Genomic DNA, 98,482 nt, shown 5'->3' with positions numbered 1-98,482 from the left:
ACCTTGTGGTCCTTGTCCCGCATCCACCGCTGTTCCTTCTGATTGCGTCGTTTGATAGCCTTCGGCTTCTTCTTTTTACCGAGTGCCTTCCGTTCCGCACGGAACTTGCGTTTCATATACTTGTTCTTACGACCGTTCCCGAAGAAACGGGTCGTGTCGTCATCGGTGACGGCGACCGCCGGCACTTTCAGTCCGAGGTCAACCCCCATCACCCGCACCCCCGTCCGAGGGACGGTCGGGACATGGACGGAAATCTGAGCGATCCACTTCCTTCCCTTCTTCGTGACCCTGAGCGTCCCGAGTTTGTTGGCAAGGAGTCGGGTATTCCGATTGTCCTTGTCAACCACGGCAGCACGGAATCGCATCTTCACGGACTTCCCGTCCATCCAAACGGGGAAGGAGATGCTCTCGAAGTCGAAGGAATAGTTCTGATTGTTCCAGACGCAGACCGGCTTTTTGAGGACAGGGATGCGTTTGAAATCCTCTTTCCTCGCCTTCTTGTAGATGCCGACGGCATCTCCTGCGAGTTGGTTCTTCACGGCGCTCGGAAGAGGGGTGTCGATGTCCTTGCTCGACCACCTCTTCCCGTCCTCGGAGGCGACCATGTTCTCCACGACTCGGTTGGCGGTCTGGATATAGGTCTTGCCCATCTTTTTTAGCATGGCATCCTGACGACGCGTGGTATAGATTCGAACTTCTACCGTGACGACTTGACTCATCTTTGACACCTCCTTCATCATAATAGTCAACTCCATTATAGATTTACTATCAATGCATTTCATCAGGAAGAACAGTCGGGGACATGCGGTGTCTGAAGACACCCCGTCCCCGAACTCGCTATCATCCCACCCCTAAAGGAGTGGGCTTTCTCGCTCGTACATTCTGTAACTCAACCCTTTAATTCTTGTTGCATCCGCCACTCCATGAATCCGGTGGTTTGCTCTTGCTGAAAACGAATCCAATCCGTTAAGTTTTGATTCAGCTTCTGCCATTCGTTAATACATTCCGATTTCAAAACCGCATCATCGAGTTGCTCGATTAGTAACCAAGCCTCTGTTAAGGTTGCTGCATCTTCCTTTATTTCTCCTAAATACAAGTCTTCATTGAGATGGTGGAAAGAATACCAAAGTCCATACAAGTGATGATCAATCATCGTCTCGATCGCTAACTGCTCCCGTCTTCCCCCTCGCTTAATCGCCTCTTGTAAGTAGATGAAGCGGTCATCTTCATCAAAGAAAAGACCATACCAGCGATACGGTCGAACGTCACCTGGCAACTCTCTCATCCATTGATTCAAGATTGGTTTTAGAAGGCGTTCTTTTAGCGGATGAATCAAGAGGAACGAAGCGTCTGTCTCTCCTTCACAGGTAGACAATAACCAACTCACAAACGTCCGCTGTCGCTCGAAGTTCCACGTATTCGCTTCTTCAATGAATCTATCCATATGTACTAACCACTCTTTGCGTAAGCCACGATTTTTGGCAAGAAGAGCGGTGTGAAGACGTGGTACCTCAGAAACGGCAGGGTCTTGTAGTAACTGATCTAGAAGCGACATGTTTCATCTCCTTGTAAAATGTCATTGCTCCACTTTCATTTGTTGTCTCGTTTTTCGAAGATGAAACCATAATAGTATTCCCGTGCCTATCGAAAGAATCGGGAAAAGATACGGGATATATGATTCCTGCTGATGAATCACGTGCATGAAAAAGTAACTAATGAAGCAGACAATTCGAAGCCATGTAGGAAGATAACCTTTACTGAGAAAAGCTAAAAGCATCAAGGGAATACCCATTCCAAATACTACAATTGGTAAGACAGAGAACGGTATCACTAACTGAAACAGACCGAATCCCACCAGAAAATAAGCGATCCATGACGTCCGGCGGCGAAATTTCTCGCGTTCCTTTCGTCCGGGTTGCATCCCGTAAATATCATCCTGCCTGTATCCTTCCGCTTGTTTCTCGGCAATCAGTTCCTCCATCCGTCGTTTCGCTTGACGCCTCGTCGAGTACTGTTCTTGCTTCTCATCGCTGACATCTTGATCCAACTTCCATTGCTCGGTGACACCGTGATACATCTGGATTGTTCGACCATCACGATACAAGTACCAAAAGTACGTAATGCCATCCACCTGTTTCCTGAGTGTCTGAATCATGTTAACCCTCCAGATCTGCTAGGACGTCTTCTGGATCCAGCTCAAGTCCGACGAGCTCCGGTCCCCAATCCAAGCCACAATACAGTCCATCGTTAATCATGTTCGGTAACCAGCCATTCATGTACAAATCCAGGTCTAAGCGAATCAGATGATAGTTCGCCCATTCCTTCGTCTGCAGTGCTTTTGCCGCCGCTTCCGTCGAAAAGAATAATAGGTCGTCCGTTTCCTCTTGATTCGACGGACAGTACGCCCAGCCCGACTGTTCCAGCTTCGACAGACCATAGACAGCACCCGTCTCAACAACCGTCTGTAAGAAGTCTTCTGCTTGTTCCGCACTCTGTTCCATTTGTTGTTCCTTTTCAACGAACGCATTCAACGTCGGTGCTATCGGGAATAATTCTTGTTCTTCGTGGTCCCACAAGACGATCGTCTCTGTGTCCGGTAACTGATATCCGAGTTCGTCACCTGTTCCGTCACTGGCGATTCGTAAGAAACCGGATGGATAGTCCTCCGCATCCGTCGTGTTGACACGAACAAGGTCGTCCCATGTCCGCTTGATGTACTGCTCGTCCTTGATCGGATGAAACTCCCATTCTCCGACATTAAACTTGTTTTCGTGCTTGTACCGATTTCGTAGTTCTTTCGGAAGCTCGAAGCCGAGTACTGCCTCTACTTCTTGTAGTCTCTCTTCTGTAACGCCAGGTAATCCGATTTGATATGTCATTTTATATAACTCCTTTGATCTTCAATTGAATTATTCGAAGGTATTTAGTTCATGGTCGATCTGATAATCCGTTGGTAAAATCGCTGTTAGCTGATCGACATTTTGAAAGGCATCTCCATTCGAAAACCACATGAAACCGAGCGCATCATGCGATGGAAGGATAAACGGCAATCTATCACGTGCATCAATTACATGCGTATATTTCGCTTCTTGAAAAATCCATCTCCCAGAAGTCTTCAACTCAAACGTAGGTCGTGCGAACGTGACGAGGAACGTTTCACTATAAGCAGCCCGAAAGAAGGACTCTTTTAAGACGAAATGCAGACCATTCGCATCCACCACTTCGATACAACAGTAAAAACTGGTGCGTCGCTGATCACCTTCGTACCGTGGATGTTCATGGTATACGAATGGTCGCAATTTTAAACGCTCTAAAAGGTCCATTTCATCTTCTCGAAGCTCATCAAAATTAGTCGTGATATATAAAGGAAAATGATTGTAGCGAACTAACGTTTCATACAGTACTTCCTCCGTCAATTCACTTGTAAAGCTACCTACTGAATGGTCATAACACATGATCTCGTACATAGTTTGCAATGGACCAAGCACGTTAATTTCGGATGTCTGAAGCATACGTTGGATACTCTTCGACTGAAAAGAATATTCGTCGATTGTCAGCTCGTTCATACTGTATCTCCAATCTGTGTCGTCATCGTTCAATTTTTCCGGTTAAAATTCTTGCCTATGGGATAAAGTCCGGTCAAGCGTCTGCCGTAATGAACTTTTGCCTGCCCCATTCGAATTTTCTTCACATTAAACTGGTCCTTAAAATAATCAATGACGGGTTCAACGATATAAGACGGCTCCAAGATATGAAGGACAAATTCGATCGCTTCTGGACCAAATTCATCTTCAACAAAATACCCATTGCCGATTTCAAAAAGAAAACCGTTGAGGTCTTCTTCAATGCTCGAACGATGCTCAAAGATGACGTCATACTCTGTATCCTGACAAAAGATCTCGACGACAACCTCATAGTAATCTGCTTCTTGAACGACGGTGTATCCATCTTGTTCTTTCTCCGCTACGAGCTCCCCAATGTAGGCATCCAGATGAAAAAAGCGCGAGAACTTTTGCTCGCTCATTGTTTCTTTCAATCTCTCTCCCATGATGCCGTGAAACGTGTAGAGTGTCCGTCCATCCTTTTCGAACAGCCAAAAATGATTCTGACCGTTAATTGGTTTGATGAGTTGCATGACTTCCCTCCCGTTCTTATAGATCCGCAAACCATTCTCCATTCAGCTGGCGAATCACCGTATCGCTTGGTAACTGTTGTCGTAGTCGTTTCGCCCAGTCCGTCCGAAGATCATAGGCGAATTGTTCTTCGTTCGAGAGCAGATAAAGCATTGTTCCATCATGGCCGACAATCACGACGGTCGTATCTTCCGGATAAACGAACCGATTTTCTAAGACACGTGTTTTTCGGTACGTCGTTTCGACCTCTTGTTGAATCGACAGATGATCGGAATAAGAAAACATGAACAGTTCGTTCATCGACGCAACTCTATAAGCGTGTTCAATGATGAGTTCGAGCATCCTAGCATTTTCAATCTTTACCGTGAAAAAATGACTCTCCCTTGTCGATGTTCGTTTTCCACGTAACCAACCGTTCGTTTGTTTCTGTCTAGACAAGACATGTGAAGTGAACGACATATGATGTTGCGAGAAGAACGCTCTGTTGTCTTTGTCTTCCTCTTCAAAAGCAAAAAAGGTCGCGTAGATCGGAAAACGATTTTGATGATTTAGAAAATCAAATAGGAAGGTTCGCGTTTTGACCGTATTACCTTGTGCTTCCGAGTCAAGATCAATGGCATACGCCTTTTTTAAAGGTCCATCTAGTACTAATGGTCGTTGAATTTCATCTTTAAAAAGAGAATCCTTGACTTCACATTCGAGAACGAAAAGTTGTCTCTTAGCGTGCAATGCTTTAATTAATTCATCTTCTCCCACCAGTGGATGTCGCTTTAAATTAAGCAACTGCATCTCAGTTTCATATAATATCTCGTTAAATTCCTCAATACCGTATTGTTCGATGTATGCGACTTCTGAAGCAAAGATCGGCACGAACCAGACTGGTAACACCGTCTCCGGTTCCCCGAATGCCGCGTTCCCTTTATAGACTTGAAATGATTCTTTAAAGTAGAACGGTGTCGTCACGTATAGGGCAGCGAAGCCGTACTTCGATAACAATCCATCCGGTATCGGTAAATACTCGCCTAAATCATAAGCGTGTCCAGTCTTTAATGCTTCTAGCGTCAAGCGATAGATCAATTCAATTAAATCCGACTCGGCATCTTGTTGCATGACGGATAGCATCACTTCTTGATGGACGATGGCACCGTTCTCGAATTGCAACGGGTGGTGCAATAATCCAAGTGATGTCACGGTAATCGCATTCGCAAACAGTACATTTTGAAACTGCAACAATTGAATCGCATGATCTTGTAATTCTTCTATCTCAAGATGACCAGTACTTTCACCACAATGGGCTTCTAAGTGTTCTATGTAATTCATATTTTTATATCCTCATTTCATGACATTTAAAAATATCATTTCCAACAAATATCTACTACCATATATTATATGTTTCACGATACATTTTTGGAATTTTTTATTTTTTCTAGTGAAAAGTTTTGTGACATCTGGAAACGATAAAAAATGACTCCGGTTCAATACCGAAGCCATCTCATAGCAACGTAAAAAGATAAAGCAACTGTTTAAAATGTTCATCCGTTAGGCTGCACTCACATATACCGTTTTCGTTTGTAGAACTTTTTTTCGATCCATGTCCAAATCCGAATTGCTAGGTAAACATCGATTATGCCAATGATTAACGCAACGACAATCATGAGAACACCACTGTTATCAGAAACAAGTAGAGGATGTAAAATTGTAAAAACCACACTCAAAAGAATTGGTATTGTGATACCCATCCAAACAGAATTAAACAATAACGTCTTCCACATTCAAATCATCCTTTTGCGTAGAATATAGTTTGTTGAAACATAACATATGTTTAATATAGAAGTATGTTTAGGAGCAATTTAATGAATGAAGTAAATGAAATGAGATGATAGAAACTTGACTATAGAAGAAAACATCGTTGAATTTTTTGAAAGAGTTGATTTATAAAAATCGGTTAAGATACGATTCAAATATTTTCGTCATGACTTTCGGCGTGTTCTCGATATAGATCCGCATCTGCCCGACGTTTGCTTCGACGGCATTCTCGTCCTTCTCCTCCGTCGGAAAATCGGAGATACCTTTGATGATGATACAATCGATCCCGTTTTTCTGACAGATGTAAGCGACAGCCCCCGCCTCCGTATCGGCAATCGTCAGACCGTTATCACGCAGTTCAATTTAGTCTCGCCACATGACGACGGCGCGGTCTGCCGTTCCGATCGTTCCGAGATGAAAGTCGTCGCCATATTTTAAGACGTCGAGATCGACGACGAACGACGGTTTGATGAGTGGTTCAATCTCTTTGACCGTACAATCATATTGAACTGCACGATCCGGCACGATGATATCGAGTACGTCATACCTCGGGTCGATCCCGGCACACGTTCCGGCAATGATAACTTTCGTCAATGGAAAGCGGAGGATCATATATTGATTCGCACCGATACCATTTACTTTTCGTACTCCTGTGCTGTAAAACAAGAGCGTTTTCCCATTGATCTCACGCGTGAAATATTCTCCATACGGATAGACGATTCTTTCTTCAGGCGAGACATGAAAATATGCGATCGTCGCGTCAAACTCCCATGTGGTGGCGATACTGATTCCAATCATTCAACATACTCCTTTTTGAGAAGTCACTATTTTTTCATTCACCTTCATTAATCCCAAACTCGTACCCGCTCAACATCTGCTGTTCTTAAGTAATCGAGTAACTGTCCTGTATGCACTGCTTCGTGATAAGCAATTCGTAACAGCATATCACCGAGCGACCGTACATATCCTGATTCGGAACGATCAATCTGAACCGACGCTAAATCTGATTCCGGTAGTTGCTCGACATATGTCATGAATTCCTCACGATAGACTGCCGCAAAGTCTAATTCCGCTTGTACGGATACGAAGTCGCGTCCTTCATACGGGGACTCATACGACAATAAACTGCCTCGGTTCTGCAACGCTAAGTAATAATAATACTCGCTATCTAATACATGACGGATCATCTCGAAACACGTCATGGCATTCTCATCCGGTTTCCAGTTCAGTTTATCTTCAGGAATCGACTGCCAGACTTTGACGCTTCTTCTTCTCACTTCGTTTAAATTCCATACTGTCCAATCAATTGCGTTCATGATACATCCTTCCTTTCAATGACGAATAAACGTTCCCTTAATCTCTATTTTGACAAAGCAATTGGAAAATCCTTTAAATTAAAAACAGGAAGCATCCTCAGATGTTTCCTGTCTTGTCGTCCATCGTTCACTTATTCTCTTCTTCAGACAATGCATCGATCTCTTTTTGTCGTAAAATCTCCGCAATCTGATGGTGTTCATTCTCCAGTGCCGCATCACGGGCTGTCCGCCCGTCTTCATTTTGATGAAGCGGGTCAGCACCGTAGGAAAGTAACAATCGAACGACGCGTTCATATCCGTAAGCACTCGCTAATGCAAGGACTGCCGTATCCCCATCCGCGACGTTTTCCGCCTCGATATCGGCTCCCGCCTTTAGAAGTACCTTGACCGCTTTCGGATGATTGTTCCCGACGGCGAGATACAGCGGTGTGAACCCGTCCAGTCCGACGGCATCGACTTTTGCTCCTGCTTCCAGTAACAGCTGGATTTTTTTCGCTTTGCCTTCCTGCGCCGCGTAATGGAGCGGTGTCACACCTTCCCCGTCATCCGTCCGTTGGTGTAACAGTTCGACATGTTGTGCTAGTTTCCGTAAAACTTTTTTATTGCCGGACCGTCCCGCTACTAAATGAAGCGCTGAAAGACCATGTTCATCCAAGTCAAGGTGTGCTCCCCGCTTGATCAACAGCAATCCAATGTCCGTCTGTTTGTCATACAGTGCGATATGCAACGGAGACATCCCGTCCTGATTCGGCAGGTTAACATCCGCCCCATGATCGAGCAACAGTTCGACGATCCGTTGATACCCTTCCTGAATCGCCCAATGAAGCGCCGCAAACCCTTCTTCATCGAGTTCGTTCAGATCATCACCACGTTCGATGCAGCGCATGACTTGTTTTCGTTTGCCCAAAAAAGCCGCATCTTGGATGGATCGTTTCGTCATGTCCGTTCGCTCCTCACCTGTTTCGTCGTTGTCCTTCTTATTTTACAACAAGAGCCTGTTGGAATGCGCGAAAACCACCCTGAATTCTTTCAGGGTGGTCCACCTCATTAAATATCCAACGTCTGAATGAAAGCCTTCAGTTCGTCACGCATCTCTGCATCCTTCAACGCATATTCGATCGTCGTCTTGACGAAGCCGAGCTTCTCCCCGACATCATACCGGTTGCCTTCAAAATCATACGCAAAGACTTGGCTATCTGCGTTCAAGCGTTCAATCGCATCCGTCAATTGAATTTCGCCTCCTGCCCCCTTCTTCTGATTCGCTAGATAATCGAAGATATCGGGTGTCAGCACATATCGTCCCATGATGGCGAGATTCGACGGTGCCGTACCAAGAGGTGGCTTCTCGACGAATTGATTCACTTCATAAAAACGACCGTCTTGCGACACCGGGTCAATGATGCCGTATCGATAGGTCTCTTCAGGAGCAACTTCCTGCACACCAATGATGGACTTTTGTGTTTGATCAAAGACATCCATCAGTTGTTTGATGGCTGGTGTATCTGACTCGACGATATCGTCTCCGAGTAGGACAGCAAACGGTTCATTGCCGATGAATTGTTTTGCCGTCAGGATGGCATGACCGAGACCCTTTTGTTCCTTTTGACGAACATAAAAGATGTTCGCAAGGTTCGTCGAGAAGCGGACCTTCTCTAATAGGTTCGTTTTTCCAGCCGATTCGAGCGCGAGTTCGAGTTCTTTTTGATTATCGAAGTGATCCTCGATGGCTCGTTTATGTTTTCCGGTAACGATGATGATATCTTCGATGCCTGCTTTTGCTGCTTCCTCGACGATATACTGGATTGTCGGTTTATCGAGAATCGGTAACATCTCTTTTGGCATCGCTTTTGTCGCCGGTAAGAAGCGTGTGCCGAGTCCCGCTGCTGGAATGATGGCTTTCGTGATTTTTTTCATTAAAATTCATCCTCTACAAGTTCAAGTAGTTTGAGTGTCATATGTTAATTACTTTCAAAGATTATTAATGATTAGTTCACATAAGTTTACAATATCAGTCACGTCTATCAATTGAGATACAGTATTCTATTCAACAATTACTAAGCTCAATCCTTTATTTAATATAATGTGTATACGTTCTAGCGTCTAAATTCCAAAGAAAGTCCATCCGCAATCGGTGATAATGACTTCATCCGCTCGATACAACGCATGCACAGTTTGAACACTATCTTGGTACTCGACGAATTCGAATGGCGCATAACTTTCTGCATCCATCGTCAGGCGGATCGTTCGATTGCCGATTTTTTCTGACACCAATTCTTGCTCCCGTACCAAGATGGATTGGTGTGCTGTTTTTTCTAACCGAATCGTTTCGTAGGTCTTTCCGATCTGAACTGATTCTCCTTGTTCTATCCAGTAGACCTGTTTTTCGTCTTGTCCCTCGATGAGGGGATACGTCAGCTCTTTCAAGTTCATATTTCGCTCCCCCTTCCTAAGATTCCGGTGACAGACAACTGATGAATCGCTGCTTGTCGGACTTTCTCCGGGGTTTTCGCTGTCGTATCAATCGGATAGACCGGAAACTGTTTATACCAGTTTTCTTCGAGTGCCCAAAGCGGTTGATGTCGTTCAAAGGATTGACGAGTTCTTGTCTGATCAGCGTCCCGACGCGTTTGTAAGAGTTGGTTTGACGCGCGTAAATAAAGAATCTGGTCGGACCGACATTCTCTTAATGCTTCAAGTTCCGTCTTTAAACGAGATTCAATATCCCAGTCATGCCCATGTATCTGTGGATAATGAAGCGTGTAGAATTCAAGATCCTCCGGACCGCGGTCTAATATGATGTGTCCATCGGGAAAATGGCGAAATCGTTCGATTTCCGCTTGAATGAACAGGCTCTGATTCTCAACGAATCCGTCTTCGGTACGGATGTCTAATCCGAGCTCTTTTCGTTTTTGAACGATCGGATATGGATTTTCATAATAGACATGCAACTCCGGGTAAGCGTCTTCGAGCGCTTGCGCTAATGTCGTCTTCCCTGATGCCATGCCGCCTTGAATCGAAACGATATGTCGATGCATGTTATTATATTTCTCCTTTAGCTCATTACGATTTGTTATGGACGGTCCACCGTTTCAGTGAACAACGATTGCGCTGTTTCGATGAATACTTTCGTCGCCTTCGACATCTCTTTCTTATTTCGTACTGCAATCTTAATATCTGGTGTTTCGATCGTTTCCAGTTGACGAATTAGACTTTCGCTCGATAATCCAGCGATATTTTGTCGTGTCGTGATGACTACACCTAGTCCTTCTTCCATCATCTTAAGTCCCGTCTCGAGGTGCTGCATCTCATATCGCACATGTGGTACAAGACCTTGATCCTGAAATAACATCTGCACCTGTTGTTTTGTCTCCATTTGTTCAATCAAGAGCGACTCTTCCGCCAGATCGAACAGACTGATTGATACTTGATGTGCTAAACGATGGTGTTCCGGTAACACGACGACCCATTCATCTGATACAAAAGGAAAACGATCAAATTCCTCGTCTGTAGCCGTGATGATTCCGACATCTACACAGTCGGTTCGCAACCATTGCTTGATTTGGTCAACGGTTCCTTCCCACAGTTTGACTTCCAGTCCCGGATACCGCTCATCCATCGTTCGGATGATTTTCGGTAAAAAACGTGTATACGCCGTTTTATAGACCCCGACATGGACCTTTCCGATCGCTAGTCCTTGTTCCGATGCAATCAATTCATCCACTTTATGAAATTCACTATTGATACGTCTTAAAATGACAAGAACCTGCTCGCCGACCTCGGTAAAGAACAGTCCTTTTTTCTTATCCCGTTTGATTAGTTTCGTTCCAAGTTGTGCCTCGACTGACGCAATTGTCCGACTGACCGCTGGTTGTGTCATGTGTAACTGTTCTCCTGCCGCTGTAAAACTTCCCGTCTCAGCAATTTGAAGAATCAATTCGATTTGTGCTCTGTTCATAACGTTTTTGGTATACCCCCTATGCGAAAGATGCATTTCATTTATCATAATCGCTACTGTACTATGACCAAGTATCGCAAATCAACTTGGACAGATGAATCTTCTTAAACGTCTAAATGAACTGGGATACGAATTGAAATAGAAACAGTGAGGTGTGGATATAATGAAACACATGGGAAAAATTTATTTACTTGCCATCATCAGCTTTTTAAACGGGACATCAGAATATGTCATTGCCGGTATATTGGATCGCATCGCGGATTCCAATCAAATATCTGTCTCGTCTGCCGGACAGTTGATCACAGTCTTCTCGATTGCTTTCGGAGCGGGCACGCCCTTTTTAATTGCTTTGACGGCACGACTCGAACGAAAAAAATTACTGGTCTATGCGCTCAGTTTGTTCTCGATCATCAACGTATTAATTACCTTCTTATCAAGTTATGAGCTGCTGATGAGCGCACGAATCTTATCTGCGCTTTGCGCCGGTGTCATTCAAGTCACGCTATTAACGCTCGCTGCTGTCCTTGCCGCACCAGGAAAACAAGGAAATGCCATCGCAACTGTCGTCATGGGTAATAGTACGGCGCTAGTTATCGGTGTTCCGATCGGTCGCGTCATTGCTTCTCATTATGAATGGCATGTCATTTTCGCTGGTCTTGGAATCATTGGACTCGTCTTGGCACTCCTGACATTCGTTTGGATTCCTCAAACGGTCGCAGAAGAACCGGTCCCGTTACGCGAACAACTTCACTTCTTCGTACAGCCGCGTATCGCTGCTTATTTATTGATTACGTTCCTATGGTTAGGTTCTTATTCCATCGTCTTTACCTATATTTCGCCTTACTTTTTAGATGTCTTTCATAAGAGTGATCAAGCCGTCACGGCAGCGCTGTTCCTGTTTGGAATCGCTAGTGCGTTTGGTTCTAAGCTCGGTGGCATCAGTACGGATAAATGGGGTACGTTTTGGACGCTTGTCGGTGACGGCACTACATGCGATCGTACTGCTGCTGTTCCCATTGATGGGTCACGTCGCATCTGCCTTTTATATCCTCCTCATCCTTTGGGCGTTAGCGGCATGGTCCTCCGGTACACCGATTCAATTACGAATGATCACGTTGGCACCAGCTGCTGCAAGTATCGTTTTAAGTCTGCATAGTGCATTCGGACAAATCGGGATGGCAGCAGGAGCCGGAATCGGCGGCATCGCAGTCACGAATGGTTTGTTACAGTACTTGCCCTGGATTGGTGCACTTGCGCTTACGCTTTCAGTCGCTGTTATCGTAACGGATCACCTCTTCGCGAAATCAACCAGCATTCAGGAATTAGAGGAAATGCGATATGTCGAAAAATAATCGCTACCTCTCACTTCTCAACTGAAATACGCGGCAAGATCCGGATGCTCGATCAGTTCCTTAATTCGTTCTTGCTCAGCATCCGGGATTTGCTCAAGCGTCCTAAGAATGGCCATGAGTCGTAACTAGTCTGCAAGGTTCGATAGCTGGATTGACGAAACAGCTTGATAGCGGTCGAGGTACTCGCGACAGACGTATCGTCGCACCTCGTCCGGCACCGCTGTTCCACCCGCTGTCCGCAGTAAGAGCAACGTCCGCGCGACATCCGCGATCGGTGGACCTGTCGTCGCATCATGCCAATCAATGACGACGAACGTGTCATCCGCTGTCACGAGGATGTTCTGAAAATGAAAGTCTCCGTGGAGCAACCCTTGCTGTTGTGGAATGTGAAGTGTTTGTAGCAATCGTTCCGCCTTCAAGGGTAACTGGGGTGATAGATGAAGTATTTTTTGCTGGGCGACATCGTGCCATTTAGGCGCTACACGCGAGTGATACTGATGAATCTGTTGATGTAATGTCGCGAAGGCGTTAAGAAAGTCCGTTATTCGCTCCGGTTCAAACAGGTCTAAGAATTCGTTGCCGTCGATCCGCTGCATCTCAATGAACGGCGAATCTTCTAATTCAACGGCATATACGTTTGGCGTCGGGATGGTCGTCTCCCCAAGTTCTTCAAGCATACGAAACTCCTGTATGATTCGTTGTATTTCAATCGATTCATGGAAGTATTTACGAACTCTCTCGTCAGAGATCGTCATCACGTTATCGGTCGCACCGGCTTTTTTCTTATTCATCTATATAACCCCCAGTCTCTTATGTCGTTTGTCGAATCATCAAAGAAGGTTCCAGTAAAGAACTAGCTCTTTCACTCTGATTCAGCGCGTCATTCAATAATTGTTCTGCTGCCAGTCTGCCAAGCATTATAACCGGTTGTCGGATCGTTGTTATTTCAAGCGCTCTGGCAATTGGTACATCATCAAATCCCGTAATGGCGATATCCTCTGGCACCCGAATGCCATCCTTGCGAAATTGATGGATGAGACCTGCTGCGACTTCGTCATTGCCGACGATGATGGCGTCTGGTAAGTCTATCGTTAGAAGTTGACCTGCTAGTGCTTGTCCGTCTTCGAAAGAGTAGCACCGATCCGCGTACCATTGAATTCCATGACGGAGCGTAGACGTCTTGAGATATTGGTCGAACGCCTCCCGTCTGACTCTTCCGACTCCGCTATCTGGATTTCCAAGACAGAGACCGACTGTTTGTGCTCCTCGTTCTTCTACATGTTGCAGCAACATCGTGATCGCTTTTCCATGATTAAAAAAGAGCGACGGCACGATATCCTGATGGTCTTCGCAGGCAACGACTGGTCCAAGCGTCCGCATCGTCTTAAGTAACTGCGGCTGACTGATGGCGCCAATGATCAATCCGTCAATCCGCTTATCGCGAAGGTATTGCATACTCGCTTCTTCTTTTGCTGGATCATGTTCCGTCTGGATGACAAGGAGTGTGTGGTTTCGTTCCATGCACACTTGACCAATCCCCTCGAGTAATTGATGAAAAAACGGATGACCGATACGCGGCACGAGGACACCAATCGTATTCGTCTTACCGCGTGAGAGGTTGATCGCATTTCCGTTCGGACTATACTCCAGTCGCTCCATCACGTCTAAGATGGTCCGCCGCTTTTCTTTTGATACATGCTTATGACCGTTTAAGACACGGGATACCGTCGACTTCGAGACGCCCGCTTGTTTAGCGATGTCCGAGATGTTCGCCATGCTGTTCCTCCTTCTTTTGTTCCCATCGTTCTAATCCGTTTAATGCCTCCGCTACACCGTCCTCGTCATGATCACTGGTGAGATATGTCGCTCTTCCTATGACAGAAGTTTCAGCGTTTCCCATGGCAATCGATGTTCCCGCCACTTCGAACATCGGTAGATCGTTTTGATTATCACCGATCGCAATGATGTCCTCGGGTGTCATCCCGTACGCTCTCGCAATGTCTTGAAGGGCAGTCTCTTTTGTCACTCCGTTTGCCATGACTTCTAAGTTATAGGTACCTGAACGTGTCACGGAACAGATCTTCAGCTGAAGGAGTTGTTGCTCGAGGTGTTCGAGCTGCCATCTGTCAGGTGAGATGAACATGAATTTGATGACGTCCAGTTGATCGATTGCGATTTCGTCAACTTCCTCAATACCATATTGCGTTAATTGAGCCTGAATCGCTTCTTGAAACGCACGATCTCCGCCTTGAAGAGCAGCAAGCGAAAAGCGCGGTAACAGGATGTTGTCTTGTAGATAAATATGTATGAATACGTTTGTAGATCGTACGATCTCCCAAATCGTTCGACTGCTAGAACGGTTCAAAAAACACCGTCTATCTTGTCCTACCTCGACCTCTGCCCCATTCGCACCAATGACCGGACAATCCAGTCCGTGTTGCGCTAGAATCCGTCGCGCATCAAAGGCAGCTCGCCCGGTGACGATGATGACGATATCTCATTGGGCTTGCCGTTTCTTGATGGCTGCCTGATTTTCCGCCGAAATTCCGTGTTCCTTATTTAATAACGTTCCATCTAAATCAATCGCAAAGCATCGCATCGCGTTTCCCCCTTTTCGTGTCCTCTTGATGCTACAGGCTGAAACGCGTCCCAGTGCAACAAAAAATCTTGAATGAACAGTTCATTCAAGATTTTTGTTTTTTACCTGTTGCTTCAAATGGAGACATGATGCGCTGTCCGTTGTTTCTGAACATACTCCATCAAGATCGGTCGTTCCGGTGGATTGAGGTTTTCTGGTAGCTGATCCATAGCGAAAAAGCGTAATTCTGCGACTTCTGACGGATCCCGAACCACTTCACCGGTATAAGCTGTACACAGAAATGCCGAGATCACATTATAAACTTCATCCCCATGCGGATACTTATAGTAAAACGCATCACCCGAATAGACGTTCAATAATTTGAAATGCTCCGCTTCAAGACCGGTCTCTTCCCTTAATTCTCGTTTTGCTGTCTCTACGAGCGTCTCCCCAATCTCAAGCGCTCCACCAGCGAGTCCCCAGCAACCGTTATCTTGCCGAAGTTGTAACAAGACTTCTTGTTTATCATTGACGACGATGACACACGCCCCTGCCATGACGAGTGGTCGTGTGCCGACGAGTTTGCGTAATTCTGTGATGTATCCCATGTCATTCAGTCCTTTTCCATTTAAATCACTTTCGTTCGGACGCGCATCCGTTTGAGTCCCGTCAATAGGAGACACAACAAGATGATGCCCGAAACGAACAGTACGTACGTATGAATTGTAAAGAGGGCACGGAAATCGATTACGGCAAGATTCTGCTGCACCTCAATCCAACTACTTAGTATGATTCCACTGATTGCAAGTAAGATGACTACGCCGACCTGTCGACGTGTCAACGTAACATACGTCAAAACACGCATGCCTTCACGGATCACGAACGGTAGGAGAACGAGGAGTGCTGCGACCGGTAAGATGACCGGGTCACCGCCTTGCTGAATCGGCATCGACCGGGCCAAATAGCCAAACAGAAAAAAGAAGCCACACACGAACAACAATAATCCGAACGCGATACTCGCATTTGAGGCTTTGTTCATCCTACTTCCCTCACTTTTCAAAATAGTTGATTACGAAGAAACTGCACTTTGGTGCCATACGCCCGCTGCATCAAGCCGGACCCGATGTCTGCCGTCGAGTTCCATCTCGATCGGACTGACCTTCGCTGTCTTCGGTGAGAACAACCATGTCCGTCCTTCTGGGACGAGCAAGATATGCGTTCCATCTGCGACCGGTCCGAGGAAGTTGAGTGACGCGCCGTTGAGCGGACGTTCCCGTCGCTCGAGAACGCCGATCTCTGCTAACTGCTCACCCACTTCAAGCACATCTTTTACCGTCAGACTCATCTCACCGATTCCGAGGATGTCGGATACATCAAACGTTTGATCTTCTTTGGTCGGATTGATTTGATGCCGCGCAATCAGTTCGAGCACGTTCTCATCCGGATCATAAAAGTAGCAGGAATGCGAGTCCGTGAAATCAAATAAATCTCGTCCTGTCCATCTTCGATCAAGAGTAGTGTCCGTTCTACGAGCCACGCTTTTCCTTGTTGGAAGACGTTTTCCGGAATGTTGAACGCCATATGGTATTGTGTATCAACATCGTCCGTCTGTCGATATGTCAGTTGATCGGTACCGATTTGCATCGTAAACGACTCGTTCGTTTCCGAGACGAGCGGGAATCCGATCTGGTTTATGTAAAAAGCCTTCATTGTCTGTAGATGGCGTGTCACAAGAGTGGTTTTTGAAATGTTCAAGCTGATGACCTTCCTTCATTTGCAGTAAAATTTATCAAAAAGCGATATGCTTTATTTTACCACTAATGGTAAAATCATGACGAATGGAAAGTCTGATTTTTCAGATATATTTATACCTGAGAGGATGTTTTGATGAAATTATTAATCGCTCAACCAAAACGCGAGACCGGACTCGAGCAATTTGAACGTGAAATCGCCGCTTATCCTGAAGTCGACCTGATCGTCTATCCGGAAGGGTATTGTACGGTCGCAGAACTCGAACGCGTGCAACACCTTGCTAAACAGTTCAAAACAGCCATCGTCCTCGGTTACAAAGATGAAGCGAATCTCGATCGCGCTGTCATCATCGATGCGACCGGGACGATTCTGCTGGATCGCGCCAAAACACCAGAAGTTGGACCGCTTTATACACCTTCAACAGCAAACGACGGGTCGTTCCGCTATGGATACGTCCTCTGTCGCGAAATCTTCTTAGGAAACGACGGACTACGCGAGGAATCCGGACTTGATCTCATTTTCAACCCGATTGGCGTCGGCATGTTCAGCGAGGAACAATACGCCGAGTGGTCCGGTGAAGCACGTAGTATAAGTCAGGCGCAACAAGCACTCATGATCGGAACGAGTCATGCCGATGGTTCGTACCGCAACTGTGGTTTTTCGATTCCGATTGCCTTCATCTATGACGAGACCGGTGAACCGTTGCTGTTGTCTCATAACGATACGCGGACACGTCTGTTTGATACGGTCACGCGTCACGTCGAAGTCGTCGGTACACCCTCTTTATCGTAAACGAACACACGCTTCTTCCGGTCAGAAGAAGCGTGCCATTTCTTCAGGAGGTGCTCATATGTCTCAAACAGATCGTGCGTCATTCTTTTGGAAACGATACTTCTATGTCTTCTTTCCTTTGTTCCTCTTCGGCGTCAGTCACGAATCGTACCTGGTCGATAATCCGTTAGCCAACCTCGAGGACATCGGTGAGTTCGTCTTCTTCTTTTGCCTTTATCTGTTTAACTTTGCCGTCCTTGCCGCTCTTTTGACGAATCTGTGGTGGTTTTTCCTTCCGACAAAACCCGCTCATTCCGAAACCGATTTTTGATAGGAAACGAGTGTCGCCCGTTCGTTGAGCGGTTGACTGACACCGGTCAATCGGTAACCCATCTTCTCATAGAAGTAACAGTTACGCGTCTCTTCGCGAATCGTCCGCAGTTCCCATGTCGTTGCAGCCGGATATGCTGCTTCAACGAGCTGTAATGCGCGTTGGGCGATTCCTTCACCTTGACGGGCTGGATCTAAGAACATCGGACTGATGGCGTAGCGACTCGGCGCTTTCGCAACGACACAAATCCCGCCGACGACGACATCGTCGACGATGATTTGATGGAATGTACTGCTTGGATGCGTGATCCGGTGAATGACACGATCAATCGATTCGTTCGCCGGATTCATTGCAAAATCTTGATACCGCTCAAGCGTCTCTGAAAACGCCTCGATTTGAAGCGTATGAAGCTTCGCAGCGTCTGCAAGAGACGCTGTCTTTAATTGAATGTCCAATAATACTCTTCCTCTCTTAACGGAACCATTCCCAAAATGGTGTACCTTGCGCGACGATCAAGTAGTCGAGCCATCGCTCGAAGCCAAACGGCATCACGTCTTCCTCCCATTCTTCGAAATTAAGAAATTCCCCACTCCAAATCCGATTTCCTGCCGGGCGATTCATCTCGTAGACGATCCACTCCCCGTCCGGTCCTGCACCGATCGCTAAGAAGTTTTCGGGACATTCCCACATCTCGCTATACGTCAGGCAATCCTCGATCGAAAAGAGTTCGAATCCATCGTTGTAGGATAACGTTTCGTGCTGAAACAGCTTCGCCCCGTTATGTTGACGCAAGAACGCCTGATAGTCGTTTGCCGTCCACGCAGGTAACAGCGCGAGCTGTTCGTCCGTTGCTCCTGGATGGAAGATAAAGCGTTCTCGTGCAACTTCCCCTTCTTCTTTTTGGACCTCTAACAAACCGTCGACGAGTCGACCTTTTAATGCTTCTAATGCAATCATGTTCTTCTCCTTAACAATATTCTTTTGTCGGTAACTAAGAGAATACAAAAAAGTCCGCCCCCTTTGACAGGGACGGACTTCACCGCGATACCACCCATATTCCGCCGAGAATACGTGTTCTCGACAGCACTTCGTTGCGCACTAGCATGCGCATTCCATGTAACGGTGGACACCCGGTCACGCTTACTGAATGGTTCAGTGTGACTTCTCAGAGAGGATCTTCATGATTGATCTGACTCCCGGTTCTCAGCAATCCCGGTTTTCTGTAAGGCAGAGAGACAATCATTACTTTTTCTCGTCAACGAAATGATATGCTCTTGTTGTGGAGAATCTTACCATATGCCTTAAACACTGTACAATAACTTTTTATATTTTCTTGCAAAGGAGTTTTTTGAATGTTACATACTTTCCCAACGCTTAAAACGAACCGTCTCGTCTTACGCGAAGTGTTACCCAAAGATGCTACGAGTGTCCTCGCCTATTTATCAGACGAACACGTCGTCAAACAGATGGGACTCGACGCCTTTCAATCGGAAACAGACGCGCTCGAAGAGATCAATTGGTACGCTTCGATTCGTAGCGATGGCACGGGCATCCGGTTCGGGATCGCGTTACAAGAAGACGATGTCATCATCGGCAGTTGCGGATTCTTGAATCAGTCGGCACGCCATCAGCGGGCAGAACTCGGGTTTGAGTTGAGCCCAGCCTATCAGGGACAGGGCATCGCGAAGGAAGCAGCGCTTGCGGTCATCGCATATGGGTTTGAGGAGCTCTCTTTAAATCGTATCGAAGCACTCGTCTTACCAGCAAACACCGCGTCTCAACGATTACTTGAACGACTTGGTTTTCAGCGCGAAGGCTTGCTGCGTCAATATGAAAACTCGCGTGGTCAGTTCGATGATTTGTATATGTACTCGATACTACGGAGTGACTGGTATAGAATTTAACCGAAAAAACTATTCCCTTTATTTCAAAATGATTGAAATCAAAAATGATGATATTGGAATATACTGTTAGGTGTAAGCAATCATTTTTGTCATTTAAGGGGGAACCATCTTGAAGAAATGGATCGCAGCAGGTCTTGTATCATCATTAGCATTCGGTGTCATGCAGACATCAATCGTTGAAGCAAGTTCAAGCTCAAAAGAAGTGGCTAAACTGAAAAAGGAAAAAGCAGCACTTCAAAAACAACTGACCGACGAAAAGAAAAAAACAAAGAAGTCGGAAAACGCCTATAAGACGTTACAAGGACAGCACACGAGTCTTTCAAAATCTTATAAGTCATTAGATACTAAGTACAAGAATCTTCAAGTCGAGAACGAAGGGAACAAAAAGAAAATCAAAGAGCTTTCGACTGGGTATCGCCTTCTCGCATCTTCAAAATCACTTGTCACAGACGGAGCAGTCGTCACTGGTAAGTACAAAAATACAGAAAGCTTGTTGATGCTTGGTAAAACGCCATATGTACCATTACAACTGTTAGCAGACCTTTCGGGATTACCTCTAATCGAGACCTCTACTGCGTATGAAGTCGGAACACTCATTTCAGGTACTTCACTTTCATCGATTCATATCGGGGCTTCATCATTTGGAGCGATTGAAAAAAATCAATCCATTTTAGTAAACGGTAAATTGAACAATCAAAATGTTATTTTATCGGGATTCTACAACGACGAATATGCTACGTTTAGTCTGGATCGAAAATATAAGAAATTGTCTGGTCAACTGTCCCTTTTGACTGAACAAGCTCTAACAAAAAATTCGAGTGACTTGAACTATGCTTATCCAGATGACGAAATGACTCTTGTATTCTCCGACAATAATGGAAAAGAACTTGGTCGCTATGATGTTGTCTATGGAGATGATCCGATTGACTTTGACGTTAATGTGACGGGTGTGACGAATCTTCGTGTAACTGCAGAAGGAAACGATACAGTGACTACATTGATTTCACCTGTGCTGACAAAATAATAAAGTAACGCCTAGAAGAGAGCATTATATATCTCATCTAGGCGTTTTTTCACTTACAAAAGACACGCTCTTATTCAGAACGTGTCATATATGATGGCTCAACCTCGTGGTGGAAATGGATCATGACCGTAGGAATCTTTTTCACGGATTTGTCCTTCTTTGTTATGAATGACGAGCTCCGTCTTCTGATTTTTAGCGATCCGCCGTCCTTCGGCGATCGCTTCTTTTTGTGTCGGAAAACGTTTCGTCGCCCGGTCCGCCCCATCTGCTTTCACCTGATAGCCCCCTTGTGGATGCGGTAGGACATGTTGATTACGCTTCATCGGCTCCTCTCCTTTCCCGTTACACTACATCGCACTGATGTGCATCCTGATGTCCCTGTTTTAATAGGATTTTTGCTTGGCATCGCAAGCATGTCATCAACCGGAATGATGTTTTTTTCTTATTGACGGCATGTCTGTGTAGTTCGTTTTCATAGACGTGTCTTGCTTTGACTCGGGGAACTGCTTCACTGTTCATATTACTTCCTCTTCCCTCATCTTGAATTTTTTTCTATCTTTATTCTCCCCTGAATCATTCTTCATCAATCCTGTTTTAGATAATCCGTCCCCTTATATTGATCCGTCCCTTTAAAAATCGTCGAAAAGTCCTGTTTAATAGCTATTAAAACGACCGATAAATCAAATACAGCATTAGAATCCACGACGAGAGGAAGAACGATTTGAACTCATCTATGAAACATCATTCACTTCGGACACGTTTATTGACAATCATCAGCCTTATTTTAATTACCTTCTTTATTTTCAGCAGCATTGCACTTTACTTCAATACGAAACAAACGGCTGTCTCGACGTTAAAGGCGACCGCAGAAAAAGATGCCCTTCGCATCAGCAAGACGTTCGATACAGCTACTTATGCTGAATTCCTAAAATCGCCTACCGTATCAGAACAGTATGAAGCGTTACGAACGCAACTCGATACATTACGTAAACAAAACGGACTTCTTTACGCCTACACAGCGCGGATCGACCAAAACAAGGTCCGCCTGTTGATTGACGGTCTCCCTAAAAAAGATGCCGCAGAGATTGATGAACCGGCAAGTGGCGCACAAATGGCGGATATGAAAGACGTATTAAAAGGAGGGACACACGCAACGGACATCATCAATGACCCTGTTTATGGTCAATACATGAGTGTCTATGTTCCTTTAACGGGTGCATCAGGAGAAATCATCGGGATTCTCGGTGTTGATATCGCAGCTAAAGAAGTCACCACTTTGACGACAGATTTATTAAAAGAGACTGCCCCACTTTTCATCGGTTTATTATCATTACTACTCGTAATAGCGCTTGTTCTTTTATATATCGTACTCGGTCGTAAATTACGTCCGCTCGAGACGTTACAGAAAGTCGCCGCCTTAATTGCCGAGGGACGACTGGATCAGGCAAAACAGACGTTGAACGATTTGACGATTGCTTCGAAAGACGAAATCTATGCGCTTGCGATCTCAATTCGCGATATGAACGAGATGCTCCAGACGATGATCGTCGACATTAAACAGACGGCGACACTCGTCTCAACAACGAGTCAATCGATCGATCAAAGTACGTCAGAAGTACTCGACGGATCAAAACAAATCGCCCATACGATGTCAGAGATTGCGACCGGAACGGAAAGTCAGACCCAGGTCACGCTCTCGTTAAATGACGAGATGAATCGATTCGCCGGATTGATCGAGACGACGAACCGGTCCGGTGTCGAAATTCAGGGAACGTCGGAGCAAATGGCAACGTTGACCCGTGTCGGACGCGAACAGATGTCGGCGTCCGTCGAACAGATGCGTCACATTCATCAGCATGTTACGAAGTCCGCAGAACAGATTGATTTGTTAAAACAACAATCATCGGACATCCAAACACTCGTCGGGATCATCCGTGGCATTTCCGAACAGACGAATCTACTCGCCCTCAACGCAGGGATCGAAGCGGCACGCGCTGGTGAACAAGGAAAAGGGTTCGCCGTCGTCGCAACCGAGGTCAAGAACCTCTCGAGCCACGTCGCAAGTAGCGTCAGCGAAATCGCGACGATTGTCACCTCCATCGAAGCAAGCGCACAACAGATGCAACATAGCTTCAAGACGACGGTCGAAGCGACGGCGACCGGTGAACAGATCGTCCTCGATACGGACACGACGTTCGAACGGTTGACCGATCAAGTCACGCACGTCTCAACGGCAACACAGCAGATGACGCAACAGATGGAAGACGTCTTGCAGGCAGAACGATTCATCCGTAATGCCTTGACGGAAATTGCCGCTGTCGCGGAAGAACATACAGCGAGTAATGAGGAAGTTGCCGCTGCGTCTGAACAGATGATTGCGACGATCACGACGCTCCATACGCTCGTCGGTGATTTGAACGAGCGGACAGAACACTTAGAACAGGAAGCCCGTCGCTTCGAGATTTAATCTTTCATTTGTTCTTTTCTGGTTCTCACTCTATACTGGTGTGAACTTACATATGAAGGAGTCGAACGTGATGTCCCATTATGATGTCATCATCGTCGGTGCCGGATCCATGGGAATGGCAGCCGGCTACTATCTCTCACGTACCGATCAAAACATCTTATTGTTAGATGCTCACGATCCACCGCATGATCAAGCGAGCCATCACGGGGAGACTCGGATCATTCGCCATGCCTACGGGGAAGGTGAAGCCTACGTGCCACTGGCGTTAGCCGCGCAACGCTTATGGTACGAATTGGAACAGATCAGCGGTCGGAGCCTGTTTCTGAACACCGGAGTTTTGAATGCCGGTCACCGCTCGTCCCATGCGATGCAGACGATCATCAGGAGTGCAACGCAGTATGAATTACCGCTTGAGATCCTGACGGCTGACGAAATGAGAACGCGCTGGTCCGGCTTAACGATGCCCGACGAGTATATCGGTTGTTTTGAACCGACGTCCGGTGTGTTGAAGTGCGAGGATTGTATTGAAGCATACCGCGATCTTGCTGTCGCGAATGGTGTCGACATCGGGACGAATGCGAAAGTGACGACGCTTACCGCCCACACTCATGGTGTGGACGTAACCGTCGGAACAGACACCTACTCAGCTGACGCGTTAATCGTCGCAGCCGGTGCCTGGTCTGGTCCGTTGCTCGAACAGACTGGACTCTCCTTACCGCTGCGCCCTATCCGTAAGACGTTCGCCTGGTTCGAAGCAGCGGAAGAGGTATTCAATGACGCGGTGTTCCCTGCCTTCGCCTTTGATACACCCGCCGGTTATTATTACGGTTTTCCAAGTATCGCTCAAGCCGGTCTGAAAATCGGACGCCACGACGGCGGCATCCCGGTTGATCCAAATCAACCACGCCGTCCTTTCGGTCAAGAGACGGGTGATCTGGCTGATTTACGACAATTCACGAATACGTTCATGCCCTCAATCGATACTTTAACTCACGGCAAAACGTGTCTTTATACGATGACGCCAGACGAAGATTTCATCATCGATTTGCATCCGGACTATCCGCATATCGCGATCGCTGCCGGCTTTTCCGGTCACGGATTCAAGTTCAGCAGCTTAGTCGGAAAAGTACTTTGTGAATTGATCATGGAACGATCGACGACTGAACCGATTGGACCGTTCGCGATTAAGCGATTTGCGAAATACAACACATGAAACGACAAAGACCGGCAACGAAAATGCGTTGTCGGTCTTCTCTATCAACGGTATGATGTCACACCGATTCATTCGATTCTTGCTGATTTTGTGCAGCTAGCTTTTCACGCTGCTTTTTCTCATCTTCGAGCCACCAGCCATGGCTTAAAAAAACTAATCCAACGATTAATGCACTGATCGGAAAATACGTTAAGCCATACTCTCCAAGGTTTTCTCCTAGAAACTCCGGTGATAACTCAACATACGCTCGGAACATCTGAACGATGAAGAATAAGAAAAAGCTTGTAATGAGTGCATATGTACCATAGCGATAACTTGTATTTTTCATATGACGACTCCTTTCTCTATTACTAATTCATTTGAGGTAATTCAAGATTTAATTTGAATTTCCTTTTTTTATATTTTCATTTTTAAGAATCATTCCAAAATCGTGCTAAGATAGTTTTAGGAATCTCATTGCTAAAGGAGTCGGATACCTCATGAACTTTAATCTATTTAAAAACCACGTCCGTTTTAAGATTGCGCTCGAGTTGATTGATCGCGAAGACGGCTTATCCATCATGCAACTGAATCAACGCTTAACGGATGTACCGCAGTCGACCTTATACCGGCAAGTCAATGCGATGATGGACGATCAGTTGTTAAAAGTCGTCGCTGTACAGCGTGTCGGAAAAGTCGAGGAGAAAATCTATGCTCTGAACACGAGCGGTTATCAAATCAGTGAAGCGGACTGGAATAGTGCAACGTACGACGAAAAAGTGAATTTCGTCTCATTCTACTTCATGTACGTCTTACAGCAGTACCAGACCTACTTCGAACAAACCGTTCAAACGCAAGGTCAGGACCACTCGACGTTCTCGATCGCCAAACTACAACTGACGGATGAAACCTTCAATGATTTTCAACAAGACATGCGGGCACTACTCGAAAAATATCATCACCTGGAGGCAGAAGACCAGGCAACTGAACGGACCGTCTCACTCGTCATCTTGCCGTAAACACGCTCCGTTTCCAAAAGCGTATTTTCACCAAAATGAAACGACACAACATTGCGAGGGAGAGAAAATAGACCCCATGAAACGGATTAAAGAAGATCTTGAGGCAATTGTACTGGATACGTTGAATATAAAAGCAGAACAGATTCTAAAGATTGGTGAAGGAGCTTGGCACTCTGTTTATAGAGTAACTAGATTAGATGATCAAGACCTTGTGATCCGACTAAAAAAGAATGAGGCTTATGGGGAGTTGCAACAGATTGATGAACAAGAGCTGACTACAGAGTATGAGTCAACGAAAGCTTACTATTTACATACCAATACAAGTGACCAAATTGTCTGTCCTGACTTTTATCAGTATTTTATTGAAGATGACACAGTATTTACAGTAGAAACATTCATGGGTCGTGGAACAGATTTATTGTTACTCGATCAGAATAAAGTCCATTCTTACGGTAAGAAATTAGGGAGAATTTATCACAATATACACAACCAGAAAAGCTCTATTGCAGGCTTCGGGGAATTACGCTGGAACGGGAAGACTCTACACGGTAGCGATTTAAGAAACAGGGATGCATTATGGCAGGAAGAAAATGAACACGTCTTAACCGCCTTGAATACGCTCATTCATTCTAGTCTTTGCTTTGATAAAGAAAAAGTTGGTCAGCATATTCATGCTTTAATTGAGAATAGACGAACTCAGGTTCAAAACATCTCGCTCGTGAATCAAGATGTAACACCAGAAAATTTAATTTTACGTGATGAACACATTGCTATCATTGACCCGTTTCCAAGACTGGATTTTGATTTAAAATATGCGGCTTTCTTTGTTTTTTGTTACAAATTTCTGTTACCAGCCTTTTCAAATGCTCCACGATACATAAATCAAGCGTATCAAGAAAAAAGTTCTATTCTAAATAACATAGCTGATGGATTTATAAGCGGATATTGCTCTAACGTGGTTGGAGACGAACGCACCACTCAAACTCGACGGATACTGGATGAATATACATTATGGGTATTGCAAGAAGCGTATGAGCACTACGACATTCTAAATCATCCTCATCTCAATCATAAAACAACGCAACAGATGGGTAATCGAGAAATGATAACTGCTCGGTTACATCTATGTCTCGAAGAATTAGAAAAACGGTGTACGGAATAAGAATAGCGGCTGACGCAAACTTTAGTCTCTATAAAGATGAAAAAGAATGATGCTTTACACGCAACTCCTACAGGAAAAGCGCATTTTTGCGCTGTCAGAGACAAACAAGACCCGCTTTCCTGCTTGAATGAAGCAGGAAAACTGGCTTGTGCCCCGCCTGAGGAAAGGGCGTGAGAAAGCGAATCATTCTTTTTTTGAATCAGCCTCTTTATGTATCGCACTTGGTTTCGTCATACGGAAACGAGAGATGATGTATCGAGTTCTTCACTTTCAATCACGATCGCTGTTAACCCCGTATCCGTCTTCGTTTCGTGCCATTATCCTTGATTCCAAAATACGGCTTCCCCACGCTGTACTTTTATGTAGTTATCCGTTTCCCCTCTTACCCATCCTTCACCCTCTACGATTAACAGGAGTTGCGGTACGACCGCCTGGTGATAACCGACCACGCCATCCTTGTCTAAATGGATACACCCGATGTGCGTCACTTTTTCCGTCTGCATGATCCGTGACATCACGAAGTTCGAATCAAATTTCGTGATTTTCTTTCCCACCTCTTTTTTGAATTGATAAATCTGCATATAATCCTCCTCGACATCATGATTCGTTTGTTAGTTCGTCTTTCATTTAAACGATTTGATTCAAATCGCGTTTGGAAAATTTTGATAAGAGAAGTTTATCATAGCTCTAACTGATTGAGAACTAACGATGATTCGTCTATAGCATTGACTTTTCTATTTTCATTATTGATAATGGTAATAGAAAAGGAGGTTTTTTATGAATACAGATTTCTCTGCCTTATCACACATCGACTGGGAACGACTTCTGCCCCTATTATTGATTTACCTCTCCATCAATCTGATTCTACTCAGCTGCGCCTGTATCGATTGGTTCAGACGGAAGGACCGGATCGCGACACCGACTACTTGGTTATTGATCATTCTCCTCGTCCAGCCGATCGGCTCAATTCTCTACTTCGTCCTCGGAAGGAGGATGACAGCATGATTCAGATTTCTCATCTCCAGCTTTCACTTCAACGACGTCTCATTCTAGACGATATTTCCTTTACGATTCACGAACATGAGTGTCTCGGACTGATTGGTCCGAATGGTGCCGGAAAAACGACACTCCTGAAATGTCTGAGCGGCATGATCGAGAGTGACTGTGGTTCGATCACGATGTCTTCGCGCTCCATCCGTCAACAGCAGCAATCGATCGGCTACTTATCACAACAAACAGATTTCAAGTCTTGGATGACGTGCGAACAAGCACTACGTTTCTTCGGGCGCTTGTCGGGGCTTGATCGCGCAACGTTAAATAAGCGGATTCCAATTGTCTTACAGGAAGTTGGTCTCCACGACCAACAAACAGAAGTCATCGAACGCCTGTCCGGCGGGATGCGCCAACGTCTCGGAATCGCCCAAGCGATCTTACATGAACCGACATTTTTGATTCTTGACGAACCAGCTTCCGCCCTAGATCCGAGTGGTCGACATGATATCAATCAATTGATCCTCCGTCTAAAGAAACGGATGACAATCATCGTCTCGACGCACCTGTTAGAAGACGCGAAGATGTGTTGCGACCGCTTCCTCGTCATCAAACACGGAAAATTGCTGGGGCCGCTCGATAATCAACGCAACGTGGATCAATACCGGATTCAAGTCGAGACGCTTACAGCTGCTCCCTCGTTTTCTGCGACACGATTTCCACGAGTCGAGATTGATCGAATCAACCCTTGCTGCTATCAGTTCTCCGCACAGCAGCCGCTTGATCTCTCACAATTAGCGATCACTCTGATTCAACAGGGATGGTCGATTGCTTCAATTGCCTATCAACCGATCGGACTCGAGGAACGATTCCTCGACATGGTGGCAGACGTATGAGGACCTTTTATACGCTGACATGGACCGAGTGGTTGGAAGCATGGAAAGAATGGAAGATCGTTTGGTTACCGCTGTTCTTCATTGCTCTCGGGGTGACCCAACCGTTGCTATTGATGTACATGGATGTCTTGCTCGCACACGTCGGGAACGCGGACGGAATCATCGTTGATCCGAATCGTCCTGCTCCACAATCGCTTGACGTCTTCAGCGCAACGATCCACGGGCAATTCAATCAACTTGGCTTGATCGTCCTCATCATGAGCTTCATGGGAGTGCTCGCTTCAGACCGACAAACCGGCATGCAGGATTTCATTTTGACGCGTCCCGTCTCTCGGAATGTCTATCTCCTGTCGAAATGGTTCAGTCACGGGATGATCAGTCTATTCGGGATGCTGATTGGTTCCCTCACGTCCTACTGTTTGACCGTCTATTGGTTCGGATTCCTTTCGCCGATTCTTGCCCTACGCATCATCAGCGATTTTAGTCTTTGGACGTTGTTCGTCGTCAGTCTGACGCTGCTGATCAGCACCTTCTTGCGACGTGCTGTTCCAATTGGTATCCTGTCGCTCGTCGTTTCCTTACTACTTGTTGCACTTCCTTCATTAAAACCAGACATTTTATTCTTTATGCCTGGCGCGCTACTGTCGCTCCCATCGCACACGTCGTTTTTTTCTTCGTCCCATCTGCTCGGAATCATTTCTTGTCTCATTTGGATTCTTCTTACACTCGGCTGGTCGGCACTTCGGTTCCGAAAAACGGCTGATTGATTCGGCTCTACAACAACAAAGGATAACGGAGCCGTTCAGCCTTCCGTTATCCTTTGTTTGCTTGTGTCTTTCGAATTGTTCGTTGCCTTGGATGTACGGCAAGCTTTGCTTGGCGCATCCGTTCAACGGCAAGATCCGTCGCAGCATCGAACGCAACTAGACCCGGGTAATGTCCGACGAGACGTCCTTGCTCTAAGATCGCAAAGCTGTCGCAAAGTTGTTCGGCAGCTTTAATGTCATGCGTGATAAAGACATATGTTAAACCATGTTTTCGCTTTAAATCAGCTAGTAACTCAAGAATCAACCGTTTGTTGACCATGTCGAGACTACTGACTGCTTCGTCTAACACGATCAGTCGTGGTTCAGCAGCAATCGCTCGCGCAATCGCGATCCGCTGGAGTTGTCCGCCACTGAACTGTGACGGATACTTCGTTAAATCTGTTGCCTTGAGTCCGACTTGTTCAATAAGCGTGACGAGACGCTGTTGCCGTGCTTCGCCCTTTAAACGAATGAAGTTATCAAGCGGTTCGGCGATGATATCGGCCGCTGTCAGCTTCGGATTGACGGCGGCGAAGGAGTCCTGGAAGACGACTTGGACATCACCTTGAAACGGTCGTTTTGTCGCATGCCGGTCGACACCGTTGAACCAGACCGTACCGCTTGAAGGACGTTCGAGCCCAAGCAACAATCGTCCGAGCGTACTTTTCCCGGCACCACTCGACCCGAGTAGTCCGAGACATTGTCCAGCTTCAAGCGTCAACGACACATCATGCAAGACGGTCTGTGCTGGTCGAAACCGGCGTTTATAGACGTGTGAGACGTGATCGATCTGTAGTAAACTCATCCGAACGCCTCCCTTCCTAGATGCTGGGCAAGAAGGGACTGTGTATACGGATGTTGCGGTCGATCGAACAAATCAAAGACATTTGCTTGCTCAACGATTCGTCCTTGCTGCATGACGAGGACCTCGTCTGCAAGTTCAGCGATCACACCGAGATCATGTGAGATGAGCAACATCGCCGTTCCGTAAGTCGCCCGCATCCGTTCGAGTAATTCAAGCACCGTCTTTTGATTAAAGACATCAAGTGCCGTCGTCGGCTCGTCAGCAATCAAGACGCTCGGGCGCAGGGCAACGGCTAAGGCGATCATGATCCGTTGCAACATTCCCCCACTCAGTTCGAACGGATAAGCATTGAGCAACCGGTCGGCGTCCGTCAGATTGACTTCTTCGAGTGCCGTCATCGCTTGTTGTTTTGCTTCACGTTTTGAACAACGTGTATGGGTCTGAATCGTCTCGATCATCTGGTGCCCGATCGAGTAAACCGGTGTGAAGGCACTCATCGGATTTTGCATGATGAACGCAATCTCACCGCCCCGAATCGTTCGCACAGCGCGTTCTGATAAGGATTGAATGGATGTTCCGTTCAGTCGAATATCGCCGGTGACGTCTGTTGTCTGTGGATTGAGCAGACGCATCAAGGCGAGACTCGTCACCGTCTTTCCGCAACCACTCTCTCCGACCAGACCAAGAATCTGGCCTGGTTGAATCGAGAACGTTACCTTTTCAATCAATGTCACTTGTTGTTTCGTACGGACGGTCAGACCGTCGACAGCTAAGATCGATTCGATACGGGCACCTCCTCTCATTTCATCGTTTTTGACACACCAAATCGTTCTGCTAATTGTTCTCCTACTAGGTTAAAGCTAATGATGACGAGCATGATCGCAAGTCCCGGATAAATCATCAATTCCGGATTCGTCCGGATGTACGATTTTCCTTCGTGAATCATCGCTCCCCACTCGGCAGTTGGTGACTGGACACCAAGCCCGAGGAACGACATCGCCGAGATATCCATGATCGCCCAGCCCATCTCTAGCGTTCCGATCACGAGCAGCGGCGGTAAGATGTTCGGCAGAATGTGCGTCCGGATGATCTTCCACGAAGACGAACCGTTGACGCGAGCAGCGGCGATGAACGCTTCCGTCTTCAGCGTCATGACCATTCCGCGGAACATTCGCGCGTAGTAGACCCACTGGACGAGCATCAAGGCGATGATGACCTGCTTGAGACCTGGACCGAAAATACCGACGAGACCGAGGACGAGAATCAGACTCGGAAATGCCATCACACCATCACACAGGCGCATCAAGAGTTGGTCGACCCAACCACCACGGTAACCGGCAAGTGTTCCGACGAACAATCCAATCGCAAGTGAGGCGACGAAAATCAACACGGCACAGCCGAGTGAAATCCGTGCGCCGTAAATTAAACGCGATAAGAGACAGCGTCCGAGCTGGTCGGTTCCGAGTGGATAGGCTGACGACGGTCCATGGAGCTTTTGCGTCAAGTCGACGAGGTTCGGATCATGCGGCGCGATCCATGGCGCAAACAACGCAATGCCTACCATTCCGAATAAGATGAGAGCACAGAGATAAAGAAGCGGCGTATACCGCGACCGGATCATCGTTGCTGGAAGTGGAGTATTCATACCGTTCCTCCTTTTTTCGCTAGGCGTGGATCGATTACGGCTTGAATGATATCGACGAGCAAACTGCTACCGATGAAGACGAGAGCGGCGAGAAAGACATAGCCTTGGATGACCGGCATGTCCCGGTCAAAGATCGCTTCGATGAAGTAGCGACCGAAGCCTGGCCACGAGAAGACGGTTTCGACGATGATCGTTCCCGTCAGTAACTTCCCGAGGTTCATCCCAAGACCCGTGATCATCGGCGGAATCGCCATCCGAAGGACGTGTTTCCCAAGAATCCGCCCTTCCTTTAAGCCACGTGTCCGGGCAAATAAGACATACGGTTCATTCAACGCTTCGATCACACTGCCACGGAGCAATCGCGTATACAAGGCAATCAACGGAAACGCGAGTGTCAATGCCGGTAAGATCAAGTGCATCACACTTCCCGTCCCACCGACCGGAAACCAATCCAGCTGGACAGCAAAGAAGAAGATGAACAGATACCCGAGCCAAAACGACGGAATCGAGGCCCCGATGAAGGCGATTGCCCGACTGAGATGATCGAAGAATCCATTCTTCTTGATCCCGGCAAGGAATCCGAGCGGGAGACTGATGACGAGTGCGAGCAGTAGACTCGTTACTGCCAACTCGACCGTTGGCGGTAAGCGGAGCAAGACATCTTCTAGGACCGGTTTGCCGGAAAGATACGATGTGCCGAAATCGAGCTGTGCCAATCGGATGACGGCATCGAAGTATTGTTGGTAGAACGGTTGATCGAGTCCGAATTCTGCTCGTTTGGCAGCGAGTAGTTCATCCGTCGGCTGGATATGAGCAGCGGACAGATAGGCCTCTGCCGGATCAACCGGTGACAAATGAATCAACCCTGTCAGAATCAAGACTGCCAGTAACAAGATCGGGATGACGGATAATATGCGTTTGACGAGGAAGACCCCCATGTCATCCCTCCTTTACTTAATGCCAATCCGGGCAAATGGACTCTCATCCCGGTTCGCCGGGAACTGGAAGTTCGTCACGTCCGACTGATAGATTGCCATCTTCTTCAAGTACGAAATCGGAATCAATGCCCCTTGATCTTGGAGTGATGGCAGAATGTCGGCGTACATCTTCTGACGTTTCGTCTCGTCTGTCGTTTTTAAGACATCCTTGATTTCTTGCAACAGTTGTTCTTTATTCGGATAAGCCGAAATCGCTTCTTTGAAGCCGAAGCCATCCGTATCAATCAGGTTCACGAACGTATGCGGATCATACGGTGCACCGAAGTTACTATAGAAGTTGATGTCGAATCGGTTGTCTTTGAAGCGCTGGACTTGATCTGGCAGTTCGACGGCTTCCGTCTTCAGCTCGACGCCGATTTTCGACCATTCCGACTGGAGTGTTTCGGCCATCGCCTTTTGGACCTGCTCGGCCGCATCATACATCATCCCGATTTGTAGCGGTTGACCATTCTTGACGCGGACCTTTTCGCCCTTCGGCAGTTTCCAACCTGCTTCATCAAGGAGACGATTCGCTTCCTTGACGTCATAATCCCGTTGTTTCACTTTCAGATTCGACGTGTACGGCATGTTCGGTGGCAACAGGTAGTCAGCTGGTGCTTCTATTCCCGACGTGATGCCTTCGACGAGAGCAGCTTTATCAAACCCGTGCTGGAGCGCCTGGCGGACGCGTTCGTCAGACAGACGCTTATTTTTCGTATTCAAGACGAGAAGACGCGTCGCGACTGGTTCGGACATCTCTGTCTTGTAGGATTTATCCGTCTTCAACTGGTTGAAGGCATCGATGCTGATCGCCCCTTCACCGTAAATCAGATCAACTTGTCCTTTTTCGAGTGCTAAGACACTGTCTCTGCATCCGGGATGATATCGACCTTAATGTGATCGACGTTCGGCTTCGGACCCCAGTAGTTCTTATTGACCTTAAACGTCGCATACTGATCCGGTTTGTATTCGTCAAGCATCCATGGACCTGTCCCGACTTCTTTTTTGACACCCTTCGACGTATCGCCGTTTTCCGGGAATCCCGCTTCTCCGAGGAAACGGACCGGGCGGACGACTGCGAGCTCTTGAATCGTCGGGTAATAGGCTTCAGATAATGTCAGGCGGAACGTCTTCGCATCAACGGCTTCCGTCTTCTCGATTTTCGTGATGAAGCCAAGCCAGCTATGTAAGGCTTTTTGTTTGAGGATCGCGTCAAAATTCTTTTTGACGATCGCTGCGTCGAACGTCGAACCGTCCGAGAACTTGACGCCGTCACGAAGCGTAAACGTATACGTTTTTCCGTCTTCAGAAATCTTCCAAGACGAGGCTAAGTATGGCTCGAGCTTTCCACCTTCCCCGTAGTGGACGAGTGGCTCATAGATCATCGACTGTGCGAACAATTGTGATGGGTTGTAGACGTGCGGGTTCATCGTTCCGACGTCGCGTGGCCACGCGAGCGTCAATGTATCTTTATCTTTTCGCTCTCCTGTCGACTCGCCCGGATTCGAGCAGCCGATCAATAATGATGTCAAAGACAGGATCGAGACAGTAGAAATCAGTAATTTTTTACGGTTAACGTTCATGGTAGGCAGAACTCCCAACTTGTATTGATAATCATTTTCAATTGTATGAGGGGAAGGGAAGGATTGTCAATGGATAATCCAGCTTTTAACTGGACATAAAGACGCTTTTTGACAGTATTTCCACGCTTAACTGAGTAACATTCTTTGTATGCCTCTTGTTTGTCAATAATTGTAATCAGCTGTATCAAGCGGTATCCTAGTTTGTATGCTGCGTTTCTTGTTTAACGAAATCATTTGCACGGAAAGGATGATAGGATGTCACGACTGGTTTCCTCCGTCTCGCTTGTGTTGCTCAGTCTGCTCTTAGTGCTCCCTTTACTGATGATCGATGGACTGATTTTCTACGTCGGAGATGTGTCCTACGATTCGTTCGTTGGTTGTCTAGTGTTTCTCGTATGTTTCTATCTCGCTAGCCTGGTCGTCAGCGTCGTCTTTGACGGGATGATACGTGCGCTTAGCGGACTGTTTAAGCGTCGTTTCTCAAACATACTGTTTGCTGTCGTGAACGGTTCCGTCAGTTTGAGCGTCTTATTCTGGATGGACCTCTACGTGGAGTCCGTTACAATCTCGCTTGCGACAAAAGTCGTGCTCGTATCTGTACATACGCTATTGTTTTACCTGATTCATCAATCGAGCGACTCCACTGTTAAAGCTTCCGAAGTCACCGAACCACATGATCCAGTCGTAAAGGAAGCCATCCGCTTATTAGAAGATGTCGATCCCGTGACATGCGTCGAGACGTTATGTCTCAAGTACCCTGATCTTCCGAAAAAGGACATCATTCGGATCGTCTATCGACTTCATGGCAACTAAAAAGACCTGATCGTTTCTGAAAGGATTCAGAAGCGTCAGGTCTTTTGATATTCGTTCATTTCTTCGCCATCTCATAGAACTGATACGTATTCTTCCCAGACGACTTAGCGGCATATAACGCAACATCCGCCTGCTGTAACAAGGCTTGCAACTCTGGACGGAACGCGGTGTCATACATCACGATCCCGATACTGGTCGACACGCGGTAGTCCGTTTCCCACTCACTTAACGCAGTGACGATCCGCTCCGCGAGTCGTTCCCACCCTGCCTTTGAATCCGAATGACCGAAATGGAGGATGAATTCATCACCGCCTAACCGTACGGCCATCGCATCATCTTGTTCGCGGACGAACTGCCGCAAGCGTTGTGCGACCTCTTGCAGGACGACGTCCCCCGTCTCGTGTCCATAGACATCGTTGACTTGTTTAAAACCATCGAGATCAAGGAAGAAGACGGCCCCTGTCTGCCCCGGATGCTCCTCGAACTGCTTCGTTAAGTACCGCCGATTGTGCAGTCCTGTCAACGCATCCTTCCAAGCATGACGCTCAAGCTCCAAATAGTACAAGAAGAGTCGGACGATCCGTTGCAACAGCTGAACATTCTTCTGTTCATACAAGCTGACCCGATTATTGATCGCACATAATGTGCCGAACGTCTCCCCGCTCGTCAAGACGATTGGAATACCCAAGTAGGACCGGACGTGTGCCTCCTCCAAACCCTTTCGCCAGTCGCCAAGTTGTTTCGCGTTCGGAATATCTTCAAGAACGACCGGCTGTCTCGTCTTGAAATCAATCAGCTTACATAACGATTGGTTCAGTTCAATCTGCATGCCTTCCACCATCGGGATATCCGCTTTATCGTTCGCGATCTTCAGCATCCGTTGTTGCCCTGCTTCGATCGCTGATAAATACAGCATCTGGTCCGGTAGAATCTCTTTTGCGAAATCGAGAACATCATCTGCCAATTCATCAAAATTTTGATACATCTTCAAGTCTTCAAATGGTTGATTCATACAGCACCTCATTTCGAAGTCATCTTCTGTAGCGTCTCTGATTTGAAAAACGAAAAGGTTACATTTATTACCACTTTCTCTTTTGACTATCGTTTAAACCTGTTTTAGTAAAAAACATTCGATGGTCCTATTTCTAGTCCTAAATGAGAAAGATTATCATTTTTTTATTTTCGTATAGTTTATAGAAGGTAAAAATTCGGACAGCCATTTGGCTGGAAATGAGCGTTGCGTCTTCTAAAATCGTCTGCTATCATTCTCGGTAAACATGACAATGATAATCATTATCAATTATTAAGAACAGATGACTCAGATAGAACTACATAATCCATCTGCTACTTAATCCGTGATTCATGCGTTATCAAATCAAATAAGAGGAGCTAAAATCATGGGGAAATGGAAAACACCACTCGTCGTGAGTTCGCTTGCTGTCTTACTGGCGGCATGCGGGAACGCAGGACAAGCAGACACGAAGAAGGACGCGGAAGCACCGAAGACGGTCAAAATCAAGGACGCACATGGAACGGTCAACGTCCCGGTTGATCCGAAGAAGGTCGTCGCACTCGACAACCGGACATTCGAGACGCTTGCCGCATGGGACGTCGAACTCGCAGCAGCACCAGTCGGACTGCTCCCGGCTGAGTCACCGTATGCGAAAGATAAGGAGATCGTCGATGTCGGCATGCACTTCGAACCGAACCTCGAAGCGATCGCTGGTGTTAATCCGGACGTCGTCATCGTCGGGCAACGCTTCGCTGATCATTATGAAGACATCAAAAAACTCGTTCCGAACGCCGCTGTCATCGATCTCGATATCGCTTTACCGGAAGACTCTGGTACGCCAGGTGAATTACTCGTCAAAGGACTCGAAGATACGACAGAAACACTCGGACAAATCTTCGATAAAAAACAAGAAGCCGATCAACTCGTGACGACACTCGAGCAATCGATCAAAGACGTCAAAAAATCGTATAACGGACAGGACAGCGTCATGTCGGTCATCGTCTCGGGCGGCGATATCGGATTCTCGGCCCCGATGAGTGGACGTGTCTTCGGACCGATGTATGATCTGTTCGACTGGAAACCAGCCCTCGAAGTCAAACAAAAATCGGGCAACGACCAAGGGGATGAAGTTTCGGTCGAAGCGATTGCTCAAAGTAACCCGGACTGGTTACTCGTCCTTGACCGTGACGCACCGCTCGGGAACGCAGAAGGTGCCGTACCGGCGCAAGATGTCATCGACCGTGCGCCTGCCCTGCAGAAAACAAAAGCAATCAAAGACGACAATATCGTCTACGCACCAAAAGATACGTACTTGAATGAATCGATCCAGACATACTCGGAATTCTTCACTGATATCGCGAAAGCTTTGGATAAGTAATGGCACACGCGCAGCAACAAATGAATGGAAGCGTTGAGCCCCCGGCTCGGCCTTCCTTTTCTGTCGTTTGGACGAAGCCGTTCGTCTTCACTTTATGTCTCGTCTTAGCACTTGCAACGGCGTCCCTTTTCACAGGCGTCTATGAATTGCGGAGTGCCGCGAACGATTTCGATATGTTCTGGATCACGCGCGTCCCGCGAACGCTTGCCTTGATGCTAACCGGTGCCGCAATGGCGATGGCTGGACTCGTCATGCAATTGATCACACAAAATCGCCTCGTTGAACCGACGACGACGGGAACGATTGAATGGGCAGGACTCGGATTGTTAGCCGTTTACTTACTCGTTCCGGCACCGTCATTGATGATGCGGATGAGCGGTGCTATTCTTTTTGCGTTCATCGGAACGATGGTCTTCTTCTGGTTTCTCCGTTCGGTCCGGTTGCGGTCATCGTTGATCGTCCCGATCATCGGTCTGATGCTCGGAGCAGTCATCTCCGCGATTTCGACGTTCCTCGGGTTGTTCTTCCGTGCCAGCCAAGCGATCGAAGGCTGGTTCGTCGGTTCGTTCGCATCCGTCCAGATCGGTCGCTACGAATACCTCTGGATCATCATCGGTGTCACGGTCTGTATCTTCTTTCTCGCGAGTCGCTTAACGCTCGTCGGACTCGGCGAAGACGTCGCGACGAGTCTTGGCGTCAACTACAATCGGCTGATGCTGATCGCGACCGGGCTGATTGCCCTATCCGTTGGTGTCGTCGCAACTGTCATCGGCAATCTGCCGTTCCTCGGCTTGATTGTCCCGAATATCGTCTCGATGTTTCGCGGTGACGATCTCCGCAGTAATTTGCCGTGGGTCTGTCTGATTGGGATGGCAACGATTTTAATCAGCGATTTGATTTCGCGCACGATCATCCGTCCGTTTGAACTGCCGGTCTCCTTGATTCTCGGAACGGTCGGAGCAGCCGTCTTCATCATCATTCTGTTACGTCGACGGAAGACTGGAGGTGTCAGATGAGTACCGTGATCAAACAACAACATACATGCCCTCAACCGAGCGTTACACGTGAAACCCAACGCCGGGCGTCTGCCTTTCAATCGAAACGACTCGAGCGACGTTACTGGATCCTCCTCATCCTGTTCCTCAGCGGCGGAATGCTCAGTACGATCGGTCTCTTGCTCTACAATAATCCGGTCCCGTTTGATTCTCCGTCTTTTTGGCCAGTCGTTGAGCGTCGGATCACAGCTGTCATCACGATGGCGATCGCAGCAATTTGCCAAAGTCTAGCGACCGTCGCCTTTCATTCGGTCACGAGCAACCGGATCATCACACCATCCTTGCTTGGTTTTGACGCCCTCTACTCGACGATTCAGACATCGATGATCTTCTTCTTCGGTGCGGGAGCACTCGTCGGCTTTACCGGCACGAGCGCCTTTTTGACACAGGTTGCGGTCATGCTCGCGATGAGTCTCTTGTTATACGGCTGGTTGTTGTCTGGTAAGTATGCGAACGTGCAACTGATGTTGCTCGTCGGGATCATTCTCGGTACTGGTCTCAACTCGCTGTCGTCATTCATGCGGAAGATGCTCGCGCCGTCCGAGTTCGATATCTTACAAGCGCGATTATTCGGTTCGGTCACGAATGCCGACGCGTCCTACTTCCCGATCGTCATTCCGGTCGTCCTCGTCGTTGGTCTGCTGCTCTACTTTTCGTCCGGACGACTCAACGTCGTCGCACTCGGTAAAGAGGTCGCGACATCATTCGGCGTCAATCATCGTGGCAGTGTCATCTACTTCTTGATCCTGATTTCGCTCCTGATGTCGATGTCGACGGCATTGATTGGACCGTTGACGTTTTTCGGCTTTTTAGTGGCGACTCTCAGTTATCAGGTCGCTGCGACGTACGATCATAAATACGTCTTCCCGATGGCATTCGCCATTGGTTTCTTCGTTTTAACAAGTGCCTATTTCTTCATGTATCACATTTTCAACACGCCAAGCGTCGTCTCCGTCATCATTGAACTGTTCGGCGGACTGATCTTCCTTATCGTGTTGCTTAGAAAGAGGTCCCTATGATATCACTTGAACAAGTTAAAAAATCGTATACGGATGAGGTCCGAATCGGTCCAATCGACTTAACGATCCCAAAAGGTGGATTCACGGCGTTGATCGGTCCAAACGGTGCTGGCAAGTCGACGACGTTGATGATGATCGGGCGTTTACTTGATCTCGATGCCGGACGGATCGAAGTCGCTGGCATGGACGTGACAAGTAGTAAATCAAAAGACTTAGCAAAGATCATCACGATCTTGCGACAGGAAAATCATTTCGTGACCCGTCTGACCGTCCGGCAGCTTGTCGGCTTCGGACGGTTCCCCTACTCACAAGGTCGCCTGACAGCGGACGACGAAATGATCATTTCGAAATACATCGATTTTCTTGAGCTGACGTCGCTTGAGAACCGCTATCTCGATGAATTATCGGGTGGTCAGCGGCAACGGGCGTATGTCGCGATGGTACTCTGTCAGGAAACGGAATACATTTTACTCGACGAACCACTCAATAACCTTGATATCGCCCGCTCCGTCCAGATGATGGGCTACCTGCGACACGTCGCTGATACGTTCGGACGAACGATCATCACGGTTTTGCATGACATCAATTTTGCTGCGAAATACGCGGATCACATCTGTGCGATGAAGGACGGACAAATCGCCGCCTTCGGAACGGTCGCCGAAGTCATGGATGAAGCGCTATTATCCGAGATTTTCGAGACACGACTTGAGATCATCGAAGGTCCATATGGTCCGATTGCTGTCTATTGATACTTTATATAGAAATGAGGAATGAATGATGCAGATCGATTGGCTACCCCTAGAACAGGTAACGCAAGAAGGCGAACACACTTATACGTTTCATTTGAAACGCCCAGATGGTTTCGTTTGGGAGGAAGGCGCCCATACGCATATGGCGCTAGAAGGGTTTAATGCAGGCGAAAAGCCGAACCGCAGTCTGATTCGGCATATGTCGATCTCGACGCTCCCTCATGAAGGAACGATCGGCATCACGACGCGAATCAAACCGGAATGTTCCGTCTTTAAGGAGACACTTCGACAGCTGAGAATGGGTGAGAAGATTGCTTTATTTAAGACGCACTCGAATATTCCGCTACGCCGGGAAAATCGTACGGTATACTTACTGTCAGCAGGCGTTGGTCTGGCAACGTTTCGTCCGATCATCTTGCAACATCAGGCTGACAGAAGTGGCATTCCGCACATGCACTCGTTAAACATTGATTCGACACGTACCGGGTTGTTTCAGGAACACCTGCGACCGACAGAACAATTCAGTACTTATTATGTTGATAATCGATCCGCCTATTTTGATTTCGTCAAGGAGATGGCAACAGATAAAGAAGGGTTATTTTACATCGTCGGTAGTGACGACTTCCTCACTGACACGATCGACGTGTTGAAGATTGCTAATATTCCTACAGCCCAGATGATGCTCGATAAACGCCAGGATCAATTAAATACATTTTTGACATGAAGAAGACCGGGACATCCGTATTGTCCCGGTCTCTTTTTGTGACGGATAAAGGATCACCTATCCGAAGATAAATACAATAGGTAGAAATAGTCCGCCCATCAAGAGCATGCCTAATACGATAGTAATAGTTGATTTGAATACCGACAGCGTTGATCCTCTAAAGGATTTAGCCGTTTGATGGAAACAAAAAACATTAATGAAGCAACGACTAATCCAAGCGGCTCAAGAATCGTTCGACTCACCGAAAAGAAAATATCAATCATTAAAAAGACATGCAATACAAAAAATACCCTAGCAAACGAATAATCATGGCTTTACTCATATGTACTCCTTCTTAAGTTACGAACGTCTTATTAGATTGATTTTTTTGTTGATAGAGTAGAATTCCCCTTTAATTATAACGCAGCAACGAATAATTTTGGAAACGCATTCAAATTACTGGTGATTTAGTGGTAACGTACGTCATACTGTCAATAGATATGAGAAAAGGAGTGTTGAAGATGGAATACAAAAAAGGACTCGAAGGCGTCATTGCCTCAGAAACACAGATCGGATTAGTGGATGGCACGTTAGGGCATCTCGTCTATCGCGGACACTGGGCAAAGGAACTCGCATTATCCTATTCATTTGAAGAAGTGGCGTATTTCGTCTGGAACGGTGCGTTTCCGACTGAATCGGAACTTTTGACATTCAAGGAACAGATGACAAGCTACCGCGAACTTCCTTCTTATGTAAAGACGATTCTCGATACATTACCGAACGAGATGGATGTCATGAGCACGATGCGTACAGCAATCTCGGCGCTTGGTACACCTGCTTTCGCTTGGCCACCGACCATTGATCAAGCGATGCACGTAACGGCACTTTTACCAACGATCATCGCCTATAAATATCAAAAAAATCAAGGTGCTGACTTCATCGAACCGCACCCGGAACTCGATCATGTCGCGAATTACATCTATATGATCAAGGGGCACTTACCGAGTGACGTTGAGATTAAAGCACTGACAGCGTATCTGATCCTAACGATTGAACATGGCATGAATGCTTCGACGTTCGCTTCCCGTGTCGTCGTCTCGACGGAATCGGAAATGATTTCTGGCGTCTGTGCTGCAATCGGATCAATGAAAGGACCGCTTCATGGTGGTGCTCCGTCAGAAGTCATTGAGATGATTGATGAAATCGGAACGATCGATAACATCGAGCCGTGGATTCGAAACAAGTTAGAAAAAGGCGAAAAACTGATGGGCTTTGGTCACCGCGTCTACAAAACACGCGATCCGCGTTCAGAAGCCTTGAAAGTCGTCTCAAAGGATCTCGCGCAAGAGAGCGATTGGTTCAATCTGATTACACAAATGGAGCAAACGGCGATTGATTTGCTCGAAGAATACAAACCGGGTAGAAAACTGTATACGAATGTTGAATTCTTCGCAGCAGCCGTCTTAAAAGGACTCGATATTCCAAAAGAACTGTTCACACCGACGTTCACCTCTAGCCGTATCATCGGCTGGACGGCACACATCCTCGAACAATCGCAAGACAACCGGATTTTCAGACCACAATCGTCCTATACAGGGCAGATGCCGGAACAAGCAGCTAAGTTTTGATTAGTCTCTAGTTACAATCAAAAAATGGACCGATGCCTGACATCGGTCCATTTGCTATGGCGTTTTATTTAGCAATTGTTTCTAATGAGAAATCTAACACTTCTACTTCACACCCTGCCGCTTCTACATCCGGGCTACACGCATACGGTCCAATCTTCAAATCGGTCACGTCATGTAAGTGTGCGATCCGGAGTTGCTCTTTGTGCTCTCCTGTCACGTGATACAACGTGACATCTTGATTGAGATAGTGGAGTTCAAAGACAAGCGATGCATCAAACAGCGTATTGTCAACGTCCCGACACGACCAGTCCGAGTACCCGAAGCTCGTCACGACGGCACCCAGATGCGATGGACCATCCGGAATGAACTCAGCCGAGACCTTCACCCAGTGATCGTCGTTCACATAAAGCAAAATCCCTGCTTGATCATATGTCGCATTCGGATTTATCTTCACTTTAATCCGGCATTTGAATTCTCCTTTTGGAGCATCCTGTAACAAAGCATGACCTGTCAGACGGTTGAACTGATAATGGGTATTGCGCCAAAAATCCGTGTCTGGATCCGTCGTGAAGCGTAATGGTGTTTCCTGTTCGATACGTGTCGGTCGATTGATCCACTTCATTGATAATATCCTCCCTCTTAACGTCCTCTTAACTTCCGTAACTTTCGATAGCCACGAATGAGCATATCGAGCATACAATCCCTCCTATTTTCGATGAACCCTTAGACTACTTGGCGAAGTCGTTGCATATCCTTATTCAATGCTGATCGTTTCAAACGTCTGTTCCGTATTAAGTATTGCACATCTGACCGGTTATCGTACATAAGTTGGATATGGAAATAATTGATATATTCAAGAATTGCGAATACATATAATAACAAGGCAAGTTGTGTTCCGGAGACGGGAAGCTCAGATCGGAAACGCACCCAATCGATTCCGAACGCACACGCTGTCAGGACGAGCAAACCCAGATTGATGACACGACACTTGTGTAACCGTCGGACGACGGATTCCGGGGTGATCGACGTTCCTTCCTTCTTCAGACGTCTTGATTTGCTATACCAATACCAAGCTCCCTGTATCAAAAATAGTTCGAACAAAAACAGTGACATCCAAAATGCGCTTAATTCAAACTGAAGTTGCGGAAAGACACGATTGCCGAACCAGCTCAGCGGTAAAATCGTAATGACCGTGAACAATTCCCCTCGGTACAGATAGGCGAGTCGTTCCGCAACGAGCTGCTTCATGGCGTCACCCACTCGATACGGAACTTACTTCCTGGACCAAGCTGTGCGATCAATGGTTGATCGGCCTCAATCACGCGTCCGAGGACGTTGACTCGCTCATCCGCCGGTAAATCACGCTTCGTGATTTGAACCTCGCCCGCGTATCGTCCGTATTTTTCATTATCGATCGTGATCGTTCCAAGCGGGCGGGCAGACGGATCTTGCGGTGTTAGATCGATCGTCGACGGCTTCATCCGCGACTCGACGGATCGAATGACATCCCGCGCCGGATCAAACCGATTCGTTTCCGTATCACGTCGATTCTGTTGTCCGTTCGCGAGTGCCCGCAGTACAATAATGCCGTCTTGCTCTGCTTCGAATTGCCGGATCGTCGTGTCCGTCAACCGTGGATCGCCGACAAGAATTCGGTCGACGGTCGGCATTAATTCCATATAACTAGCGAACGGTGCTGCTCTTCTGTGGTCTTCAAGTGTCGGTAACGTCTCGAACAACGGTCCGCGAAGTGTTCCGTCGCCCGGTATGAATGCTTGGACGCGTAATCCTTGCGTCTGCAACCAGGCATTTTTCTCGTCAAACCACGTCCGGTCGAGCCCCGTCTCTGGTCGTGGATAAAAGTTATGCCACGCTTCTGTTTGATCGAGTCGCAGACCGTGTGCCTTCATCTCCTTCAATTCGTCTGCCGTTAAGGTACTGGCATTTAGTGCAACCATCATTTGGTTCGATAACGTCGCGATTTGTTGCGGGCTGATGCCGTAATCAAGACGCAGTCCAGTGACGCCCCAGTCCGATAACGTCGCTGCCGTCTCCCATGTCTTGCCGAGCGTCGCGAGCGACGCCGGTGCGATGTCCGCCACGAGTTCGAATCCGAGCTCACGTGCTAAACGACCGAGCGCTTGCAAGCGTTCGACGTACAGTGAAGAATCGTCCTCCGGGATATGTAGCGATGTAAAGAGCGACGTAAAGCCAACAGCGCGCATCCGCTGTAGCCACTCGCTCGTCTCGTCTGTAATCGGTTCACTTAAATAGATTGATAATCCTTTCATCGACTCACTCCTTCTCTTCTCTACTTAGGGAAAAAGCAGCTGATTCCTTCTTTTGGGAAGGATTCAACTGCTGGTCCACACCTTAAATACCGTCTGCCATCTCTTCTTTGAAACCGAACCAGTACGTGAACAGGAATCCTGCCGCGTACGAGATGACGAGACCGCCGATGTACGTCAAGTACATTCCGTTGTCGATCAACGGCGTTAACGATAACCCGGATACGCCGACGCCAAGCGCCGTCGTCTTCATCGTTGCTTGGAAGGCACCACCGACTGCAGCCCCGAGACATGCCGTCACGAACGGACGACCGAGCGGTAACGTGACCCCGTATAACAACGGTTCACCGATTCCGAGGAAACCGACCGGAATCGCACCTTTAATGATGTTACGCAGACGCGGATTGCGCGTCTTGACGAAAATCGCCATCGCCGCCCCGACTTGACCCGCTCCTGCCATCGCAAGAATCGGTAAGAGTGGCGTGTTGCCAATCGTGTTCAAGAACTCGAGATGGATCGGTGTCAATCCATGATGGAGACCGACCATGACAAGTGGGAGGAAGAAGCCGGCAAGTACTGCCCCAGCAAGTGGTCCACCGACCTCAAGCACGGCATTGATCGCTTTCATGATGCCGTCTGACAACAGTCCAGCAACCGGCATGATCGCATAAAGCGAGGCGAATCCGACGATCAGCACCGTCAACAGTGGCGTGAAGATGATGTCGATCGATGCGAACATGAAGCGACGGATGTGTTTCTCAAGATAGGTCATCAACCACGCGGCGAAGATGACACCGAACAAACCGCCCCTGCCTGGAACGAGTGGTTCCCCGTAAATCGTGATATCCGCAAGCACCGGGTTGAATAGAATCCCACCGGCAATCGCCCCAAGCACCGGCGTCCCGCCGAACTCCTTCGCCGTATTCCAACCGACAAGGATCGCGAGATATGCAAAGACCGTCCCACCGATCAAGAGTAAAATCTGCATCCATGTCTGTGTTGCATCGACACCCGCATTTTTTGCGAAGTTCGCACCACCGTTGATGATACCGGAAGCAACAAGACCCGGAATGAGCGGAATGAAGATGTTCCCGATCCGGCGCAAGAAGCGTTTGAACGGTGACTGTTGTTTCGCTTTCACTTTTTGCCGTTCGACGGCTGCCCGTTCTTCCGGCGTCAAATTCGGATCAACAGACTCTTCCCCGATCGCGAGTCCCGTTTCACGACTTAAGTGATCGGCTACCCGATTGACCGTTCCTGGACCGACGACGATTTGTAACATCTCGTCATCGATGACCCCCATGACCCCATCAATCCGCTTTAACGCATCGATATCTGCTTGCGTCGGATCCTTTAACGATAAGCGTACCCGTGTCATACAGTGCGCGAGCTGCCGGAGATTATCTTTTCCACCGACGTGCTCGAGAATCGCGTGTGCCAGCACTTCTTCCTTCTTCATCGTGTTTCCCCCTTAGAGTGCGTCTCGGACGAATCCGTTTGCTTGCTGTAATCGTTCGACGGCTTCCGTATACGGAACATTCGCGAGAATCATGACGATTGCCGTCTTGACGTGTCCGCGCGCTTCACTAAAGACGCGTTCCGCCGTTACAGCATCGACTCCTGTTGCCTCACTAATCATCCGCTTCGCCCGAATCTCGAGCTTTTCGTTTGTTGACTGGACGTCGACCATCAGATTTTGATAGACCTTACCGACACCAATCATCGCCGCTGTCGAAATCATGTTCAAGACGAGCTTTTGCGCCGTTCCAGCCTTTAGTCTTGTTGACCCCGTCAAGACTTCCGGACCTGTTTCGACTTCAATCGCATAACGCGCGTGTCCGCTGATGACCGCATTCGTGTTACAAGAAATCGCTGCCGTCACTGCTCCGACTTCCTTCGCGTAATCAAGCCCACCGATGACGTACGGCGTCCGTCCGCTTGCTGCGATGCCGATCACTGTATCACGTGCTTCTAGCTGGAGCGCTTTCAAATCATCGACGGCAAGCGTCCGACTATCCTCTGCTCCCTCGACCGCCTTGATTAACGCGCTTTCGCCGCCAGCAATCAAACCGACGACCATGTCTGGTGAGACCCCGAACGTCGGCACACATTCTGCCGCGTCGAGAATCCCGAGCCGCCCGCTCGTACCAGCACCGATGTAAATCAAGCGTCCTCCGTTTTTGAATGATGCAATGACGTGTTTGACGACTTCCGCGATAACAGGAATTTGTTCCCGAATGACCGTCGCGACCGTTTGATCCTCAGCGTTCATCACCCGTAAGACATCCTCGACTGTCATCTCATCAAGTTGCATCGTCTGTTCATTTCGACGTTCCGTTGCTAATTGATCTAACATCTGCTTCACCCTTTCTCTTCCCTCCCTTTATTATACAATTAAGAAATTTTAATTCAATATTATTTATTTAATTTTGAAATTAAATTTCGTTATACAATAATAAAGTGCCGTTCTTCTCTTTCAGGATAGTTTGACTGATCTCCTCTTTTATTCTGATTTAGTTCCAAGTCTTTTTATGAAGAATGATCCTTTCCAAGGACTTTCGATTCACGATAGCGAAATCTATTGCATACCAGCATGAACGAATGGAGGAAAAAAGATGGAGGAATTTGCAAGACGTCAACTCGAGAAAAAATTACGTGAGTATCCGGACTACTTTGAGTATCGTTTAATCGATGATTATGAAACAACGTTACTCGGGCAAAAAATCCACTGCTTCGAAGAATTCGAAGTCGAGATTCAATGTTTTTTTGAAGAGGATGACATCCATCTCGTCAGCCTTGTTTTCAATAAATCCATTTTCGATAAAGCGTTCATTCTACAGTGGTTGAGTTACTTCGGTATACAAGTAGGTGCTAGACGTAAAACCCTACGCATTTCTCAAGCAAAGGAAATTGATCATGCATTTCTGTTTCTCGATCATATCGTCGCCCGATATGTCCGAGGGTCGAAAACCATCACCGTCAAACGGGAAGGCTTAATGGAGTGGACCATTCTTAATCAACCTCTCGTCGAGCGGATTATTGATACGAAAGGCTCTCGGCTACCTGTTCCGCTTGTCGTGTTGAATAATAAAATCGTACCGTATTGTCCAACGCTAAAATTCAATCGAAAAGAAGACATCATTGTTGTAAATGGAACAACGATGATTATTGATCGAATCGAAGGATTGAATGAGGGAGTCGGCTATTATCGAAAAAATATTCGCGAGCCGATTGCTTACGCTGATGATGACGAGATCGTGTTCATCATCGATTTGTTTGATCATCCGAGTGGTAGTGGAACATTCTGTAGTGTCGTCTACGTCTCTTATGCGGACTGGCTACAAGTACAACACGGTGATTCGAGGTGACCCATGTCTAAATCATCATCGATGTTGCTCATCTTACTCGCTGCGATCTTTTGGGGCACGACGGGAACCTCACAAGCCTTTGCGCCGGATGATGCACATCCAATCGCGATTGGTGCCGTACGTCTCGCTGTCGGCGGACTATTCTTACTCTGTCTCGTTCTCTTCAAAGGAACACTCACGTTACGTGACTGGCCGTTGCGGACGATTTTACTCGCTGCCGTCAGCATGGCGGCTTACCAACCGCTGTTCTTCTCGGCTGTTTTGATGACCGGTGTCGCCGTCGGTACCGTCGTCGCGATCGGTAGCGCGCCGATCTTTTCCGGATGCATCGAGTGGCTCTTCTTAAAGAAACGTCCAGCGTTGCTGTGGTGGGCATCGACCGGATTATCGGTCACCGGTTGTCTGTTACTCCTGAACAATCAAGGAACGATCGCAGTCGATCCAATCGGAATCGTTCTCGCACTCGGTGCCGGACTATCGTTTGCCGGGTATACGTTCGTCAGTCGAGACCTCGTCAAGACCCACGCCCCGCTATCGGTCGTTGCCGTCATCTTTACGACAAGCGCCTTCCTGTTGTCACCTCTGCTCTTCTTATTCGACCTCTCATGGTTGTTCACGTCACGTGGTGCCGGAATCAGCCTACATCTCGGTGTCGTCGCGACCGGAATCGCCTACTGGTTATTTGCGAAAGGACTATCGAACGTACCATCGTCGACTGCCGTCACGCTCTCGCTCGGTGAACCGCTGACTGCTGCCTTGCTTGGTGTATCCGTCCTCGGCGAACAGTTAAGTGGCACGGCTTGGTTCGGGATCTCATTGTTGTTACTCGGAATCGCCTTATTGATCGGTTCGTCTCGCCTAGCAGCGCGCCAAACTGTTTTGACAGAAGAACGACAAACTCGGATAGGAGGTTAAATCATGCAAGAAATCACGCTTGAAAAACTGCAATTTCGCGAGGATTATCACATCGGACTCGATCAGTTGTTGATCGATGTCGCAAACGGTAACCGATTGATCTTTCATTTTCGTGGGCATACGGAGGAGACGATGATCATCGTCGGTGACTACAGCTGCAATTACTTCCGATTGACTTTCGAGGCGGATGCGATTCTGCTTCGTTCACCGGACCTCTATGAACTAAAAGAAGACGTCGAGATCAATCCGATTCCACTTCTGACGCTGACCGATTCAAAACTACTGACGTTTGCGCGTGAACTGATGGGGCTCGATCCTGCAAAAGACTGGGTCCATTACTGGCTCCGAGCATTTGAACAGGATTTTCATGTCTTGTCTCCCCGTCCACCGGTTCTGACCGATCTCGGACATAAACGCAGCGATGCAATCGTCACGTATTCATTTGATTCGCTCATCGTTGAATGACCTGAACCATTTTCATACGCAAAAGATCCACGAAACAGGTAGTCGTTTCGTGGATCTTTTCTATGAACATTTAAAGAAGCAGATTATAGATGGTCAATCGTATATTCCATCATCCAGCACGTATCTTCGTTGATTTTTTTTACTTTCTGAAACCCGCATTTTTCATAAGCTTTAATTGCTCTAAGATTTGATACGTCAGGATCTAAAATAATTCGATTTACTTCCTTATTTCGAGCGATATCTTCAATGAATAACTTTATCATTTTCGTTCCAATACCTTTATTAAAAAGTTCAGGATAACCAATAAACTGGTCAATTCCAATTATGATAAAATTCGCTGGATATCCCAATGCCTCTTTTTGTTCGTCCGTTATCAAATAACGTTGCATGAATCCAATAGGTCCATCATCTAACTCTACGATGTAGGGAACGACAGGTATCTCTCCATTTACTCTCGGTTCGTATTTATCCATCACTTGTCGTAACGTAAATGGTACGTTCATATCTCCATAGAACTCTAATACTTCTTTTGTACTTAACCATTGAGACATGATTTCATAATCGGTATGTTGCATCTTTCTGATTGAGACAGAATTGATTTTCATATGTACCTCTCACATTCATTCGAAACCGTCCGACGACTCACACCGGACGGTTACTTGGTTTATAAATACAAAGATAGCGTTCTTTCAACAGACTGGACGGAGTCGACCGGACTGAACCGCTGCACGACACGTCCTTGGCGATCGATTAAAAACTTCGTATAATTCCATTTAATCTTTGACGAAAGTAGACCGGAGCGTTCGCGTTTTAGAAATGTATAAAGCGGATGCTCATTTGGTCCATTGACATCGATCTTCTGAAACATCGGAAAAGTCACACCATAGTTCAGCTGACAGAACTGCATCGTCTCTTCCTGTCTCGCGAACTCCTGCTGATTGAATTGATCGCACGGAAAGCCAAGCACCGTGACTCCTTGCTCATCATATTTATCGTACAATTCCTGTAGTTCGCCAAGTTGTTTGACGAGCCCACACTTGCTTGCCGTGTTGACGATCACGAGGACACGCCCCGCATAGTCACCTAATGAAACAGTCTCGCCCGCTGCGTTTTGTACGTTTGCATCGTATACGGTTTGCATGTTTCCCAGCTCCTTTGCCCCGAGTATAAGCCAAAACACGCACCCTGTCGTTTTCAGGCATGCACGTAATGCTTCACCAAATCGTCTCTTCTTTGTCGCTCAGTTTGATGACGAACGGCAGAATCAAGACAAATAAAAGACTGACGTATCCGAGCGATAAGTAATGTTGCGAGTCTTTCGAAATATATTGTTTTACGCCGCAGTTCGGACAGGATTTACCGTGTTTTGCAAATCCGACAGCAAGCACTTCTTTCGTTTTGAACTTATACTGGCAATTCGTACAACGTACCATCTGATCATCTCCTTCTTCCTTATCTACTGGTGGATTCAGGAAAAGTTTCATGAAATCGAAGGTAATCGACATCTTACCTCATCGATTCATCCCGGTCGCTCAACCGGATTAGAAATGGCAAGAACAGGACGAACAAGAGACTGATATTCCCGAGTGATAGATAAAATTGTGACTTTCGGGACATGTATTGTTTCACGCCACAGTTCGGACATGATTTGCCTTTCCCATGTATCGCAACACTGACAGCGAGTAGTTCTTTTGTGTTGAACTTATACTGACAATTCGTACAGCGTGCCATGACATCATCTCCTTTTCTGTTATCTACTTATAGAGTTTGGAAAAGGTTCCGTCGAGTTGATGGGTTGTAAACGCATCTTCAAAAATTCATAGCTTCCACCATTCGTCACCTGTTGGAACCGTTCGACTGGAAGGAAGCCACTTTTCGTATACAAGCGTATCGCCCGCTCATTAAATGTCGCGACAGCTAATTCGATTTGTTTAGGTGCATACCGGTCCATGATGAACGCAAGACCGGCTTCTAAAAATGCCACTCCATTTCCTCGTCCCGTCAAGTTCGGTCGCATGCCAAGACCGACGTCAACGACGTCTGCGTTTGGTTCGAATACATAATAGCCAATTAATTCTTCGCCATCCAACACAGCAAAATAATGTTCCGTCCGCTTTGCAGGATCGAGAAATTCTGCTAAATCTTCTTCATCGTTCGGCATATCATAAAACGCAAACGCCCCGTCATATTTCCACTCGTAGGCGATCTGTTCCGCCTGTCGTTGCGTCAGCGGTGAAAATGTATAGCTCATCATGATTCAGCTCCTCTTCGATTCCTCAACGCGATCGATTTTTTCGATAGTCTAACAGTAGCGGCAATACATTTAATCCAATCGAGCTGAACGTCAACACCCACAGTGCCCGCTCCATGCCCGGTACGACGTCTTGTAACGCTGCCCAGTCCTTCCGTGCCACGAATTCCGCGACGAGTCGGTATTCTGCGCACAGCGTCAGTACCGTAAAACTCAGTCCGAGCACCATCAGGAAACGATAGTCCTTACCAATCGAATAAAAGATGATATTCAGTGCCGTAAAACCAATCGCCAGTAAACCCAGAATGATCCACATTGAATCGTCTCCTCTCACCTCTCCTTTTTACTATATTTGGAATCCATTACTCGGTATATCCGCCTAGAGTTGGATTTTCTGTCCGCTCAGCGAAATAGCGCTCGAGCAATCGGTGATGAAGTAATGTATCGACCAAACGGACGGTTTCGAGCGTCGCTGCAAAATCAACCTGTTCAAACTCCGTATGCTCGTGCAGATAACCGACGGATAGGTTAACGGACGGAATAGCTCGTAGCGCGAATAGTTTCGCATCACTGCTTCCTCCGTACCGTGTCGTCCGCCAATCCGGCATACCACTCAACAAACCGGCTTGCTCAAAGCATGCGCCAAAAGCCTCCTTACAAAAATCAAACTCGCCATAACAACCAGTAACGATGTCGCGTGTACCGCGGCGATCAAAGACGATTACTGCGTCGACGTCCTCTAAAAAGGACGCGTCCATCGCTTCTGCTCCACGACAACCGATTTCTTCTTCGACTGAAAAAGCGAGCTTGATCGTTCCGCGGAAGTCAGTCGCTGGGATGCGTTCCATGAGTTCAAGAATCGCAGCGATGCCCGCTCGATCATCTGCCCCGAGAATCCCGTTTGAGCTCGTTAAGATTGTTCCTTCCTGAAACAGCGTCCGGTACGAATCGATGCGTTCGAATGTATCGAGATGTGCTGATAATAAAATGACCGGTCCTTCCCCTTGATGGTAGGTCACGAGCAGGTTCCCTTTTTCATCGACAAAAGAATCGTCAGCAAACCGGCGGACTGCCTGTTGTACGCGACTGCGAACCATCTGTTCCCTTCTGCTTTGTCCAGGAATTGCGAGCCATCTTAGTAGACGCTTTCTAAAGCATTGCAACTCCAGTTCTTGTATCGTCGATGCGTCTTGTTTGATGCGGTATAAGACTTCCGCTAAATCGAGCAGTAGCGAACGCTGACCTCTTACTTCAAGTTGAATCCACCGACTTTGTAAGGACACGGTCAACCCTGGAACTGCGTCTGCCGCTAAACGAAGCAGATACCGTTGCCGGTTCGTCAGCAAATCCTGCGTATAAACCCGAGCAGCTCGTTTACCGTGACCGTCACAACAGGAACTTGTCAAAATCCCAAGTTCGTTCAACATACGGACGATGCCTCGGACATATCCGTCAAACAGATGATAAGGTAACGCCTGTCTTCTTGGATCAAACAACGCTTCCATCCCATGATCGTCAAGTGGTGCATAGCGATGTTTTGCTTCTTCGATCCAATCGAGAATCTCTTCATCCGTCGCTTCTTGTTGACCCGCTCGTTGCGCGACATCTTGCACACAAGCTGACCATGTTGGTTCTTTGATGACTTCCCCACGTAAAATGCCATAACGGATCCATTTGGTTTCGTTTTTCATCTCATATCGACTCCTTTAATGTTGGTACCTATAGAGTAGCAACACCGCTGTGACAGCTTGTCACACGCGTTCGTCCGCCCTATGATGAAAGAAAAGAGACAGAAAGGATGACCGGAATGATAACGAGTTATGCACGAGCGCAAGAACTACACCGCACCATTCGGAAAACGACGGATCGAGATGAAAGAAGACAATTGGAAGACGAACTATCGAATCTGTATGTCCGCCAAGCGGAGTACTCGAAATTTTCGGAGACGCCGGATTATGGCGCAGCGCGTCGAGCATTGAAGTTGGCAATCCGCCTTCGTCCGAACCACCCACTTGCGAATTATCGTCTCGGCTATATTCTTTATGTCGATCGTCAGTATGCGGAAGCGATTCGTCATTTCAACCGAGCGCTCGACGGTACGGTTGACGCTGCTCTGAGCGACATCCAGACGACGCTGACGCATATGTTCGTCGTCAACTGCAGCATCTACCTAGCGCGCGAATCCCTTGCTGAACTCGAATACCGAGAACACGAGGAGCATCCGGACGAAGCGGCACGACTTAACAAATACCGAAACGAATTACTCGTTGAAGATGAGCACCTGTTTGACCGTCTTTATTATCGAAAAATTCAAGATGGAGCGGAGACGTTGATCAATGAACGGTCGTTTCAGGAGTATCAAGCAGGCGGTCAAGAAGTCGTCTTACGGAGCAGTTCAGAGGGAACCTTCCTCGAGTGGAGAAATCAAACCATCTCACTGAATCCGAACGGTTTCTTGACACTCTTCATGATTATGACGAACACGACGTCAACATATCCTGCGCTAGCCGAGCGATTGACGGAATTGAGTGGTCAAGCAATCACGTACGATCATGTCCGCCAGCTACTGCGTCGTTTACGAAGTGACCTATTTTTCTTCCAGGACATCGTCCAAACGACACCACTTCGCATGAATGATGGCACGCGTTTGAATGGCTTTTCTGTCGCTGATGGTGTGAAGGTGACGGTTTTATGTCGAGCGGACCAGTTGTTGAACTAGAAAGACAAATGGATATCATTTGTAAATGAATCTTTCGAGCGCTATACTCTTACTTTCACATACGTTGCTAGGAGGAGATTACGCATGGAATCGCTGAAGGAGTCATATGTAAAGCTTGAAGGATATGTCGTCGTCAAAAAAGATGGTGGACATGTACCACACGAGGAATTCTTAGTAGAGTTTACTACCTGGCTGGAGACAAAAGGTCGTGGCTGGACAGGACTTTCTACTCAAGTCGATCAGGACGGCAACGCCATCGACAATATCAAATAACTACATATCGCAAAAAGACCGGTCAAAGGAATGCTCCTTCGACCGGTCTTTCAATTGCTACTCCAAGAAGTTGATTCGTACTCCGATGATTTGTTTATCTCGATTTTTCTTTACTTTCAGATGATAGATGCCGTCTCCATATCCAGACTCGGTCATGACACCCGCTTGAAACAAATGGACGTCCTGTTGACCGAAAAAGAGTTCCTCGGCTAGTTCCTCTTCACGAAACGCAACATCATCACCAATCAGTAAAAATCCCGAATCAATCGCAATCTCATGCGAGCGCGTCCATCTGCCCGTCGGCTGATCGACACCTTCGTATACTGTAAGTAAACGAACCGTTCCATCTGAATCATATGTGACGGAAGCCGTCCATCCCCCAGGTTTCACTTGTTCCAAGATAATCGATGACGCGTCCTGTTCATTCGAATCCGTCACGAGCAGTCGATGACTACTAACACTAAAAGTACCCAGGGTAATCTTTTTATTAGCCCGGTCTCGTAACATTTCGGATTCTACCCATTCGTTGAGTGAAGAAGAACAATATTTTTCAAGTCCCTTTTTAGGATGCCACGTGAAAACGAGCTCTTGTAAAAAACGACGTCGAATCCGGTAGCACAACCGTCTCCCATCTAAATGTTCACCAAAGCAAATCATATCCTCTGGTAAACCATCTGGACGATTTATGTGATGGTAGATGATATCTTCAACAGAATAACTCGATTCAGTAGGTATCGAATAGAGTTGCCAGTCATGAAAGGCTGCACCATTTGACTCCTGCATGAGCGAAATGTAATCCGTCGGGAATTTTACACCGAGGATTTTTTCTGCACGCTTTAGATCGATTAGTGATACACCCTGGCGTTTAGACGATGGATTGATCTGTTTGATGGTTGGTTTCATGCTGCACCTCCGATAGCTGAAGAGTGAATTTACTATTCATTCTCAGGTTCATATAGTTCATCATTGACTTGATGCGTGATGATTTCTTCTGGCATACTCCGAATGACGTTTTCTAACGAATTCACCGATTGATCGTTTGAACATATGAAAAAACCACATCCGTCATGACCAGGCTTGATAAGCACCGATGGAGGAGTTCGATCAAATGAAGCAATCGGTAGATATTGCTGGAAACCCCAATGTTGCCTTTCCTCAAACCTAAATTTTAAATTATCGTAATTCAAAATTATATAGAAAACATTCTCTTCTCCCAACCAGTACGTTTTGCGAACGACGCGTCTGAGCGCTTCCTTGTCCTTTAACTCGACTGTAAAATAGACAAGCGGATCTAAATGATGTTTGCGATTCGGATAAACCGTTTGAATGGTATAGTCAACATCTTGTTGTTGAAAGAACTGCTGATGTCTTTCTCTTAATACATATTCATCTGAAAAATACAGATACAGCGGAAAATCATTTCGATGCTCTAAAAACTCAAACAAAATTTTCTTCGTCGGTGTAATACATTCGTCTCCCTCTGACGGACTTATTAAATATGCAGTTTTAATTGAATCATCCATTATCTAAAAAGTGACCAAATAGACGCCCTAAATCACCCGTTACTTCATACTCTTCGATCCAGATCCTTGTCATGTTTTTCTCCCTCAGTATGTATAAGTACGTCATTTATGTTTACCTTTTGACTACTGTTCATATCATCCTACTCAAAAATATTATCTGTGCTAATCAAAGATACCTTCAAAACTTATACTTTTAAATTATGTCATTTCAAAGGTATTTTTTATATTGTCCTAATTTAATCTAGAGAGATTCTTAATAACTATATAATGATTGTGCAACACCAGTCACGCGAATACCAAATGTAACTTAAGCATGAGACATTTTGCGACAGAAACTATAACAATTGGAAATTAATGCAGTAACTGCATTTCAATATTTATATACGTTAAGTATACGGTTGTTCAATGCGATGATAGTTATCCCATTTCTTAAATCCATGTCGTATAATAAATCATTTTGAGTTAGAATTAATATGGAAATTAAAAACATAAATGACAATATAGGTATTAAAAGAACTGATAAAGGAGGGTATACATTGGAAGAAAGAAGGCGTTCGAACCGGAAACCATCTGGAATGGGCGGAAAAGGTACGCTGTTCGCTATATTCGGTGTACTCATCGTCGGCATGTTCGGTAGCATCTACAGCGCGCAGAATGACAAACCGACGGAAGTAAAGAAAGAAGTAAAGGCAGAAGACATGAAAGAGAAGAAGAAACCGGAAGTCACAGCAGATCTCGAACACGCGACACCAGAGACGATTAGTAGCGAACTGAAGAAATATAGCGAGGGCATCACTGGTGCGAAGGTGAAAGGCAAAACGCTGATCGTCCAGTACAAAGACTCTGCCTTTTGGAGCGATAACACGATGGTCGAAAGTTACGCACTGGATTCGATTCGTTTGATAGAGGACCTCTATAAAAACAAGAACTTTGATTTATTTGCTTTCGAACGGTCGACGGTCATGACGGATGACAACGGGAATGAAGAACTCGAACCGGTCCTGAAGTCGTACTACACACGAAAGACGCTTGATCAAATGAATCTCGATAACTTCTCGGACATGGTGCTAGTCGATCGTGAGCGTTATTTCCAGAAGGCGGACGGGTACTGGATTCACCTCGGTATCTTCAGAAACCTTAAAGAAAACTTAAGTGACAAGATTAATGCACCAATCAACTTCGAAAACATGGACGAGTCCCGTTACGACATGCACCCGGAGGCGACAAATGATGTAGTGGAAAAACCGGAGTCGGTCGAAAAAGAAGAACCGATCGTTGCTGAACCTGTCACAGAGGAGTCTGCACCGGATCCTCAACCGGAAGCGACATACGACGCATCGACTATCGTGAATAGCATCTATCTGATTACACAAGATTTCGACATGACGTCTTTCAAGATCAGTGAACTCAACGACTTGGTCCAAGTTTCGGACGGGAAGGTTCAAGCGCCCGTCTCCTCCGCCCTGTTTGAACTGAAATCGATGCTAGACCCAATCGGAAAAGAAATCACTACATTGCAGCAAATAAGTACCCCAGCTGATGTGAAGGCGACGACACAACAACTCGCGGCAAACCAAACAGAGATGAATCGCCTGTATGCGGAAATCCAACAACAGTTTTACACGATCGATAAACAAGATTATTCAGATGCGAATCAACTCGTCAACGCAATCAAGCAAAACTTCAACGCGATGGAGCAGTTGATGCATCCTGATGTTTCGTCTTATACAACATTCTTCAAGCAAAACGCTGATGAACAAGGCTCATAAAAAGGTGTACACTGAAGGCACTCAGGTGCCTTTTCTTACTGACTTGAAACAGAACATATGTACGCAAGAGGGGGAATCAACATGGCAACAATCAAGAAGAATGAAAAGACAGGACTCTGGTGGTTTTCGTCTCTCACTCGGGACGGACGAACACGTCAAACGGATTCAAGCCTATTTTTCTAGCAAACGAAAGCAAGAGGTCGAGTTTTGGATCGCGGAGAAGATGACCCATCGACGAGACGGGACAATCGGGAATGTCGTACAGGTACGGACGATGGCGCAACTGTTCGAGGTATGGCTTGAAGACCACATCCGCCCGACGAAAGCCAAGACGACTTATCATTCTTATCAATCAATCGTCAAACAGATTCCGGAATGGTTCACGAAGTTGAAGGTTGATCGCGTCGAAGCGATTCACGCCCAGCGCCTTCTTGCTGATTGGAGCCGGACGTCGTTGAAGGCTTCGACGATTAATTCTCGTCGCGCCATTTGGACACGTACGCTCACGTATTGCACACTTTACAATCCGATACGGCGACGCAATTCGAACAGCTTTTGAAACGCAAAAAAACCGCTCAACAGAGCGGTTCGTGAGGAAATTCCCGATTTTCACGCCAAGTGTGCAATAAGTGTGCAATGGAATTTCTGTAAGTGCTAGAAATGGCTTAAGACTGCGGTCTTTTACGGCGTAAACCATAATACTGATAAAACTGAACTTCAATATTCCCGTTATACAGCTTCCGGCGTTTCGTCGCTGGTCGACCATACGCTTTTTCGAACTCAACATACGACGTGATCATGTAGACACTGTAGTATGGGAATTCTTTATACGCCGTTCCAATCTTGCGGTAGAGCTGATGGACTTCACGTGCATCTTCCAAACGTTCCCCGTACGGCGGGTTCCCGATGATGACACCGAAGTCTTCCTTCGGTTTGAAGTCTGCTGCGTCGCGTTGCATGACGTTGATCGCATCGCGAACGTCTGCGAGTTCTGCGTTTGTTTTCGCGAGCTTGACCATCTCTGGATCAATATCGCTTGCGTAAATCTTCAATGGTTTGTCCCACTCCGCTTTTTCGTTCGCTTCGTTGATTGCATCGAACCACGCCTTCTTCGGAATGCATTTCCATTCCTGCGAGACGAACTCCCGGTTGATCCCTGGTGCGATATTACGCCCGATCATCGCCGCTTCAATCGCCAGCGTACCTGAACCGGTGAAGACGTCGTAGAGCGGCATGTCCGGCTTCCAGTTCGTCAGCATCAGCATCGCTGCTGCCATCGTCTCTTTGAGTGGGGCTGCCGAGTGGAACTCACGGTAGCCGCGTTTGTGCAACGCGTCGCCTGACGTATCGATCGTTAATGTTGCGATATCTTTTAACAAAGCAACTTCGATCGGATAGCTCGCGCCTGTCTTCGGCAACCATTCCGTTCCTTTGTTGTACTGTTCTTGCATGTGCGAGACGATTGCTTTCTCGGTGATCTTCTGACAGTCACGGATCGAGAACAGCTTCGACTTGACTGAACGACCGTTGACGATGAAGTTCGCATCCCATGGCATCAATTCGTGCCACGGTAGTGCCTTGACTTGATCGAACAATTTTTCGAATGTCGTCGCGCGGAACTCAGCGACGACGAGTTTGATCCGGTCCGCTGTCCGAAGCCACATGTTCAGACGGGGAATGTCCTCCATCTCACAATCGATGTAGACCTTTCCATCTTCGACCGTACATTCGTATCCTAACGCGCGGACTTCTCTTGCGACGAGCGCTTCGATTCCCATCGCCGCTGTCGCGATGACTAAGCGTTTTGCCATATTGCGTTCACTCCTTTATTGTTTCTTCCACTGAATCGTTTCATTGCAATAAAAAAAAGAGCCCAGGGTGGACCTGGACTCTCGTTCAACTTAAAAATAACAGCCTATGTGGTCCTGTAAGCCATGTTCTGTTCCTTAGTGTTCCAAACGGTTTGACCCTCACACGCAGGCGACAATCATCTATCTCCGTATTTGCATACGCTCTCCTTCGCGTTCAGTTCCGCTCCGGAAATTCCCCTACCAAATTTGGGTTTCTCGCTCGTGGGGTTTACCTCGTTCCACCTTCATGGTTTCCCATGAAGCTCCGTCACTGTGGCACCTTCAAGAAGTTTCGGCCCTATCCGAAGACTTAGGCGTTCCTTCTGCCGTCAGCTTGACGCTGCCTACACTTATCTTTTTGTGTAGCACGATCACTACAGCCATCGCAGGCTGTGCGAGCATGGACTTTCCTCAAAGCACCGAAATGCCCCGCGATTGTCCGAACCAACATAGTCACTGCTTATGAGTGTAGCGTAGATGCCGCTTTCCTGCAAGAGGCAATTCTCGTTTTATAAACGAAAAAGTTGCGTCCCTGCCTCATTTCACGGTATAGTACAAGAGTTCAGAAGGGGGCATGTAGCATGAAAAAACGACGCTCTGGTACGAACCGGCGAACGGTTCGCAAGTTGACATTCCTGATCGAAATCGATGAGATCAAGGCACTTCATCTGCGAAACGGCATCTTCGCCTTCTATCGTCAAGGAGAGCTCATCCACGCGTTCGAGCCGTTCAACGTCAAGGCGCCCGATGCACTCTCAAAACGTAGCTATCATTTCGATCAACACGATATCTTGCTTATGAACGAACGGTTCCCTGAGCAAATCCCGTTGTATGATGATGCGATGACGTTACGCTCTTGGGCCGACCAGGTCGCTTATGGTTTATACCAATTGATCGATTCCAGTCGCCTGTCGTTCGTCCATGAGGATGACACAGGATACAAGATGGAAGCGATGATCACGTGGACCGGAGAGGCATTAACACCTCCGACGCCCGTCTATAAAAAAGGAAAAGACCCGAAATGATCTTTCGGGTCTCGTACGGCGCTTCCCACTACGTGGGTGGCGCTTTTTTTATTTCACTGTCAGCAAGCGTTCAACGGTCCGCGTATGGCGTCCGCCTGTCGTCGTAAAGACAAGCTTATATGCGCCTTTGTCTTTTAACGAATACGTGAACTTATGCATCCCGTTCGTTAGGTTGGATTGCGTGAACGTCTTGACGACCTTCCCGTCCTTATAGAGACGTGTCGTCGTCTTCGCACTGGCATATTCGTTGAAATAGAACGTAAAGGCTTGGTTCGGCTTGACCGTTGACGGCATCGAGATTTTCGAAATCGGTGCCGGAAGTGTCGCTAGCATTCCTGCGTTCAAGCGACCGATACCGTAGTGCAGTCTCGTATCCCCGGATTTTTTCGTCGCTGCAGCGTACAATTTATGGCGCATCGTCGCGTTCGAGACGAATGGGTTTTTCGATTTGGCAAGGGCGAGCACCCCACTGACGACGGGTGTCGCCATCGACGTACCATCCAAGTACCCGTACTTGTTGCCGACGATCGTCGAGTAAACCCCTTCCCCCGGTGCCATGATGTTGAGTCCTTTGCCATAGTTCGAGAACGTCGAAGCACGACCGAGCGTTCCGACCGAACCGACGGCGATGACTTGACTCATCGATCCCGGGAAGAGCACTTTATTGCGCCCATCATTCCCAGCCGCGCCGACGACGAGGATATTCTTGGCTTCCGCTTTTTTGATGGCAGCTTCCATGTATGGATCGAACTCGTATTGACCGAGCGACAGATTGATGATATCCGCCCCTTGATCGATCGCGTATAAAATTCCGTCCCCGATATCAATCGAAGCCGCGTAGTCGCCATCAAAGACATCAGCGCCAATCAATTTGACACCGGAAGCGACACCGACGGTTCCTTGACCATCCTCACGGGCACCGACGATGCCGGCGACATGTGTTCCGTGATCGTCCGGTTTACGGATACCGGAGATTGTCGTCGTCTTATAGATGACGTCCTTGAACTCGCGGTGTTTTGTATCGATTGCATCATCAATGATCGCGACCCGTACGTCCGATTTCCCACGACTGTATTTCCAGTAAGTAGGGATACGAGACTGATCGAGATATGTTTGCTGGAACTGGGCAGAATCCGTTGCCTTTTTGACATCCGTGATCGGAATCAAATCAGCATCGACATCCGTCTCATCCAGATGTGCCAGCGGTTCGACGAGCGAAAAGCCCTTTTGTTTAAGCGGCCGGATTTCCGTTAGTCCTTGATTTGCCAACCAGTCTTGTTTTTGTTGTTCCGTAAAGGTTGGATCGTATTGTACGTACTGCGACTGCGCGAAAGCAGACGTTGGCATGGCGACGGCTGCCGCCAGCGTGAGTAGTGCAAGTTGTTTTTTCATGGGAACCCTGCCCTTCACTAGTTACGCGCCGACCGAAGAATCGTCTGGACTAAAGCGGAACCGTACCGTCCGGCTCTTCGCTGACTTCAAAAGGAATGATCTTTCCGATCGTCACGTAAGCATAATAGCGTGCAAGGACTGCACGCCAACGTACGGCATCAATACCCGTCAGGTCTTCTCCTAACGGCGAACCGTCGAACGTCTCGAACTGTTGGCAAAAGAACGCTTCCTCTTCTTCGTGCCAGGTTACTTCTTCGCCGATGAACCCGGTCGAAAAGCGGACGAAATCCGCAATCGAGGGTCCAATGACTTCTGCCGGCAAACGTTCACTCATCCGTCCGACCAGTTCATACCGGTCGCGTTGTGCTTGTTCCGCTTCTTCGATCGAATGACACAGTAGCACTTCACGATTTATTTCGACTAACACGACATAGTCACCACTTGGTAAATTGACGTGAATCATCCCTACACCCCTCGGATTGGATTCGTGCGGCTTCTAGGTGTCATTTTTTCTTCGATAATTTATAATGTCCATTTTCGATCAAACGTTAATTCAATCGGCTCGTTATCTTTCGACTTTAACATAACGACCCGTGTCGTTTCAATTTGATCGAGGAGATCAGCTTGACGGAGCGACTGGATTTCCTTTGAAGAACCGGCTTCAATCCGGTCCCGGTATGGTGCGAGCAGTTCCTGCTGGTTACTTGCGAGCGCATACCAGGCAAGGCGGGCAAACGGTGCATCCTTCGCCGTTTCCAGTGCATAACTGTCAAAGATATCTGGAAGATAACTGCTAAATTGATCGAGCGCGTCAATGCGCTCGGCGACGTCTAGAATCGTCAGCCAGCTCGGTAGTGAGAGCAATGATTCACTGGACCACCAGTCGAGCAGGTCGACGTGCTCCTTAAGTAATTGATGGGTCTCCGGCCGGTCGATCATATGTTGTAACGTCTGGATGAGTTCGTTCCAGGCAAGCGACCAGTATTCTTCCGAAGGGTTCGCTGACAGGAAGAATTGACGATAGACCGTCAACAATTCGGAAACGTCCGTTAATGGTTCAACTTCCAGCCGCTGATTGAATCGACTTACTGCTTTTGTAAAATAACTTGGTTCAAGCGTTAATGCCATATAGAGTAATTTCGGTGCATTTTTAATTTCGCCTTGGTCGACCGTCTCGAATAATTCCTGAATCCATTCTGGTTGTGGTTGTGTCATAGTCTTTTTCCTCCGTCTAGTAAATTTGTTTACTATACCCGAAAAAAGATTAGTTAAATCCTATCTTCCCTAAAATGCCCCGATTCGTTTTGCCGTCTCCTCCGAACAAAGGACGATCAGCGTACCGTTTTTCGGAATCGTCTCCTCAAGACGCCGGTTCAAATCCAGTCGTTTCCCGTCGGATAAGATCGTCACGCCTTCTTCAAGTAGTGCATGGAACGCATCGCGATACGTCGTCCATTCCGGACGTGTCGGGATCGAGAACATCCCGTCGCCGTCCTTCGTCAATAAATTGGTTACGACCTTCGTCACACCCGGATGATGCGAAGCGAGGATCGCCATCCGAGCGATCGTCTCGTCCCCAAGCAGCACTTCATCGACCTTGACCTGTTCGAAACTGTCGAGGTGTTCTTCGAGCATCATCTCGACGATCGTATAGATATTCGGATTGGCCCGTTCGATGCTTGAAGCGATCAAGAGTGTCCGACCGTCGGCATGGACCGGTGGAATCGAATGATCCGCAAGGACGATGGCGCGGACCGCCTTATCGATATGCGCCCGCTCAAGCGTCGAGGCAAGTGCCGGGTCGCCGCAAACGTAATGAAACCGGGGATGACTGAACGGTTCCCGATCTAAATCATCAACGAGCACGACATCATTTTGTTCGAGCAATGATTCAATGACATGTTTCGAGCGGCGACTGTATCCGAAGACGACCGTATGTCCTGTTTCTTTCACGTGTAATAACCCTCTTTCCTTTTGCTCTCGAATGACCTGCACGCCGTCGACGAGCTTCGAGATTAACCCACCGACGATCCCGATTCCGAAGATGAAGACAACAATCGTCATCATCCGTCCGATATCCGAATTCGGAAAGAAATCACCGTATCCGACCGTGACGACGGTTGTCATCGTCCAGTAGACGGCACGGAAGTAGGATCCGAACGTCTCGGGTTCTAGCGCATACATGATGCCTGCGACACCGAAGACGAAGATCAGCGAGGCATATCCGAGCGTCCGCATCCGTAAGAATGAGACTTTTCGTAAAAACCGTAACCACACCATCTTTTTTTCATTCCTTTCGAACAATCCGGTCTCTTCCCCTGTCAATAAGGGCGAAGGAGGTGATACACATGACACAAGCAGAAGAGATCAAGACGAGTCTCGTCATCGTCTTCGAGCGTAAGGACAAAGTGACTGCTAACGGTGATGCCGTCGTCGCGCGCCGCCGCTACAACGGCTTACGCTCGAATCTTCCGGCGGACATCGTTGCATCGATCGGTCAAGCAGTCGGCAATTTGCTCGAAGGACGTTACGCGCTGACGGAAATCAGCCGTGACTATGCCTTACTCAACGCGTAATCCCCTACATTCTAGGAAAGGAGTGAATCCTGATGGAACATACGATCGTCCTGACTTTTGATACGGTGACGAAAAAACCGTATCGTCTGCGGATCGCTGGTGCGAAGGAAAATGCGACCGTTGCTGAAATTAAGGCACTCGGAGACTTGTTCGTCGCCCATGATCCGTTCATGAACGGCGTCACACGCCTCGCGTCCGCCGAATTGCAAAACAGTTCGGAATCACCATTCGTCTTGTAAGCTTTTTCAGACCATCGTCACGGGAGTACGTGACGATGGCTTTTTTTTGGTATACTAGAAACATCAACCAGCTGAAAGGAAGTCAATTTATGGCCAAACGCCCACTCACTCCTCGCGAATGCGAACTCGTCGTCTGTAGTCTCTACGTAATGGAACTCATCCCGTTCGAAGGCATCATGGAACGTCTCGAATCCATTACGCTCCGAGACATCATCGGCCCCGTCGCACGTGGCGAATCGACGCGGGAGCAAGCTGCTGACGCGCTTGACCAGTACATCAAGGTCCGGCGTCGCCGGTTCCGCAACGTCCCGCCGGAACACCTCTGGTCGCTTGACGACCGGATGGAACAGGAAGCACTGCGGATGATCCGCAAGCGCTCGCCACTCTCGGCAGGAGAAAAGCTTCAGCCGAAAGCGATTCCCCACGAGATGGGTGATACGGTCGAGATGAAAGTGACCGAAATCCAGGATCGCAACAATAAAGTGACCTTGATCGGAAAAGTCGGTAATGTCACGGCGAAGCTTCCGGTTGCAAATCGTCAAGCCTATAAAGGCAATAAGACGATCTCCGCCTGGATCACAGGTGTCGAAAAGAAACCCGCCTTGCTTCACCTGTCGACATCCGACTACGGCAAACACCAGCCGTCGGAAGACGTCAAGGCAGCATACGCGACTGCCGTCGCCGCATTACGTCGTTATTTCGAGACGAACGAACTCCCGACGACGGAAGAAGTCGATCTCGCGAAATCATTGTTCCAACGGATGATTCGTCGGGACCAGAACGATTGGTTCACAGTGTACATCGCGATGGGTCGTCCGCAACTCGATCACGTCCGCCGCTGGGTCAAGGTCATCCAGATGCTCGCCCGTTCACTGCGCGGTGACGAGGAAGCAACACAACAACTCGCTTCACAGGAAGATCGTTTCTTCAAGGATGCCTTGTTGCGTGCCTGTAAAGCAGCAGAGAAAAACTTCACGTCTTGATGCTTTCGCTCTTAGACCTGTCGATTCCTAGTCAAAACGAAAAAAAGAACGCTTCGGACCGGAAAAACTTATCCGGTGCGGAGCGTTCTTTTCGTGGATCATTGAACCGCAAAATCATAGATACGCGTTCCTTTTTTATGATTCGCATCTTTGATTTCACCTTGATACACCAGTTGCTCATTCTTCAGATCGATCACGGACACTTGGAATCCTGCGTTCGTCTCAGATGAGAGATAGAGTTGCATCTCGTCCTTCGAATCCAGCCAATCCATCTTTTTCAAAACAAGCGGACTGCTTACGCTATGCTCGGATAATCGTTTCGTTTCCAAGTCGAACATCGACCATTCGATTCGCTTCGTCTCTCCTTCCGGCAGGCGGAAGCCGATTAAATAACGACCGTTCGCATAGGGGGTATAACCGATTTGTTGCTGATTTAACTCCTTAATGGACCGAACGCTCTTCCCGTCATCGAGAAAATAAAATAGTTTGGTGTTCTCTTCATCGCTGTCAGACGGTTGTTCCGTGTAGACGACTTCATTTTGATGAATCGCTAAAAATTGACGAGTGTTTTTAGGCGCCACTGGTTGTTGAAGAACGATTTCTTCAACCCGGTCGCCTGTTAAATCGAGTACAAGCAATTTCGTTTTCATGGGCTGATCGACTCGATCGAGTTGGATGTAGACCTTCATCGCCTGTTTATCGACGACACTGGCATGTAAGTCCTTCCCTGTCTCAAGTTTTGTATCATACTGAAATGTTTTCTCGAACATCTCCTCCGTCTTGAACGTAAACATCTTAAACTGCAGTTTATTGTGTTTGATCTGAATTGCATACTCCGATTGTCCATCTCCACTGACATCCGTTTCCATTTTCGTCGTGAACGTAGTATATGCGTCTGGTACATCCGTCATGCTATCTTCCCGGAATAATTGTCCGACGTAAGAGTTTGATTGTTTTTCAATATCTCCCTTGGCATTAACATCATAAACCGTCGAACGCATGCCTTTCGTCTGAAGACGTAAATTAAAATCTTCGATTTGTGAAGGTTTTCCACTGACGGTCTCGAGCGACAAGTCTGCGCCTTGGATCGACAGCGTATAGCCGATGTAGCTACCGATTGTCATGAGAATGATCAATCCATAGATCAACAGTTGACGATATCGTTTCATGAGATTTCTCCTTTAGACGGATAGGCGCGTCTGGACTAACCGCAGATTTTTGTATGACACATATAACGTTAAGAGCACGACGTATCCGAAATAAAATTGCATATGCAGCTGACTCAGATTGCTCGAAATAGCTGACAATGCTACGCCTAAAACGATATAACTGCCAATCAGCGCAACCCCGTGTAATCCGACGAGCAAGAACGCTTTGCTCTTTCGGAACGACCGCTCAAGTAAAACTGTCATGAAAACGAACGAGATGACGATGAATGTCATCAGTAAGATGAATAAAATATCACTCGGATACATCGTGTAGAACAACTTCATGTAGAAGGAGTATTCGTTGATGCTGGCTGTGACCTGTTGAGCATCTGGTAACAACCATAAGTAGAGATTGCGACTAAGCAACAACAACCCCCACTGGATCCCGATCAGACTAACGACGACGAGCAGAACGGCCGTCAGTTTTGATCCAAAAATCGCCCGGCGTGATCCCGGTAACAACAGCAATCGGTAGATGTACTTCGTCTCGCCCACCCAGTCGCGATACCAGATCCAGAACGCGAACAAGACGATCATCCCCATCGCTAGTACAATGGTAGAATCGTAAAAATCCGTTGCCTGTGCGAACGTCAACGCACCACCTGCTCGCGCAATCGCGTCCATTTCTGATATCTGCTCCATCCGCATCGTTTTCTCGATCGTGCTTTGATAATCGTAAATCTGATAGAGCAATGACGCGATTTCCGCGACGATCAATCCTGAAATCAACAACACCAGTAGTTTTGTACTTCGTTTCAGTTCTTCATTCGTTAATAACAACCAGCGTTTCATCCTTGATATACCTCCCGCATCCGGTCCTGGACCGATTGATGATGACGGCCACGCAGCTCATCCGTCTCTTTGACTTCGACGATCTTCCCGTCCCGCAAGAACAACACTCGGTCAATCACCTGTTCGACCTCGGCAATTTCATGAGTCGTCATCAGGATGCTCCGTCCTTCCATGAACTCACTTGAGAAAATCCAGGCAATCTGTTCCTTCATGAAGAGATCGATTCCTGCGAGCGGTTCGTCGAGTAATATGTACGGTCGATCAAGGGCGAATCCTAAGACGAGATTGAACTTCGCCTTGTTCCCTTTTGATAAGTTCGCCATTTTATCCGTCGTAAACAGCTGGAACGTCTGCAGCAACCGTTCCGCCGTCTCTTGATTCCAGTCCGGATAATGATCCGCCATATACGCGAGCGCTTGTCCGATCGTCATGTAGCTCGGCATCGTCTGAAGATCAGGCACGAACGCGATCTGGTCGCGCGACGTTTTACCGTCGACCGTCACCGTCCCGGCATCTACCGGAATCAGACCGAGAATTGCTTTTAAAATCGTCGACTTCCCTTCCCCGTTCAAGCCGATCAGACACGTCACTTCGTTTAGACCGACAGAGAACGTCACGTCACGTAAGACCTGTTTTTTTCGTCCGTATCGCTTCTGCAACCCTTTTACTTCAAGCATCCGGCTCCACCTCCTTGATTATCACCATTGTATTAAGACAATAGTACATCTGTTAACTGTATGGTACATGCCATACAGTCTGTCGTCAACCTGTTTTTTCCTGCTATCATCCAGAAAATGAAAAAGAGCCGGACAATCATGTCCGGCTACGCGAGTATTTCGACTTTGTTTCTACTGTTTATACCTGGAAGAAAGAAACGCGATTTGTTCACTCGAAATCGCTTCCTAGGGAAAAACAAGCAGGAGCGACCCTGCAACGAAGTGAAGCGGCGCGATGCTTGTCCCTGGAAAACGATTCGAGATGAACAAAAAAATGCACGCTGTCTTCACGACGTCGGATTCTCTTGATTCGCTGATCAAAAAAAGAGAGGACGCCCGAACGGACGTCCCCTCTGAACACGTGACTGGTGACTCAATAAATATCAATCGTTGACTCCAGTGCCCGGCATGTCCGACGCACGGTCGGTAAGAAATCGGTCCGTTTTGCGACACCGCCTTCAATCTGGACATGCTGAATGCCTTTCGTCCGCTGCATCGCTGTTAAGACGGTGACCAGCTCGATGAACCAATTCGAGATCAGTTCGACGACCTGTTCGTCAAAAGCGGCAGCACCATACACATCATACCCGTTCTCGCAGAGATGGTTCGGGAAGCGGGCTTTGAAGCGATGAATCAATGTGTCCGTCGTCGGAATCAAAAATTCATCGTAGACAACACGTTGTTCGGCATCAAGCGTTTGTTCTGTCACACCATCCATCATCAAATGTGGCTGATTGCCGATATTCAATGTCCAACTCGTCTTCTTTCGCTCGCCAGTGGAAGTGATCGTTCGCATGGTTTCATCCATCTCCTTTTGATGTGTAAGCGTTTACCTTCTCATTCTACCTGTCATTTGACCTGTTCTGCAACCGTCAACTTGACCAATTTAAATGATGACTTCGCTTGACATTCAGTCTACCAAATTCAACGCTTTTTGACGATGTCAGGAATTAACATCGTCCTTGTAAACGTAGACGGCAACGAGGTCGATCAAGACATGGATGATGATCAGTGGCCATAGTGTCTCAAGTGCCAGGTACAAGTAACCGAATCCTGCCCCAATCAGTCCCGTTACGAGAATCGCGAACCACCCTTGATAACGATGGGCAACTCCGAACAGAATCGCCCCGATCCAGACAAAACTGACGTCAGAGAACGGTAAAAATAATCCAAGCGTATGGAAGAGAAACCCGCGATAGATCAACTCCTCCGTCACCCCTGCCATCAGCGCGACCATCTGAAACCCGGTTCGCTCCTCTTTCGTTCGTGGCAGAATCAGTCGCTCTGCTTCACTTTGATAGAGCGGCAATAAACGTTTGCGAAACGCTGGAACGGTTGCCGTCAAGATCAGGATGATGCAAAGAAAGACGATTAGTGCGATCGTCGCGAACCAGACCGGACCAGTTGGAACAAAAAACGTCAACCCGATTTCTTGCAACGTCGTACCACTGATCAGCGTGCCACCGACGAGTAACAGACATAAGATCCCGCTCGACTGGACCATCGAGGGGTAGAATTCCTTCCGTGGGACGATCGTCAAATCGACGGGACGGATTGCCGCGATTATGGAGAGCAGCATGAGTAATCCGAGCAAACAACCATTGATAAAAAGATACATGACTTCGACTCCTTTTTTGATTCCACACTCCCGTCACAGAAAGTGCTACTAGACCCTACTAAAATATGATACCATTCAGTGGAATCCTATATAGAGGAGAGAACAACATGCGAAACGTTTTTCGAATCAGCATCTTGTTCGTACTGTTCGCCCTCATCGTCAGTAGCTTCATCTACTGGCAAAATCGGGAACGTGTTCAAAATGAAATGTATCGTACGTATTATGGACAGCATGGCGTACCTGCCGAGAACATCGACATCTACGAACAAGCCGCGGCACGTTACGGCATCGACTGGAAGCTGCTCGCTTCCATCCATCGCGTCGAGACGATCTTCTCGAAATCGTCAGCGATGCAATCATCCGTTGGCGCCATCGGTCCGTTCCAATTCATGCCGAAAACATGGGTCGGTTGGGGATACGAAGGTGGCACGTCGCTCGGTGACATCGAACATGACGGCATCGATGTCACGGACCCGGAAGCCATCAAGAAATATGGTGGTCTCGGTGTCGACGCGGACGGCGACGGGAAAGCCGATCCGACAAGTCTTGTCGACAGCGCCCACACGGCAGCGAAATATCTGAAGCAACACGATGTCACGCAGACATCCGACCGGGACACGCTCGCAACGGCACTGTTTGAATACAATCGCAGTGAACAATACGTTTCGGACGTACTCGCCCAATATAATCGTTATCAAAAAAACGTCGAGGCCATTGATGCGAACGACCTCGACCTGAAAAAGAAGACACTCGCGTTCTTCCTTCGCATCAGCTCACGTTTGACCAATTAAAAGGAGGCACCACCCATGACACCAGCCGATTCTTCCGAACTCTTGATTGAGGAATCGTCGATCCGCGTCCAGACGACGTTTGATCAGGACAAAACGAAACGCTATTTACGCAGCTACATCTTTGACGACATTCAAGAAGGAACGCACGTCGCTGCGTTAATCTACACCCCCCGGACGACGGACGCCTTTCTTTCCGGAACGACGACACAACGTGCGTACAACTTGATGAAGAAGTATGTCGATGATCCCATCCAACAATACGACATCATCAGTTTGATGCCGGACCTGCTCGTCAGCGAGGATTTGCCGTTCGCGCAAGCGAGCTTCGATGAGACGAACTATGCGTTCGTCGCGAAGACGCTTGCTGAGGTCAAAGCGAAAAATGGTGTCGTCCTCTGTGGCTGGGGATCTCCTGGTCGCCTGATGCACCACCTGCCGGCATACGAGGAATTGTTTGATCAGTATGCCGACATCCTCTATTGCTCCGGGATCACGAACAAAGGTGAACCGAACCATCTGCGTCTGACGATGGACGATAGCCCGATGATCACGTACAACGACATGAAACAAAAAGCAAAGAAGCTCCGTCGTAAATGACGTAAGAGACCCGTCCACAGTGGATAGGGTCTTTTTAGTCGCTCTTTAAAAAGCCGGTATTCACCACATTATCGAATGGTGAACACCGGCGTCAGTATCATCCTATCTTTTCGGCATCAAGCCAACATCAACTCAAGCAGACAGTCGACGAGATCCTTCTCGAGTTCGAGTGCTTGCAACTGGTGCATCATGTTGACCGGATCGAGCTTTTGTGACAATAAACGGTAGAGACGATCCTTCAGGTCATAGCTGATTTCCGCTTGATCGAGAAACGCATACAACCGGTCCATCTTGTTCTCGTTCGTCGACATCTCGACTTGGAGCGACAACGTGATCGTATCCGTCACTTCACCCAGTTCGACACGAAGGGACTGTGTCGCATGATCATAGTGACCGGTCAGACTCTCCCCGTCGCGCTGGACATATCCTTCGCGGACCCCGCGTAAAATCAGTGTGATGGACCGGCTCTTTGGCAGTAAGTCGTGGTGTCCGGACGGTGCCGCTATCGTCAGTTCACGCGCGCCCCAGTCGAGCGCAAACGTCGTCTCGACGTTGACGCCGTCACGGTGCGTAACCCCCGTGCTGTCATCTTCATATAAAGTGAAGCGGTTTGACGCTCCCGGAAAGACGACGACTTCCAGCTCTTCCGGATTATGCAGGGCGTTCGACTGTTCGAGATGACGACCGAGCGGAACGATCGCACCGGCTTTTGCGAGTACGCCCTGGTCTTCAAGGTAGCGGAACAGACGAATCTGTTTGCCGCCGCGGTACCGATGCCCATTGAAGAAATCGAACCATTCCCCTTCCGGCAGCCAGGCTGTCGTCGCCGTCATGTGCAGTTTCCGGTGCATCGGTGTGACCATCGGCGCGACGATCAGTTCCGTTCCGAAGTAGAACTGATTCGGGACGTCGTATGCCTGATCGTCTTCCGGATGCTCATAATACATCGGTGAGACGAGTGGCAAGCCATCAAAGTGATTGCGGGCATTCATCGTGTAGATATACGGCACGAGCTGATGCCGAAGTCGTAAATATTTTTTCATGACGTTCGCCGCATCGGTCGAATAGCGCCATGGTTCTTTCCCGTTGAAGATACTCATCGTGCTGTGCAGGCGCATAATCGGACTGAAGACGCCATACTGAAGCCAACGCGTCGATAACTCGTCATCCTTTTCCCCGCGTTGGTGACCCCCGATGTCATGGCTCCACCATCCGTAGCCAATGTTCGACGCTGTCGCCGTGAAATACGGCTGGAATTGGAGCGATGCCCACGAGATGATCGTATCGCCCGAGAAACCAACCGGATAACGATGACTTCCGGGTCCCGCGTAACGTGAGAAGATCAACGGTCGATTACCATCACGTGCGATATCGAGTGCGTGGTAATGATTGAGCATCCAGAGTGGATCAAGCCCCTTCATCTTCGAGTTTGCGCCCTGTTGCCAGTCGATCCACCAAAAGTCGACGCCATCCGCCTCATGCGGGTGATGCAGCTTCGTGAAGTAATTCTCGATGAACGTTCGGTCCGAGAAATCAAACGGGATCCGGACATCCGTTTCCGGATCGACGCCCATCGCGACCGCCATCGCCTCGTAGGCTTCTTCAAAGCCACGGACACCGTCGGCCGGGTGCAAGTTGAGCGTGACCATCCGGTCGTCATCCTTCAACCATTGTAAGAAGCCGCGTGGATCCGGGAACAAATCACGGTTCCACGTGTAACCCGTCCAACCGCTCCCGTATCGTTCCGGAATATCGGTGACGTGCCAGTCCATGTCGATGACACTGACCGAGAACGGAATGTCTTCCGTCTTGAAGCGTGTCATCAAATCCTTGTATTCCTTCTCACTATAACGCCAGTAGCGACTCCACCAGTTGCCGAGTACCTGACGTGGTAACATCGGCGTCGGTCCTGTCAGATGGTAGAAGTCACGCAGTGCCTGTTTGTAGTCGTGACCGTATCCGAAGTAATAGATGTCATGCGTACCGGAGCGTCGCGGTTCGACGAAGTGGTCTTCCGTCAGGACGAACGCGTTCGAGTCGTCGATCGCCGCGTAACCTTGCCGGGAGACGATCCCTTCTTCGAGAGGAATGACGCCGTCCGCATGGTCGAGCGTCCGCGCCGTACCTTTTAACGTCCGGAGCGGTCCGCCGAACGTATAGCGGCTGTAGTAGGTACTGAAGTTCCCTAGGACATCGATATAGAGTGTGTTCGCAGCGAACGGTCCCTTCGTATAATGCAGATGGACGTGCTCGGTGATGATTTGCAATTCTTCCTCGTTTTCGACGATGCGGTAAGCAGGTACCGGAAAATCACGATTGAAGACCGTTTGGGTCGGTCGATCCTCGAACTGTCCATCCGCCGCGTACTCAAGTCGGATCATCCGACTCGTCAAGACCGTGAAACGGTAGACATCTCCTTGAATGATCGCGTCTGGTCGTGCTTGTGGTTTCATGTCGCGCGTGTAGAAATGAGATTCATCAATTGTTCGCATACGGGTTCGGGACTTACGTCCCTTTCACTTCCTTCCAGGCTAAGTAGTGTGCAACCGATTACACATCTAGTGTATAAGAGTTCATGTTCCCACTTCAAGAAAGAATCAATCAAAAAAATGTCCCGCACTTAAAAATCGATGCGGGACATTTCATCATAATAGTGGTGAAATCAAACGAGAAAGTGATTCGAAAATCCGGAAGCGGAGCGGTCGTTTGACGTAATCGTTTGATGAGAGCTGAATCGAGACATCAAAGTCGGCAATGAAATCGCGTTCGAGTGCTTCTGCACTCTCCGTATCATAGAGAAATGCCATCAACTCATAGTTGAGGACAAAACTACGGATGTCCATGTTCGCCGTTCCAACCGCACCGATCTTCCCGTCGACGAGAAACAGTTTGGCATGGATGAAGTGACGATTGTACGTGTAAATCTTGACGCCGTCCTTTAACAAAGGTCCGAAATAGGAACGGGTCCCGTAATACGACGTAAAGCTGTCTCCTCTCCCCGGCGTCAGGATGCGGACGTCGAGTCCGGCACGTGCTGCGAGTCGGAGCAACGTCATCGTCTCATTATCGGGAATCAAGTACGGTGTCGCAATCCAAATCGAACGTTGTGCTGCGATGATTGCGGCAATCAAGGCATTGCGAATCGCGGGATCCTTTGACGTCGGTCCGCTCGTGACGATTTGAATCGCTCCGTCAGTCGCGACGTCATGTTTCGGGAAGTACTGGTGGATTGACACTTCACCCGCAAACGTCTCCCATGTGTCTTCCGATTCGATTTGGGCATAAATCCAGTCATCGAGGAATGTCGCCTGCAGTTCCTTAACGGCACGTCCTTCAAGCCGCAAGTGCGTATCACGCCAAAAGCCGAATTTCTTACTCTTGCCGTCGTACTCGTCCCCAACGTTTAATCCACCGGTGAAGCCGACCTTACCATCAACGACGACGATTTTCCGGTGATTGCGGAAGTTCGCCGTGAAGATGAACAAGGGACTTGAGATCGGATCATAGGCTGCGATATGCGCTCCAGCATCGCGTAGCGGACGCAGGAAGTTCTCACCGAGCATATAACTGCCGAGTCCGTCATACATGAACCGCACCTCAACACCCGCTTCGAGCCGCTCGATCAACGCTTCCCGAATCGCCTTTCCTGTTTCATCGTTCCGGTAGATATAGTACTGGATGTGGACGTGATGCTGTGCTTGACGAATTGCGTCAAGAATCGCCGGGAACGTCTCTTCTCCGTTCGTCAGAATCTCACTTGCTGTATGAACGTCCACCCCACCCCCACCGAAGTTGCGAATCGTGTTCGCGAGCTTCAAGTGATTCGGTGGCAACTCACTGACGGCAAGCGACCGGACTGGACGAATCGCTTGTTTGAGCAATTTCCGTTCGTCATGCGAACGACGATTCCGACGGCGACGCCGTGGATTCCGACCGAACATCAACCAGATGATGACTCCGAGAATCGGTAAGAAAATCAGAACGAGGAACCAAGCAATCGTTGATTCTGCGGTCCGGTTCTCGATGAAGATGATCATGATGACAGCAAGCGGCACGACCGTCGCTGAAATCGTTAAGACATAAAATAAATAGCCGAGTTGATATAGTCCCCAAATAATGCCACCGGCGACTAAAAATACGAGTGCGAATTGTAAAATCCGGTTACGCACAGACCTTCCTCCTTCAATTAACATACCTTCACTAGTATTCTTTCCCCATTCACTATGAAAATATAACAAAAAAGAGAAACCGCAGATACGGTTTCTCAAAAGATTGACCTCTTATCGAAATGTTTCTTCATACATCTCACGACCAGGAATCGGATCATTCAGAGACGCCCAGTCTGTCTCCTCTTCCTGGACGAGACACGCATCGAATAGCGCTTCGAGCTTCTCTTGCTCCAGTCCAATACCGATCAAGACGAGTTCGGTCCGTCGATCCTCATCTGATGCAAAACGACCAGCGTATTCCATGTTCGACGCATATCCTGCCTGATGGAACAGTAATGCCATCTCAGGACGGGTCGCAAGGAATAAGAAGCCTTTCGCCCGGACGACTTCTTGCGGCCAGTCTTCAATCAAGGCTAGCAAGCGCTCAGGGTGGAACGGCACGTCGCGCTTGTAGACAAACGAACTGATCCCGTACTCTTCCGTTTCCGGAATATGTTCTTCGGCATTCAACTCACGGATCCAACCGGCACTTGCTGCCGCTTGTTCGAAATCAAATAGATCGACGTCGAGGATCTCTGCCGGATCCACTTGACCGTATGTCGTCTCGATCAAGCGAGCCACCGGATTCAACGCCTTTAAGTAGCCGATGACGGTGTGACGTTCTTCCGGTGTCAGCCGGTCGACTTTATTTAAAACGATGATGTCTGCGAACTCGACTTGATCGACGAGTAGATCGACGACTTCGCGGACGTCCGTCTCATCAACGGCCTGTTTCCGTTCAATCAACGATTCACCAGATTCGAAGTCCTTCAAGAAACGGTACCCATCGATGACCGTAACCATCGCGTTGATTTTCGTGACGTCTGATAAGTCAATCGCACTGTCCGGATCTTCATACGTAAAGGTCTGAGCGACCGGAATCGGTTCCGAGATACCGCTTGACTCGATGACGATACCATCGATATCGCCTTGGTCAACGAGGCGTTTTACTTCAAGTAACAGATCATCACGTAACGTGCAGCAGATGCAGCCGTTCGAAAGTGTGACGAACGATTCCTCTGTCCGCGAGAAACCACCCTGTTCAATTAGTGCTGCGTCGATGTTGACTTCACTCATGTCATTGACGATGATCGCAAGGCGTCGCCCTTCGCGATTATGTAGCAAATGGTTCAATAATGTTGTTTTACCGGATCCCAAGTAACCGGATAAAACGGTGATCGATATCGGTTGCATCATCATTCATCTCCTAAAACGTAATCGTTACGTTTTATAGAGTAACCGACTTTTCGACTGACGTCAATCAGAATCATTTCGATTTATTTTATTACATAAAAAATCCGACAGGCGTCGACTCCAGGAGTAGACGGGGCTGACTTCAAAAAAGAATGACGCGTCTTTTCACGCCCGTTCCTCAGGCGAGACACAAGTCAGTTTTCCTGCTTCATTCAAGCAGGAAAACTGACTTGTTTGTCTCTGACAGCGCAAATGCGCTTCTTCTTGTAGGAGTGGCGTGTGACGCGTCATTCTTTTTATTACAAGACAGGGGGTGGCAGATCATCATTCTGCCACCCCCTGTCTTTGTAGAAACTGACTTCTGAGTCAGCTCCGTCAGATATTCCGAAGCACGAGAAAAGAAACATTTTTTCGCTCAGAATCGCTTCCTCGGGAAAAACAAGCAGGAGCGACCCTGCAACGAAGTGAAGCGGCGCGATGCTTGTCCCAGGAAAACGATTCGAGAGAAACAAACTAAGCGTAACCTTTTCCACTGACGAGGAAAACGATACTGTATCTTCGACCTTAGCTAATGCCTGTCTACTTTCTCTATACTTAATTTTGAATCGGTAAGTCCCATGTCGCCCCGATCAACTCCGTGATTCGTTCTGCTGCCTCGTGAGAAAAACCAGCAATCGTGTAATGATTCGTATCCGCAATCACATGATATATCCCGTTTGGCAAATGGTCTGCAAACGCAGCATGAGCCGCATTGATTTGTTCGGTCAATGCCGGGTTCAACCAACTTTCTGGCATGCCGCCTGCCCAGTCTGAGGCAGATAGAACGAGCACCGGTTGTGTCACTTGTTCAATCAGCGAAAGGATCTTTTGATTGTTTTCTTCGACCGTTTTCCATTCGTCAAGCGTTCCCCGCCAATGTCCGGGCGCTGCAAAATGCCGCCACATCGGCAATTGGTCTGCTTCCGGTAGAACACGGAACATCTTTTTACCGATCCGGTCGGGGACCATCCAGGCAATCGGTCGGATATGACTAAGGAAATAGAGGAAACGATTCCACTCCTCTTGTGTTCGTTCATACCAGTTCGGTAATGCCGCATCGACATCCGGATGTGACGGATCGAGTAAGACGATGCCTCGTGTCTCGTCTGCAAATAATCGTCCACTCGCAAGCGAGATATAGGCACCAAGCGAGTGACCGATGAAAACATACGGTCCTTCGACATGTAACATCCGTAAGACGTCTGCCAGTTCATCCGCTTGATATGAAAAAAGCCGTTTATTTTTACCACGACTCGAGCGACCATACCCGAGACGCGAATACTCAAAGACCCGTCCCCGTTTTAATAATTCAGTCCGTAACCAGCCCCATTGATGCCGATTCGACATCATCCCGTGATCGAGGACGAATGTAACGTCCCCACTGCCTGTCAGCCGGGTATCAAATCGACCGGCTGGTGTTTCGACAATATATTCCATACGTTACCCCTACTTCCGTTCATTCAAATAACGAGATCTCTAGCTCGTATCCAAGGATGTTCAAGTAATCAAATAACTGGGACCGATGATGATAGAGATGGACCGTTGCTTCAATCGCCCATCCATTCATCGAATCATCAACACCCCAGTACGTCGGACGCGCCACAAATCCGGTCGTTAGTTTTTCTTGATAGATGCGAAACGCGCGATCGATTCGTTCAGAGAGCTGATCGCGCGTAACAGGCTCTGCGTAAAACGCCTGCATCGCTTCAGCCGTCGCTCCTTCTGCCAGCAGCAAATCAGCTTCAAGTAATACAGCGAGATGGACGGCCACTTCACCAACGGTCCGTTTACCGGGGATTGGCCGTTCGTCCCAATCCTTCACTTCAATCTTCTCAAACAACGCTTTCGATGTTTTGACACCAACTCCGACGTGGCGAATAAGGGCACGCTCCCAGTCAGTCATGTGCGTTCCCCCAAGCGATGGCACGTTGTTCGAGTTCCTTGACGAATGCATCCTTACCGGCGATATAGGCTTCGATATCATACGGATGTATTGACGCTAATTGTTGCTTTAACGCCCCATAAGCAGTCGCTTCTTCTGGATGCACGCGTAAGTAGTTCCGAAAGACGAGATGGCGCTCGATTTCCGGATTCCCTTTCGCATACAGATGAATATGATGCGTCCGTTCGTCTCCGCCTTTTCGGTAGTACCGTCGTCCGGGCATCCCGAACTCCCCCTTCGCTTCGTAACCGAGTGTTTCCATCGGTTCATCAAACTGCTCAATCCCGTCCAATGAATCGACGACGGGGAGAATATCGATGATCGGTTTTGCTGCGAGTCCCGGAACAGATGTACTTCCCATATGATGAATGCGATGTAGACGAGCCCCAAACACGTCTCGTAATCGGTCCGCTTCTCGTGCGTATTCACTTTCCCATTCTGATTGATACGGCAACACAATGACTTGTCGCATGTTCGTCCCCCCTCTTGTCTCAGTATGCCAGTTTTTAGGGTAAAACAAAACGACCTTCCGCTTTGGAGGTCGTTTTGTTAAACGTGATGTTAGCGATTCGTTAATCCGTTAGATAATCGTGCAGTTTCACAGGTCCCCCAAGTCGAAGATCAGAGATGATATGCTGAGCATCGACGATCTTTCGAATAGGGAAGTCCGCAAGTGGTGCCATGACATGTTCAAACAACTGAAGCCGTGCCGGTCCACGGTATGCTTCTTTCACCTCAAGATCCGTGATTTGACTACGCGTCAGCTCAGAAATAATCAACTCGCCTTGATAGCCACGATGTTGCTTGAGCATGAATTGCGGTGCACCAACAATCGACTGTGCTTCTTCGACTGCCATCGGAACATATTTGTATCCCATCGTCGCCTGCGCAACACGAAGTGAATGATAGTCCAGTGTCCCAACGAGGACATCATTATCGAGATACAGCCGGGGTGATCCATACTTCTTCGGAAAAGCAGCTACTTCACGACCAGATGCGATTGCCGGCTGATTGTTGACGTACATCGAGAGGTAAAACTCGCCGATTTCTCCTTGATAACGTACCGGAATGACTTGGCCGCACTCGAGGTAACTTCCAAGGCCCGTACTATCCGGCATATTGATGATCTCAAACTTAATCTGATTGCTCAGTACTTCAAGCGGTTCCGGAACGACTGCTTGTAACGCTTCAATGTCCGTCTCATAGATGATGTTCATGTATTCCCGATTCCGAAAGAAGATATCGACTGCCGGAAAGACCGGAGCATTGATTGGCGTCGCAACAACATGTTTTACATCTTCCTGTCTCATCTGAGTTCCTCCTTTAATCGTTCAGTAAAGCAGCAAAGCGTGCGACACTTGTTTCAAAATCAGGAACCGTCTTCGCAGCTTGCGCTTCTTCGACGATTTCTTGAATGAGAGCGTTGAACGGCGTTGCGATATCGTACGTGTTACCGTACATCGTGACGATCCCATTGATGTAACGAATCTCGGTCGGTTGCCCTTTTTGTAAGTCCTGCAACATGCTCGCTTCTAAGTCTCGCGATCCGTTCATCAACTGTGGCACGGTGATCAATTTTTCATCGATATCGTCGAGTGTCTCGTAGGCTGCCGGCTCAAACGTACTCATCGGAGCGAACGTAATACCATGGGCATGACCGACTTGGACGACTTCCTGCATCGTATGAAGCGCTGCCCGTAATAGAACCGGATGATCGAGTACGTCACCGTACGTCCCGTTACACGCAGCGGATAACCCACTGAACGTACTATTGATGACGAGTTTTGACCATTTCGTACCCGGTAGATTATCGGAGATCTCTGTCCCACCGATGTGATCAAGGATACCCTTCAAGTGCACGATACGATCTGTCGTCTTCCCGTCTAGCTCACCGATTTGCATCGCATACGTCTTGAAGTGATCATAATCCGATGTTAAACGTGACTCCCCTGGTCCGACGTACGTCGCTCCGAACTCGACGGACCCCGCGATGATGCGTTCGCTTGGAATCTGTTGTTGAATGAATTCTTCCGGTACACCGTTTTGTAAGGAGACGAGGATGCCGTCTTCCTTCAAGATCGTCCGCACTTTTGTAAGGACCGGTTCATTGTAGACCTGCTTCGTCAGCAATAACACGATATCGTACATCTCTGTGATGTCATCCGGATGGATTGCACGAACGGATTGTGTTACATCCGGTCCAATGACGTGTGCACCTGTCGTATTCAATGCCTTGATATGTGCGCGATTCGTATCGATCAGATCGACATCCGTACTTTGTTGACTCAAATAAGCTCCCATGATGGTTCCAAGTGACCCTGCTCCGTAAATTCCGATTTTCATTTCTATCACCTCTGGTATTTACGATATACTGGTTTCATCATAAACAGAAATATATATAATTATATGTTTTGATAACCTATAGATTATGACAGGAGGACATCATGGAACTCTTACACTTGAATTACTTTCGTCACGTCGCAGAAGAATTGAACGTGACGCGTGCTGCCGAACGATTATTCATCAGCCAACCTGCCCTCAGTACAACAATCAAGAAACTCGAGCGGGAATTGAACACGACATTATTTCATCGAAAAGGCAGAACGATCAGTTTGACCGATAATGGTCGACTGTTACTACAGTCGGTCGAAAAAATCGAACACGAACTGACACGTGTTCAGGAACGAATGGCACGGAATGATGCGTCAACGGAAACACCACTCAGTCTCGCCAGTTCGCACGGTCGTTTCATCCAATTGATTCTACGAGAATTTCTCCTACCGCAGACGGCACCCTTGTTCAATTCGGATATCCTCTCGAACCGCGACATTTTAAGCGGTCTGCTTCATCAAGAATTCCATTTCTCAATCAGCTTCATGGAACTCAAGCATCCGCTCATTACGAGTGAACCGATCGTAGAAGAGGACATCGTCATCACCTATCCTGCTTCTTATTCAGAGAAAGAAGCGATTACGGCGCTCTATGCGGACGCAACCGAGACTGCCTTTTTATTCCCGTCTCACAACAAGGACTACAACCGCTTCATCCAATTGAAGATGGCGGAACTAAACATCTATGCCGATACCTCGCACTATATTGATGACGTTTCGCTGCAACTCGCCTTACGCCAGCAACGGTATTTCAGCTTCGTTCCCGTCTCCGTCTGTCGCGAAATGGGACTGCCCTTCATTACGGACGATGTGTTTACCGTTACGTCGCAACTCTATATGTCGCATGCGACGAATCAATTGACGGTCGAGCAAACAATCATGTATGAACGCATTAAGCGATTTCTGCTCTCGCAACGCACCTATCTTTCCAAATAAAAACGGATGCCTGCATATGCAGACATCCGTGTGACATATTACTTCGTGATGAAGTAGCGTGATTGATCGAGATGATCCTTCGCTGTATAGATGTTGAGTTTGTACGAACCGTTCGTCAATGCCTTACGCATCTTCAAGACATAGTTCCCGTGCTGATCCGCCACGTCTTGAGCAATCAATTGATAACCAGACGCTGTTTTTTGGTAAAGGCGGACGATTTGACGTTTTTCGACTTTACCAGTCAACGTCTTTTTGCCTGACCATTTTTTAACCGGATACGTGTTCTTGATCGTGAACGACGCTTTTTTCGTGATCTTGTTCGAGATGTCTGTCGACTTGACTGTGTACGTGCCCGTCGTTAGACCCTTCTTGACTGCAATCTTGAAGCCGCTTGCTGTCGTTTTTGCTTTTGCGATCTTCGTTGATCCTTTGTAGAGCGTGACATCAAGACCTTCCGTTGCTTTACCACGAAGGACCGTTGATCCGTAGACTGCTGACTTTTTGTCGATCGCTGGTGTTGCAACAACACCAGTTCCGACAGTGACGCTTGTTTCTGTTTTCATGAAGCTAAGTTCTGAGACAACCGTCAACTTGTCACGCAATTTGAGCGGACGTGTTGCGACTTCGTATTGACCGGCTTCGTTTGCAGTTGCCGTACCGAGGACTTTATCACCGAGTTTGACCGTAACTTTCGCGCCAGGAACGGCTTGACCTGTGACGACTTTTGCACCCGGTTTGACTGCTTTTGCCGAGACTGTGAAGTCTTTCATTGGCACGTTCATGTTGAATGTGAGGAACGTACCTGTCTCACCTGGACGTGTTTCACCTGTGTTCGTGATGCCTTCATACCGCTTGACGTATGGTGCCGCTGCAAGAGCTGAATCAAAGCTGACTGTCATCGGTTTGCTTGCAACGAGTGACCAGTTGTCATCGGCTTTATAGTCGACCGGTTGTTTTGCTTTAATGAAGTCAGAGATGACGTTACGCGTTTCGTAAGCCGATTTGTAGACGATGTTCTTTCCACCGCCAAGACCAGGGAACGTCGCACTGCCTGCACGGTAGTTGTTCGTCGCAACGAGGAATTCTTGATCGTCTGTGATGGCCTTACCTTGATACTTGATGTTTTGAACACGGCTTGCATCTTTATTGACGACAACACCGTTATAGTCGAACTTCGCTGGTTTCGTGATATCGATTTCATATGTCAATCCATCGAGGATATCGAAGTTATAGCTACGGAATTCTTTATTCAACAAGTTCGTTTGCTCACCGCCGACTTGGTTGAACTGACCCGCTGACATTTCGAGCCAGTCTTTGACGTCAGCACCGGTTACTTTGACGACTTCAAGTGTATTTGGATACACGTAGAGATCGGCAACGTTCTTGAGCGCGATTGGTCCTTTTTTGATTAATGTGTAATCGGATGCGTTAACTTGGTTACGACCACCTGTCTTGAATGGTGCACCTGCTGACAATAGCGGAAGATCTTTATATTTCGCAAGATCCGCATTTTCTTTGAGTTGTTTCTCGACATACCATTTTTGAGCATTCGTTACGAACTGAACCGAGTCATCATCTTGCGCGAGGGCGAAGAAACTTTGGATATCGTCGTTGATCGTCCCGACTTCCTGACGAATATAAGCGAGTGTTCCTTCATGCGCTTTTTCGATTAACTTGACGGCGCCTGCATCTGCCGTCGTATCTTTCGTGACGTCTGCTAGTTTTGCACCTGATGTATCCACGACCCATTTGCCGTCGACTTGCTTCAACTGAAGATCGATGACACCGACGTTTTTCCCTTGTGTGTTTGCCATGACGACCGGTTTGCCATTGATTAGACCGTTCGTTGCATCAACGTTCGGCAGTTTGTTGAACGCTGAATCGGCTGCCGGGAATTTCCCGTGCTGGTGACCTGTCATCAAGACATCGATGTCCGCGACTTTCGTCAACGCGTAACCGACGTTTTCATCGCCGTCTTTTTGATCAATCGTATCGCCGATTCCTGTATGGGCGAGTGCAACGACGACGTCAGCGCCTGCGTCTTTTAATTTCTTCGCTGTTGCTTTTGCAGTCGGAACGATGTCTTCTGCCGTGACTTTCCCCGTCAGGTTCCCCGCATCCCATGCCATGATTTGTGGCGTGACGACCCCGAACACACCAACCTTGACTGTTTTCATATCACCATTTTGATCCTTGACTTGACGTTCGATGATCTGATAGTCTTTTCCATCTTTGTTGTAGTCTGAGACGATTGGTTTTTTCGTGACAGCATCCAATACGTTCGAGTTAACGAATTTGATTGAACCGCTTGATGCACTCATCGCTGACTTGAGGAAATCGAGTCCGAAGTTGAACTCATGGTTTCCGAGTGTGACGGCGTCATAACCAAGGTATTCCATCAATTCGTACATCGGATGTTTGCCTTTGTTTCCTTTATCGTACTGATTCTTGACGTAATCGCCGAACGGCGTGCCTTGAAGTGTATCCCCGTTATCGAATAAGAAGCTGTTCGTAGCGCTTACTTCCGTTTGTTGCTGTTTGATGACCGTAGCGGCTTTGACGAGACCGATCGTTTCGTCTTGCGCATCCTTGAAGTAATCGTAGTTCATTGAGTTCGTATGTAAATCCGTTGTTTCTAGGAAGCGTAACTTGACGACACTGTTGTCGGCAGCAAGTGTCTTGACTTGGACGACTGGTACAAGCATCGGTGCGATCAACGTCGACGCGATGACAAGTTTCGTAGCTTTTTTCATATGGATTTCCCCCCAGGATGTTTTAACTGCTTCATTAATTTAGCATGGTTCGATTATAGCTAATAGTCCTTTCAAATAGGTCGGACATCCGTCTTATTTAACCTACTTAACTAATTCCAAATAATGGCTTAACATTGTTGATTTTCCCTTTACAAACCAAGTTTACTTGGTAAAAAAAAGAGATGATGCAAATGAGATGAACCACGTAAAAAAACGATACATTTCAGGACATGAACCTGAAAACGTATCGTCTATGATTGATGTAGAACGTAACTGTTCCTTCTCGACTCCTACAGGAAAAGAAAGCATGTTTTTCGCTTTCGTCAGGGTCAGGTGAGACCCGGTAGACGAAACGTAGTTTAGGATACCGCGGCTTACCTCCCGCCTGTGGAAAGCGAGAATGACAGCAACGTTCGTCGTCCGGATTCATGGTGCATGAGCTTCACCACTCCATGTCCCTTACACCGTTTTCTCTGGTTTCCGACGGACGACATAACCAAGAATTCCAGCAAGTAACGCAAGTCCTGCGGCGTAGAGCACTGTCCACCCTGCTGTCTGTTGAGCGAACTCGAATAAGACGTCACTCCGCCATTTCATCGCGAACTGAACGTATGAAGCCTGACTGACGATGAAGCTGATGACACCACTTGTGATCGCAAAGACGAACGGATCGATGATCGACTTGAAGCTGCGGATACTACAGACGAAATAAATCGCGAATGTCACGAGCAATAATACCCAATACGCACTCTCACTGGAGACATTCGGTGGCGTCGCTCCTGCCGATTCCGCATCAATCGCTTGGATCGTCTGCCGCGCGACACCGTAATCAACAGGGTCGAGCTTCAATTGTGTTGCTGACAAATCCGGACGTTCTCCACCGAGTAATGTCAACAATTGTTCTGTCACCCGGTCCGTGTCGATCCCGTCGACGACTTTTTGAATCGAGTCATTGAGCTGATCCGTTGAGGTTTCACCGTTCAACATCGAGACAGGAACTTCTGCGTTTGCTCCAAGGACGTCTGCTTGATAGACGACTTGACCGCCGTGGATCCAGTCGTACATCCCACCACTTCCGGCGTTCAAACTTGCGACAGTCAGTGCTGTCCGTAGTGAGGAATCTCCGTCGTACGCCGCTTCATCTTGCACTGTGAAGACGAGTTGCAGAGTACTTGCGAACATCAAGATGAGCAGACTGGCACGTCCAGCAGCTGTTAAACCGGATAACTTCTGCGGGAAGAACGCCATCCAGCCAAGTAGACTGACGACGAGGAGTGGTAAAATACCATTCATCGCGTAGCCGTCTTGTAGCGCAAGGAACGGTACATCATTTCCTCTTCCGGCAAGTACGAACCAAATGATACCGACCGTCAAAAAGAAACTGACCGAGCGAATCGTCCAACCAAGACGACCTGCTTTAATCCGTAATACTAAAAATAGCAAAGTGATCAAACCGATGCCAAATACGGAGTAGAGTAACGTCCCGTAAGAGACATCAAACGTAAGTGGTGCGAGGACTTGTTTTAGATCGATGCCAAACAATGATAAGACGTCGCCGGCAGAACTCGCATCAAGCACCTGATTGATGATCCCTTCCCGGACTGCACTCGGCATCGTAATCGACAGCCCACCAACGAACAGGAGCATGAGCGAGACCGTAATATCTGTATCATTCCATGAGACATCCGCCTGTTGCATCTGCGTCACGAGATCCTGATAGTCTGAGGATGAGGTGATTTGTGAAGTCAAAAATGCCATCGCGCCATAGATGACACCGAAAAAGATGAGACCGATGAGGACGCCAAACAGGACATCCCAGACGGAAAACCGTCGTTGTTTCCTTTCTTGCCTTGACTCCATCCCATTTCCTCCTTTTAATGTCTGATGTTTGAATATTCCTGCTACAGCGAAACCAAAAACATCAAATTCATTCAACAGCCATTATATCCAACTTTTTCTTTGAATGTCTCCACTTATTTCCAAAAAACCGACTTCTCACAGTGAGAAGCCGGTTGAACGATCAGGTGCCATGGTATTTTTCTCTATTAGATGCCTTCGTATGCTTGTTCCATGATCGACCGTAATTCAGCAACAAGCGGCATCTTTGGATTCGCTGTCGTACATTGATCCTCGAAAGCATCAACTGCCATCTTGTCGAGTTTTGCCTCGAAGTCTGCTTTTTGAATGCCTTGCGCCTTGAATGACATCTTGATGTTGAGACGTTGTCCGAGATCGGCAACGGCTTGAATGAGGGATTCGACCCCTTGTTCCGTCGTTGCTGCCGGAAGACCGAGGTAGCGTGCGATGTCGGCATAGCGTTCATCGGCTACGAATGATTCGTATTTCGGGAATGCTGCTAGTTTTGTTGGACGTGACGCGTTATAGCGAATGACGTGTGGCATCAGGATCGCATTCGTCCGTCCATGCGGCGTGTGGAACTCCCCACCGATTTTGTGTGCGATCGAGTGGTTGATGCCAAGGAAGGCGTTCGCGAATGCCATCCCTGCCATCGTTGACGCGTTGTGCACTTTTTCGCGTGCTTCGGCGTCTGATCCGTTCGCATATGCTCGTGGCAAGTACTCAAAGATCATCTTGATTGCTTTCAGTGCCAGTCCATCCGTGTAGTCGTTCGCAAGCACCGAGACGTATGCTTCTGTTGCATGCGTCAAGACATCCATTCCGGTATCAGCAGTGATCGAAGCCGGAACGGTCATGACGAATTCAGGATCAACGATTGCGACGTCTGGCGTCAACGCATAGTCAGCAATCGGATATTTGACGTTTTTCTCTTTATCCGTGATGACGGTGAACGGTGTCACTTCTGAACCCGTACCTGACGTCGTCGGAATCGCGACGAACTTCGCTTGACGACCGAGTGCCGGGAATTGATATGCCCGTTTGCGGATATCGAGGAATTTTTGACGTAAGTTTGAGAACGTTTCGTTCGGTTGTTCGTAGAAGAGCCACATCCCTTTCGCAGCATCCATCGCAGAACCACCACCGAGAGCGATGATCAAGTCTGGTTTGAAGTCACGCATCGCTTGGGCACCCGTCTGAACAGTCGTTACGGATGGATCCGGTTCGACTTGGTCGAAAATTCGATAACTGACAGACTGTGGCAAGTTTTGAATCACTTTATCAGCATATCCGAATTGCACCATCGTTGGATCAGTGACGATCATGACGCGTGAGACGTCAGTCATTGACCGGAGGTACTGAACAGAGTTCTTTTCGAAGTAGATTTTTTCAGGAACTTTGAACCATTGCATGTTCACGCGTCGTTTCGCCACCTTCTTGACGTTGAGTAAGTGTTTCGCCGTTACATTCTCAGATACAGAGTTTTTCCCGTATGATCCGCAACCGAGTGTCAGTGATGGTGTCAACTCATTGTACAGATCACCAATCCCACCATGAGCAGATGGACTGTTGACGAGGATTCGGCAAGCCTTCATCCGGAGTCCAAATGCTGTCATCAAGTCATCGTTCGTCGTATGAATGACGGCTGTATGACCGAGACCACCGATTTCAAGCATCTGTTCGGCAATCGTGAACGCTTCTTCAGTTGAAGCGACGCGGTACGCACCGAGGACGGGACTGAGTTTTTCATGAGACAGTGGTTCTGCTGCTCCGACGTGTTCAAGTTCCGCGACGAGCATGACCGTCGTTTCCGGAACGTTGATTCCCGCTTTTTCTGCAATCCATGTCGCAGGTTTCCCGACGATGTCCGCGTTGACGGCACATGTATCGGTCTTGATGACGAGTGCTTCAAGGCGTTGTTTTTCTTCCGGTGTACAGAAGTAACAACCGAGTGCTTCCATTTCCGCCCGGACCGTCGCATAAATCTCTTGATCGACGATGACGGCTTGTTCAGAGGCACAAATCATCCCGTTATCAAACGTTTTTGAGAGAACGAGATCGCTGACTGCCCGTTTGACTTTCGCAGATTGTTCAATGTAGCACGGAACGTTACCTGGTCCAACACCGAGTGCCGGTTTCCCCGTTGAGTACGCTGACTTGACCATTCCGGATCCGCCTGTCGCAAGGACCATCGCGATGTTTTCATGGTTCATCAAGACTTTCGTTGCTTCAAGTGACGGTTCTTCGACCCATTGAATACAGTCTTTTGGTGCCCCGGCTTTGACGGCTGCGTCACGGAGTGTTTTTGCTGCTTCGACGGAACACCGTTGTGCCGACGGATGGAATGCAAAGACGATCGGATTCCGTGTCTTGATTGCAATCAACGCTTTGAACATCGTTGTTGACGTTGGATTGGTAACTGGTGTGACACCACAGACGACACCGACCGGTTCAGCGATATATGTGATGCCATTCTGGACATCTTCTTCTAAAATCCCGACCGTTTTTTCATGACGAAGACTATTGTAGATGTACTCTGTCGCGAACATGTTTTTTATCATCTTATCTTCAAAGACACCGCGTCCTGTCTCTTCTGCTGCGAGACGCGCAAGTTCGACGTGCCGTTCGAGTCCGGCAAGTGCCATATCCCGGACGATCGTATCGATTTTTTCTTGATCGAATGTCAGTAATTCCTGTAATGCACGTTGTCCTTTTTCAACGATTTGTCCGATTGCTTGTTCGACGGGTGTTGCCGTCGATTTTGTTTTTTCTTTCACAGCCATGAGTGGTTTCCTCCCTGTCGTGGAACGAATCTGAGTTTGATTTGCCAACCATTATGTCAGGAATGCCAAGCTGTTTTTCAATAGTTTGTGCTTTCCTTCACAAATCAATCATAACCCCTTTTTCCTGTTTTGTGCATGACCATCCTGTGAATTCCCTCACACCATTGATAGCGTTTACATCTATTGTCCGGTCTACTTTTCTGTCATTCCGTTCTAGACACGACAAGCTGTGTGATTTATCACACCCCGCAGTTTCCTGACTTGATAGCCGTTTCGTCATCTTGTATTCTGATATGGGGTACATATTAAGAGCTACCACTAAAGGAGGACACTTGAATGTCAGTCGTACAGGAAATGCTAGCCTTCAACGAGCGATTCGTCGCCGAAAAACAGTATGAGCAGTTCGTCTCGGATAAGTTCCCGGACAAAAAGGTCGTCATCCTGACCTGCATGGATGCCCGTTTGACGGAGCTTCTCCCACATGCCCTTGGTCTGAAAAACGGGGATGCGAAAATCATCAAAAATGCCGGCGCTATCCTATCGCATCCATTCGGTTCCGTCATGCGCTCGATTCTCGTCGCATTGTATGCCCTTGGTGCTGAAGAAGTCGTCGTCATCGGTCACCATGACTGCGGCATGAGCACGATTGATCCTAAACACATGATCAGCGAAATGAAGGATCGGGGTATCGACCAACAGATTCTTCATACCCTTGAAGTATCCGGTGTTGATTTGAATCAATGGTTGCGCGGCTTTACGTCGGTTCAAGAGAGCGTTGCCCATTCGGTCAGCCTCGTTAAGAACCATCCGCTATTACCACCTGGAACGAACGTCCATGGACTCGTCATTGATCCGGGTACAGGAAAACTCGACGTCGTCGATTGCTAAGCACTCTCTTATAGAAGAAACGCAAACAGAGTTCAGTATTTTTTTAGGTCTCAGCCTAATAACAACGTGTCATTTTTCTCTAAACGGAGAAGGATGGCACGTTTTTTCTTAAGCGTGAATTTCATTGATCAAAACGCTTCTCACTTCATGCTTCGGGGTATAACAGAATGTAACTTCTTGCGGAGAGCTAAAAAGCGTATCATTCATCTTTTGATTACGAGGTCAGACTTTTACTCTTGACAGCATTCAAACATGGCTGTAAGATACTTTAGTATAGTGCAGTGATAACAAAAGAAAGTGTGGTTTTACCGAATGCTAAACGCCGTATTATTTGCCGTCTTTTTACTATTCATCTTAGCGATCTTTCGCGTCCACATCGTGCTCGCGATGGTCATCAGTGCGTTTGCCGGCGGCCTCGTCGGTGGTATTGATTTGACGAAAACAACCGAAGCGTTTGCCGGCGGTCTTGGTGACGGGGCAGAAATCGCTCTCAGTTACGCGATGCTCGGTGCCTTTGCCGTCGCCCTTTCCAAAACAGGGTTGCCGGACGCTCTCGCTCACGCCTTGATTGCGCGCTCTCGCGGTAACGCAAGTGCTGCCTCCGTCAAGAAACTAAAAGGATTCATCTTGTTCGCGATTCTGTTACTTGCGATCAGCTCGCAGAACGTCTTACCGATTCACATCGCGTTCATCCCGATCATCATTCCACCGCTTCTCGGTTTATTCAATCAGTTGAAGATGGACCGTCGCCGGATTGCGATCATCATGACATTCGGTCTCGTCACACCGTACATGTTTTTACCGATCGGATTCGGTGATATCTACCTCAATCAGATTTTGCTGAAGAACCTCCAAGCGAACGGTCTGGATACAGCAGGTGCTTCCGTCATCCAAGCGATGGCGATTCCGGCACTCGGGATGGTCACGGGTCTGTTGATCGGTCTCTACACGTACCGGAAAGAACGGACGTACGAAATGCGTGATATTGCACCGGACGATTATGAGATTCCGGTCATCACAAAAACAAAATTAGCTTTAAGCGGCGTCGTCGTCATTGCGACTTTACTCGTTCAACTGCAGACGGAATCGATGATTCTTGCCGCGACGACAGGATTGATTCTCTTCTTGTTGCTTCGCCTTATCCGCTTCAGTGAAGCAGATGACGTCATTACACGTGGTATGCGGATGATGTCGTTCATCGGCTTCGTCATGATTTCAGCGAATGGGTTCTCGAACGTTTTACGTGAGACAGGTGATATTGAACCACTCGTTGAGAATTCAAAAGCCTTGATGGGGGATTCGCAACTCGTTGCCGCGTTCGTCATGCTCGTGATTGGTCTCCTCGTCACGATGGGCATCGGGTCAAGTTTCTCGACCGTTCCGATCATCGCCGCCATCTTCGTTCCGCTCTGCATCCAGTATGGGTTCAGCTTAGAAGCGACGATTGCTATCATCGGAACATCCGGTGCACTTGGTGATGCCGGTAGTCCGGCATCCGATTCGACACTCGGTCCGACGAGCGGACTAAATGCGGATGGTCAGCACGATCACATGCGGGAGACGGTCATTCCGACGTTCCTGCACTACAACATTCCATTGATCATCTTCGGTACGATTGCTGCGGTCATCTTATAAGACGAAAAATTAGACAGATTCGCCACCTTAGCGGATCTGTCTTTTACATGGTCTCCGTTTTTTTCCTTTTCATTTTGCTGACGATTCTCTAAAATAAAAGAATGAATTGAATTGAAGGAGTTGTCTTACGTGTTATCACAAGTCGTCAACCAAATTTTATTATCGCTTGCCGATCTCGGATATTTCGGTATCGCCCTCGGGTTGATGATTGAAATCATACCGAGCGAAATCGTTCTCTCTTATGGTGGATTCATGATTTCTCAAGGAACAATCGGCTGGCCGCTTGCCGTCGTCGCTGCTGTCATCGGCGGATTGCTTTCGCAATTGTTCTTATACTGGTTCGCTCGCTACGGGGGGCGTCCGTTGATCCTGAAATACGGAAAATATGTTTTGATTACGGAACATCACTTAGACTTAGCAGAGCGCTGGTTCTTGAAGTACGGCCAAGGCGTCATCTTCGGTGCCCGCTTCATCCCGGTCGTTCGCCATGCGATTTCGATTCCGGCTGGTCTTGCGAAGATGGATCAGACAAAGTTCTCCCTGTATACGATCCTCGCCATCATCCCATGGTCGATTCTATTCCTATACCTCGGTGAGACGCTCGGCACGAACTGGCGCTCCATCAAAGAGGTCGCTGCACCCTATACGAACGGTATCTTAATCGCTGCCGTCGTCCTGATCGTTGTTTACTTCTTCTACAAACGTCGCCAACGATCGGTTTAATACCATAAGCAGTCTGTCTTTTTGACGGACTGCTTTTTTAACACACAGGAGGTCCTGCCATGCTCACTTACCCACTCGCGCAATTCCCGTTACGTCGTCTGACCGCTTCCTATCGTGCCGGTCGTTTGATTGCCACTGGCATCAGTGCCGATGGACATATCTTAATCGTTGAAGAAACGACCGATGAACTAGAAAAAGAACCGATATTATCAATCCATCAACTGAAAGACGAATGGCGGAAGACAACGATCGTGCCGAAAGAAGAAATCGATTTTTCGCTCATCGACTGTTTTTCAGACGGACGTCTTCTACTCGTCGCTTCCCGGTGCGATGATGATGTGGACGGGACCTGGTTACCGAATGCTTTCATCTATGATCCCCAAGGAAATTTGCTGGATAGCTTTTGCTTGGATGACGGCATTCAAAACATCCAAATCGATGAACAAGGGTGGATTTGGGTCAGTTATTTCGACGAAGGCGTTTACGCCGATGCGGTGACGAGTTCAAACGGCGCATTCGGTCTTGTTGCGTTCAATGACAAAGGCGAAGTACAGTATAAAAACCGCCAATATCCGATTGATGACTGTTACGCCCTTAACGTCTGTTCCTCACAGGAAGTTTGGTTCTTCTATTATTCAGATTATCGCTTCGTTCGTCTCGAACAAACCGAGGATCTTGTCTGCGAAGCTCCGGCAATCGCCTACTCCCAGTTCGCACGCCATGAGGACTACCTGCTCGCTTCGAACACAGACGTCATTCAACTTTTAAAACGGACCGGGACCGTCTATGAAGTGATTCGCGAAGTGTCCTTTTTAACAGAACAAGGGGACTCCTTGACAGGAGACCTGACGATGCGAAACGATTTAATCGTCCTCTCAACAGGTAAGCAACTGTATTTCGGAACGCTCGGACGGCGACTGTCTTCCCTATTGCCAAATGAATAAAATAGAACGCTAATTTTCAGCGTAATTTCATTTATCGAGAACCCGACTCTACGTTTAATAAAGGTATTTCTCTCCCTCTCATGACGCCATGGGAGGTTTTTCGTGTTCTCCATTTTTATATTGACATCATTTTTTATTCATGATAGAAACCAGATACGAACTAATATGCCTTAGAACGCTAAATCATTCATGATTTTTTAATAAATATCGTATTTCATCTACTATTTTTCTAATAAACAGACTAATTTTCAGAATATATAGTCTTTTTACCCTAAGTGTATTTTAATGTTTCGAGTTCGTTTGAACGGGAATGAATTCACCATACACATAATATTTCATGTGTAGAACAAAACGCTTAAAATAATTTAACGTCAGAAAGGAGAGATGAACATGAACGGATTCAATCGTTTCCTACTCGTCCTGATCGGCATTCTCGGTTTAGTCAGCGTCGGTCTTCTTGTACTTGGTGTCTATGATGTTCCACGCCTCAGTCCCCTGATTGAACAGTGGCAAGATCAACAATGGTATCGCTACACGATTTTATCACTTGGTGGCTTCCTAGCATTCGTATTTGTCATTCTATTATTCACTGGACTGCTCAGCCGCTCTAAAGGACAACGCCTCCTGATCCAAACCGGTGACGGGAATATCACGATCTCAAAACAGACGATCGAGCGGACGGCACTTGAGTCGATCCGCGGCATCAATGGCGTACGTTCACCTCACGTCAACGCAGACATCCACTCAAAAAAAGAGACAGTTGCTCTCGAAGTCGACTGCTCGGTCTTTGGTCAAGAAGGATTACCGACAATCGGGAAAGACATTCAAGAACGCGCCAAACATGCCGTCGAATCGTTACTTGAACTGCCCGTCACGAAAACACGTGTCCGGATTAGTGATACGAAGACGAAAACGTCTGAACGTGTCGTCTAAGACAAGAGAGGAGGAAGACCATGAAAACGAGCGAAGCACTTCGTCCGTATCGCTACCGACTACTCGGTGGACTAGCAGGACTAATCCTCGCCATCTTGTTCTTGACGATCGGCTTTGGACCAACGTTGTTAATCATCGTGTTCGCAACAATTGGTTTCTTGATTGGTCAATGGCGAGACAATGCCCTTGATGTCGAGGGATGGATTCAGTTCTTTCAACGGAACTGAACGTAAAGAGTAGTAAAAAATTAGTCAACTCACATTAAAAGGAGAGATTTCTTATGGCTAACGAAATCAACAAAACAGAAAACGAAGTAGTACGCGAAAACAAACTCACTTTTGAAGATCAAGTCATCAAAAAGATTGCTGGTATTGCCTCCAATGATGTCAAAGGCATCCTTTCAATGAGCGGTGGCTTCATGAGCGGATTGACAGACCGTTTCCGTAGTACGGAAGATATCACAAAAGGCATCGACGCAGAAGTTGGCGAACGACAAGTCGCACTCGACTTAAAAGTCATCGTCGAATACGGCAAAAACATCCCGTCCATCTTCCAAGATGCCGTCTCAAAAATCAAAAAATCAGTCCACGACATGACAGGACTCGATGTCATCGAAATCAACATGCATGTCGAAGATGTCATGACACGTTCTGAGTTCGACGCAAAAAGTAAATCATCTAAAGAAGAGGAAGAAAAACGCGATTTGAAATAAGACCGTCAATTAGATAGCCGCATGAAATGGACCCGCTTAAAAACGGGTCCATTTTACTTTTTCAGTGCCCCCCGCGCGTTCAACGCAGCAAAGATCACCATGGCGATACTGAGAACAGCAGCGACAATCAAGCCTTGCCAGTAAACGGACCAATCGATCTCCGGACGGGTTAACACACTGCGCATCCCTTCCATGATATAAGTCGTCGGATTGATCGTCGCAGCAATCTTCAGCCATTCGGCTTCAATCAAGTCTTTCGGTACGAACGTCGTCGACAGGAAAATCAGCGGAAAGAACAAGAGCGTTCCGGCTTGTGCCGCTTGGGCGTTGCGTGTCTTTAAGGCAACACCGACCGAATAACCCGCAAAAGCGAGTCCGAAACCGAGCGCGAGTAAAATCGTCAGGAAAAAGCCACTGACACCGACCGGAATCGATAATCCAAGCAAAAAGGCCATTCCGAAGATCAGTAACGTTTGAACGAATAATTGCAGCATCCCAGCAAGCATCGGTCCGAGGACGATCGCCGTCCGTGAGACCGGCGTCAATAAGAGCCGCGCAAAATATCCGCTCTCGATGTCCTTGACGAGTGCTTGACCTGCGCCCCCTGCTCCGCCGACAGCACCTGAGACGATCGAGACCGGCAGAATGAAGTTCAAATAATCAACGCCATCGAATTGAGGTAAGTTCGAGATACCGGACAGACCACTCGTGTAGACGAGCAGGAAAAAGACACTGATGATCAAGTTCGGGATAAAGGAAAACGGATTACGCAACGTCACGAGGAGACTCCGTCGCATCAAAAACCACGTTTCTCGAATCATGTCACGATTCCTCCTTATAGGCTTGCCCCGTTAAACGAATGAAGACATCGTCAAGCGATGGTTGTTTGACGACCAGTGACGTCGCGACCATCTTCCGTTCATCGAGAAAGCGGACGACGGCTCGTAATGTCTCTGTTCCATGCGACGGAATGATCAGACGATCTTTTTCCTGTCGTCCGGCAAACGTTTCCAAAACAATCCGTTCGTCCTCTTTTTCATTAAGCGTCAATTCAATCCGTTCCTCTCCGTTTGCCGCCTTCAGCTCCGCTGCCGTTCCTTCGGCAATCAGTTGTCCTTCGTTGATGATCGCAATCCGGTCTGCTAGCTGATCGGCTTCTTCCAAGTATTGTGTCGTTAAGAAGATCGTCGTTCCGAACTCTTCGTTTAACCGTCGGACCTCGTTCCAGATTTTCAGACGGCTCGCGGGATCAAGCCCAGTCGTCGGTTCGTCGAGAAAAAGTACTGTCGGTTGGTGAACGAGCGTCAAGGCGAGATCAAGCCGTCGTTTCATCCCACCAGAGTAGGTGCCAGACCGACGCTTGCCGTCTTGATCAAGGCCGACGAGTTGGAGCAATTCCTCTGCCCGGTTCTTAGCTTCCGTTTGACTTAGTCCGAATAACTTCCCCTGTAAGACAAGTAACTCAAGACCAGTTAAATCTTCGTCGATACCGGTGTCTTGAAGGGCGACCCCAATTTGTAATCGGACTTGTTTTTCTTGTTTGACGACATCAAATTCCTGAATCGTCGCCCGACCACCGGAAATTGGGATCAACGTCGTCAGCATCTGGACAGTCGTCGATTTCCCGGCCCCGTTCGGTCCTAGAAAAGCGAAGATTTCTCCTGCCTCTACATCGAACGAAATCCCTTTGACGACATCCTTTCCATCGTACGTCTTCGTCAAGTTCTCGACATGAATCATCTTCATTCCTTCTTTCTCTGAATTCAAAGTCATGTCCAAGATTTTCCCGTTTTTTCTGTTCTCGAATCAAAAAAGACACCCGAATCGGCGTCTTGATTGAATCTTTAACTATTACGCTACAATCTTGTATACACCATATACGACACCAGCAGATATTACGAGCGTCGTAACGATTGATACCAGCATCACCTTAAACCCGATTCCGTTTAATCGAACGGATCGTGCTAACGAAAGACTAAACGAAAGAACTGCACCACTCGCAAGTACAATCGCCCCTGCGAATAACAACGGAGAGTTAATCCATGACTCTCCGATGACAATCCATGCGTAAGTGACACAGGCAAACAGAGCGGTCATGATGAGCCATTGTTTCGACGTTCCCTTTTTTACCATATCGGTTTCCTCCTAGTTTGCTTCTACATACTTGTTCGCCTGTTTCCGTCAATTTCCTGTCATTAAAAAATCGTGCCTCCTCTTGTCAGGAGACACGATCCACTTACGAGGCTACTTGCCATTTCTCTTTTAATTGCTCCATCTCTTCTTGTCCCTCGTGCGACTGCATCCAGAGGTTGAAGACATCGACGACGTCTCCTTCCGACTCCCGAACGAGGTAACTCTTCTCCGCC

108 protein-coding genes, 1 other RNA gene, 4 pseudogenes and 1 other annotated feature (1 of these 114 cut by a window edge) are annotated in these 98,482 nt (G+C 47.7%); of the genes and pseudogenes, 41 read left to right on the top strand and 72 right to left on the bottom strand.

All coding sequences use genetic code 11. The features are described 5' to 3' along the window. The 14 genes and pseudogenes from ACRPK8_RS06945 to ACRPK8_RS06880 form a co-directional block, all read right to left on the bottom strand. Nucleotides 1-719 (bottom strand): RNA-guided endonuclease TnpB family protein (locus tag ACRPK8_RS06945; protein WP_432237545.1); only part of this gene is annotated, 719 nt, incomplete at its 3' end. A 170-nt stretch (nucleotides 720-889) separates the two neighbouring features. Further along, nucleotides 890-1,555 (bottom strand): hypothetical protein, encoded by a 666-nt coding sequence (locus tag ACRPK8_RS06940; protein ID WP_432237544.1) that lies wholly within the window; start codon nucleotides 1,553-1,555, stop codon nucleotides 890-892. Nucleotides 1,556-1,576: 21 nt separating this feature from the next. Further along, the gene (locus ACRPK8_RS06935) at nucleotides 1,577-2,155 is read right to left on the bottom strand and encodes a hypothetical protein (protein WP_432237543.1); all 579 of its coding nucleotides are present in this window, start codon (nucleotides 2,153-2,155) and stop codon (nucleotides 1,577-1,579) included. A gap of 1 nt (nucleotide 2,156) precedes the next feature. Beyond that, nucleotides 2,157-2,879: a DUF2750 domain-containing protein gene (locus ACRPK8_RS06930; RefSeq protein ID WP_432237542.1), complete on the bottom strand. Its 723-nt coding sequence runs from the start codon at nucleotides 2,877-2,879 to the stop codon at nucleotides 2,157-2,159. Nucleotides 2,880-2,909: 30 nt separating this feature from the next. Next, nucleotides 2,910-3,512: a hypothetical protein gene (locus ACRPK8_RS06925; RefSeq protein WP_432237541.1), complete on the bottom strand. Its 603-nt coding sequence runs from the start codon at nucleotides 3,510-3,512 to the stop codon at nucleotides 2,910-2,912. Nucleotides 3,513-3,595: 83 nt separating this feature from the next. Continuing rightward, nucleotides 3,596-4,135 carry a hypothetical protein gene (locus ACRPK8_RS06920; RefSeq protein WP_432237540.1) on the bottom strand — a complete coding sequence of 180 codons (540 nt, stop codon included), beginning with the start codon at nucleotides 4,133-4,135 and terminating at the stop codon, nucleotides 3,596-3,598. Nucleotides 4,136-4,151: 16 nt separating this feature from the next. Then, a complete protein-coding gene (locus tag ACRPK8_RS06915; RefSeq protein WP_432237539.1) occupies nucleotides 4,152-5,453 on the bottom strand; it encodes a hypothetical protein in 1,302 nt (433 codons plus the stop codon). 612 nt (nucleotides 5,454-6,065) lie between these two features. After that, a pseudogene (locus ACRPK8_RS06910) lies at nucleotides 6,066-6,737 on the bottom strand (permease). Between the two features lie 47 nt (nucleotides 6,738-6,784). Beyond that, entirely contained in the window at nucleotides 6,785-7,255 is a 471-nt protein-coding gene (locus tag ACRPK8_RS06905) for a DinB family protein (protein WP_432237538.1), read from the bottom strand. 127 nt (nucleotides 7,256-7,382) lie between these two features. After that, nucleotides 7,383-8,195 carry an ankyrin repeat domain-containing protein gene (locus ACRPK8_RS06900; RefSeq protein ID WP_432237537.1) on the bottom strand — a complete coding sequence of 271 codons (813 nt, stop codon included), beginning with the start codon at nucleotides 8,193-8,195 and terminating at the stop codon, nucleotides 7,383-7,385. A 107-nt stretch (nucleotides 8,196-8,302) separates the two neighbouring features. Then, nucleotides 8,303-9,169 (bottom strand): UTP--glucose-1-phosphate uridylyltransferase GalU, encoded by an 867-nt coding sequence (gene galU / locus ACRPK8_RS06895; protein WP_432237536.1) that lies wholly within the window; start codon nucleotides 9,167-9,169, stop codon nucleotides 8,303-8,305. Between the two features lie 186 nt (nucleotides 9,170-9,355). Then, the gene (locus tag ACRPK8_RS06890) at nucleotides 9,356-9,685 is read right to left on the bottom strand and encodes a hypothetical protein (RefSeq protein WP_432237535.1); all 330 of its coding nucleotides are present in this window, start codon (nucleotides 9,683-9,685) and stop codon (nucleotides 9,356-9,358) included. Continuing rightward, on the bottom strand, nucleotides 9,682-10,290 hold the full coding sequence (locus ACRPK8_RS06885; protein WP_432237534.1) for an AAA family ATPase: 609 nt from the start codon (nucleotides 10,288-10,290) through the stop codon (nucleotides 9,682-9,684). Before ACRPK8_RS06885 ends, ACRPK8_RS06890 begins: the two co-directional genes overlap by 4 nt. A 35-nt stretch (nucleotides 10,291-10,325) precedes the next feature. After that, the gene (locus ACRPK8_RS06880; protein ID WP_432237533.1) at nucleotides 10,326-11,210 is read right to left on the bottom strand and encodes a LysR family transcriptional regulator; all 885 of its coding nucleotides are present in this window, start codon (nucleotides 11,208-11,210) and stop codon (nucleotides 10,326-10,328) included. 172 nt (nucleotides 11,211-11,382) lie between these two features. Between ACRPK8_RS06880 and ACRPK8_RS06875 the strand changes: the two genes are divergently transcribed. Both ACRPK8_RS06875 and ACRPK8_RS06870 read left to right on the top strand, forming a co-directional pair. Beyond that, nucleotides 11,383-12,366, top strand: a complete 984-nt coding sequence (locus ACRPK8_RS06875; RefSeq protein ID WP_432237532.1) for an MFS transporter — start codon at nucleotides 11,383-11,385, stop codon at nucleotides 12,364-12,366. After that, entirely contained in the window at nucleotides 12,326-12,562 is a 237-nt protein-coding gene (locus tag ACRPK8_RS06870; RefSeq protein WP_432237531.1) for a hypothetical protein, read from the top strand. The genes ACRPK8_RS06875 and ACRPK8_RS06870 overlap by 41 nt, the downstream gene beginning before the upstream one ends. Nucleotides 12,563-12,687: 125 nt before the next feature. Here ACRPK8_RS06870 and ACRPK8_RS06865 read toward each other — a convergent pair whose 3' ends face one another. The 7 genes and pseudogenes from ACRPK8_RS06865 to ACRPK8_RS06835 all read right to left on the bottom strand — a co-directional run bounded on the left by ACRPK8_RS06865 (nucleotide 12,688) and on the right by ACRPK8_RS06835 (nucleotide 16,871). Continuing rightward, nucleotides 12,688-13,353, bottom strand: a complete 666-nt coding sequence (locus ACRPK8_RS06865; protein WP_432237530.1) for a phosphotransferase family protein — start codon at nucleotides 13,351-13,353, stop codon at nucleotides 12,688-12,690. A 19-nt stretch (nucleotides 13,354-13,372) separates the two neighbouring features. Beyond that, nucleotides 13,373-14,338, bottom strand: coding sequence for a LacI family DNA-binding transcriptional regulator (locus tag ACRPK8_RS06860; protein ID WP_432237529.1), 966 nt, complete (start codon nucleotides 14,336-14,338; stop codon nucleotides 13,373-13,375). Then, nucleotides 14,313-15,161, bottom strand: a pseudogene (locus tag ACRPK8_RS06855) (Cof-type HAD-IIB family hydrolase). The gene ACRPK8_RS06860 and the pseudogene ACRPK8_RS06855 overlap by 26 nt, the downstream one beginning before the upstream one ends. A 113-nt stretch (nucleotides 15,162-15,274) precedes the next feature. Continuing rightward, nucleotides 15,275-15,748 carry an NUDIX hydrolase gene (locus ACRPK8_RS06850; protein ID WP_432237528.1) on the bottom strand — a complete coding sequence of 158 codons (474 nt, stop codon included), beginning with the start codon at nucleotides 15,746-15,748 and terminating at the stop codon, nucleotides 15,275-15,277. 20 nt (nucleotides 15,749-15,768) lie between these two features. Further along, complete coding sequence (locus ACRPK8_RS06845; RefSeq protein WP_432237527.1) at nucleotides 15,769-16,179, bottom strand: hypothetical protein; 411 nt, start codon at nucleotides 16,177-16,179, stop codon at nucleotides 15,769-15,771. Nucleotides 16,180-16,209: 30 nt separating this feature from the next. Then, complete coding sequence (locus ACRPK8_RS06840; protein ID WP_432237526.1) at nucleotides 16,210-16,572, bottom strand: hypothetical protein; 363 nt, start codon at nucleotides 16,570-16,572, stop codon at nucleotides 16,210-16,212. Continuing rightward, on the bottom strand, nucleotides 16,560-16,871 hold the full coding sequence (locus ACRPK8_RS06835) for a hypothetical protein (RefSeq protein WP_432237525.1): 312 nt from the start codon (nucleotides 16,869-16,871) through the stop codon (nucleotides 16,560-16,562). Before ACRPK8_RS06835 ends, ACRPK8_RS06840 begins: the two co-directional genes overlap by 13 nt. A 156-nt stretch (nucleotides 16,872-17,027) precedes the next feature. Here ACRPK8_RS06835 and ACRPK8_RS06830 point away from each other — a divergent pair, with 156 nt between their 5' ends. Both ACRPK8_RS06830 and ACRPK8_RS06825 read left to right on the top strand, forming a co-directional pair. After that, nucleotides 17,028-17,684 (top strand): hypothetical protein, encoded by a 657-nt coding sequence (locus ACRPK8_RS06830; RefSeq protein WP_432237524.1) that lies wholly within the window; start codon nucleotides 17,028-17,030, stop codon nucleotides 17,682-17,684. Nucleotides 17,685-17,742: 58 nt separating this feature from the next. After that, on the top strand, nucleotides 17,743-17,994 hold the full coding sequence (locus ACRPK8_RS06825; RefSeq protein ID WP_432237523.1) for a hypothetical protein: 252 nt from the start codon (nucleotides 17,743-17,745) through the stop codon (nucleotides 17,992-17,994). Here the strand turns inward: ACRPK8_RS06825 and ACRPK8_RS06820 are convergent. Both ACRPK8_RS06820 and ACRPK8_RS06815 read right to left on the bottom strand, forming a co-directional pair. Further along, a complete protein-coding gene (locus ACRPK8_RS06820; protein WP_432237522.1) occupies nucleotides 17,973-18,449 on the bottom strand; it encodes a GNAT family N-acetyltransferase in 477 nt (158 codons plus the stop codon). The two genes, ACRPK8_RS06825 and ACRPK8_RS06820, sit on opposite strands and share 22 nt — an antisense overlap. Nucleotides 18,450-18,465: 16 nt before the next feature. Further along, nucleotides 18,466-18,951, bottom strand: a complete 486-nt coding sequence (locus tag ACRPK8_RS06815; protein WP_432237521.1) for an SMI1/KNR4 family protein — start codon at nucleotides 18,949-18,951, stop codon at nucleotides 18,466-18,468. A 65-nt stretch (nucleotides 18,952-19,016) separates the two neighbouring features. Next, nucleotides 19,017-19,262: a binding site (T-box leader), on the bottom strand. Between the two features lie 84 nt (nucleotides 19,263-19,346). On the opposite strand from ACRPK8_RS06815, the gene ACRPK8_RS06810 reads away from it, so the two are divergent. Together ACRPK8_RS06810 and ACRPK8_RS06805 are read left to right on the top strand one after the other, a co-directional pair. After that, on the top strand, nucleotides 19,347-19,898 hold the full coding sequence (locus tag ACRPK8_RS06810; RefSeq protein ID WP_432237520.1) for a GNAT family N-acetyltransferase: 552 nt from the start codon (nucleotides 19,347-19,349) through the stop codon (nucleotides 19,896-19,898). 109 nt (nucleotides 19,899-20,007) lie between these two features. After that, the gene (locus tag ACRPK8_RS06805) at nucleotides 20,008-20,922 is read left to right on the top strand and encodes a hypothetical protein (protein WP_432237519.1); all 915 of its coding nucleotides are present in this window, start codon (nucleotides 20,008-20,010) and stop codon (nucleotides 20,920-20,922) included. Nucleotides 20,923-21,020: 98 nt separating this feature from the next. On the opposite strand, the gene ACRPK8_RS06800 is transcribed toward ACRPK8_RS06805, so the two are convergent. Further along, nucleotides 21,021-21,245 carry a DUF2188 domain-containing protein gene (locus tag ACRPK8_RS06800; protein ID WP_290778695.1) on the bottom strand — a complete coding sequence of 75 codons (225 nt, stop codon included), beginning with the start codon at nucleotides 21,243-21,245 and terminating at the stop codon, nucleotides 21,021-21,023. Between the two features lie 410 nt (nucleotides 21,246-21,655). On the opposite strand from ACRPK8_RS06800, the gene ACRPK8_RS06795 reads away from it, so the two are divergent. Together ACRPK8_RS06795 and solA are read left to right on the top strand one after the other, a co-directional pair. Beyond that, nucleotides 21,656-23,389: a methyl-accepting chemotaxis protein gene (locus ACRPK8_RS06795; RefSeq protein ID WP_432237518.1), complete on the top strand. Its 1,734-nt coding sequence runs from the start codon at nucleotides 21,656-21,658 to the stop codon at nucleotides 23,387-23,389. 70 nt (nucleotides 23,390-23,459) lie between these two features. After that, nucleotides 23,460-24,602 (top strand): N-methyl-L-tryptophan oxidase, encoded by a 1,143-nt coding sequence (solA, locus tag ACRPK8_RS06790; RefSeq protein ID WP_432237517.1) that lies wholly within the window; start codon nucleotides 23,460-23,462, stop codon nucleotides 24,600-24,602. Nucleotides 24,603-24,660: 58 nt separating this feature from the next. Here solA and ACRPK8_RS06785 read toward each other — a convergent pair whose 3' ends face one another. Further along, on the bottom strand, nucleotides 24,661-24,930 hold the full coding sequence (locus ACRPK8_RS06785; protein WP_432237516.1) for a hypothetical protein: 270 nt from the start codon (nucleotides 24,928-24,930) through the stop codon (nucleotides 24,661-24,663). 151 nt (nucleotides 24,931-25,081) lie between these two features. On the opposite strand from ACRPK8_RS06785, the gene ACRPK8_RS06780 reads away from it, so the two are divergent. Both ACRPK8_RS06780 and ACRPK8_RS06775 read left to right on the top strand, forming a co-directional pair. After that, complete coding sequence (locus ACRPK8_RS06780; RefSeq protein WP_432237515.1) at nucleotides 25,082-25,600, top strand: transcriptional regulator; 519 nt, start codon at nucleotides 25,082-25,084, stop codon at nucleotides 25,598-25,600. 76 nt (nucleotides 25,601-25,676) lie between these two features. Next, entirely contained in the window at nucleotides 25,677-26,762 is a 1,086-nt protein-coding gene (locus ACRPK8_RS06775) for a hypothetical protein (protein WP_432237514.1), read from the top strand. Between the two features lie 230 nt (nucleotides 26,763-26,992). Here the strand turns inward: ACRPK8_RS06775 and ACRPK8_RS06770 are convergent. Beyond that, nucleotides 26,993-27,343 (bottom strand): annotated as a pseudogene (locus ACRPK8_RS06770) (cupin). Nucleotides 27,344-27,539: 196 nt separating this feature from the next. Between ACRPK8_RS06770 and ACRPK8_RS06765 the strand changes: the two are divergent. From ACRPK8_RS06765 to ACRPK8_RS06755, 3 genes are read left to right on the top strand one after another with little or no spacing between them, the layout of a single operon-like run. After that, nucleotides 27,540-27,767, top strand: a complete 228-nt coding sequence (locus ACRPK8_RS06765; protein WP_432237513.1) for a PLD nuclease N-terminal domain-containing protein — start codon at nucleotides 27,540-27,542, stop codon at nucleotides 27,765-27,767. Beyond that, nucleotides 27,764-28,648 (top strand): ABC transporter ATP-binding protein, encoded by an 885-nt coding sequence (locus ACRPK8_RS06760; protein ID WP_432237512.1) that lies wholly within the window; start codon nucleotides 27,764-27,766, stop codon nucleotides 28,646-28,648. Before ACRPK8_RS06765 ends, ACRPK8_RS06760 begins: the two co-directional genes overlap by 4 nt. Beyond that, nucleotides 28,645-29,415, top strand: a complete 771-nt coding sequence (locus ACRPK8_RS06755) for an ABC transporter permease (protein ID WP_432237511.1) — start codon at nucleotides 28,645-28,647, stop codon at nucleotides 29,413-29,415. The genes ACRPK8_RS06760 and ACRPK8_RS06755 overlap by 4 nt, the downstream gene beginning before the upstream one ends. 46 nt (nucleotides 29,416-29,461) lie before the next feature. On the opposite strand, the gene ACRPK8_RS06750 is transcribed toward ACRPK8_RS06755, so the two are convergent. The 5 genes and pseudogenes from ACRPK8_RS06750 to nikA all read right to left on the bottom strand — a co-directional run bounded on the left by ACRPK8_RS06750 (nucleotide 29,462) and on the right by nikA (nucleotide 34,464). Beyond that, entirely contained in the window at nucleotides 29,462-30,259 is a 798-nt protein-coding gene (locus ACRPK8_RS06750) for an ATP-binding cassette domain-containing protein (protein ID WP_432237510.1), read from the bottom strand. Continuing rightward, a complete protein-coding gene (locus tag ACRPK8_RS06745) occupies nucleotides 30,256-31,062 on the bottom strand; it encodes an ABC transporter ATP-binding protein (RefSeq protein WP_432237509.1) in 807 nt (268 codons plus the stop codon). Before ACRPK8_RS06745 ends, ACRPK8_RS06750 begins: the two co-directional genes overlap by 4 nt. Further along, complete coding sequence (gene nikC, locus ACRPK8_RS06740) at nucleotides 31,059-31,904, bottom strand: nickel ABC transporter permease subunit NikC (RefSeq protein WP_432237508.1); 846 nt, start codon at nucleotides 31,902-31,904, stop codon at nucleotides 31,059-31,061. The genes ACRPK8_RS06745 and nikC overlap by 4 nt, the downstream gene beginning before the upstream one ends. Continuing rightward, nucleotides 31,901-32,842: a nickel ABC transporter permease gene (gene nikB / locus ACRPK8_RS06735; RefSeq protein WP_432237507.1), complete on the bottom strand. Its 942-nt coding sequence runs from the start codon at nucleotides 32,840-32,842 to the stop codon at nucleotides 31,901-31,903. Before nikB ends, nikC begins: the two co-directional genes overlap by 4 nt. A 12-nt stretch (nucleotides 32,843-32,854) precedes the next feature. Next, nucleotides 32,855-34,464 (bottom strand): annotated as a pseudogene (gene nikA / locus ACRPK8_RS06730) (nickel ABC transporter substrate-binding protein). 255 nt (nucleotides 34,465-34,719) lie between these two features. On the opposite strand from nikA, the gene ACRPK8_RS06725 reads away from it, so the two are divergent. Then, nucleotides 34,720-35,277, top strand: coding sequence for a hypothetical protein (locus ACRPK8_RS06725; RefSeq protein ID WP_432237506.1), 558 nt, complete (start codon nucleotides 34,720-34,722; stop codon nucleotides 35,275-35,277). A 55-nt stretch (nucleotides 35,278-35,332) separates the two neighbouring features. Here the strand turns inward: ACRPK8_RS06725 and ACRPK8_RS06720 are convergent, their stop codons facing one another. Then, a complete protein-coding gene (locus ACRPK8_RS06720; protein WP_432237505.1) occupies nucleotides 35,333-36,289 on the bottom strand; it encodes a diguanylate cyclase domain-containing protein in 957 nt (318 codons plus the stop codon). A 385-nt stretch (nucleotides 36,290-36,674) separates the two neighbouring features. Here ACRPK8_RS06720 and ACRPK8_RS06715 point away from each other — a divergent pair, with 385 nt between their 5' ends. The 6 genes from ACRPK8_RS06715 to ACRPK8_RS06690 all read left to right on the top strand — a co-directional run bounded on the left by ACRPK8_RS06715 (nucleotide 36,675) and on the right by ACRPK8_RS06690 (nucleotide 42,821). Further along, nucleotides 36,675-37,667, top strand: a complete 993-nt coding sequence (locus ACRPK8_RS06715; RefSeq protein ID WP_432237504.1) for a siderophore ABC transporter substrate-binding protein — start codon at nucleotides 36,675-36,677, stop codon at nucleotides 37,665-37,667. A 20-nt stretch (nucleotides 37,668-37,687) separates the two neighbouring features. Then, a complete protein-coding gene (locus ACRPK8_RS06710; RefSeq protein ID WP_432237549.1) occupies nucleotides 37,688-38,683 on the top strand; it encodes an ABC transporter permease in 996 nt (331 codons plus the stop codon). After that, nucleotides 38,680-39,741: an iron chelate uptake ABC transporter family permease subunit gene (locus tag ACRPK8_RS06705; protein WP_432237503.1), complete on the top strand. Its 1,062-nt coding sequence runs from the start codon at nucleotides 38,680-38,682 to the stop codon at nucleotides 39,739-39,741. The genes ACRPK8_RS06710 and ACRPK8_RS06705 overlap by 4 nt, the downstream gene beginning before the upstream one ends. After that, nucleotides 39,738-40,490 (top strand): iron ABC transporter ATP-binding protein, encoded by a 753-nt coding sequence (locus ACRPK8_RS06700; protein WP_432237502.1) that lies wholly within the window; start codon nucleotides 39,738-39,740, stop codon nucleotides 40,488-40,490. The genes ACRPK8_RS06705 and ACRPK8_RS06700 overlap by 4 nt, the downstream gene beginning before the upstream one ends. 28 nt (nucleotides 40,491-40,518) lie before the next feature. Then, nucleotides 40,519-41,214, top strand: a complete 696-nt coding sequence (locus tag ACRPK8_RS06695; RefSeq protein ID WP_432237501.1) for a dihydropteridine reductase — start codon at nucleotides 40,519-40,521, stop codon at nucleotides 41,212-41,214. A 500-nt stretch (nucleotides 41,215-41,714) separates the two neighbouring features. Then, nucleotides 41,715-42,821: a citrate/2-methylcitrate synthase gene (locus ACRPK8_RS06690; RefSeq protein ID WP_432237500.1), complete on the top strand. Its 1,107-nt coding sequence runs from the start codon at nucleotides 41,715-41,717 to the stop codon at nucleotides 42,819-42,821. Between the two features lie 64 nt (nucleotides 42,822-42,885). On the opposite strand, the gene ACRPK8_RS06685 is transcribed toward ACRPK8_RS06690, so the two are convergent. The 5 genes from ACRPK8_RS06685 to murQ form a co-directional block, all read right to left on the bottom strand. Further along, nucleotides 42,886-43,443: a DUF1349 domain-containing protein gene (locus ACRPK8_RS06685; RefSeq protein ID WP_432237499.1), complete on the bottom strand. Its 558-nt coding sequence runs from the start codon at nucleotides 43,441-43,443 to the stop codon at nucleotides 42,886-42,888. A 101-nt stretch (nucleotides 43,444-43,544) separates the two neighbouring features. Next, the gene (locus ACRPK8_RS06680; protein ID WP_432237498.1) at nucleotides 43,545-44,069 is read right to left on the bottom strand and encodes a general stress protein; all 525 of its coding nucleotides are present in this window, start codon (nucleotides 44,067-44,069) and stop codon (nucleotides 43,545-43,547) included. Beyond that, entirely contained in the window at nucleotides 44,066-45,112 is a 1,047-nt protein-coding gene (locus tag ACRPK8_RS06675; RefSeq protein WP_432237497.1) for a DUF871 domain-containing protein, read from the bottom strand. Before ACRPK8_RS06675 ends, ACRPK8_RS06680 begins: the two co-directional genes overlap by 4 nt. Before the next feature lie 82 nt (nucleotides 45,113-45,194). Further along, nucleotides 45,195-46,568, bottom strand: a complete 1,374-nt coding sequence (locus ACRPK8_RS06670; protein ID WP_432237496.1) for a PTS transporter subunit EIIC — start codon at nucleotides 46,566-46,568, stop codon at nucleotides 45,195-45,197. A gap of 12 nt (nucleotides 46,569-46,580) precedes the next feature. After that, a complete protein-coding gene (gene murQ, locus ACRPK8_RS06665) occupies nucleotides 46,581-47,465 on the bottom strand; it encodes an N-acetylmuramic acid 6-phosphate etherase (protein WP_432237548.1) in 885 nt (294 codons plus the stop codon). Nucleotides 47,466-47,724: 259 nt separating this feature from the next. Between murQ and ACRPK8_RS06660 the strand changes: the two genes are divergently transcribed. Genes ACRPK8_RS06660 through ACRPK8_RS06650 form a run of 3 tightly spaced genes read left to right on the top strand, consistent with a single transcriptional unit; the run spans nucleotide 47,725 to nucleotide 49,857 of the window. Further along, nucleotides 47,725-48,477, top strand: coding sequence for a hypothetical protein (locus ACRPK8_RS06660; protein WP_432237495.1), 753 nt, complete (start codon nucleotides 47,725-47,727; stop codon nucleotides 48,475-48,477). A 3-nt stretch (nucleotides 48,478-48,480) separates the two neighbouring features. Continuing rightward, nucleotides 48,481-49,392, top strand: a complete 912-nt coding sequence (locus tag ACRPK8_RS06655; protein WP_432237494.1) for an EamA family transporter — start codon at nucleotides 48,481-48,483, stop codon at nucleotides 49,390-49,392. A gap of 3 nt (nucleotides 49,393-49,395) precedes the next feature. Beyond that, on the top strand, nucleotides 49,396-49,857 hold the full coding sequence (locus tag ACRPK8_RS06650) for a hypothetical protein (protein ID WP_432237493.1): 462 nt from the start codon (nucleotides 49,396-49,398) through the stop codon (nucleotides 49,855-49,857). An 83-nt stretch (nucleotides 49,858-49,940) separates the two neighbouring features. Here ACRPK8_RS06650 and ACRPK8_RS06645 read toward each other — a convergent pair whose 3' ends face one another. The 7 genes from ACRPK8_RS06645 to ACRPK8_RS06615 all read right to left on the bottom strand — a co-directional run bounded on the left by ACRPK8_RS06645 (nucleotide 49,941) and on the right by ACRPK8_RS06615 (nucleotide 53,799). Continuing rightward, nucleotides 49,941-50,432 carry a GNAT family N-acetyltransferase gene (locus ACRPK8_RS06645; RefSeq protein WP_432237492.1) on the bottom strand — a complete coding sequence of 164 codons (492 nt, stop codon included), beginning with the start codon at nucleotides 50,430-50,432 and terminating at the stop codon, nucleotides 49,941-49,943. A gap of 89 nt (nucleotides 50,433-50,521) precedes the next feature. Next, complete coding sequence (locus tag ACRPK8_RS06640) at nucleotides 50,522-50,998, bottom strand: glutathione peroxidase (protein ID WP_432237491.1); 477 nt, start codon at nucleotides 50,996-50,998, stop codon at nucleotides 50,522-50,524. A gap of 73 nt (nucleotides 50,999-51,071) precedes the next feature. After that, the gene (locus tag ACRPK8_RS06635) at nucleotides 51,072-51,341 is read right to left on the bottom strand and encodes a hypothetical protein (RefSeq protein WP_432237490.1); all 270 of its coding nucleotides are present in this window, start codon (nucleotides 51,339-51,341) and stop codon (nucleotides 51,072-51,074) included. Nucleotides 51,342-51,363: 22 nt separating this feature from the next. Further along, nucleotides 51,364-51,588 carry a hypothetical protein gene (locus tag ACRPK8_RS06630; protein WP_432237489.1) on the bottom strand — a complete coding sequence of 75 codons (225 nt, stop codon included), beginning with the start codon at nucleotides 51,586-51,588 and terminating at the stop codon, nucleotides 51,364-51,366. Nucleotides 51,589-51,607: 19 nt separating this feature from the next. Beyond that, nucleotides 51,608-52,108: a GNAT family N-acetyltransferase gene (locus tag ACRPK8_RS06625; protein ID WP_432237488.1), complete on the bottom strand. Its 501-nt coding sequence runs from the start codon at nucleotides 52,106-52,108 to the stop codon at nucleotides 51,608-51,610. 25 nt (nucleotides 52,109-52,133) lie between these two features. Continuing rightward, the gene (locus ACRPK8_RS06620) at nucleotides 52,134-52,424 is read right to left on the bottom strand and encodes a hypothetical protein (RefSeq protein WP_432237487.1); all 291 of its coding nucleotides are present in this window, start codon (nucleotides 52,422-52,424) and stop codon (nucleotides 52,134-52,136) included. A 46-nt stretch (nucleotides 52,425-52,470) separates the two neighbouring features. Further along, nucleotides 52,471-53,799, bottom strand: a complete 1,329-nt coding sequence (locus ACRPK8_RS06615) for a M20/M25/M40 family metallo-hydrolase (RefSeq protein WP_432237486.1) — start codon at nucleotides 53,797-53,799, stop codon at nucleotides 52,471-52,473. 116 nt (nucleotides 53,800-53,915) lie between these two features. On the opposite strand from ACRPK8_RS06615, the gene ACRPK8_RS06610 reads away from it, so the two are divergent. Both ACRPK8_RS06610 and ACRPK8_RS06605 read left to right on the top strand, forming a co-directional pair. Further along, on the top strand, nucleotides 53,916-54,827 hold the full coding sequence (locus tag ACRPK8_RS06610) for a tetratricopeptide repeat protein (protein ID WP_432237485.1): 912 nt from the start codon (nucleotides 53,916-53,918) through the stop codon (nucleotides 54,825-54,827). Nucleotides 54,828-54,911: 84 nt separating this feature from the next. Next, a complete protein-coding gene (locus ACRPK8_RS06605; RefSeq protein ID WP_432237484.1) occupies nucleotides 54,912-55,100 on the top strand; it encodes a hypothetical protein in 189 nt (62 codons plus the stop codon). Between the two features lie 57 nt (nucleotides 55,101-55,157). Here the strand turns inward: ACRPK8_RS06605 and ACRPK8_RS06600 are convergent, their stop codons facing one another. Both ACRPK8_RS06600 and ACRPK8_RS06595 read right to left on the bottom strand, forming a co-directional pair. After that, complete coding sequence (locus tag ACRPK8_RS06600) at nucleotides 55,158-56,003, bottom strand: SMI1/KNR4 family protein (RefSeq protein ID WP_432237483.1); 846 nt, start codon at nucleotides 56,001-56,003, stop codon at nucleotides 55,158-55,160. Between the two features lie 32 nt (nucleotides 56,004-56,035). After that, nucleotides 56,036-56,623, bottom strand: a complete 588-nt coding sequence (locus ACRPK8_RS06595; protein WP_432237482.1) for a hypothetical protein — start codon at nucleotides 56,621-56,623, stop codon at nucleotides 56,036-56,038. A gap of 536 nt (nucleotides 56,624-57,159) precedes the next feature. On the opposite strand from ACRPK8_RS06595, the gene ACRPK8_RS06590 reads away from it, so the two are divergent. Further along, complete coding sequence (locus tag ACRPK8_RS06590) at nucleotides 57,160-58,392, top strand: hypothetical protein (protein WP_432237481.1); 1,233 nt, start codon at nucleotides 57,160-57,162, stop codon at nucleotides 58,390-58,392. A gap of 100 nt (nucleotides 58,393-58,492) precedes the next feature. After that, complete coding sequence (locus ACRPK8_RS06585) at nucleotides 58,493-58,951, top strand: hypothetical protein (RefSeq protein ID WP_432237480.1); 459 nt, start codon at nucleotides 58,493-58,495, stop codon at nucleotides 58,949-58,951. 106 nt (nucleotides 58,952-59,057) lie between these two features. Here the strand turns inward: ACRPK8_RS06585 and ACRPK8_RS06580 are convergent, their stop codons facing one another. Further along, nucleotides 59,058-60,203 carry a THUMP domain-containing class I SAM-dependent RNA methyltransferase gene (locus ACRPK8_RS06580; RefSeq protein WP_432237479.1) on the bottom strand — a complete coding sequence of 382 codons (1,146 nt, stop codon included), beginning with the start codon at nucleotides 60,201-60,203 and terminating at the stop codon, nucleotides 59,058-59,060. A 112-nt stretch (nucleotides 60,204-60,315) separates the two neighbouring features. Beyond that, nucleotides 60,316-60,689: RNase P RNA component class B (rnpB, locus tag ACRPK8_RS06575), an RNA gene on the bottom strand. A gap of 134 nt (nucleotides 60,690-60,823) precedes the next feature. On the opposite strand from rnpB, the gene ACRPK8_RS06570 reads away from it, so the two are divergent. Then, nucleotides 60,824-61,267, top strand: coding sequence for a hypothetical protein (locus ACRPK8_RS06570; protein WP_432237478.1), 444 nt, complete (start codon nucleotides 60,824-60,826; stop codon nucleotides 61,265-61,267). A 48-nt stretch (nucleotides 61,268-61,315) separates the two neighbouring features. Here the strand turns inward: ACRPK8_RS06570 and ACRPK8_RS06565 are convergent, their stop codons facing one another. The 4 genes from ACRPK8_RS06565 to ACRPK8_RS06550 all read right to left on the bottom strand — a co-directional run bounded on the left by ACRPK8_RS06565 (nucleotide 61,316) and on the right by ACRPK8_RS06550 (nucleotide 64,939). Continuing rightward, nucleotides 61,316-62,659 (bottom strand): S8 family peptidase, encoded by a 1,344-nt coding sequence (locus ACRPK8_RS06565; RefSeq protein WP_432237477.1) that lies wholly within the window; start codon nucleotides 62,657-62,659, stop codon nucleotides 61,316-61,318. A gap of 49 nt (nucleotides 62,660-62,708) precedes the next feature. After that, a complete protein-coding gene (locus tag ACRPK8_RS06560) occupies nucleotides 62,709-63,122 on the bottom strand; it encodes a hypothetical protein (protein WP_432237476.1) in 414 nt (137 codons plus the stop codon). Between the two features lie 59 nt (nucleotides 63,123-63,181). Beyond that, a complete protein-coding gene (locus ACRPK8_RS06555) occupies nucleotides 63,182-63,874 on the bottom strand; it encodes a hypothetical protein (protein ID WP_432237475.1) in 693 nt (230 codons plus the stop codon). Nucleotides 63,875-63,943: 69 nt separating this feature from the next. Further along, nucleotides 63,944-64,939, bottom strand: a complete 996-nt coding sequence (locus tag ACRPK8_RS06550) for a potassium channel family protein (protein WP_432237474.1) — start codon at nucleotides 64,937-64,939, stop codon at nucleotides 63,944-63,946. 68 nt (nucleotides 64,940-65,007) lie between these two features. Between ACRPK8_RS06550 and ACRPK8_RS06545 the strand changes: the two genes are divergently transcribed. From ACRPK8_RS06545 to ACRPK8_RS06535, 3 genes are all read left to right on the top strand, one after another. After that, nucleotides 65,008-65,235: a DUF1659 domain-containing protein gene (locus ACRPK8_RS06545; RefSeq protein WP_432237473.1), complete on the top strand. Its 228-nt coding sequence runs from the start codon at nucleotides 65,008-65,010 to the stop codon at nucleotides 65,233-65,235. 32 nt (nucleotides 65,236-65,267) lie between these two features. After that, on the top strand, nucleotides 65,268-65,474 hold the full coding sequence (locus tag ACRPK8_RS06540; protein WP_432237472.1) for a DUF2922 family protein: 207 nt from the start codon (nucleotides 65,268-65,270) through the stop codon (nucleotides 65,472-65,474). Nucleotides 65,475-65,563: 89 nt separating this feature from the next. Continuing rightward, entirely contained in the window at nucleotides 65,564-66,457 is an 894-nt protein-coding gene (locus tag ACRPK8_RS06535; RefSeq protein WP_432237471.1) for a hypothetical protein, read from the top strand. A gap of 98 nt (nucleotides 66,458-66,555) precedes the next feature. Here the strand turns inward: ACRPK8_RS06535 and ACRPK8_RS06530 are convergent, their stop codons facing one another. The 5 genes from ACRPK8_RS06530 to ACRPK8_RS06510 all read right to left on the bottom strand — a co-directional run bounded on the left by ACRPK8_RS06530 (nucleotide 66,556) and on the right by ACRPK8_RS06510 (nucleotide 70,791). Then, nucleotides 66,556-67,626: a hypothetical protein gene (locus ACRPK8_RS06530; RefSeq protein ID WP_432237470.1), complete on the bottom strand. Its 1,071-nt coding sequence runs from the start codon at nucleotides 67,624-67,626 to the stop codon at nucleotides 66,556-66,558. Nucleotides 67,627-67,638: 12 nt separating this feature from the next. Next, complete coding sequence (locus tag ACRPK8_RS06525; protein ID WP_432237469.1) at nucleotides 67,639-68,457, bottom strand: hypothetical protein; 819 nt, start codon at nucleotides 68,455-68,457, stop codon at nucleotides 67,639-67,641. Next, complete coding sequence (locus ACRPK8_RS06520) at nucleotides 68,454-69,134, bottom strand: ABC transporter ATP-binding protein (RefSeq protein WP_029341385.1); 681 nt, start codon at nucleotides 69,132-69,134, stop codon at nucleotides 68,454-68,456. Before ACRPK8_RS06520 ends, ACRPK8_RS06525 begins: the two co-directional genes overlap by 4 nt. 412 nt (nucleotides 69,135-69,546) lie before the next feature. Then, nucleotides 69,547-69,969, bottom strand: a complete 423-nt coding sequence (locus ACRPK8_RS06515) for a hypothetical protein (RefSeq protein WP_050677057.1) — start codon at nucleotides 69,967-69,969, stop codon at nucleotides 69,547-69,549. A 147-nt stretch (nucleotides 69,970-70,116) separates the two neighbouring features. After that, entirely contained in the window at nucleotides 70,117-70,791 is a 675-nt protein-coding gene (locus ACRPK8_RS06510; protein WP_432237468.1) for a CPBP family intramembrane glutamic endopeptidase, read from the bottom strand. A 107-nt stretch (nucleotides 70,792-70,898) separates the two neighbouring features. Between ACRPK8_RS06510 and ACRPK8_RS06505 the strand changes: the two genes are divergently transcribed. Both ACRPK8_RS06505 and ACRPK8_RS06500 read left to right on the top strand, forming a co-directional pair. Further along, nucleotides 70,899-71,582: a lytic transglycosylase domain-containing protein gene (locus ACRPK8_RS06505; protein WP_432237467.1), complete on the top strand. Its 684-nt coding sequence runs from the start codon at nucleotides 70,899-70,901 to the stop codon at nucleotides 71,580-71,582. Between the two features lie 15 nt (nucleotides 71,583-71,597). Continuing rightward, a complete protein-coding gene (locus ACRPK8_RS06500) occupies nucleotides 71,598-72,179 on the top strand; it encodes a DUF1643 domain-containing protein (RefSeq protein ID WP_432237466.1) in 582 nt (193 codons plus the stop codon). A 116-nt stretch (nucleotides 72,180-72,295) separates the two neighbouring features. On the opposite strand, the gene ACRPK8_RS06495 is transcribed toward ACRPK8_RS06500, so the two are convergent. The 8 genes from ACRPK8_RS06495 to ACRPK8_RS06460 all read right to left on the bottom strand — a co-directional run bounded on the left by ACRPK8_RS06495 (nucleotide 72,296) and on the right by ACRPK8_RS06460 (nucleotide 81,905). Further along, nucleotides 72,296-74,671: a TIM-barrel domain-containing protein gene (locus ACRPK8_RS06495; RefSeq protein WP_432237465.1), complete on the bottom strand. Its 2,376-nt coding sequence runs from the start codon at nucleotides 74,669-74,671 to the stop codon at nucleotides 72,296-72,298. Nucleotides 74,672-74,824: 153 nt separating this feature from the next. After that, nucleotides 74,825-76,348 carry a cardiolipin synthase gene (locus tag ACRPK8_RS06490; protein ID WP_432237464.1) on the bottom strand — a complete coding sequence of 508 codons (1,524 nt, stop codon included), beginning with the start codon at nucleotides 76,346-76,348 and terminating at the stop codon, nucleotides 74,825-74,827. A gap of 111 nt (nucleotides 76,349-76,459) precedes the next feature. Further along, the gene (locus ACRPK8_RS06485; RefSeq protein ID WP_432237547.1) at nucleotides 76,460-77,581 is read right to left on the bottom strand and encodes a GTP-binding protein; all 1,122 of its coding nucleotides are present in this window, start codon (nucleotides 77,579-77,581) and stop codon (nucleotides 76,460-76,462) included. 594 nt (nucleotides 77,582-78,175) lie between these two features. Continuing rightward, entirely contained in the window at nucleotides 78,176-79,057 is an 882-nt protein-coding gene (locus ACRPK8_RS06480; RefSeq protein ID WP_432237463.1) for an alpha/beta fold hydrolase, read from the bottom strand. A gap of 19 nt (nucleotides 79,058-79,076) precedes the next feature. Next, nucleotides 79,077-79,523 carry a DinB family protein gene (locus ACRPK8_RS06475; protein WP_432237462.1) on the bottom strand — a complete coding sequence of 149 codons (447 nt, stop codon included), beginning with the start codon at nucleotides 79,521-79,523 and terminating at the stop codon, nucleotides 79,077-79,079. Then, nucleotides 79,516-80,034, bottom strand: coding sequence for a GrpB family protein (locus ACRPK8_RS06470; protein WP_432237461.1), 519 nt, complete (start codon nucleotides 80,032-80,034; stop codon nucleotides 79,516-79,518). Before ACRPK8_RS06470 ends, ACRPK8_RS06475 begins: the two co-directional genes overlap by 8 nt. A 100-nt stretch (nucleotides 80,035-80,134) precedes the next feature. Next, on the bottom strand, nucleotides 80,135-80,872 hold the full coding sequence (locus ACRPK8_RS06465; protein ID WP_432237460.1) for an acetoacetate decarboxylase: 738 nt from the start codon (nucleotides 80,870-80,872) through the stop codon (nucleotides 80,135-80,137). A 13-nt stretch (nucleotides 80,873-80,885) separates the two neighbouring features. Next, complete coding sequence (locus tag ACRPK8_RS06460; protein ID WP_432237459.1) at nucleotides 80,886-81,905, bottom strand: ketopantoate reductase family protein; 1,020 nt, start codon at nucleotides 81,903-81,905, stop codon at nucleotides 80,886-80,888. 101 nt (nucleotides 81,906-82,006) lie between these two features. Here ACRPK8_RS06460 and ACRPK8_RS06455 point away from each other — a divergent pair, with 101 nt between their 5' ends. Further along, complete coding sequence (locus tag ACRPK8_RS06455; protein WP_432237458.1) at nucleotides 82,007-82,888, top strand: LysR family transcriptional regulator; 882 nt, start codon at nucleotides 82,007-82,009, stop codon at nucleotides 82,886-82,888. A gap of 38 nt (nucleotides 82,889-82,926) precedes the next feature. Here ACRPK8_RS06455 and ACRPK8_RS06450 read toward each other — a convergent pair whose 3' ends face one another. The 3 genes from ACRPK8_RS06450 to adhE all read right to left on the bottom strand — a co-directional run bounded on the left by ACRPK8_RS06450 (nucleotide 82,927) and on the right by adhE (nucleotide 90,281). Continuing rightward, nucleotides 82,927-85,641, bottom strand: coding sequence for a bifunctional 2',3'-cyclic-nucleotide 2'-phosphodiesterase/3'-nucleotidase (locus tag ACRPK8_RS06450; RefSeq protein WP_432237457.1), 2,715 nt, complete (start codon nucleotides 85,639-85,641; stop codon nucleotides 82,927-82,929). 459 nt (nucleotides 85,642-86,100) lie between these two features. Beyond that, nucleotides 86,101-87,501 (bottom strand): hypothetical protein, encoded by a 1,401-nt coding sequence (locus tag ACRPK8_RS06445; protein WP_432237456.1) that lies wholly within the window; start codon nucleotides 87,499-87,501, stop codon nucleotides 86,101-86,103. Nucleotides 87,502-87,686: 185 nt separating this feature from the next. Beyond that, complete coding sequence (adhE, locus tag ACRPK8_RS06440; RefSeq protein WP_432237455.1) at nucleotides 87,687-90,281, bottom strand: bifunctional acetaldehyde-CoA/alcohol dehydrogenase; 2,595 nt, start codon at nucleotides 90,279-90,281, stop codon at nucleotides 87,687-87,689. A gap of 336 nt (nucleotides 90,282-90,617) precedes the next feature. Here adhE and ACRPK8_RS06435 point away from each other — a divergent pair, with 336 nt between their 5' ends. From ACRPK8_RS06435 to ACRPK8_RS06405, 7 genes are all read left to right on the top strand, one after another. Continuing rightward, on the top strand, nucleotides 90,618-91,169 hold the full coding sequence (locus ACRPK8_RS06435) for a beta-class carbonic anhydrase (protein WP_023467896.1): 552 nt from the start codon (nucleotides 90,618-90,620) through the stop codon (nucleotides 91,167-91,169). Nucleotides 91,170-91,481: 312 nt separating this feature from the next. Next, the gene (locus ACRPK8_RS06430; protein WP_432237454.1) at nucleotides 91,482-92,804 is read left to right on the top strand and encodes a Na+/H+ antiporter family protein; all 1,323 of its coding nucleotides are present in this window, start codon (nucleotides 91,482-91,484) and stop codon (nucleotides 92,802-92,804) included. Between the two features lie 129 nt (nucleotides 92,805-92,933). Continuing rightward, nucleotides 92,934-93,527: a DedA family protein gene (locus ACRPK8_RS06425; protein ID WP_432237453.1), complete on the top strand. Its 594-nt coding sequence runs from the start codon at nucleotides 92,934-92,936 to the stop codon at nucleotides 93,525-93,527. A gap of 59 nt (nucleotides 93,528-93,586) precedes the next feature. Continuing rightward, complete coding sequence (locus ACRPK8_RS06420) at nucleotides 93,587-94,471, top strand: hypothetical protein (RefSeq protein ID WP_432237452.1); 885 nt, start codon at nucleotides 93,587-93,589, stop codon at nucleotides 94,469-94,471. Nucleotides 94,472-94,861: 390 nt separating this feature from the next. Then, nucleotides 94,862-95,404 (top strand): alkaline shock response membrane anchor protein AmaP, encoded by a 543-nt coding sequence (gene amaP, locus ACRPK8_RS06415; RefSeq protein WP_432237451.1) that lies wholly within the window; start codon nucleotides 94,862-94,864, stop codon nucleotides 95,402-95,404. 20 nt (nucleotides 95,405-95,424) lie between these two features. After that, the gene (locus ACRPK8_RS06410) at nucleotides 95,425-95,631 is read left to right on the top strand and encodes a DUF2273 domain-containing protein (RefSeq protein WP_432237450.1); all 207 of its coding nucleotides are present in this window, start codon (nucleotides 95,425-95,427) and stop codon (nucleotides 95,629-95,631) included. A gap of 53 nt (nucleotides 95,632-95,684) precedes the next feature. After that, nucleotides 95,685-96,116 carry an Asp23/Gls24 family envelope stress response protein gene (locus ACRPK8_RS06405; RefSeq protein WP_432237449.1) on the top strand — a complete coding sequence of 144 codons (432 nt, stop codon included), beginning with the start codon at nucleotides 95,685-95,687 and terminating at the stop codon, nucleotides 96,114-96,116. Between the two features lie 53 nt (nucleotides 96,117-96,169). On the opposite strand, the gene ACRPK8_RS06400 is transcribed toward ACRPK8_RS06405, so the two are convergent. From ACRPK8_RS06400 to ACRPK8_RS06385, 4 genes are all read right to left on the bottom strand, one after another. After that, nucleotides 96,170-96,937 carry an ABC transporter permease gene (locus ACRPK8_RS06400; RefSeq protein WP_023467885.1) on the bottom strand — a complete coding sequence of 256 codons (768 nt, stop codon included), beginning with the start codon at nucleotides 96,935-96,937 and terminating at the stop codon, nucleotides 96,170-96,172. Nucleotide 96,938: 1 nt separating this feature from the next. Continuing rightward, the gene (locus ACRPK8_RS06395) at nucleotides 96,939-97,889 is read right to left on the bottom strand and encodes an ATP-binding cassette domain-containing protein (RefSeq protein ID WP_432237448.1); all 951 of its coding nucleotides are present in this window, start codon (nucleotides 97,887-97,889) and stop codon (nucleotides 96,939-96,941) included. A gap of 78 nt (nucleotides 97,890-97,967) precedes the next feature. Beyond that, on the bottom strand, nucleotides 97,968-98,249 hold the full coding sequence (locus ACRPK8_RS06390; RefSeq protein WP_432237447.1) for a hypothetical protein: 282 nt from the start codon (nucleotides 98,247-98,249) through the stop codon (nucleotides 97,968-97,970). A 103-nt stretch (nucleotides 98,250-98,352) separates the two neighbouring features. Then, nucleotides 98,353-98,482: the 3' portion of a transporter substrate-binding domain-containing protein gene (locus tag ACRPK8_RS06385; RefSeq protein ID WP_432237446.1), read on the bottom strand. It continues 668 nt past the right edge of the window; 130 of the gene's 798 nt are visible here — the last part of the coding sequence; its start codon lies beyond the right edge, outside the window; it ends in the stop codon at nucleotides 98,353-98,355.

This window comes from Exiguobacterium sp. TDN 0502 (assembly GCF_050846835.1).
Lineage (GTDB): Bacteria > Bacillota > Bacilli > Exiguobacteriales > Exiguobacteriaceae > Exiguobacterium_A.
Note: the sequence above shows the minus strand (reverse complement) of the source record. Positions and strands in the feature narration are given on the sequence as shown.

Bases quoted from the DNA above. Each gene is read 5' to 3' on its own strand.
- ACRPK8_RS06595 (WP_432237482.1), bottom strand. From the start codon at position 56,623: ATGGATGATTCAATTAAAACTGCATATTTAATAAGTCCGTCAGAGGGA.
- ACRPK8_RS06825 (WP_432237523.1), top strand. From the start codon at position 17,743: ATGTCTCAAACAGATCGTGCGTCATTCTTTTGGAAACGATACTTCTAT.
- ACRPK8_RS06920 (WP_432237540.1), bottom strand. From the start codon at position 4,135: ATGCAACTCATCAAACCAATTAACGGTCAGAATCATTTTTGGCTGTTC.
- ACRPK8_RS06445 (WP_432237456.1), bottom strand. From the start codon at position 87,501: ATGGAGTCAAGGCAAGAAAGGAAACAACGACGGTTTTCCGTCTGGGAT.
- ACRPK8_RS06685 (WP_432237499.1), bottom strand. From the start codon at position 43,443: ATGAAGTGGATCAATCGACCGACACGTATCGAACAGGAAACACCATTA.
- ACRPK8_RS06865 (WP_432237530.1), bottom strand. From the start codon at position 13,353: ATGAATAAGAAAAAAGCCGGTGCGACCGATAACGTGATGACGATCTCT.
- ACRPK8_RS06495 (WP_432237465.1), bottom strand. From the start codon at position 74,671: ATGCGAACAATTGATGAATCTCATTTCTACACGCGCGACATGAAACCA.
- ACRPK8_RS06675 (WP_432237497.1), bottom strand. From the start codon at position 45,112: ATGAAAGGATTATCAATCTATTTAAGTGAACCGATTACAGACGAGACG.
- ACRPK8_RS06670 (WP_432237496.1), bottom strand. From the start codon at position 46,568: ATGAAGAAGGAAGAAGTGCTGGCACACGCGATTCTCGAGCACGTCGGT.
- ACRPK8_RS06410 (WP_432237450.1), top strand. From the start codon at position 95,425: ATGAAAACGAGCGAAGCACTTCGTCCGTATCGCTACCGACTACTCGGT.
- ACRPK8_RS06620 (WP_432237487.1), bottom strand. From the start codon at position 52,424: ATGTGGATCATTCTGGGTTTACTGGCGATTGGTTTTACGGCACTGAAT.
- ACRPK8_RS06635 (WP_432237490.1), bottom strand. From the start codon at position 51,341: ATGAAACTTTTCCTGAATCCACCAGTAGATAAGGAAGAAGGAGATGAT.
- ACRPK8_RS06880 (WP_432237533.1), bottom strand. From the start codon at position 11,210: ATGAACAGAGCACAAATCGAATTGATTCTTCAAATTGCTGAGACGGGA.
- galU (WP_432237536.1), bottom strand. From the start codon at position 9,169: ATGAAAAAAATCACGAAAGCCATCATTCCAGCAGCGGGACTCGGCACA.
- ACRPK8_RS06525 (WP_432237469.1), bottom strand. From the start codon at position 68,457: ATGAAACGCTGGTTGTTATTAACGAATGAAGAACTGAAACGAAGTACA.
- nikC (WP_432237508.1), bottom strand. From the start codon at position 31,904: ATGAATACTCCACTTCCAGCAACGATGATCCGGTCGCGGTATACGCCG.
- ACRPK8_RS06750 (WP_432237510.1), bottom strand. From the start codon at position 30,259: ATGAGTTTACTACAGATCGATCACGTCTCACACGTCTATAAACGCCGG.
- murQ (WP_432237548.1), bottom strand. From the start codon at position 47,465: ATGTTAGATCAATTAGCAACGGAACGTCGAAATGAACAGACGATGCAA.
- ACRPK8_RS06605 (WP_432237484.1), top strand. From the start codon at position 54,912: ATGGAATCGCTGAAGGAGTCATATGTAAAGCTTGAAGGATATGTCGTC.
- ACRPK8_RS06905 (WP_432237538.1), bottom strand. From the start codon at position 7,255: ATGAACGCAATTGATTGGACAGTATGGAATTTAAACGAAGTGAGAAGA.
- ACRPK8_RS06520 (WP_029341385.1), bottom strand. From the start codon at position 69,134: ATGCTTGAAGTAAAAGGGTTGCAGAAGCGATACGGACGAAAAAAACAG.
- ACRPK8_RS06655 (WP_432237494.1), top strand. From the start codon at position 48,481: ATGTCTAAATCATCATCGATGTTGCTCATCTTACTCGCTGCGATCTTT.
- ACRPK8_RS06395 (WP_432237448.1), bottom strand. From the start codon at position 97,889: ATGACTTTGAATTCAGAGAAAGAAGGAATGAAGATGATTCATGTCGAG.
- ACRPK8_RS06850 (WP_432237528.1), bottom strand. From the start codon at position 15,748: ATGGGATACATCACAGAATTACGCAAACTCGTCGGCACACGACCACTC.
- ACRPK8_RS06485 (WP_432237547.1), bottom strand. From the start codon at position 77,581: ATGCAACCGATATCGATCACCGTTTTATCCGGTTACTTGGGATCCGGT.
- nikB (WP_432237507.1), bottom strand. From the start codon at position 32,842: ATGGGGGTCTTCCTCGTCAAACGCATATTATCCGTCATCCCGATCTTG.
- ACRPK8_RS06720 (WP_432237505.1), bottom strand. From the start codon at position 36,289: ATGAATCAACCATTTGAAGACTTGAAGATGTATCAAAATTTTGATGAA.
- ACRPK8_RS06715 (WP_432237504.1), top strand. From the start codon at position 36,675: ATGGGGAAATGGAAAACACCACTCGTCGTGAGTTCGCTTGCTGTCTTA.
- ACRPK8_RS06690 (WP_432237500.1), top strand. From the start codon at position 41,715: ATGGAATACAAAAAAGGACTCGAAGGCGTCATTGCCTCAGAAACACAG.
- ACRPK8_RS06550 (WP_432237474.1), bottom strand. From the start codon at position 64,939: ATGGTGTGGTTACGGTTTTTACGAAAAGTCTCATTCTTACGGATGCGG.
- ACRPK8_RS06455 (WP_432237458.1), top strand. From the start codon at position 82,007: ATGGAACTCTTACACTTGAATTACTTTCGTCACGTCGCAGAAGAATTG.
- ACRPK8_RS06625 (WP_432237488.1), bottom strand. From the start codon at position 52,108: ATGAGCTATACATTTTCACCGCTGACGCAACGACAGGCGGAACAGATC.
- ACRPK8_RS06555 (WP_432237475.1), bottom strand. From the start codon at position 63,874: ATGACACAACCACAACCAGAATGGATTCAGGAATTATTCGAGACGGTC.
- ACRPK8_RS06760 (WP_432237512.1), top strand. From the start codon at position 27,764: ATGATTCAGATTTCTCATCTCCAGCTTTCACTTCAACGACGTCTCATT.
- ACRPK8_RS06515 (WP_050677057.1), bottom strand. From the start codon at position 69,969: ATGCGAACGATCACTTCCACTGGCGAGCGAAAGAAGACGAGTTGGACA.
- ACRPK8_RS06935 (WP_432237543.1), bottom strand. From the start codon at position 2,155: ATGATTCAGACACTCAGGAAACAGGTGGATGGCATTACGTACTTTTGG.
- ACRPK8_RS06535 (WP_432237471.1), top strand. From the start codon at position 65,564: ATGGCCAAACGCCCACTCACTCCTCGCGAATGCGAACTCGTCGTCTGT.
- ACRPK8_RS06570 (WP_432237478.1), top strand. From the start codon at position 60,824: ATGAAAAAACGACGCTCTGGTACGAACCGGCGAACGGTTCGCAAGTTG.
- ACRPK8_RS06925 (WP_432237541.1), bottom strand. From the start codon at position 3,512: ATGCTTCAGACATCCGAAATTAACGTGCTTGGTCCATTGCAAACTATG.
- ACRPK8_RS06900 (WP_432237537.1), bottom strand. From the start codon at position 8,195: ATGACGAAACGATCCATCCAAGATGCGGCTTTTTTGGGCAAACGAAAA.
- ACRPK8_RS06650 (WP_432237493.1), top strand. From the start codon at position 49,396: ATGCAAGAAATCACGCTTGAAAAACTGCAATTTCGCGAGGATTATCAC.
- ACRPK8_RS06745 (WP_432237509.1), bottom strand. From the start codon at position 31,062: ATGAGAGGAGGTGCCCGTATCGAATCGATCTTAGCTGTCGACGGTCTG.
- ACRPK8_RS06560 (WP_432237476.1), bottom strand. From the start codon at position 63,122: ATGATTCACGTCAATTTACCAAGTGGTGACTATGTCGTGTTAGTCGAA.
- ACRPK8_RS06780 (WP_432237515.1), top strand. From the start codon at position 25,082: ATGAACTTTAATCTATTTAAAAACCACGTCCGTTTTAAGATTGCGCTC.
- ACRPK8_RS06645 (WP_432237492.1), bottom strand. From the start codon at position 50,432: ATGCAACATACCGATTATGAAATCATGTCTCAATGGTTAAGTACAAAA.
- ACRPK8_RS06405 (WP_432237449.1), top strand. From the start codon at position 95,685: ATGGCTAACGAAATCAACAAAACAGAAAACGAAGTAGTACGCGAAAAC.
- ACRPK8_RS06755 (WP_432237511.1), top strand. From the start codon at position 28,645: ATGAGGACCTTTTATACGCTGACATGGACCGAGTGGTTGGAAGCATGG.
- ACRPK8_RS06545 (WP_432237473.1), top strand. From the start codon at position 65,008: ATGACACAAGCAGAAGAGATCAAGACGAGTCTCGTCATCGTCTTCGAG.
- ACRPK8_RS06640 (WP_432237491.1), bottom strand. From the start codon at position 50,998: ATGCAAACCGTATACGATGCAAACGTACAAAACGCAGCGGGCGAGACT.
- ACRPK8_RS06810 (WP_432237520.1), top strand. From the start codon at position 19,347: ATGTTACATACTTTCCCAACGCTTAAAACGAACCGTCTCGTCTTACGC.
- ACRPK8_RS06940 (WP_432237544.1), bottom strand. From the start codon at position 1,555: ATGTCGCTTCTAGATCAGTTACTACAAGACCCTGCCGTTTCTGAGGTA.
- ACRPK8_RS06765 (WP_432237513.1), top strand. From the start codon at position 27,540: ATGAATACAGATTTCTCTGCCTTATCACACATCGACTGGGAACGACTT.
- solA (WP_432237517.1), top strand. From the start codon at position 23,460: ATGTCCCATTATGATGTCATCATCGTCGGTGCCGGATCCATGGGAATG.
- ACRPK8_RS06915 (WP_432237539.1), bottom strand. From the start codon at position 5,453: ATGAATTACATAGAACACTTAGAAGCCCATTGTGGTGAAAGTACTGGT.
- adhE (WP_432237455.1), bottom strand. From the start codon at position 90,281: ATGGCTGTGAAAGAAAAAACAAAATCGACGGCAACACCCGTCGAACAA.
- ACRPK8_RS06885 (WP_432237534.1), bottom strand. From the start codon at position 10,290: ATGCATCGACATATCGTTTCGATTCAAGGCGGCATGGCATCAGGGAAG.
- ACRPK8_RS06500 (WP_432237466.1), top strand. From the start codon at position 71,598: ATGACACCAGCCGATTCTTCCGAACTCTTGATTGAGGAATCGTCGATC.
- ACRPK8_RS06470 (WP_432237461.1), bottom strand. From the start codon at position 80,034: ATGCGACAAGTCATTGTGTTGCCGTATCAATCAGAATGGGAAAGTGAA.
- ACRPK8_RS06430 (WP_432237454.1), top strand. From the start codon at position 91,482: ATGCTAAACGCCGTATTATTTGCCGTCTTTTTACTATTCATCTTAGCG.
- ACRPK8_RS06700 (WP_432237502.1), top strand. From the start codon at position 39,738: ATGATATCACTTGAACAAGTTAAAAAATCGTATACGGATGAGGTCCGA.
- ACRPK8_RS06630 (WP_432237489.1), bottom strand. From the start codon at position 51,588: ATGGCACGCTGTACGAATTGTCAGTATAAGTTCAACACAAAAGAACTA.
- ACRPK8_RS06695 (WP_432237501.1), top strand. From the start codon at position 40,519: ATGCAGATCGATTGGCTACCCCTAGAACAGGTAACGCAAGAAGGCGAA.
- amaP (WP_432237451.1), top strand. From the start codon at position 94,862: ATGAACGGATTCAATCGTTTCCTACTCGTCCTGATCGGCATTCTCGGT.
- ACRPK8_RS06680 (WP_432237498.1), bottom strand. From the start codon at position 44,069: ATGAAGCAGCTCGTTGCGGAACGACTCGCCTATCTGTACCGAGGGGAA.
- ACRPK8_RS06475 (WP_432237462.1), bottom strand. From the start codon at position 79,523: ATGACTGACTGGGAGCGTGCCCTTATTCGCCACGTCGGAGTTGGTGTC.
- ACRPK8_RS06420 (WP_432237452.1), top strand. From the start codon at position 93,587: ATGCTCACTTACCCACTCGCGCAATTCCCGTTACGTCGTCTGACCGCT.
- ACRPK8_RS06775 (WP_432237514.1), top strand. From the start codon at position 25,677: ATGAAACGGATTAAAGAAGATCTTGAGGCAATTGTACTGGATACGTTG.
- ACRPK8_RS06610 (WP_432237485.1), top strand. From the start codon at position 53,916: ATGATAACGAGTTATGCACGAGCGCAAGAACTACACCGCACCATTCGG.
- ACRPK8_RS06465 (WP_432237460.1), bottom strand. From the start codon at position 80,872: ATGAGACAGGAAGATGTAAAACATGTTGTTGCGACGCCAATCAATGCT.
- ACRPK8_RS06505 (WP_432237467.1), top strand. From the start codon at position 70,899: ATGCGAAACGTTTTTCGAATCAGCATCTTGTTCGTACTGTTCGCCCTC.
- ACRPK8_RS06450 (WP_432237457.1), bottom strand. From the start codon at position 85,641: ATGAAAAAAGCTACGAAACTTGTCATCGCGTCGACGTTGATCGCACCG.
- ACRPK8_RS06785 (WP_432237516.1), bottom strand. From the start codon at position 24,930: ATGAAAAATACAAGTTATCGCTATGGTACATATGCACTCATTACAAGC.
- ACRPK8_RS06800 (WP_290778695.1), bottom strand. From the start codon at position 21,245: ATGAAGCGTAATCAACATGTCCTACCGCATCCACAAGGGGGCTATCAG.
- ACRPK8_RS06930 (WP_432237542.1), bottom strand. From the start codon at position 2,879: ATGACATATCAAATCGGATTACCTGGCGTTACAGAAGAGAGACTACAA.
- ACRPK8_RS06435 (WP_023467896.1), top strand. From the start codon at position 90,618: ATGTCAGTCGTACAGGAAATGCTAGCCTTCAACGAGCGATTCGTCGCC.
- ACRPK8_RS06875 (WP_432237532.1), top strand. From the start codon at position 11,383: ATGGGAAAAATTTATTTACTTGCCATCATCAGCTTTTTAAACGGGACA.
- ACRPK8_RS06585 (WP_432237480.1), top strand. From the start codon at position 58,493: ATGAAAAGACAGGACTCTGGTGGTTTTCGTCTCTCACTCGGGACGGAC.
- ACRPK8_RS06600 (WP_432237483.1), bottom strand. From the start codon at position 56,003: ATGAAACCAACCATCAAACAGATCAATCCATCGTCTAAACGCCAGGGT.
- ACRPK8_RS06460 (WP_432237459.1), bottom strand. From the start codon at position 81,905: ATGAAAATCGGAATTTACGGAGCAGGGTCACTTGGAACCATCATGGGA.
- ACRPK8_RS06710 (WP_432237549.1), top strand. From the start codon at position 37,688: ATGAATGGAAGCGTTGAGCCCCCGGCTCGGCCTTCCTTTTCTGTCGTT.
- ACRPK8_RS06400 (WP_023467885.1), bottom strand. From the start codon at position 96,937: ATGATTCGAGAAACGTGGTTTTTGATGCGACGGAGTCTCCTCGTGACG.
- ACRPK8_RS06565 (WP_432237477.1), bottom strand. From the start codon at position 62,659: ATGAAAAAACAACTTGCACTACTCACGCTGGCGGCAGCCGTCGCCATG.
- ACRPK8_RS06580 (WP_432237479.1), bottom strand. From the start codon at position 60,203: ATGGCAAAACGCTTAGTCATCGCGACAGCGGCGATGGGAATCGAAGCG.
- ACRPK8_RS06815 (WP_432237521.1), bottom strand. From the start codon at position 18,951: ATGATTGCATTAGAAGCATTAAAAGGTCGACTCGTCGACGGTTTGTTA.
- ACRPK8_RS06860 (WP_432237529.1), bottom strand. From the start codon at position 14,338: ATGGCGAACATCTCGGACATCGCTAAACAAGCGGGCGTCTCGAAGTCG.
- ACRPK8_RS06830 (WP_432237524.1), top strand. From the start codon at position 17,028: ATGAAATTATTAATCGCTCAACCAAAACGCGAGACCGGACTCGAGCAA.
- ACRPK8_RS06510 (WP_432237468.1), bottom strand. From the start codon at position 70,791: ATGTATCTTTTTATCAATGGTTGTTTGCTCGGATTACTCATGCTGCTC.
- ACRPK8_RS06845 (WP_432237527.1), bottom strand. From the start codon at position 16,179: ATGAACAAAGCCTCAAATGCGAGTATCGCGTTCGGATTATTGTTGTTC.
- ACRPK8_RS06390 (WP_432237447.1), bottom strand. From the start codon at position 98,249: ATGGTAAAAAAGGGAACGTCGAAACAATGGCTCATCATGACCGCTCTG.
- ACRPK8_RS06530 (WP_432237470.1), bottom strand. From the start codon at position 67,626: ATGAAACGATATCGTCAACTGTTGATCTATGGATTGATCATTCTCATG.
- ACRPK8_RS06540 (WP_432237472.1), top strand. From the start codon at position 65,268: ATGGAACATACGATCGTCCTGACTTTTGATACGGTGACGAAAAAACCG.
- ACRPK8_RS06660 (WP_432237495.1), top strand. From the start codon at position 47,725: ATGGAGGAATTTGCAAGACGTCAACTCGAGAAAAAATTACGTGAGTAT.
- ACRPK8_RS06705 (WP_432237503.1), top strand. From the start codon at position 38,680: ATGAGTACCGTGATCAAACAACAACATACATGCCCTCAACCGAGCGTT.
- ACRPK8_RS06890 (WP_432237535.1), bottom strand. From the start codon at position 9,685: ATGAACTTGAAAGAGCTGACGTATCCCCTCATCGAGGGACAAGACGAA.
- ACRPK8_RS06795 (WP_432237518.1), top strand. From the start codon at position 21,656: ATGAAACATCATTCACTTCGGACACGTTTATTGACAATCATCAGCCTT.
- ACRPK8_RS06615 (WP_432237486.1), bottom strand. From the start codon at position 53,799: ATGAAAAACGAAACCAAATGGATCCGTTATGGCATTTTACGTGGGGAA.
- ACRPK8_RS06480 (WP_432237463.1), bottom strand. From the start codon at position 79,057: ATGGAATATATTGTCGAAACACCAGCCGGTCGATTTGATACCCGGCTG.
- ACRPK8_RS06725 (WP_432237506.1), top strand. From the start codon at position 34,720: ATGTCACGACTGGTTTCCTCCGTCTCGCTTGTGTTGCTCAGTCTGCTC.